The sequence below is a fragment of the Acinetobacter sp. 226 genome (genome assembly GCF_048147925.1).
GTDB classification, from domain to species: Bacteria; Pseudomonadota; Gammaproteobacteria; order Pseudomonadales; family Moraxellaceae; genus Acinetobacter; species Acinetobacter pecorum.
On the sequence record NZ_JAYWYX010000016.1, the window covers coordinates 1 to 86,774 of the forward strand.

Consider the following 86,774-nt stretch of genomic DNA (forward strand, 5'->3'; position numbering starts at 1 on the left):
GGCATAAGGAACGGAAGGTCAATTGCACGCTCTGGCTCTGGGATGTAAGAGTCAAGAGCTTCAACAAGCGCAACTACCGCTGGCTCGCCGTATTGGCTGTCATCACCATTAAGTGCAAGAAGAGCAGAACCACGGATCACTGGAGTGTCATCACCCGGGAAGTCATAAGTAGAAAGAAGTTCACGAACTTCCATTTCAACCAGCTCAAGAAGCTCTTCGTCGTCTACAAGGTCGCATTTGTTCAAGAATACAACGATGTAAGGTACACCTACCTGACGAGAAAGCAGGATGTGTTCACGAGTTTGCGGCATTGGACCATCAGTCGCAGCACATACAAGGATCGCGCCATCCATCTGAGCAGCACCAGTAATCATGTTTTTAACATAATCGGCGTGGCCCGGGCAGTCTACGTGAGCGTAGTGACGAGTTGGAGAATCGTATTCTACGTGAGAAGTATTGATGGTAATACCACGTGCTTTTTCTTCTGGTGCAGAGTCAATCGCAGCGTAGTCTTTCGCTTCGCCACCGAATTTCTTAGCACATACAGTTGCAATCGCAGCTGTTAAAGTTGTTTTACCATGGTCAACGTGACCAATTGTGCCCACGTTAACGTGTGGCTTATTACGTTCGAACTTAGCCTTAGCCATGAGATCTTCCTTTTTGAACTGCTCATGCAGGATCACTGCATGAGCGCTTGGTTTTTAACTATGAATTAGTTTGGGCTTATAGTAATCGAAAGATTACTCGTCGTCACCTTTTTTACCGCCAGACTGGAACTTAGAAATAATGCCTTCAGCCACGTTACGTGGAGTTTCAGCATATTTAGCAAATTCCATAGAGTAAGTCGCACGACCTTGAGACATAGAACGCATATGAGTTGCGTAACCAAACATCTCAGAAAGTGGAACTTCTGCACGAATCGCTTTAGTACCACCAGGTAAATCGTCCATACCCTGAACCATACCACGACGACGGTTTAAGTCACCCATGATATCGCCCATGTAGTCTTCTGGAGTTTCTACTTCAACTTTCATGATAGGCTCAAGCAAGATAGGATCTGCTTTCATGAAACCGTCACGGAAGGCATAAGAACCTGCCATTTTGAACGATAATTCGTCAGAGTCGACGTCATGGTAAGAACCGTCGAACAATGTCGCTTTGATGCCAACTACTGGGTAACCAGCAAGGACACCATTCTTCATACGTTCTTGGATACCTTTGTCAACCGCACCGAAGAATTCTTTAGGTACTACACCACCAACAACTTCTTCAGCGAACTCGTAGTCTTTACCAGTTTCAGGGTCAAGCGGCTCTAAACGTACGTATACGTGACCGAATTTACCTTTACCACCAGTTTGACGAACGAATTTACCTTCTTGCTCAACAGATTTCTTGATCGTTTCGCGGTAAGCAACCATTGGTTTACCAATGTTCGCTTCAACGTTGAACTCACGCTTCATACGGTCAACGATGATGTCAAGGTGAAGCTCACCCATACCAGCAATGATGGTTTGACCAGATTCTTCGTCAGTACGTACACGGAACGATGGATCTTCTTTCGCCAAACGACCTAAAGCAACTGACATTTTTTCTTGGTCAGCTTTAGTTTTAGGTTCAACTGCAAGTGCAATTACTGGCTCTGGGAATTCCATACGCTCAAGTGTAATGATGTTGTTTTCATCACAAAGCGTATCACCAGTTGTCGTATCTTTAAGACCTACACACGCTGCGATGTCACCTGCACGAATTTCTTCGATGTCATGACGGTCATTTGCGTGCATCTGTACGATACGGCCAACACGTTCACGTTTCATTTTTACTGGGTTGTAAACAGGGCTACCTGCTTTCAGAACACCTGAATAAACACGTACGAACGTTAAGTTACCTACGAATTTGTCGTTCATGATTTTGAACGCAAGCGCAGAGAACGGAGCATCGTCAGACGCTTCACGAGAACCTTCAGTTTCGTCTTTGTCGTCCAGGATACCTTTGATCGCTTCTACGTCTGTAGGCGCTGGCAAGAACTCAATAACAGCATCCAACATACGTTGAACACCTTTGTTTTTGAACGCTGAGCCACAAAGCATTGGTTGAATTTCATTCAACAATGTACGTGCACGCAGACCAGAAACGATTTCTTCTTTAGTCAACTCGCCTTCTTCAAGGTACTTGTCCATGAGTTCTTCTGATGCTTCCGCAGCAGCTTCAACCATGTTAGTACGCCATTCGTTAGCTAGCTCAACTAAGTCAGCAGGGATTTCACCATATTCGAACTTCATACCTTGAGACGCTTCGTCCCAGATGATCGATTTCATTTCGATTAGGTCAACAACACCTTGGAAGTTTTCTTCAGCGCCAACTGGAATCACGATTGGCACAGGGTTACCGCCAAGACGTGTTTTTACTTGTTCCACAGCACGGAAGAAGTTCGCGCCAGTACGGTCCATTTTGTTTACGAACGCAATACGAGGCACTTTATATTTGTTTGCTTGACGCCATACAGTTTCAGACTGAGGTTGTACACCACCTACAGCACAGTAAACCATACATGCACCGTCAAGAACACGCATAGAACGCTCAACTTCGATCGTGAAGTCAACGTGTCCCGGGGTGTCAATAACGTTAATACGGTGTTCTGGGAACTGGTTAGCCATACCTTTCCAGAAGCATGTTACTGCTGCTGAAGTAATGGTAATACCACGTTCTTGCTCTTGTTCCATCCAGTCAGTTGTTGCTGAACCTTCGTGAGTTTCACCTAGTTTATGGCTCTCACCTGTGTAGAACAAAATACGTTCAGAAGTCGTTGTTTTACCAGCATCAATGTGAGCCGAGATACCAATGTTACGGTAACGAGAAATTGGGGTTTGACGAGCCATGATCTCTTGCATTCCTAAATTTTGTTGTTTAAAACAGGACGCTTTAAGCTGCTAGCAACTTAAAGCGTTTTGATGACAGTCTGGGTAAAACCCAAACCATCACTGTCCTGATAAGGGCCTGTTTTATTTGCTTAGAAACGGTAGTGAGAGAATGCTTTGTTGGCTTCAGCCATACGGTGCACATCTTCACGTTTTTTAACCGCTGCGCCTTTACCTTCAGATGCATCAAGCAACTCGCCAGCAAGACGTAAAGCCATAGTTTTTTCAGAACGCTTAGCAGCAGCATCTACTAACCAACGCATCGCTAGAGCAGTACGACGGGATGGGCGTACTTCCATAGGAACTTGGTATGTAGCACCACCAACACGGCGTGCTTTAACTTCGACCATAGGACGAACTTTTTCAAGCGTAGCTTCAAAGAATTCAACCGGGTCTACTTTAGATTTTTCTTGAACGCGGTCTAAAGCACCGTAAACGATACTTTCAGCAATAGATTTTTTACCATCTTGCATTACGTGGTTCATGAATTTAGCGATTGTTTGGCTGCTGAACTTAGGATCCGGAAGGATTTCACGAGCAGCGACTACGCGACGTCTTGGCATTTTAAAACTACCTATAAATATGACACTTCAGGTTTATCCAGCAGTAGCACAAAGTGTCATGTGCTTTCGCTGGCCTTACTACACGTCGCTTGAATTTCACAAAATTAAATGCAGAAATCAGACAAGCGAGACGATAAAGGATTACAGTTCTAGCGAACTAAGAATTTGATCTTGAAAGATTATTTCTTAGGACGTTTAGTACCGTATTTAGAACGAGCTTGGTTACGATCTTTAACACCAGCACAGTCTAAAGAACCACGAACGGTATGGTAACGTACACCTGGTAAATCTTTAACACGACCACCACGGATAAGAACAACACTGTGCTCTTGAAGGTTATGACCTTCACCACCGATGTAGCTAGAAACTTCGAAACCTGAAGTTAAGCGAACACGGCAAACTTTACGCATTGCTGAGTTAGGTTTTTTAGGTGTAGTTGTGTAAACACGTGTACAAACACCACGACGCTGTGGACAAGCCTTCAACGCAGGAACTTTAGATTTTTCAACTAAAGTCGTACGACCCTTGCGGATCAACTGATTTGTTGTTGCCATGTGGCAATTCTCCCGTTAATAAAAAGCCCCAAAAAACTACTACTTTTTGAGGGCATGCAATTGTAAGTCAAGATGCAAAATTGGTCAACCTAATCAAGTCAAGCAAATGCCGATTCTCACGACATTGCTTGCTTTTATAGCTTGATTAAAATCCGCTTATTTTTTCGAATTTTTTCCAGCTTTTTTTGTAACATTTTGGACTTCAGATTGAGGGTCTGATTTGTCCTGATTATCTGCCTCAAGCTCTGGAGTTTCTGCAGCAGATTCTGTCTCGGCAGCTGCATCTGGATGCAGTTCAGCTTCAATTTCCGGATTAAATGAAGTTTTAGTTAAAGCCGGTTGCTGTGACTGTTTGTCTGCGGCAGGTTCAACCAATTCATCGCTGAGCGCTTCCAGCCCTGCACTGACTTTTTCATCTTTCTTCACTTCAGCATCTTGAGCGCTTAAATCATTCTGTTCTTTTTTGACCAGTTTAACCTGACTGATTGTGCTATTACCCTCAAGTGGAATCTCTTTATCCATGATTGGCTTATCTTTTGGAGCTTCAACCGATGGAGAAGTACTTTCTAGCAGCTTGGGACTCGCCTGTTGCAACAAACTGACTGCTTTCTTATAGGCAGCATAAGGGGAAAGTTGTGAATCCTGGTGCTGAATCAGATATTGACGAGCATGGGAAAATGCTTCCTGAGCTTTCTGATTCACGTCCTCAACAAAGCGATGACTATATACAGCACCAATACCTGCACTTGCCAGAGGAGTCAGCCTGGTTAACTGCTCCAGTATCGAACTTTTCGGCAGATGATTCAGCCATTGCCATTTCGTTTCTCCCTCATGACGACTGAGCCATTGCTTGATAACACTGATATCGTTACCAGAACCTAGCATCGCCTGTAACTGGGAAATATCATGGCTTTTAAGGGTATTGCTTAACGCTTTTAAACCCAACAACAAAGTTTGCTTTTCTGCAATCAGACCGAGGTCGATCTGTTTAAAAATATGCTGGACGATTTCCTGGTCTTCTTCTTTACTCAAGTCAAAACCATAAGAACGGCCAACTTGATAGATGGTACGTAATGCCATAAGTAAAGAAGCCGGAATATCGATCGCAGTACCAATCACCCCTGAAGCACCACTGACCGCCCCCTGCACTGTTGCAATCCATTTATTTTGCTCACCCAAAGCTTGAGAAATCCGTTTGGAACGATCAACATCCTGAGTGAGTTCCTCTAAATCTTTCACTCCAGCCTCATCGAGAATGGCATCGACCGAACTGGTTTGATTACTGAATTGATTGAGACGCTCATAAAAATAATTCGATACTTTTTCGGTCAGGTCTGGCGCCACAAAGTGCGCAACATTATTTACGGTATTAAAACGGTTCCCGAGAAGTTGACGGGATACATTGGGAAGATGCTCACGGAGCATTTGCTGAGGATTGTCATATTTTTTTGAGGAAAAAACACTTTTCACCTTCGCTGAACCGTCAATCACCTGATCAGAGCCTGAAGGCTTCAGTGCTTTAGTCACTGAATCCGGTGCAACATGATTCAATAAATCCAATCCGGTTGAACTGAACTTTTTCGCCACTCCAAAGGCATTCGAAATCAGACCATTAGATTGTTTATTATTAGCATTTACCATTTTTTACCTCAGCATTCATGTGCTTGTATTTGGTATAAATACTAGGTGTAGTCAGCATTTATCTCAACTTTATTCTGTTTCATTTAGTAAAACCCGTACACGCCGACTCACAAAGTCAACCGACTGTCACACGGCATAACATTTGCCATAAGATTTCAAAAGTCTTTCTGCTATCATGTTCCCCATCATGAAATTAAGGCTGAGCGCTGGATTGGGCGATTTAAAAGCCCCTGTATCTGCCGTTGAGCATAGAGCAAACTATAAGGATCTGTAGATGAAACGTGTTGTCATCACTGGCATGGGTATTAACTCGTGTATTGGTAATACATTAGAGGATGTAAACCATTCTTTACAAAACGGGATTTCAGGAACACGTTTTAATCCGACTTATGCTGAACTCAATTTCAAAAGTCATGTTAGTGCTGCAGCCGAGCAGGATTTCGACGGGATCGACCGCAAACTAAAACGCTTTATGGGTGTATGTGCGATGTATGCATACAACTCGGCGCTGGCTGCGGTTGAACATGCAGGTTTAAAGGCTGAAGACCTAGCTGGCAACCCACGCTATGGTATCGCGGGTGGTTCAGGTGGCGGTTCAACTGCTTCCGTTATTGAAATGAACGAATTATTGCAAACCAAAGGTGCGCGTAAAGTTGGTCCTTTCTTTGTACCACGTAATATGACCAACACCATTACGGCTAACGTCGGTGTCGCTTTTAAACTGCAAGGTGTAGCGCATACCATTACCAGTGCATGTGCAACCTCTGCGGATGCGATTGGTTATGCCTACAACCTGATTCAACTCGGCAAACAAGATTTAATGCTGGCAGGTGGCGGTGAAGAAGATCACTGGTCACAAAGCTTGTTGTTTGATGCTATGGGCGCACTCTGCTCTAAATACAATGATAGCCCGGAAACAGCATCACGCCCTTATTCTGCAGATCGTGACGGTTTCGTGATTGCCGGTGGTGGTGGTTTCGTGGTGCTCGAGTCTTTGGAACATGCGCAAGCGCGTGGTGCTAACATTCTTGCCGAAGTCGTAGGCTATGCAGCCAATTCGGATGGTGCCGACATGGTTGCACCAAGTGGTGAAGGTGCAACGCGTTGCGTACTGATGGCTTTAGAAGAAGCAAAACAACACGGTGTCGATAAAATTGACTATGTAAATACACATGGTACTTCTACTCCAGCGGGCGACATTACAGAACTTAAAGCAATGGAACGTGCTTTCGGTGAAGGTCAGGTTCCTCCACTCAGCTCAACCAAGTCAATGACAGGTCACAGTCTTGGGGCTGCTGGTGTTCAGGAAGCGATTTATTCGGTTCTAATGATGCAAAATGACTTTATTGCGCCAAACATCAATGTGACCGAGCTGGATGAAGGTGCGAAACCATTTGATATCGTGCTTGAAAAACGTGACGCAAAATTGAATACTGTAATGAGTAACAGTTTCGGTTTCGGCGGCGTAAATGCTTGTCTCATTTTCAAAAAATGGGAAGGCTAAGCCGCCCAGTTTAGGGTGACTTGATGGATGCTCCTTCTGATGCTTTCTTGTGGGTAAAAGCATTACATATTATTGCGGTGGTATGCTGGTTTGCAGCTTTGTTCTACTTGCCACGGCTGTATGTCTACCATGCCATGAGTGAAGATGCCGTGAGTCATCAACGCTTTGAAATCATGGAACGTAAATTGTATCGTGGCATCATGTGGCCGGCCATGCTGGCCACTCTGATTACGGCGCACTTTCTGGTGGATTGGGGGGATGCAACGCAGCATTACCATGAAGCTTTATGGTTTTATCTGAAAGTAGGTCTGGTCGGTTTACTGGTGATTTACCATCTGGTATGTGGTTATTACCGCAAGAAACTGATTAATAATCCACATTACAAGTCGCACAAGTTCTGGCGTTATTTTAATGAGATGCCTACCCTGATCTTATTTGCCGTTGTCATTCTGGTGGTGGTGAAACCGCAGTTTTAATGTATTCAATTTAAAAAAACCTCCAATAGGAGGTTTTTTTAATCTTTTTTTTATTCAATAATTCAAATCCTGCTTAAGCCGAATTTTCTATAAGCCCCAAGCAAGCATCTAATAAATCCTACTTTTTCTAACTGAGAAATACGGGAAGAATGTCTAAAAATCACTTTAAATTGCTCTTAAGCAGCGTAAAAAAAAGCAGAAATCTTCCGGATGACTTTAAAGAAAAATTCCAATCCGTAAATCACGGTTAATCTCATACTCTAACGTGCAATTCGAACTTCCCCTTCTAAACCATTTGGACTGAATACGATTTGCCATAATTGTAATTCTCGTGCTCGAAATGCACCCGCACAGGCATTTAAATAATAATTAAACATTCTTTTAAAGCGCGCACTATAATTGGCTTCAATTTCTGGCCACGCTTGAAGGAATCTTTCCGACCAAGCCCGAAGTGTTAAGTCATAATCGGTACCAAAATTATGCCAATCTTCCATAATAAATTTGCCACTACTAAAATGAGCAATTTTTTCAATTGAGGGTATATAACCATTCGGGAAGATATATTTAGTTATCCATGGATCAGCTCCCTTCCTTATGGTATTAGAACCAATGGTATGCAATAAAAACAATCCATCCGCATTTAAATTACGTTGTACGACTTGAAAATAGGTATCGTAATTTTTCAATCCTACATGCTCAAACATGCCTATAGATGCAATACGATCGAATCTCTCATTTAAGTTACGATAATCCATAAGCAAGATTTCAACATCAAGTCCTTTACATCGCTCAACGGCTAGTTTTTGTTGTTCTTTAGAAATAGTAATACCTACTACCGAAACTTGATAATTTTTGGCCGCATATTCAGCTAACCCTCCCCACCCGCAACCAATATCCAGCAATCGCATGCCTGGCTGCAAGTCAAGTTTGCGACAGATCAAATCGAGTTTTTGTTGCTGGGCTTGAAAAAGGTTATCGGCATTTTTCCAGTAGGCACAAGAATATTGCATATATGGATCAAGCATATGATTAAAAAGATCATTACCAAGATCATAATGTTCTTCACCCACCTGCCAGGCTCTTTTTTGAGTCTGTAAATTTTGAATTCGAGAAATTGCAATTCTAATAATATCTTTTAAATTATAGGGTATTTTTTTATCTAACTTGGCACGTAAAATTTTATAGAATAAAATATCCAGCCGATCACAGTCCCACCAGCCATCCATATAGCTTTCACCTAGACCTAATGAACCTTGCTGTAAGATACGGTTATAAAAATCATCATTATGTACCTGTATGTCATAAGGCTTGTCACCATTAACCTGAATGCCAGCTTCATCCAATAATTTTTCCAAGATCTCTCTTAGACCATCATTTTTATGCTCAACATAGATATTCATATCTACTCCTACATCTTCTATTTTTTTAGTTTTATTAAATAATTATATAATTCCAGATAACTCTACCTCTTATGGATTTCACTCCAAGCGCCAGATTATGCTTATTTTTTAGCAGCACTTCATCAGCTACTCGAGTCTTTGTCCTTTGAAGAGATTAGCTAATCATTGCAAAATTTTGGCTGTTAGACTGTTTTTCTAGTGTTAAGAGATGAACTCCTATTGTAGGCAGGTCATTTTAAAAAGACTTTTATTATGAGATTCAGCATCCGCTGAAACAGGCATTCATTTTTCAAATTATTTTTTATCCATGATTCATGGTTAACTCAAATTTCAATCACCATTTAAATAGACCCTCATAAAAAAGAGAGGGGTTTCTTCCCCTCTCTTTTTAATTATTTGAACCCATAGTTACCGTATATCTAAAGACTGGATGCGCTTCTTCATCCTTGGTTTATACAACATATGGTAGGTGGCAAACAGAATAATCAACCAGAGTGGACTAATCATCAATGCTTTCATGGTATCTGCTTCCAGACTCAAAATAACCAATGCAAAGAACAAAAAGATCAGTACAAGATATGACATCCAAATACCACCTGGCATTTTGAAGGTAGAAGCTGCATGCTTTTCAGGCTGCTGTTTACGGTAACGGATATAGCACACCATAATCAGCCCCCAAATACTGATAAACAGGATCACACACAGCGAACTTGCCAGCGTAAAAGCTTCCATGGTGTTGGGTACGAAATACTGAAAAGCTGCGCCTGCCATGATAAAGGCACAGGAAAACAGCAAGCCTTTGGCTGGAACCGCACGACTCGAAAGTTCAGCTAGCGCCTGGGGTGCCTGAGAGTCACGAGCCAAACCAAAGAGCATCCGGCTGGTCGAAAATACCCCACTGTTCATTGATGACATCACAGAAGACAGCACCACCAGATTCATGATAATGGCCGAAACCGGAATCCCTGCATGCAGGAAAAGTGTCACGAAAGGACTTTGATCCGCGGGAATTTCCACCCATGGTGTCACAGACATAATCACCAGCAGAGACAGCACATAGAACAGGATAATTCGGGTTGGAATCGCATTCACTGCTTTAGGTAGGTTTTTTTCAGGATCCTTGGTTTCAGCCGCCATGGTACCGAGCAGCTCTACCCCCACGAAGGCAAACATCGCAATCTGAAAGCCTGCGAGAAAGCCCATAGTTCCTTTAGGAAACATGCCATCATAAGCCCAGACATTGCTAAGACTGGCAGCAGATCCATCTGGCGTCTGGAAATTGCTGAAAATCATATATCCGCCAATTGCAATCAGGCCCAGAATGGCCAGAATTTTAATCAGGGCAAACCAGAACTCAATTTCACCGAACAGTTTGACGGTCAGCAGGTTAATTCCAAGTACCAGCAATACACAGCCAGCACTGATCATCGCCTGCCCCAATGGGGTAAAGGTCATATCCGGTGGCAACCAGAAATTCAGATAATTGATAATTGCCGCCAGATCCGCAATACCCACCAGAATCCAGCCCAGCCAATAGGACCAGCCAATATAATAGCCCGCACCCGGGCCAATCAGGTCATGCGCCATATCAATAAAAGATTTATAGTGCAGATTGGACAGCAAAATTTCGCCTAATGCACGCATCAGAAAAAAGAACATTGCACCAATAATCATATAGATAAATAAGATTGACGGTCCTGCTAATGCAATGGTTTTACCGGAGCCCATAAACAGGCCTGTACCAATGGCGCCACCAATGGCGATTAACTGCAAATGCCGGTTAGAGAGCTTACGCTGCAATTCATGGGGAGCAGACGCTGCGTCATCCTTAGAGGAGGCGGTATTCATAATCGGTTCCTTTTCTTAGCTCAGACTTTCGCTCATCTAATCGGATATCTTCCTGAAATCCTGATTGCAGATGCAGTTTCATTTAAATAACTAAATGATCAAGTCTGATGTCCTTATAAAATCAAAATAGGGAGATGTAAAAATATTCTTTAAATCAAGGTAATGCTGCTATCACTGCAATTTCAATCAGCCAGTCAGGGTTCACCAGATCCGCCTGAATCGTAGCGCGTGCGGGCGTGCCATGACCTTGCAGCCATTCCACCCAAAGCTGATTCACGGTTTGAAAATCGTCCAGATTTTTCACGAATAGCTGTGCAGAAAGCAGACGGCTTTTATCAGTATTTGCCAGTGCCAGCAACTCCTCAATCTTGGCGAACACTTCCAGTGTCTGTTTGCGTATGTCCAGATCGCTGCTGTCGGGTATTTGACCCGATAAATACACGGTTTGATGATGAATCGTTACAGCACTCATAATTCCATTGCTCTTGAGCCGCTGAATAGCTGTATTGTCCTGTGTCATGTTGATCTTCCTTGTTTGGGATATGAAATAAAAAATTAGATTAAAAATTTAAGCATCAATCTGAAAATTAACCCGGGCGGTTACCGCACACATGAGCTCATAGCCGATCGTGCCAGAACTGGCCGCCACCTCATCAATTGGCAAAAGCACACCTTCGGAAGATTGCCCCCAAAGTACCACTTCACTGCCTACATCCGCCTGCGGCAGTGCAGTGACATCCACAGCGAGCATATCCATACTGATCCGGCCCAATGTATGTGTTTTAACTGAATCCACCAGCACAGGCGTACCGGTCGCCGATAGCCGCTGATAGCCATCGGCATAGCCACAGGCCACCACTCCGATCCGCATCTGTTGCGTGGCAATAAATTTGGAGCCATAGCCAATACTATCGCCTGCCTGTACTGTCTGAATGGCGATAATCTCACTGCGCAGGCTCATCGTAGGACGTAAATTCCAGTCTTGAATACTATGTGCAGGATAATCCGGGGAACTGCCATACAGCATGATGCCGCTACGCACAATATCGCAATGAAGGGTTTGATGATGCCGCAAAATGGCCGCACTGTTACTCAGCGAGGTTTTACCCGCAAGTCCCTGAATCGTTTTATTAAAAATAAAATGTTGATGTTCAATTCCATCCAATCCAAAACGCTCGCCATCCGCATCGGAGAAATGGGTCATATGCGTGATTGAACGGACAGTATTCAGCTGATGCAGCTCCTGCCAGATTTCTGCATATTGCTGTGGCTCAAAACCCAGCCGGTTCATGCCACTGTTCATTTTTAAATACACATCAAACTGTACATCTGGTGCTATTGCAGCAAACTGTTTCAACCATTGCACTTGATGCAGGGAATGAATGGCAAAGCTCATTTCATGCTTCGCACATTCAAATAAATCCTCAAAAGCGAAAATACCTTCAAGCAACAGCAGCGGCTTCTTGCACCCAAGCGCACGTAGCCGCGTGCCCTCCCCGATATCCAGAAAGGCAAATCCACCTGCATCCTGAAGTGCCGTATAAACGCGCTCAATCCCGTGTCCATAGGCATTGGCCTTGACCACGGAAAATACCTGGCTGTCAGGCATACATTGGCGTGAAACGCTTAAATTATGCCTAAGCGCCTGCTGATGAATGATCGCAGTAATAGGACGTGGCATAAAACTCCTCCTTGAATACTGTGCCTCAGATGATCTTAGGCCGCCTGCTGATAACGCGACAATGAAAGACCTTCGGTACTGATTTCAGGATCACGAGCCAAGACCAGATCGCTGATTAACTTGCCCGAACCACACGCCATGGTCCAGCCTAACGTGCCATGTCCGGTATTCAGGAACAGGTTTTTAAAACGAGTTTTTCCAATAATTGGTGTACTGTCCGGAGTCATTGGGCGAAGGCCTGTCCAGAAGCTGGCCTGATTCATATCCCCCCCAGGGAATAAATCACGGGTCACCATTTCCAGCGTGCCACGACGGTCTTCATTCAGACCCAAGTTAAAACCGCTCAGTTCAGCCATTCCCCCTACGCGGATGCGCTGGTCGAAACGGGTGATTGCAATTTTATAGGTTTCATCCAGCACGGTAGATTGTGGAGCGAAGGCTGGATCTACAATAGGAATCGTCAATGAATAACCTTTCACCGGATAGACCGGTAAATTCAGTTCAAGCGGTTTGAGGAAATCACGTGAATAACTACCAAAGGCCAGCACGTATTTATCTGCTGTAAGCACCTGACCATTCACCAGAACACCTTTGATCTGGTCGCCTTCTACAATCAGTTTTTCAACATTTTGATTAAACTTAAACTCTACACCCATCCCTTTGGCATGTTCTGCCAAGGCATTGGTAAACAGATAGCAGTCACCCGTTTCGTCATTGGGTAAATGCAGACCACCCACCAGTTTGTCTTTTGCCTGTGCCAATGCCGGTTCTACACGCGCCAGTCCATCACGATCCAGCAACTCAAACTCCACACCAGTTTCTTTTAGAACCTCGATATCGCGCTGCACCGCATCCAGCTGCGCATCTTTACGGAAAATCTGCAAAGTGCCTTTCGCACGGTTTTCATAAGAGATGCCAATATCACGACGCAAATTGCGTAAACAGTCACGGCTATATTCAGCCACACGCACCATCCGTTCTTTATTGACTGCATAATGCTGGGCATTACAGTTTTTCAGCATTTGTGCCATCCACTGCAATTGCCACAGGCTGCCATCGACATTAATCGCCAACGGAGCATGATGCTGGAACATCCATTTGACCGCCTTAAAAGGAATACCTGGTGCCGCCCAAGGAGTCGAGTAGCCCGGAGAAATCTGTCCAGCATTGCCAAAGCTGGTTTCCTGAGCCGGACCCGCCTGACGATCCAGCACAGTTACAGTTGCTCCCTGCTGCGCCAGATAGTAAGCGCTTGCCACACCAATCACACCACTACCTAAAACCAATACGCGCATTACCTTAATCCTCAAACATTTTTCCAGGTTATTTCACTAGTATATTTTTGCTTTAATAGTTAAATTCACTATATTCAGTGTATAAATTCAGTGGAATAAATATTTTTTCGGGCAGAATTAAAAAAAAGAGGGAAATATTAATGCGCAAATTAGACCGCATTGATCGCATGATTCTAGACATCCTGCAACGCGATGGCCGGATTGCCATTAGCGAGCTGGCAGCACGTGTCAATCTTTCAACCACACCCTGTTCAGAACGGGTAAAACGGCTGGAGCGTGAAGGTATTATCATGGGTTATTACGCCCGTTTAAATCCGGAAATGCTGGAACGTAGTTTGCTGGTATTTCTGGAAATCAAACTCTCAGCCAAATCAGGTGATGTATTTGATCAGGTGGCTCGTAATCTGACAGAAATTCCAGAAGTCCTGGAATGTCATTTAATTTCTGGTGATTTTGATTATCTGGTCAAAGCGCGTTTAAAGGAAATGAGTGCTTATCGCCGTTTACTGGGGGATTTACTGAAAAAACTGCCCGCTTCTGCCTCCTCGCACAGTTATGTCGTCATGGAAGAAGTCAAAGAAAGTTTATATCTGGACCTAGGGATTTAATACCTTAACTTTATTAATCTGCCTGCAAAAACGTTAAAGCCCCGGAAGGGGCTTTATGTTCGAAAATTCATTGATTTTATCAATCCTTAAGCAGGAATACGCAGTACCTGTCCGGGAAAAATATCATCCGCATTTTTAAGCAAGGGACGATTAGCCTCAAAGATCTTATTATACTGATTGGCATCCCCATAAAACTCTTTTGAGATTTTAGATAAAGTATCGCCAGATTTGACTGTATAGAATTTACTTTCAGGTTCTGGATTAGTCACGGTTAGCTGATCATCTACTTTGGCGACATGATCAATATTTCCGACTGCCAGAATAATCTTTTCACGATCGGCCTGACTTTTTACCTGTCCGCGCACGGTGGCCAGATCAGAGGTCGAGTTATAGCTAATCGACAAACCTGTAATCGGCAAGCCTAAACTTTTGACATGGCCCAATAGCTTATTTGCCATTTCTTGGGCAGAAGGCTCTGCAGGTGCGGCTTTAGGTGCCTGCGGTGTCGCTGCCGGAGTTTGCTGTGGTTCTGCAGCAGCCGTATTTTTCTTACCGATACCTTTTACGAAATCAAAAAGACCCATGGTGAACTCCGTTCTTGTTGTTAATGTCACATCACTCCTATTTTTATAATGAAAAGAGCCCAAGGATAGTTAGTCATTGGTGACATAAAGGTAATGGATTGTAAAACCTTTATGCATGTGAAAAGCGGACACAAAAAAACCACCTTGCGGTGGTCTTTAGGTTCAGCAAAGCTGAAAATCAGCAATTAACCAAGTTTTTTAGTTACATAGTCAATAGCAGACTGAACAGTTGTGATTTCGTTAGAATCTTCATCAGGAATCGTGATGTCGAAGTCATTTTCGAAAGACATAACAAGTTCAACTAGGTCTAGAGAGTCAGCACCCAAGTCATCCATGAAAGATGCTTCGTTTTTGATCTCTTCGATTTTGATACCAAGTTGTTCTGCAACCGCTTGCTTAACGCGTTGTTCGATATCGCTCACAGGAATTCTCCTCATTGCTTGTGGCGTTTTTAATGCCGTTAGTTTAATTGAATCTAAAAAATTTGGAAAGTTTATACTTGAGCTTAGCTCATGTATAAGCCCCCATTTACATGAATAACTGTACCAGTAATGTAACTGGCTTTATCCGAAGCCAAGAAACTTACGGCATTGGCGATATCCTGCGGATTACCCAAACGGTTTAAAGCCACCTGTTCAGTCATCTTTTTACGAATATCTTCACTTAACTGCTCAGTCATTTCAGTGGCAATAAATCCTGGCGCCACCGAGTTTACCGTAATCTGACGACTGCCCATTTCTTTGGCCAGGCTGCGGCTAAATGCTTCAATACCAGCTTTGGCAGCAGAATAGTTGGCTTGCCCCGGGTTGGCAAAGTGTGCCACCACAGAACTGATATTGATAATGCGGCCGAAACGCGCCTTGGTCATGCCTTTCAGTACACGTTTAGATAAACGGTAAACGGCCTTCAGGTGAATATTTAAAATATCATCCCAGTCATCTTCTGACATGCGCAGTAACAGGTTATCTTTGGTAATCCCGGCATTATTCACCAATACCAGTACCGGACCATAGTTTTGCTCGATATCACTCACCAGTGCATCAATCGCAGCACCATCACGCACATCTAAAACTTTACCGGCACCATTTTCAGCAAAATGTGCAGTTAATTTTTCTGCACCAGCTTCAGAAGTCGCAGTACCGACGACAAAATAACCGTCCTGAATGAGTTGTTGCGCAATTGCAGCCCCAATGCCGCGACTCGCACCTGTTACCAAGGCAACTTTACGTTCCTGTGTCATGCAATTTTCCCTTCTGCCACCAGTACGGTGTTAAGCGCATCTTCCAGACGAGATTTGGTATCCAGTGGAAGTGCTTTTTCGATATTTGGTAAACGTTTCGCCATATTCGCCAGTACATTACCTGGACCGCATTCTACAATATACTCAACTCCTTCATCTTGAAGGAATTGTAGTGTTTTGGTCCACTGTACCGACTCATATAGCTGCGCCGTCAAGGCCTGACGAAGTTCAGTCACATCAGCCGCCGCTCTCGCGCCTACATTTTGTAATACAGGTATACGGGGCATCTCAATGGCCGTTTGTTCCAAAGCTGGCGCGAACTGCTCGGCAGCAGGTTTCATTAGTGAACAGTGCGAAGGAACTGAAACAGGCAGCGCAATGGCTTTAGCGCCATTTTCCTTGGCCAGTGCCATAACAGCTTCTACACGTTCTTTATTCCCTGCAACCACAACTTGGCCTTGTGCATTATAGTTCGCTGCTTCAACTGAACCTTCACCTGCTTCAGTCGCTTTCGCACAAAGCTCAATCACTTTGGTGTCATCCAAACCTAGAATGGCTGCCATTGCACCGACACCTTGAGGTACTGCATCTTGCATCAGTTTACCACGCAGGTTCACCAGCTTAACTGCATCACCCAGGCTTAAAGCACCGGATGCAACCAGTGCGCTGTATTCACCCAGTGAATGACCCGCCATGTATTTTGGTGCCACCCCGCCTAACTCCAACCATACACGCCATAAGGCAATTGATGCAGTTAAGAGCACAGGTTGAGTAAATTCGGTTTGATCCAGACCTTCACCACTTTGGGCGATCTGCCACAGATCAAAGCCCACCGCTGCAGATGCCTCGGCAAATGTATCGCGGATACCACTAAACTGTTCTGCAAGTTCAGCGAGCATGCCGACTTTTTGTGAACCCTGACCTGGGAATACAAATGCAGTTTTAGTTGCTTGAGCTGCTTGTTCGAGTTGTTTAGCAGACATAAATAAAATCCTTTCATTCAAGAGGTGCGAATCTTTTAAGCAAGCCAAAGAATTGGCCAATCAGATCACCCTACCCATTGTGGAGCGCAATTTAGCACGTAATTTCGGCTTGGGTAATTGCCAAATACAACAAAAACCGCAACTTCAATATTAAACATGCAAAACTTAGACATAAAAAATCAGCCATAAAAAAAGGGAGCTTAACGCTCCCATTTTTTCTACTAAGCTTTAACGCTTAATACATCATCAATTATTCAGCAGATGCTTTAGCGAATAATTGACGACCACGGTAGATACCATCTTTAGATACGTGGTGACGACGATGAGTTTCACCAGTAGCTTGGTCTACAGTTAATGCATTCTCAGTTAAAGCGTCATGTGAACGGCGCATGTCACGGCGAGAGCGACTTTTACGGTTTTGCTGAACGGCCATGATGGCTCCTTACAAATATCGAAAAAATGGATCAGAACAAATTCGATTGTCTTATACATATGAGTATAACACAAAAATTAGTTAAGTTTACCCTTCAGAGCTGCCAAAACTTCAAACGGATTATCCCGTTTTTCTTCAACAACTTCTTCTACGGCAGGTTGATGCTTATGTTCGCAAGCATCATGCTTAGCAGACAGCGGCATCAACAATAACAATTCATCTTCTATCAGTGCGAGTAAATCAGCGGTGGCAGGTGCATCATATGAACCTTTCGTCGTTGCTTCACTTTCACCTAGGACGATGAAATCAGCATCCTCATCCAAGCGCTCTATCAGTGACTCATCATCTACAAGAGCCAGATGAAAATCTGAAACGAGTTCAATTTCAACGGTGTCCAGACAACGCTGGCATTCCATTGGAACTTTCGTTTCAACATGACCATCTAGCCATGCAATGCGATGATAGGCATCCATTGATAGCTTACAGTCTATGTTAATCAATTGATCATCAATTGATCCAACAGCTTCACGAGCGATACGAACAAAGCGAGACAATGGCAGGGTACCTGACCATGTAAAGCCTTGTTCAGCCCATTTAAACGGCTCAATCTGTGCCGGAAAGGTATTTGCTGACATAATTAAGGCGGCAATTCTACAAATTCATCAGAACTCTGTCAAAGATTAAGATACAATTTTGTACTTATTTTTAGACAGACCAATTGGGTAATTTCAGTCATGCATCTGTTGCAGCCGCAAACAGAAGTGAATATTTCATCACTCGTTAGCACACTTTCAACCTCCGATTCTGACAGCTCACTACAGCAAGTGCAACGCTTACCCTGGGCGAATTTATTATCAGAAGTGCAGCAGGTTGATTGGCTCATCTTACACTTTAATCACTGGTTTTCCCACCTAAATGTCACTTTAGTCCGTGGCGCTTTTGAACCAGAATATTTCCCGGCAACCCAGGATGCCCCTGCCCGGATCCAGTTTGCGCACGGTTTCTTTAATAGTGCCTTGCATGAAATCAGTCACTGGACCATTGCCGGAGACAAACGCCGCCTGTTGCCAGATCTGGGCTACTGGTATGCGCCAGATGGGCGTACCCAGGAACAGCAGGCTTTATTTGAACAGGTCGAAGTCAAGCCGCAGGCGATTGAATGGATGTTTGCCCAGGCTTTTGGCCGTAAATTCCGGGTATCTTTGGATAATCTGACTGGCGACGGCGGGGATGGCAAGGGCTTTAAAGACAATGTCTACACCCAGGTGCAGGCTTATTTCAACGGCACGGCCAAGCTTCCACGTGATGCAATGCGCTTTATCCAATGTATCTGTGCCTGTACCAGAGGTGGTAAAAGTTTACAATCTGATGAATTTAGACGTGAAATGCTTGATTAAATTACACAAATCTACCTTTTTAATGATTGTCAGATTTGACTCAAGCGCCACATAATAAGCCATCAGTCCAAGCTTGGAGTAGCCTCTATGCTGCATTTACGCGTACACCCAGATAACCCACAACCCCGCTTAATCAGTCAGGCAGTGGAACGTATCCGTGCGGGTGATGTTGTGGTCTATCCCACTGATGCGGCCTATGCGATTGGTTGCCAGATCGGGAACAAGAGTGCCATGGAACGGATTGCGCAGATTCGTGGTCTGGGTCCAAAGCATCAATATGCGATTCTGTGCTGTGATTTGTCCGATATTGCCACCTATGCCAAAGTGGACAATGCCATGTACCGTTTGCTGAAAAATAATACACCGGCAGTCACGACCTTTATTTTACCTGCGACCAGTGAAGTCCCGCGTCGGCTGATGCATCCCAAAAAGAAAACTATCGGTCTACGCATTCCGAATAATCCGGTATGCCAGATGCTGCTCAAAGAACTCGGTGAACCGCTGTTGACCTCTACTCTGATTTTACCGGGACAGACCGATCCACTTGACGATCCTTATGACATTGAAATGCAGTTGGGCAAACGCATTGATGTTTTTATAGATAGCGGCTTAGGCACGCTGAGCACAACTTCTATTGTAGATTTATCCGGTGATCATCCAGAAGTGATCCGTCGGGGTGTCGGTGATGTGAGTGCATTTGAATAGTCGTTAAATGAAGAATGCGAAAATTGTCCTTCAGTATTGAGAGAGTTCGAATGCATGGATCTATTTTATTTGCTTCTGAATCAGCATGAATTTTCTGCACAGGATTTAATCTATGCAGAAATGCCTTGGACTCTACAATCCAAGGCAATCATGGTCGAAGCACATTCTTCTCCCCATCCCACTGTAAATATTGATCATACTGAGTACCAATTTTTCCTGACGTTGGCTCTAGTGAGACAGTGGTTGCAGATCAATTCAAACCAAAATGTATGCCTGGCAGAGACCTGTCAGCGTCTCATTGAGTTTGCCGCTAAGGAATATAGTCATTCCTCACTATAAAAATCTAAAACAGCATATGGTGAGAGGTTGCAGTTTTATTCTTTTCAATTCGACAGGTATGTGGTGGTTGCCAAAAACAGTTTAGGAGTCTGAACTACGTTCATAATGACGAACTGCAATGAAATTTGGGCATTGCGATAGCTTCTGTTCATGGTGCATGAGTTCCTCGCCCAGTTTATTTTTCAGATACACATGAAAAACGATCTGATCTTCCTCCAGTACGTTTAGCATTGCTGTACGTGCCTTGGGTTCCATGACTTTAAAGGAATTGATTGACTCACAAGACATGGCTTGCATATCCAGCTTAACCCTTTCGTCCAGCTGGTCCCCTTCATAGGCCATATGCCGCATATAAAAACGGATCTGAGGATATTGGTCAAGGATGCTAAAATCCATTTTCATGGCCTGCATGACAGGCTGGGCCCGTTCGGCAAAAGCCGAGAATCCCCCTGATTTCAGTCCTGTGCGTGCTTCATCTTCAAGCTGCATAATCTGATATTTGGGATAAGCCCAAAATCCCCCGAATGCGATCATTCCAATAACAAGCAAAATAAGAGGCATACTTTCTTCACCTTTTTAATATTTTTTGTGAGCTTCGACTATTTTTTCAGCAGTATAGCGAAGTTTTTGACCAAAAATTATAGAAGTGCATTTTATTAATATTTATTAATTTCATGTTTCTTAATGGAAAATCCGTTTAAAATTCATTCAGCGCCTATCCACTAAATAACTTTCTCTTTCCAGTAAGAAGGACAGCCTTTATCCAGCTTTTTGCATGCATCAACCGATGTTTACCCTTCGGTCTCTTAATTTTTAAACTCGTATTAACATGAAGATCATCGTATATTTTCTGCTGTACTCAGTCTTTTGTTCTATGCTTTTTTTAAAGAGCAGTTAAATTCCATTATTTTTTTAAGTTTTTATTGCTTTGAGTGTTTATTTAATTTATTTAAAGTTACTTTTCCAGTACAATGCCACTGCTAAATCCTGTGCTTTTGTTTCGATCAGATACCGAAAATCAAGCCTTTGCATGCCTTTGAAAATTCGCGTGGCCTATAATTGTAATGACTCAAATTATCCATAACATTAGGGAATCTGCTCCGCACATTCGGGTTCTGGATGAATGGCAGGAGACAATCCCGGAGGATCTGTATATTCCTCCAGCAGCATTTGAAATTTTATTAGAACATTTTGAAGGCCCGCTCGACTTTTTAATTTACCTGATTCAAAAAAACGGTTTTGACCTGTTACAGGTCGATATTGCACCGATTGCAACCCAGTATTTGTCTTACATGGACGCAATGAAATCCCTGAATATCGAACTGACAGCAGACTATATGGTGATGGCCGCATTACTGGCAGATCTGAAATCACGTTTGCTATTACCTAAACCGAAAAGTCTGGCTGCAATTGAACAAGATCCAAAACAAGAACTGATTGACCGTTTAGAAAATTATTTAAGAATTAAACAGGCAGCAGAACGTCTGGGCCAGATGCCGATTCTGGAACGTGACACCTTTACCGCCAATGTCACTCTGGGAGACATCCAGCAGCCGAATGAAGGCTATTCAAGCGATTTACTGCGTGATGCCTTGCTTTGTATATTTAACCGTCCTGAACCGGTGATTCATCAGGTACAACAGGAACCGGTACTGCTGGAAGAACGGATTGCCTATATTGAAAGTTGTATTGAAACTGGCGCAGTACTCAGCTTTAAGGACTTGTTAAAACCGAGCCAAGGCCGTATGGGCATGGTGGTCACCTTTATGGCCGTGCTGGAACTAACCCGACAACAAAAAATTCAGATTATTGCTACAGGTATTGAAGCCCCGCTCGCGATTCAAGGAGCCAGCCAATGACACCCAATCAGAATATGCTGTTATCTGCAGAAGATAATCTGCATGAAGTCCTGATGCAGCTTGAAGCGATTATTTTTGCCAGCGACACTACGGTTTCATTGGCCCGTCTGAAAGAAGCTTTTCAGGATCGTTATAGCAAACAGGAATTACGTCAGTATTTACAACAGCTTTCCATGCTGATGCATGGCCGCTCAATTGAACTGGTGGAAACAGCACAAGGTTATCGTTTTCAAGTACGTGCAAAATATCGTAATATTATTGCACAGACCTGGCCTGAACGACCGGCTCGCTTGTCGCCTTCATTACTGGAGACGCTTGCAGTGATTGCTTATCATCAGCCTGTGACTCGAGCGGATATTGAACAGATTCGTGGTGTTACGAATAACAGTCAAAACCTGCGTACGCTGTTTGACTGGAACTGGATTAAAGAGTCTGGATTTCGTGAACTCCCTGGAAGACCTGCGTTGTTAATGACAACGCCACAATTTTTAAATGCGTTTGGCCTGAATAGTTTGGGCCAATTGCCTCCCCTGCAGGATGCCAAGGAAGCTTTTATGGCCCTCGATGCAAATGCACCGAAGTCATAAATAGGTGAACTGTTGATAATTATTTCTAAGGTTATGCTGTCATGAGTGAAAAGTTGCAAAAGGTGCTTGCACGCGTTGGTTTGGGTTCTCGCCGTTATATGGAAGAAGTCATTGCCGCAGGTCGTGTAAGTGTCAACGGGCAAATTGCCCAAGTGGGTGAACGAATCGAACCAGGTGATGAGCTTCGCATCGATGGTCGTAAAGTTGCGTTCCAGATTGAAGACGAAATCCGTCGTCGTGTCATTATTTATTACAAACCTGAAGGCGAAATCTGCTCACGTAGCGATCCTGAAAACCGTCCGACTGTGTTTGAACAACTGCCTGCTATTCCGGGCGATCGCTGGGTAATGGTGGGTCGTCTGGATATTAACTCGACCGGTCTGCTACTGTTTACCAATGATGGCGAACTTGCGAATCGTCTGATGCACCCATCGAATGAAATCGAACGTGAATATGCGGTTCGTGTCATGGGCGAAGTAACACCACAACTGAAAAATAACATGTTGAAAGGCGTAGTGCTGGATGATGGTCCTGCGAAATTTGAATCTTTCTCTGAACTTGGCGGTGACGGGATCAACCGCTGGTATCAGGTGGTGGTAAAAGAAGGGCGTAACCGTGAAGTCCGTCGTATCTTTGAATCACAAGGCTTGAAAGTCAGCCGTCTACTGCGTACCCGTTATGGTAGCGTGATTTTGCCACGCGAACTGCGTACCGGTCGCTGGATTGAACTGGATAAACAGGATATTGACAACCTGACTAAATCAGTGGAATTGAAACCACGTCAAGGTACTGGCTTGTTTGGTATGGCAAAACGCCGTAATGAACGTATGCAGGACAAGCCGATGGCTGCACGCCGTGGCGGTTTCTTGCGTCAGCAACGTCGTGACAGTGATGAGCAACCACAAAATAACACTGGCCGTGAGCGTCGTGATGACAATGCTTATGGTCGTCGTGACAGAAGTGAAAACCAGAATGGCACTCAGTTCGTTCGTCGTGAAAACCGTCCGGATCAGGGCTTTGGTCGTCGTGAAGAGCGTGATGAAAATGCGCCGCGTCGTCCATATGGCGCCAACAAAGGCTTTAAAAAGTTTTAATAATTAAGATAAATAAAAAAAGTCAGGCACATTGCCTGACTTTTTTATGTCTTATGCATCAGGCACTTTGTGGAATCCCTTGCGGGATAGCACCGAGTAAACGCTTGGTATATTCATGCTGTGGGGATTGATACAGTTCATCCGAATTGGCGATTTCAACTAGTTCGCCATGATTCATCACCATGATCTGATCAGAAATATATTTTACTACCGACAAATCATGCGAAATAAAGATATAGCTTAGACCAAATTCATCCTGTAAATCTTGCAGTAAATTCAGCACCTGCGCCTGTACTGATACATCCAGCGCCGAGACCGACTCATCACAGATTAAAATCTCAGGTTTTAAAGTCAGACAACGTGCAATCGCAATCCGCTGACGCTGACCACCGGAAAACTCATGCGGATAACGATAAAAAGCCTGTGCAGGCAAGCTGACCCTCTCCAACAAGTCTAAAGCCATTTGTTTGCGTTCGGCATCATCCTGACCAATCTTATGAATCTGCATCGGTTCCATCAGGATTTGTCCAACAGTAAAACGTGGATTCAGCGAAGCATAGGGATTCTGGAAAATGATCTGGATTTTACGTTGATACTGGGTAAATTCCTGTTCCGACATGTCCAGAATGTCCCGACCCTGAAACAGTGCCTTACCGCCCGTAGCCTGTTGCAGACGCATCAGCAACAAGCCAATGGTGGTTTTACCCGAACCGGATTCCCCGACCAGCCCCAAGGTCTTGCCTTTGGCCAGCTGAAAAGAAACTCCTTTTACTGCCTGAAATTCATCTTTGCCAAACAGCCCTTTACGACTATAAAAAGATTTTTTCAGATCCCGTACATCCAGAATAACTTCCTCTCCGCCCTTTAGTCCACGTGATCGTTGCGGAAGCTGAGTATTCAGACGGATATCTTCCAGCCAGGTTGAGCCATCCTGTTTCATAAAATCGCTGATCATCGGCAAACGTAACGGACGTTGCGATAATTGTGGACGGCAGTGTAACAAGGCTTTGGTATACATATCCTGAGGCCGGTCCAGCACCTCCCGAACCGGACCCTGTTCACGGATTTCCCCATGGCGCATCACAATCACCTGATCGGCAATTTCACCAACCAATGCCAGATCATGGGTAATAAACAGCATCGACATCTGGCGACGCTGACGCAGCGATTCCAGCAAGTCCAGAATCTGCTTTTGAATAGTCACATCCAGAGCTGTGGTCGGTTCATCTGCAATCAACAGTTTAGGTTCACAGGCAATGGCCATGGCAATCATGACCCGTTGCTGCTGTCCACCGGAAAGCTGCCCCGGATAGGCATCAATTTTAGTTTCTGGCGTAGGAATACCCACTTCTTTGAGCAGCTCCAGGGTACGTTGCCGCGCCTGTTTTTTATTCATGCCCAAATGTAGTTGCAGGATTTCTGCAATCTGCATGCCTACCGTAAATACCGGATTTAGCGAAGACATGGGCTCCTGAAAAATCATGGCAATGTCTTTGCCGCACATCTGGCGCATTTCTCGGGTTTTAAGCTTGAGCAGGTTTTTCCCTTCAAAGATGATCTGGCTATCTTCTGAAATACGTGCGCTTTCTGCCGGAAGCAGGCCCATAGTGGCGAGAGAAGTAACCGACTTGCCACTCCCCGACTCACCTACCAGTGCAACCGTGGTATTGGCCGGAATCTCGAAAGAAACCCCTTTTACGGTCTCAATATACTCTTTATTTTCACCTTTAAAACTGACTCGCAGATTTTCTACGCGAAGTAACGCAGGTACTGTGCTTGGATTGATTTCAGACATCGTTGCGCTCCTATTTCAGTTTTGGATCTAATGCATCACGGAGTGCATCGGTAAACATCGAGAAAGCAGTCACCAATACCGCCATGGCGATTGAGGCTGCCGCCAGTTGCCACCATTTACCCAAAATCAGCTCGCTTTGCGCTTCGTTTAGCATACTGCCCCATGACACTACCCCGATAGGCACACCGAAACCAAGAAAGCTCAAAATGACTTCGGACTTGATAAATGCCACCACCAGAATAGACATCTGTACCAGAGCAATATGGCTGACATTGGGAAAAATATGGACAAACATACGACGCATATTACTCACGCCAATCGCCTTGGCAGCCAGCACATATTCACGTGCCGTATGTTTCATGTATTCGGCACGAACCAAACGGAAAACCCCGGTCCAGCCAGTCAGACCTAAAATCAGGATAATTGATAAAATACCTTTCTGCTGTAACACTGCGGCAATCGCCAAAACCAGCAACAGATAGGGAATCGAGGTAAAGATATTATAAAACCAGTTTAGGACATCATCGACCCAGCCACCAAAGTAACCTGCTATTGCACCCAGTGCAGTCCCAATCAGTACAGCGACAAAGGCTGCAATCAGTCCAACCAGAATCGAGGTTTCAGCCCCCTTAATGGTTTTCTGTAAAACATCCTGCCCCCATTTATCGGCGCCGAAGGCCAGACTTTGCTTGAGTTCACCACTTTCATCCATCAGCTGGCCGCCGAGTTCCTGATTAATGGCCTTCATGTCTTCTGCCAGCGGATCGACCACTCCATAATAATCGATGCCTGCACCAGCACCCTGCTCAGCAGCAATTTCAGCATTCAATTCAGCAATGACATCTTTTAAGGGATCGACTGGATTGACCGGTAGAGGCACAGATTCTGCGCCCTGCTCTGGATCAGAGGCAGCCGGAACTGGCGCTGCACTGATAAAACTCGGCGGTGCATAGCTGACCGCCACTTCTTTATTCCAGTCTTTAGCAATCAGGCCGCTCATTGACAGCACCAGCAGCAGCAGATAAAACAGCACCACATACAGGGAAAACATGGCAATCCGGTCACGTTTCAAACGGCGCATGGCCAGTTGCCATAATCCTGTTGAAGCCGATTCAGGTGCTGCTTCAGCCGCTTGTTCTTTTTTAAATATCGCACTCAGCATAATTCACCTACTTCAACTGTACACGTGGATCGACCCATTTATAGATCAGATCGGCAATCAGGTTGAATATCATGGTCGCAGCAGCGACATAGACCGTAATGGCTTTAATCACAGGAAAATCGGAACGTTCTACCGCAATAATAACTTCACGGCCAATTCCCGGAATACCAAAAAAACGCTCAATCAGGAAAGCACCGATCAGCAGTGCGGGAAGTCCTGCCATCACATCGGTAATAATCGGAATGGAGGCATTGCGCAGGACATGCACGCCCATGATACGGTTTTCACCCAGGCCTTTGGCACGCGCAGTACGCACATAGTCCTGATTGACTTCATCCAGTACGAAACTACGATACAGGCGTAGTGTTGGTGCAATACTGACCACCAACATAATCAGCACAGGTAACAAGGCGTATTTGAAAAGGTTGTCGGCGAAATTATCGCTCCAGCCCTGTACCGGGAACCAGCTCAGTTCATAGGCCAGGAAATACTGGAACACGATGATGTACACCAGAATACTGATCGACATACCGATCGTACATAGCATCATGATCATGCGATCAGTCAAAGAACCACGAACCGAAGCCACACCCAAAGCCAGAATGATAGAAATAATAGTTTGCAGAATGGTCAGTGGAATCAGAATGGTTAGTGAGGGTCCCAAACGGGTGGTGATAATCTGTGCCACCGACTCCCCGGTGCTCCAGCTCACCCCATAATCAAAAGTTAAAATCTGCTTGATAAAGATCCAGAGTTGTACGTAATACGGTTGATCCACACCCAGTTGCTGACGGATGTTCTCAATCTGTTCCGCATTGGCCATTTTACCGGCCAGAATATAGGCAGGGTCTCCACCTACCCAGTTAAACAGCAGGAATATCAGCAAAATCACCCCGAGCATGGTCGGGATCATTTGCCAAAGCCGTCGAATAATATATGCCAGCATCGCTTGCCTTCCTTAATTTTTTCCAGAGATTTCATTAAAGAAAGCTTTGCTGTCCGGATCACGACCCAAGAAGTCTTTCACCATTTGCTCGCCATGCTTTTGACCACCTTGAGCCAGAACCGTATTGCGATAATGCGCACCGACTTTCTTGTCCATCAGCTGATCGCCAAAGGATGAAAGCATATCCAGGGCAATGACCTCAGACCACATATAGCTGTAGTAACCTGCCTGATAGCCGCCCATCAGATGCCCGAATTGTCCCGGGAACTGCTGACCGTTGACATAACCCAAGGCGGTTTTACCTTCCATATCCTGCCAGAGTTTTAAAGGCTCAATGTTTTTTGCATCTTTACCATGCAGGGCCATATCATATTGGGCATATAAAGCCTGACGGGCATAATGCAGGCCTCGGCCGTAATTCTTCACATTCTTTAAGCGCTCGGTCATGGCAGCATCCACGCGAGGACATGCCGGCTCACAGTAATCCGCTACTTTTGACAAGGTTTCCAGACGGCGTGCCCACTCTTCATACATCTGTGATGGCGCTTCAACAAAGTCACGCTCTACCGAGGTACCAGACTGTTCCGTATAACGGGTTTTCGATAGAATCCCGTGCAAGGCATGCCCCATTTCATGCACAAAGGTTTCCAGTTCGTTGCTATTCAAGCCCTTACGGTTAAAATTGGTTACCAGTACCGATACCGGACGACGCTGATTCAGGGTACTGCCGCCATAAGCTCCCCAGACAGCTGCATGCCCATATTTGCCTTCACGCGGGTATTTATCGACATATAATCCGCCCAGGAATTCGCCCGTAGCCTTGTCATGTACCGCATAATATTCCACTTCATCATGCCAAGCCTTGACTTTCACCGGCTTGAACTCAATGCCATAGAGTTCCGAAGAAATAGCGAATAACCATTTTTGCGATGCTTCTGTCGGGAAATAATCCCGTAATTTTTCCTGGTCTACCTTGTATTTGGCCTGACGCAGTTTTTCACTCCAGTAACCCTGATTCCAACGTGTAATTTCTGCTTTCTCTACTGGAACTTTTAAAGTTTCAGCCTTGAACTGACGTAATTGTTCTACATCCTGCTTTTCTAGAGGTGCAACTTTGGCATAAACCTCATCCAGAAAACCGTTCACTGCTTCAGGAGTTTTGGCCATGCGGAATTCAAGCGCAGAATGGGCATAGCTTTCCTTGTCAAAAAGTTGTGCCATTTCATAACGTAGATCAATGGCCTTTTTCATGAATTGCAGGTTTTGTTCGGTCCCGCGACGCGTGTAAGCGGTCTGGTAGCGTTTGCGTGCTTCATCACTTTCTGCCAGCTCCATAAAAGGCTGGTATTCCGGATAATCAAAGCCCAGCAAATAATTGCCCTTTTCATTTTTCTTTAAATTTGCGATGTAACTTTCTGGCAGGCCTTTCATTTCAGCTGGAGTAAATTCAACTTTTTCAGGGTTATCCCGCACATTTTTGGAAAAGTCCTGCCCCAGTTTAGTACTTTCTTCAATAATTTCTTTCAGTCGTTTCTGTTTTTCTGCACTGAGTTGTACCCCGGTGTTCTCAAACTGCTCCAGAATATCTTCTAAAAATTTCTGATCAATCGGATCACTGGCTTTCAGTTTCTTGAACTGGGCATACAGTTTCGGATTCTGATACAGGGTGGTCTGGTATTTGCTGATTTTAAGTTCACAGTCATCGGCTGCCTGACGCAATGCAGGATCCGGATCGACATTACTGTACAACCCTATTGCAGCACCGAAATCACGGGCTTTGGCATGCAACTCATCCCATTCGGCCAGATAAGGCCCTGCCTTGGCATTATCTTTAATTTTTTTATTTTCAAATATCTGGATATCTTTTTGCATGGAAGCCAGACTGGCATCACATAAAGATGGAATTTCTGCAGCCTTGAATAATGGCAGCAGCTGTACTTGGGTATCTGCCGCTACACCTTGATACCCCCCCATTATCATTAAACATAAGGTACTTAATTTTAAAGGCTTTAACTTCATATTCATCTCCAGATTTTTTCTTACTTTTTCGTATTAATATCGATATACATCCATTCTGAAGACAGAATCGGATGGGACTTATGTCCGATAATTTGGGGTTGGGTCAAGGCGTTACGGTAGGTGCTATAGAGCATCAGGGTCGGCATGTTGACTTCCAGAATCCGGGTCATTTTGCGATAGAGCAGATCACGCTCAGGGCCTGGCGGCATGCTCTGGGTTTGCTCGTAAAGACGGTCAAATTCAGGATGCTTGAAACAGGCATTGTTGGTGACATTGACATTCTTGCCATAGAACAGCTGCATAAAATTGTCGGCATCCGGATAGTCAGCAATCCATGCAGAACTCTTGAACATGGTTTTACATTGCTTTTCCAGCTTGATACTTTCAGCAAATGGCATGGCCTTACTGGTCATTTGAATATGAATACTGTCCAGGGTCTTTTTCCAGAATTCACCCTGCTGCTGGCCCCGACTGGTATTGTAAACAATCATTTCAATTACCAGAGGTTTCCCTTCAGGGGTCTTTCGCCAGCCATCTGCACCGATCTTGTAGTTATAGCGGTCGAGCAACATGTTGGCTGCCTTGACCGAATATGGCGTACTGCTTTTATAGGACGGTGAATAGCCTTCTACACCTGGGGGAATAGGCATGTGCAGTTTTGCACCATCTCCTTTGAGTAAAATACTGATCATGTTTTCCACAGAAAATGCCATCGCCATGGCACGACGTAAGGCAATTTTTTCTGGCGCGAAACCACCCACGACCGGGTTTTGCATATTCCAGTAATGATAACTAATGGAGGGCTCTAAAATACGAGACAGCTTCACCCCCTGCTGAGCCAGCTCAGGCTTTAATTTGTCACCATCGAGGGCCTGTACGACGATATCACCCTCAATTTCGAGCAGGTCCAGTTCATTTTTCTTAAATGCCAGCATCCGTGATTGCGCTTCTTCAATAACACGCACATCAATAGTGCCGATTTGAGGCATTTTTTTGCCCTGCATGGCTTTTACAATGGCCTGATCTTCTGCACCACTGGCTTTAAAGTCCCAGACAAAACCACGATAAGCCGGATTTGGTTTTAAGATAATCCGTGAGCCTGGTGTCCAGCGGCTGAGCACGTAAGGACCAGTTCCCACTGGCCTATTCATGACCCAACCCGCCTTGTCTTTATATTTTTCAATCACTTCACGAGCTACTGCAGCGGCAGGCCCATGTGCCAGCAACATCGGAAAGTTCTGATCCGGATTATTCAGCTTGAGTACCAAGGTATAGCGATCTGGAGTCTGAATACCTTCAAATGGATTTTCATAGACTTTACCATTTTTTTTCGCCATGGCTGTCCATGCTTCCAGCCCTTTGATCCGGCCATCCAGCAACCAGCTGTTCGGTGAATGCAGCTTTGGGTCCAGTAGACGTTTCAAGCTATAAGCATAGTCATACGAAGTCAGTTCACGTTTTTTACCGCCGAAGACCGGATCATCGGCAAAGTAAATACCCTTTTTGATTTTGATGGTATAAGTCAGGCCATCTGCACTCACTTGAGGCAGACTGACTGCAGTCAATGGCACTAATTTTGCCGGCGAGGCCAGATAATCATAGGTATATAAGGTTTCGAAAATCGCCGAGTTAATCTTGGCCGAATAACGGTCATGGATATAACCCGGATCAAAACCGGTTTCAGCTGCCAGAAATACTGTTTTTAAAACCTTATTCGGGTTGGCAGGATTGCTGGCCCATGTCGATGCACTCCCTGCCATCATCAAACCGGCCACTAACACCCCACTGGCCAGTTTTTTTAAAGTATTTTTATTCACATTCATACTGGTTCTTAATCTTCTCAAGTTATTTTTTAACAGGTTCAATATCCATATATTGCCAAACTGCTCTGGTCACCGGATGGGCCTTAAAGCCCTGTACATGCGGATGAATCAACCAGTTACGTATCCGGGTATTGTGCAGAATCCATGGATTATCAGCTTCCATCTGACGGTTCATCTGCTCATAATATGGCATCCGCTGCTGCGGCGGCAGTTTCATCGCGGTCTGGTACAACGCGTCATAGGCTTTTGAGGTATAGCAACTCAGGTTGCCTTGCTGCGCATTTGGCCCATACAGTAACTGGGCAAAGTTTTCCCCTTCCGGATAATCCGCAATCCAGGCTCCACCCCACATCATATGTTTGCATTGGGTGGCTTCTTTTAAATTGTCCGCAAAATTACTGACCTTGAACTCAATTCGCACCCCGATCGCATCCAGATTCTTTTTCCATAATTCTGCAGAAATTACCGAAGAGCTTGAGCTGGTTGAATTCATTTTTAGTATCAAAGGTTTGCCATCGGGCAAGGTGCGGTAACCATCAGCACCTTTCTTATAGCCAAAGCGGTCAAGCAGTTTATTGGCCAGTAATGGGTTATAAGCAATACTGCTTTTATACTTCGGGTCATGTCCACCCACTCCCTCTGGCAAAATCATTTCAGCTTTATCGGCATGACCTTTGTACAACTGCTGGATAGCTTCTTTCTGGTTATAGGACAAGGCGAGAGCACGACGTAAGGCAATTTTTTCCAGTGAATTCCCACCAATTAACGGATCACGCATATTCATGATGGTATAGGTAATTTCCGGTTCTTTATTCGGATAATGCAGGATGCCTTTTTTCTTGTATTCGCTTTTCAGCTGCTTATTTTCCAGGGCCTGTTCGGCGCCGCTCGCAGTGAGTTTGTCATAGTCCAATTGTCCAGACTTTAAAGCCAGCCAGCGAGACTGTTCCTCTTCAATAATACTGATTTTGATCTTGCCAATTTGCGGCATCTGCTTGCCTTGCATGGCTTTGACAATACGTTGATCCCATTCAGAACCATCACCCTTAAAGTTCCAGACAAAACCACGATAATTCGGGTTGGCGGTCAGTTCAATACGGCTACGCGGCACATATTTGTGTAATTGATACGCCCCTGTTCCAACCGGATGCTGACCTGCCCGATGACCATAATGTTCGATCGCTTCTCGTGCGGTACCACTAAAAGCCACATAGGCCAGAATATATGGAAAATTCAGGTCGGAACGGGTCAGGGTAATTTGTAAAGTATATTTGTCTAGTGCTTTTAAACCGGGAATAGCTGCATCGTAGTTGAACTTGCCAGTTTTTTTAGCCTGCTGGATGACCTGATCTGCCCCAAGGATTTTTCCCTCGATAAAAGAAAAAGAAGGAGAATGATTTTTGGGATCCATGATCCTTTGCATGGAGTAGATATAATCACGCGCCACCAGTTCACGCTTCTTGCCCTGAAATGCCGGATCTGGGCTGAAGTAGATTCCCGGCTTGACTTTAAAGGTATAGACTTTCCCATCCTGCTCAACCTTGGGTAAGGATTCGGCGGTATTTGGTACCAGAATTGCCGGCCGCGCCAGATAGTCATAACGTAACAAAGGTTCAAAAATAGCCTCGGCAACGCTACCACTATAAAAATTATAAGTTTTGACCATATCAAAACCATCATCAGGTGCTTCGAAAGCCAGGTTTAAAACCTTATCTGGTTGTGCAGGTGATTTTGCTAAGGTTATTTCCCCGGATACCACTGCCAGCGCTAAAACTGTCATCCTTATAATTGCTGATTTCAAATTCATACCTATTTTTGTTTATTTAAGCTATTTAAACGATTAAGTTTTTTTGAAAGCATCTATCTTTTTTTGATTGGCTTCATGTTTTTTATTTTTCAACACTCAGCCTATCTTATGACTTCAGTGTTTGAAAGCTAATTTCATGCCACTCTAAGGTTTAAGCAACAATTAAGTTCTTTTTACAGCAAAAAACATATTTTTATTAATTATTTAAAATAATAATGATTTAGAAAATTATTCAGATAAATTCCGAAATATTTATTACATTAATCCTACAATGACTTTCATTATATTGCACAAAAATAATTCACCAGTGAGTCATTTTATAGCACATCTCAACTTTTCAATTTATAACTAAAAAAATAATCCTTTATATTTTAATAACTAAGAGTATGATCAATAATTGATCAATTATTCTCTACAGCCCATTTCATATCTATGTTACAGAATTTTTAAATGTGAACTATTTCACATATCTTTTAAATAACACTTACCAGTAAACAATTAATGCTGATTTTCAATATCATTTTTTCTTATATTTTCCAATACAGCCTGTCCGCTTTCCATGACGCACAAGTTCTTTCTTTATAAATCCTTATAAAGTAAACATTTCTCAATATATTCAATATTTTTATAAGAATTACAGCTAAGTTGGCACTTGCTTTGCTTAAAAAGAATACAGCATTATCTTCACACAACAAGAAAGGTGAACTTTACGATGAAAATAAACAAACTAGTCGGATCTATGGGGGCTCCAACAGTTGGCAAAACAATACTCAAGTTAAGTACGCTTACCTTAAGTATGATGTGTTTGTCTTTGGCACATGCAGCCGATGAACCAGAAAACTCCGCTACGCAGCCGACCAAGGTGCAAAAAGTGACAGTAACGGGTTCATCTATTAAAGGGGTAGCTGCACAGAGTGCATCACCAATTACTGTACTTAAAGTTGAAGATCTGGTGAATCAGGGGGTCACCACTGTTGAGGAAGCACTGAATAGGGTCAGCGCCAATCAGGCCGGTTTTGCTGTATCCCAGAATATTGGTAAAAGTAATACTTCAGGCTCTTCTGCCAACCTTCGTGGTATTGGTACCGATAAGACCCTGATTTTATTAAATGGTCGCCGTCTGGCCAACAGTCCTTTCAGTACATCTGAAGTTAACTTAAATATTATTCCACTCGCTATGGTTGAACGTATTGAGGTGCTACGCGATGGCGCTTCTGCCGTGTATGGTGCAGATGCTATTGCCGGGGTAATCAACTTCATTCTCAAGAAAGAATACCAAGGTTTTGGCATATCTGGCGGACTTCAATTACCTGAACACAAGAATGGGGATGAATATGATGTTTCCATCTTCGGTGGCTATGGTGATCTGGACGAGCAAGGATTCAACGTCTATGGGGTAATCGATTATCGTACGTCCGACATGATCATGGCGAAAGACCGCAAAGTCAGCCGCCGCGGCGGTCTGATTCCTGAACTAGGGATGGCGATCGGTTCAACTGCTGGCTTTCCAGCAAATATCTCAAACCCAGGCGTGGGTATAGTTAACCCTTATATCAACCAGAACTGTAATAATGCTCCAAATACGTTTATCTCTGGCACACGCTGCTTACTGAATACACAGGCATTAATTGGTATTACTCCGGATGAAGAAGCCTTCTCCGCTTTAGCGAAAGGTACCTTAAAACTTAGCGATTCATTAAACGCAGTCGCGGAATATGTTTACACTAAAAGCGAAGTGACCACTTCTATTGCACCTGATGTATGGGGTGGCAGCCTGACTATTCCAGACAGCAGCAAATACTATCCTGGTCAAGGAATCACTCCAGATATTCCCGGCTTGACAGGCACATCCTCAATACTTTATTTACGTTCCCAGGCTGGCAACCGTGTATCTAAATCAGAGAATGAATCCAACCGGATCTTTGCTGGAATCGAAGGTGAAGCCTACGGCTGGGACCTCAACGGTGGTGTAACTTATGCCAAAGGCGAAGCGACTGATAATTTCGTCAGCGGTTACTTAAACCAAAGTAGAGTCCAGGCAGCCCTGAATGACGGTACACTCAACCCATTTGGCCCTCAAGCGCCGGAAGATGCCGGAAAATGGTCTACTTTTGATGTCGCAGGTCCGACAAATCAGGCAACGCTAGATTCAACTACCGTGGATTTCACCCTAAGCCGTCCTATCTATGAATTGCCTGCAGGTGAGGTCGGTTTTGCCGTAGGTGGTAGTTACACTACCCAAGACTGGGAAGCCAAAATAAATTCCGATCTTGTCCGTCAGGTGCCAGGCAGTGGTATAGACCCGGACAAACCAATCAGTAAAGGTGATCGCGATATCACTGCAATATTTACTGAATTTCACATACCAATCGTAGCCGGGTTAGAAGCTCAACTTGCTGCACGTTATGATGACTATAGCGACTTTGGCGATTCTTTCAATCCGAAAGCCTCGCTACGTTGGGAGCCGGTAAAAGAGCTCATGTTCCGTACTTCATATAGCACAGGTTTCCGTGCACCGAGCTTATGGGAAATAAACTCTCCGCAAAGCGAAACCTATACCAGTTCACCTTTCAATAACCCGCGTTTCTGTAATGCTGATGGCACACCGAACAACCTTCAGTTTGCCGATCAGTGCGGTATGCAGTTTAAACGTAAACAAGGCGGTAACCCGGACTTACAACCTGAAGAGTCAACTTCTTATACTGCCGGTTTTGTCTACGAGCCAATCAAGAACCTGGTTTTCACAGCTGATTACTACAACATTAAAATCGAAGATCTGGTCGGTACAGTCTCTCCAGATATGATTTTTGATGATCTTGATCGCTATGGCAACCTGATTGTTTATGCACCAGATGGCCGTATCCAGTATTTAAATACGACCTTACAAAATATGGGTGGCCTAAAAACTCAAGGGATCGACCTCAGTCTGAACTATTTAAGTCCAATGACCGCGACTGGCCGTTTTGGTTTCGGAATTGATGGGACTTATGTCATCAAAATGGATTACCAAATAGAACCAGGTGGTGAATGGGAAGATTACGTAGGTATTTATGATGATCCGGCAGTCGTTCGCTGGAAACATATTGCCAATGTGAACTGGACTTATGAAAACTGGAGAATGTTGTTAGAGCAACAATATATCCGTGGATATAAAGATTTTTCAGAAACACGTGATGTAGGTGCATGGATGGTTTACAACTTTGCAGGAACATATAAAGGATTCAAGAACCTTGAATTGACTGCAGGGATCAAGAACATGTTTGATAAAGAACCACCTGCGTCTGATGCAACCAACAATGCACAATATGGCTATGACCCTCGTCATGGTGACCCTACAGGCCGTAGCTACTTCTTACGCGGTACTTATAAATTCTTTTAATTAATCACTTTGCAAACACTGCTGCCAAGCGGTGTTTGCAGTTTTCCCCGTTTAATTTTGGCCAAACAAAAAATAATGCAGCCTGTAACTAAAAATAATTTTCTCATCAGTGCACTATTTCCTGTTTGTCTTAAATTCTAGGAGTCATGATGGGCACAAAGTTTGAAGACTTAGAAAAAAACTCCGCCAAAAAACTGACTGGTATTGGGGTGGTAATTTTATTGCATATTCTAGTTGGCCTGGTGCTGATAGCAGGTATGGCAAAAGAAATAATAAAACCGTCAGAACAGCCGGTAGAACTGATGATCATTCAGGATATTAAGCCGCCTGAACCTGAACCACCAAAAGAAACACCACCTGAACCACCCAAAATAGTGGAGAAAGTGGCACAAGTGCCTGAGGTGAAACCGGTTGAAAAAGTCGTTCCTGTACAGAAAACACTTCCAACGCCAACCCAACCGACAACTGTTGCAGTACCTACCCCTGTTGCAGCCAGTCCTTCGCCAAGTCCAGTAGCAGCCCCGGCTCCAGTTGTTGCAGCCGCTCCAGCACCAGCTCCACCTCAGCCTTCTGGAGTCACTCGTGGTGTTTCTCAAGGTGAAGCGGGTTGTAAACGCCCAGACTATCCACGTGATGCACTAATGAATGAAGAACAAGGTGAAGTGCTGATCTCTGTATATGTAAATACTGCTGGCAAGGTTCAGGATGCGAAGGTGAAAAAGTCAAGCGGGAGCCGTGCATTGGATCGTGCCGCATCGAAGGCCTTCAGTTTATGTACCTTCAAGCCGGCAATGAAAAATGGCGAACCGCAAGAATCTTGGTATGACATTCCATATGAATTTGTCCTTGACTAACAGATACGACAGATAAAGAAAAAAATCAGGAGATCCATGATGAAAAAATCACTAAAACCTTTAAAAAATATGACTGCTGCCGGCGTAATTGCCATGAGCACTTTATTGCCTTTACAAGCAGTTTTTGCAGAACAGTCCGCTACACCCAATACCAGTGCTGTCACTGAAACAGCGGTAACAATACCAGCAACAGCGGCTACACCGACCCCGCCGCCATTACCAGCTGAAGCTAAGGATGAAAAGGCTGGATATAATCCTTATGGTCTGGAAGCCATGTGGAAAGAAGGTGATATTGTTTCGAAAATTACCCTGTTCATTCTATTGATTATGTCGATTGGTACCTGGTACATCATGATCAGCAAATGCCTGCAACAAGGCAAGATTCGCAAGCAAGCCAAGGAAGCTGAACACCAGTTCTGGGAATCGTCTTCTCTGGATAACGCAGCCCAAAACCTCAATGAAGCCAGCGTTTACCGCTTTATTGCGGAAAAAGGTATCAAGTCGACCCAAAATCATGGTGGTAATTTACTTGAACGTATTGATTTCAATACCTGGGTCACCATTTCGATTTCCCGTGCAATCGACAAAATCCAGAACCATCTGAGTGGTGGCCTGGCCTTCCTTGCCACAGTCGGTTCTACTGCACCCTTTGTTGGCCTGTTTGGTACGGTTTGGGGTATCTACCACGCGCTTACCGCGATTGGTGTTTCTGGTCAGGCTTCGATTGATAAAGTAGCAGGTCCAGTGGGTGAAGCACTGATCATGACTGCAATCGGTCTGGCCGTCGCTGTACCGGCAGTACTTGGCTACAACTGGTTGACTCGCCGTAATAAAGCAGTGATGGAAGAAGTGCGTACCTTTGGTTCTGATTTACACGCAGTATTACTCAGCGGTGAAATTACAACCAATAATCCTGTTAATCGTGACGTGAAGTAAGAGTGAGGCATCAGCCATGGGAATGATGGTCAATTCAAACGACAGCGATGATGAGGTAATTGGAACCATTAATACCACCCCTTTGGTTGATATTATGCTGGTTCTGCTCATTATCTTCCTGATTACTGTACCGGTTGCCATTCATACCGTACCTGTCGATCTACCCGAAGAAAGAAATGTACCGTATGAAACCAAACCGGAAAACATCCAGCTGGCAGTCAACAAAACAGGCGATATTTTCTGGAACGAAATCTATATCGCAGATAAATCAGTTTTACTGACCCGTTTACAGGCAGAAGCCCAAAAACGTCCGCAGCCTGAAGTGCATATCCGTGGTGATCAGATAACGCCTTATGAGGCAATTGATCAGGTGATCAGCACGACCCAGCAAGCGGGTATTGGCAAAATTGCTTTTGTCACCACTCCGCCCGCTACACCTTAAGCACAAAGAGGGATTAAGTTTATGGGTATGAATGTTGGTTCAAATCAAGATGATGATGTGATGCTAGATGTCAACATGACACCACTGATTGATGTCATGCTGGTCTTGTTGATTATGTTTATCATCACAATTCCTTTACCAAACAACTCGATTAATATTGACCTGCCAAATGGCACACCACCTGTAACCGAAGAAAAACCGCCTGAGCTGGTGGAATTACGTCTGGATGCACAAGGTAAGATTTTCTGGAATGATCAACCAGTAGAAAATACCCAGGCTCTGGAAAACTTATTCAAGACAGTAGCGCAAAAAGCGGATCAGGATCAGATTAAAATCAAGGCAGATCGTGCGACAGAATATAAGCATATCGCCATGGTCATGGCGGCAGCTCAACGGCTGGAAGTCAAAAAAATCGGGATCGTGAGTAATAATAATTCTTAAGTCATCAGTTATAAAAAAACCCAGCAAATGCTGGGTTTTTTTATAACTCTGTATTTTACATTTGTGACTGAATATAATTTTGCAGACCAATCAGTTCGATCAAGCGTAACTGTTTTTCTAACCAGTAGGTATGGTCTTCTTCAGTATCCGACATTTGCTGCCGCAGCATGTCACGGGTTACATAATCACCCTGCTCTTCGCAAAGTTTTACCCCTTGAGCCAGTTTTTCACGCACATGATATTCAAGCTTGAGGTCAGCTTTCAGACAAGTCACAACATCTGCACCCACTTCAATATCATCTCGCTGCATATTCGGCGTACCTTCCAGGAACAGGACACGACGGATCAGGGCATCTGCATGCTGTGCTTCTTCCTGCATTTCATGATCGATGCGTTCAAAGATTTTAGTCAGACCCCAATCTTCATACATACGAGAGTGAATCAGGTATTGGTCACGAGCAGCCAGTTCGCCACCGATCAGCATATTTAAATAATCTACGACTTCTGGATTACCGCGCATTTGCATTACTCCCTGCTTTTATCTTGCTATTATGGAGAAAAGATTTTTGATTTGCAAAATTAAAATTATTGTAAATATATGATTTTTATATAATTAAAATGAGAAGCACTTGCATTTACGCTCTCTGTTAGGCCAAATCCCATTTATAAAACAAGGTGTTGCATTTTTTGCACCCGCTTTATTCAGATGAACTGGCTGGAATATTCAAACGTTTATTTTTGTAAATATTAATAAGCACTTATCTTGTTACTTATTTTTGTCTTGGACTCACTAGTTTGGTCTGGTTCGTGCATAATTGTGACGACGATGCGAAGTTAAAACAACAATGGTTAAAATATGACATTACAACACAGTACAGCACCTGTTCTGGTGACCGGTGCATCTGGCTATATTGCCAGCTGGGTGATCCAGAAACTTCTGACACAAGGTTATACCGTACATGCCACGGTACGTGATCTAAACAAAAGCCAGAGTTATACGCATTTGGAACAAATTGCTGACAGCAGTCCGGGCACACTTAAACTGTTTGAAGCCAATCTGCTCAAGCCAGGTTCTTTTAATGCAGCCATGCAAGGCTGTGAGATTGTCTTTCATATGGCTTCGCCTTTTGTGGTGACCAATTATAAAGATGCGCTCAAGGATATTATTGAACCTGCGATTTTGGGTACGCAAAATGTGCTCAACAGTGTCAATAAAACCGAATCGGTCCAACGTGTGATCGTGACGTCAAGTATTGCTTCAACTTATGGTGATGCAATTGATATTTTGCAAACCGAGCACACTAGCTTTGATGAATCACACTGGAACACCACCAGTTCAGAAACCCATCAGCCTTATCCATACTCCAAGGTTATGGCAGAACGTAAAGCCTGGGAAATGGCTGAAGCACAGGATCGCTGGGATCTGGTCTGTATCAATCCTGCACTGGTTTTTGGGCAATCCTTAACACCAAATACCCAGTCTGGCAGCGTAGAAGTCCTGCAACAGTTTGCCAACGGCATGACCCTGCTTGGCGTTCCACCGATGTGGAATGGCGTGGTCGATGTTCAGGATGTCGCTGAAGCACATATCCGTGCTGCGTTTAACCCACAAGCACACGGTCGCTATATTGTCTCTAGTGAGACTTTAAGCCTGCTGGAAATGGGTAAAATCCTACGTAAAGCGTTTGGTCCTAAATTCCCGTTCCCGCGTAATCAACTGCCGAAAACAGCCTTCAAGCTGTTTGGTCCTGTGGCAGGCTTTAGTCGCAAGTTTGTCGAATTAAATATGGGCTATCCAATTTTCTTCAATGCACGAAAAAGCAAGGATGAGCTCGGCATCGAATACCGCCCTGTGAATGAAAGTCTGGTCGAACATTTCCAGCAGCTGCTGGATGATGGTCTAGTCAAAAAATATATTCCTTAATTTTTTTCTTCCATTCATAAAAAAGCCACCTTCTGGTGGCTTTTTTATGAGCTAAAATTCTAAGAGATCTCGAAAGAATCAGCCCTCAAGCTGGCCATAGTTCTGCATCAAGGCAATAAATTGTTCTTCATTGATTACCGGTACCCCAAGCTTTTCTGCTTTGTCCAGTTTTGAGCCGGCTTTTTCACCTGCAACTACACATTTGGTCTTGCTAGACACACTCCCGCTAACCCGGGCACCTAATGCCTGTAATAATTGAGTCGCTTCATCACGTCCCATCGAACTTAAAGTGCCAGTCACGACCCAGCTTTCACCGTTCAGTGGCTGGCGGGTTGGTGCAATTGGTGCATCCCAATGAATGCCTGCTGCCAGCAAACGATCCAGAACTTCCAGGTTATGTGGGGCCTGGAAGAAATCCACAATCCACTCAGCAGTAATATCACCGACATCCGGGGTTTTCTTTAATGCTTCAATATCAGCATCGCGTAATGCTTCCAAGGTCTGGAAAGTATTGGCCAGCATACGTGCCGTAGTTTCTCCCACGCCACGAATACCGAGTGCATAGATGAAAGCTGCCAATGTGGTTTTCTTGCTGTTCTCGATAGAATCAATTAAATTCTGGACCGATTTCTCCCCCATTTTTTCGATCTGGAGTAACTGTTCACGGTGCTCATGCAGATGGTAAATATCTGATACATCTTTCAGAAGATTTAGATGTAGCAGTGACTCTACCCAGCGATCACCCAGCCCTTCGATATCCATGGCCTTACGCGACACAAAGTGACGAATGGTTTCGATCCGCTGCGCAGCACAATAGAGTTCGCCAGAGCAGCGGGCCAATGCTTCACCTTCCGGCATCACCACTGGTGAATCACATACCGGACAATTGGCCGGTAAATGCACTACTATCGCATCGACTGGGCGGAATTCCGGCCAGACCTTTTCGACTTTAGGAATTACATCACCACTGCGGTATACGCTGACTGTATCCCCGATTCTCACGTCTAAACGATGAATTTCACCGATATTATGCAAGGTCACATTGGAAACCGTAACACCACCGACTGCAACCGGATTCAGGCGTGCCACAGGGGTCAGAGTCCCGGTACGGCCTACCTGCCAGTCAATATTTTCCACTGTGGTCAGTGCAGCCACTGCAGGGAATTTATAGGCAGTGGCCCAGCGTGGTTCCCGGCTCAGAAAACCTAGTTTTTGTTGCTGTTTCAGATCATTGACCTTGATCACCATGCCATCAATTTCAACGCTTAGCTTCGGACGTTTCTCCATGACCTGCTCATAAACCTGCTGCACTTCTTCAATGCTGCTACAGACAAAATGGCACTCACCTACAGCAAAGCCAAATTGTTGCAGCCATTCCAGACTGCCCGACATGGTGCTTTGACCATGAGGCGGTACACACTGAGCAATGCCATACGCATAAAATGCCAATGGTCGTGAAGCAGCAATATTCGGATCCAGCTGACGTAAACTACCTGCAGCAGCATTTCGCGGATTGGCAAAGGTTTTTTCGCCCTTGGCGGCATTGGCAGCATTCAGACGTTCAAAGCCAGACTTGGGCATCAGCACTTCGCCGCGTACCTCCAGAAGCTCTGGAATAATTCCATTGACTGGAGGCAGGAATTTTGGCAGGTTACGGATGGTTTTGACATTCTGGGTAATATCTTCACCCGTTTCGCCATCACCACGCGTGACACCGCGCACCAGTACGCCATGTTCATACCAGAGTGAAATCGCCAGGCCATCAAATTTCAGCTCAACATCATATTCAATTTTTTGATTTGGCAAACGTTCTTCAATACGGCGGGCAAAAGCCAGCAGATCTTCCTGATTGAACACATTCCCCAAAGACAGCATCGGCACGGCATGCGTGACAGTTACAAATTTTGCAAGTGCCTGCCCCCCCACCTTGATAGTGGGTGTATCGGGTTGCTGCAAGTGTGGATATTGTTCTTCTAGGGCTTTGAGCTGATGAAAGAGCTGATCATATTCACTGTCTTCAATGCTCGGTTGATCCATCACATAATAAGCATGATTATGCTTGGCAAGCAGTTGAATCAATTGACGCATTTGCGCAATCACAGTGGCATCTTGGGTCATAATTTCACCATAAAAAAGGGCGGAAAATCCGCCCTGTAGAATATTCAGCTTTTGGCTATTATAAAAATTGCAGTCTACAGATTCAACTTGGAGATTGAACAAAGCAATCTTCGAATCAGGTGGCCTGTCCCGGGCGATAATCAATCGCTTGATGGCGCCAGAATTCACGTAATTGTGGCGTGAATTCCTGCTGGTTCTGATCATAGACCAGACCATCCACTTCACGAGCAATTAACCGCGAAATACTGTCCATGGTATCAAAAGCATTTTGTACATCACTATGCGGTAAAGCCAGGAAGAATGCCAGACCTTTGACTTCCTGAGTCGACAGAGTCTCCAGATCAAAGCCTTCCATACCTGTATCAGTCATTTGCAGTACCGAAAACAGCAGTTTTGAACCATCTTCACTATAACGGTGAAAACAGGCCAGTTCGCCATAACGCAGACCATATTTCAGTAGAACTTTCAAAGTTTTATCACCTGAAAGCACACGACCTTGCGGATAGATATGCAAAGAAATAATGGTTTCAGCACTGGATAATGCACTTTCTTCATCCACTATTTTTTGCTCATGCAGATGTGCATCCAGAATACTGCTTTCATCATTAAATTCAGAAATTTCAGCTTTTTCAATATTGCTGTTCAGACTGAATTCGGCAGCTTTATCTTTATTTTCGGCGTGATTGTTTTCCTGTTCTGTTTCAGCCAGCTTTTGCTCTACTGCTGTGTCAGCTGCTTCTGTCGCGACCGATGTTGCCCCCACTTTAGCCTCTGTCACATCGCCCGAATGGGCAGCTACAGGAGTTTCAACCGCTTTTGGCTCAACCGGAGTTGATTCAGCCTTGCGAAAGGCGGAAGGCTTTTCAGGAGCCGGTTCACCTGCACTCAGGCTTGGCTCTATGCGTTGTGTTGAATCTGCGTCCTGCTTTGCCAGTTGCGATCGTACATGCCGAGGAATGACAGGGGTCTGGCTATCCGGGTCGATATGCAGGCTGGCATCCAGTGAAGGAGCTGCCTCGACAGGTTTTTTGAGCAACATTCTGATGCCCAACAGCATGATGATAATTGCAATAACAATCCCGATAATGGTGGTGATTTCCATATTATACCTCCGCAGCTAAGCCGTATTCTTTTGCCTGTTCCAAATTTACTGTCACTAATTTTGAGGTTCCCGGTTCAGGCATGGTTACACCTAAAAGATCAGTCGCCATCATCATTGCAAGTTTGTTATGGGTAATATAAATAAATTGCACTTGTTCAGAAAGCTCTTTGACTAAATTACAAAAACGTCCCACATTGGCATCATCCAGGGGTGCATCGACTTCATCCAGTACACAAAATGGTGCCGGATTTAAGCGGAAAATTGCGAAGACCAATGCCAAGGCAGTTAAAGCCTTTTCTCCGCCAGAAAGTAACGCGAGTGAACTGTTACGCTTGCCTGGTGGTCGGGCCATTAGTTTTACACCCGATTGCCATCCATCTTCAAGACTTAAACTCGCTTCACCGCCCTCAAATACTTTCGGAAACAGGTTTTGCAGCTCGGCATTGACCTGATCAAACGTGTGCATAAACAGTTTACGGGTTTCCTGATCAATACTTTTCATCGCAGCCTGTAGCTGTTCAACCGTATTTTCCAGATCCTGCATCTGGTGACTCAGTTCCTGATAACGTTTTGATACTTCTTCATATTCTTCAGAAGCTGCCAGATTGACTGCACCGAGTTTATCGAACTGGGTTTGAGCTTTTTCCAGTTTCGCCTGATGGGCTTTGATATCAATATTTAAGCCGCTGATGACATCATGGTTCAGTTCTTTCAGCTGTTCTGAATAATGCTGTAAATCAGATTTGGCTGCCTGCCAGGCTAAACGTTTGGCTTCCAGCTCACTACGCAGCTGTTCATCCTGCTGTTGGAAACGATGGCGCTGTTCGGTCAGCTGCTGCTGCTTGCTCTGCACCTGATTTAATTCAACCTGCCAGTCGGCCCAGGTCTTTTGCAGCTTTTCAGTGATCTGCGCCTGTTCATTAAACTGGCTCTGTAAAGCAGGTAATTCTAGCTGTACCGGATCGACAAATTTCTTGGCCTGCTCGATTTGTGCAGTAATTTGCTGAGATTGTTCTTTCAGGAATACCTGATCTTTTTCTAGTAATTCGATCTGCTGCTGGCTTTGCACACATTGACGGCGCAGCAATTCCAGTTCATGCTGAGCTTGCTGGCTAAGCTGCTGCGAGTCATCTAACTGAGCGCTAAATTCTTCCAGCTGGAATTGCAGGGTTTTATAATTCGGCAAAGCCTGTTCCAGCTTTAGATTCAGGGCATGCAGATCAATTTCCAGATCGTCTTTCTGCATGGCATCTTCTTCAAGCTGCTCATCCAGTTGATGCAGCTGATGCTGTAATTGCTGCTTTTGCAATGCGAAAGCCTGCGCACTGCTTTGTGCTTTGGCAATGTGTATATCGAGTTGTTGCAGCTGTTTTTGAGCTTGTTTCTGCTGCTCGCTGATACTCTGAATCTGGCTTTGCAAAGCTTTAACCTGATCGGTGAGTTCAGGTAACTGCTGCTCCAGCTGCATAAACTTAGGTTCAAGTTCTGCAAGTTGCTGCTCGATTTCATCCAGACGAATTCGATGGCTTAAAGCGCCTTGTCCGGCCTGACTGGCTTCATCATAATCCAGAGCAATAACCCAGTCTGCACCAACATGGTAGCCATCTAAACTCAGTAATGTCTGGCCTTGTAATAACTCAGTTTGAAGCGGTAATGCTTGCGCTAATGTATCTACGATCGCGACTTGTTGCCACAGTGAATAATGTGGAGATTCAATCCAATCGGCCAGACACATCGTATTGGCAATCTGAATTTTATTCTGAACAGCCTGTTGCTTTAACTGACGCGCACAATCTTCAAGGACGTACTCGCCCTCAGTCAGAATCTGGGCAGACAGCCACTTGGCCAAAAACTTTTCGATCAGGCTGGCATGTCCTTTGCCTGCATCATTGAGCTTAAGTACATGCATCAGCTGTACCGCATCACTCTTGGCATTTGGGTTGGCTTTGGTCAGTAATTGGCTCAGGTTTTTCTGTTCTGAATGTAGCACCTGAATTTCAGATTTGAGTTGCATCAAGCGCTGCTGATGGGTCACCTGCTCTGCCTGAAGCTGTTCGAATTGAGTTCTTAAATCTGTTAATTGAATTTCATAGCCAGCGATTTGCTGTTCAGCTTGGGCTTTGTCTGCCTGATATTGCTCCAGCTCATCTTGCTGCGCCTGTTGCTGAATCTGTGTGCTTTGCTGTTGTAGCGTCTGTTTCTGCTGTTCAATCCGTTCAATATTCTTTGCCAGTTGCTCGCTTTGAGCCAGCATTTGCAATTTACGCTGTTGCTGCTGTTCGACCTGAGTTTTAATCTGTGCGAATTGCGCTGCAATTGTACTCTGCTGGGATTTGAGCTCACTCAGATTCTGGCTATGCGTCTGACTCTGGCCATCTTGTTGCTGCAATTGTGCCTGCTGATCTTCAAATTGCTGCTGCAAGGTTTCGAGTTGCAGTTCAATCAACTGCAAACGCTCTTTGGTCTGGGCTTTTTGCTGTTCCAGTTTAACCAGACTTGTAGAATTCTGCTCCAGCAAAGACTGCTTTTGCTGCAGGGTCATTTCCAGTTCAGCCAGTTTTTTCTCGGCCTGTTGCCATTCACTTTGCAAAGGGGTGGATTGCTGAATCAGACGCTGGAACAGTTCACTGGTGCTTCCCAAATCATGTTCTACGGAAGTCAGTTCAGAACGCACCAGCTTAAATTTTTCCCCGAGCGTATTCATCTCAAGGGTATATTCTTCCTGTAAGCGGTGACTCTGCTCACATTGAAAAGACAGAATTTCAATCTTGATCGTACGGATCTGTCCTTCCAGTTCTTTATATTGAATCGCACTTTCCGACTGACGTTTTAGGGTTTTTAGCTGGGATTTCAGTTCGGAGGCGATATCTTCCAGACGCGACAGGTTTTGTGTGGTGTGATCCAGATGCAGCATGGTTTCACGGCGACGCGCCTGATAGCGTGATACACCCGCGGCTTCTTCAATATAAACCCGCATTTCATCTGGCTTGGCATCCACCAGACGGTTGATCATGCCCTGCTCGATAATCGCATAGGAACGCGGACCCAAACCGGTGCCAAGGAAAATATCGGTAATATCACGACGACGGCATTTGCTGCCATTCAGGAAATATTCGGACTTGCCATCGCGGTTGACCTGCCGGCGTACCGCCAGTTCATTATAGGCATTATAGGCACCGCCGAGCTTGCCATAAGTATTGTCAAAGCGCAGTTCCACACTGGCCATACCGACCGGTTTACGCTTGGCAGTTCCGGTAAAGATGACATCCTGCATGCTGCCACCACGCAACTGACGCGCACTGGACTCGCCCATGACCCAGCGTATGGCATCAATGACATTGGATTTACCACAACCATTTGGTCCCACGACCGCAGTACGATTATCTTTAAAATGTAAGGTGGTACTGTCGGCAAAAGATTTAAAGCCTGAAAGTTTTAAACTGCTTAAACGCATAATGTCCTGATTTAACGTCGTGAGCGTCTGGCCCACGCGAGTTCAATTTGTTTCATCCGTGTCAGAGATTCCAACACAAGGTTGCGCAAGTGTCGACAAAAATCTTCCATAAATAAAGTGGCCTGATGGGTTTTTCGTATCAAAATTGCTTCAGTGACCAGTTTAAATAAGTCAAAAGATTCTTGTAACTCGCGTCTGGAAATATTCAGGGTCAGAAAATAGCTCCGACGTAAAGATGGCAGCAGTTCCTGATAGTAGCGCATCAGATAAGGATTCCCCACCATCTCATGCTGCTGGGCCATGCCCTGAAAGATCAGATCATAAAACTTTTCAGTGTGTCCTTGGCGGGTTTCTGCTTCCAAGTGCTCTAATAATAGCTGAATGCGCTCAGCTTCATGCACCCGCCAGGTCTCCGCCATGCGATGCACCATCTGCCCGAGCAATAACGAGGTCATGTCAAATAAGGCACGTACCTGCAAGGCCGACATTTCTGAAACAATTGCTCCCCGGCGTGGAAAAATTTCAATCAGTTGGGTGCGTTCCAGCAGCAACAGTGCTTCACGAACCGAACCCCGACTGACATCAAGCTCCGAGGCAATCCTAAGTTCCTGTATACGTTCGCCTTCGACCAGTTCACCGCGAATAATCTGTTCGCTAATATGCTTGGCAATCTGCTCAGACAAACTTTGCGCTTGTTCTAATGGCATACCGTTCCTGTGTTTATTTTTATGAATAATGGTTTAACCCTTTATTTGGGCTATGTTGCTATTAAACGGCTTTTTTTTAATGAATACTTTGACATTGTCAGACAATCTTGTGTCTATATAGCCAACTCCTGCTTACAAAAAAGGAGAATAGTGACCTATTCTCCTGCAGCGACACATTGATTTAACCTGAACATTTGAATCAGGCAATGAAACCCTGATAAATAAAATACAGGCCGACGGTAGTCAGCAAGGTCGCAAAACATTTTTTCAATACAGCCGGTGAAAGCAGATGTGCCACTTTTGCGCCCAGTTTCGCAGTGAAAAAGCTCATCGTGCTGATACCGAGAAACGCATAAATATGAATATAACCAATGGTATTTGGTACGGTGACCTGCGCCTGTTTACCAAACCACATAAACCCTAATGCGCCCGCGATTGCAATTGGCAAGCCACAAGCTGCAGAGGTCGCTACTGCTTTTTGCATGACAACCCCACAGCGATTCAGAAATGGAACCGTCAAACTGCCCCCGCCAATCCCAAAAATGGCCGATGCCACACCGATACCGCCACCCGCAGCAATTTGTAGCGGTGTTGAAGGTAATTTTTGGTTTGGGTCGACCTGAACATTGGCACCTTTAAACATTCGAAACGCTACCCAGACCGCAAAGAACCCGATTAACAATTGCAAACCTCGACCAGATAAGTAATCGGCAATCCCCGCACCCACAAATGACCCTATCACCAGACCTGGCGCCAGATTACGAAACACGGGCCACAGCACTGCCCCTCGTTGATGATGTGCCATGACCGAGCTGATCGAAGTCACAATAATCGTCGCCAGGGAAGTACCCACCGCCATATGCATAATCACGTTAGGATCGTACTGGAGCTGGGTAAAAACAATATAGAGGATGGGTACAATGATCAGACCTCCACCGACCCCAAACAGGCCTGCGGCAAATCCGGCAATTGCACCAATCAATAAATATATGATTAACTCCATAACGATATTTACCACGTTTAGATTCAAATGGATGTAGAAACTCGTGAACTGCAACAACGATTAAGCGATGCAGGCCAACTCCCGGAAGTATTACTCATCAAACCGATTACCACATCGACCAATGATGATGTGCGCGAATTGGCAACGAAAGGGGTACAGCAGGTTCTGGTATGCAGTCATGTGCAGACCCACGGCCGTGGACAGCGTCAACGTCAGTGGATATCACCTGAAGGGAACATCTATTTAAGCACATTGCTGCATACACAAAAACCCATTGATGGTCGTCTGGCGCTAGAAATTGCGTTAAATATCCTGCAAATGCCAAGCCTAAAAGGCCTGGAATTACAGGTGAAATGGCCGAATGACCTGTACAGCCTGCATGGAAAATGGGGGGGTATTCTGGTCGAGCCAGTTTCAACCACGCAGGTGGTGGTCGGGGTCGGGCTAAATATTGATCCTCTGCCCACCAACCTTCCAGACCAGCTGGTCAGTTCCCTGAGCGAGCTGGGTTTATCCTGCACCTCAAGAGTCGAACTGATTGCCCAGTTATATCTGGCGATTCAACAAGCCGGGCAATGGTTTAATTATGGCAGTCAAAATCTGGCGGCGCGTTTCAATCGATCGGCTGCATTTATGCAACAAACAGTTGAATTTACCGATGTGCAAGGGCAATATTCCGGTACTTTTCTCGGAATTCAGGATGATGGTGCAGTCAAGATTTTGACCGATCAAGGAATCCAGACTTTTTATCAGGGACAGCTCCGCCTTCAACACGGTGGATGAACAGGCATACAGCAATGAAAAAATTATGGTTGGATATTGGCAATACCAGGCTGAAATACTGGATTACCGAGCATGATCAGATTATTGAACAGGCAGCGGAATTACATTTACAGTCTCCTGCCGATTTATTACTGGGCCTAATCCAGCATTTTAAAACACTGGGCTTGCATCAGGTGGGGCTATCTTCGGTCCAGGATAAAATCAGTAATGAGCGTATTCTCAGCATTTTAGAAAGTCTGCATATTCCAGTGATTTTTGCTCAGGTACAGGCGGAATATGCTGGTCTGATCTGTGGCTATGATGAACCTTCTCAGCTGGGCATTGACCGCTGGTTACAGGTACTTGCAGTGGCGACTCAAGCGCATAAAAATTACTGTGTAATTAGTTGTGGTACGGCACTGACCATTGATCTGGCGCAAGGACAACAACATTTGGGGGGATTTATTCTGCCGAATCTGTACTTGCAACGTGATGCACTGATTCAGAATACCAAAGGCATTAAAATTCCGGATGGTGCTTTTTCTGAACTTAATCCTGGCCGCAATACCCTAGATGCTGTGCATCATGGCATTCTGCTGGGCCTGCTCAGCACCATTGAAAAAGTCCTGTATGATTTCCCAGCACAGCTGGTTTTAACCGGTGGAGATGCTCCACTGTTTGCGCAGCATCTCAGCCATCACCATCCCCAGATTGAACCTGATCTTTTACTTAAAGGCCTGCAGCATTTTGCAGCTCATTTGCCAGACACTGTTTGATAATATCCAGCAATTGAGGGAATTCGGAAAAGCCATCAGATTTATTGAAATGCCCGGCTTTTTTGATCTCAAAAATTTGTGCATTCAAGCTATGGGCTAAACGCAAGGAAATCGGTGCAGGCACATAGGGATCATTACTGGAAATCAGCATCACCGCACGTTTATAGCTATAGGGCAAGTTTTTCAGATCAAGTCGCACAGCCTGCAGTATTTTATTCAGTTCTGACCATGCCACCAAGGGTGTATCAAAGGCTGAGACCAGAATGATGCCGCCAATCTTGCGTTGCTGCTGAATATAATGTTCCTGTAAAAAGTTTAAAACACTGACGCAACTCAGGCCATGTGCAACTAAAAAGGTATGTTCATCCATGTGCGGAATGTGCAGTTTCAGATTCTGCTGCCACTCTTCTAAATCAGGCTGAAAAGGGTTGGCCAGCATAATCCGCTTGGACTCAAAACCGGCATTTTTAAGCTGGCGACTGAGCCAAGGGTACCAGTGATCATTGGAGGTCGCCTGATAATCCGGCACGATATAGACTTTTTTTATTATATTTTTCATAGTGCATTACTTATAATTATTGAACGCAAACGGCGTCGATAAAAATCAGTTTTAAACAGTCTGGAGATGGAATTCAAGTACCTTTTTGAACACCATCTCATGTTGAGTTTTAAAATTTGGCGAATACAATAACATGCCTAAATTTAAGATTTAATCAGATAAGGCTCGATTACTTTCCAGAGCTCCGGCAGATCAGTACAGCCTTGTGAATCAATAAAATGTCCGTGATGCTTGGCATTCACCACAATCGCATCCAGGCTGTCCGCCTGTTCCAGACTAAATTCTGGTGCAACTCGGTCATCTCCTTCGGAGTAAATCACCACACGCTCTGCAACCTGTTGTTTGAGTAAATCAAAATCGATATCCGCGGCATCAATAAAAGGGTTTACTTCATCCAGACGACCCAGCCGGCCATTAAATCCTGCGATCAATACCAGTTGCTGAATTTTCTGCTGTTTTAATTCTCTGGATAGGTAATGTAATGCGGCTACAGTTCCCAAGCTATGTGCAATAAAAATACTGTCCTCATCAATTGCATCAATCTGTTCACGCATTTGCTGATCCCAAGTGTCCAGTGTCGGTGTAGTTGATGGATCCAGCCGGAGGACTTTTAAACTGACATTTTCCTGTTGGGCTTTTTCCTGAATCCATGGGTACCAGTTTTCTTCCGGGCTTGCAGTATAACCATGTACGACAATTACTTGGTTCATTTGAAATTTCTCTTTATTTTGTGCTGATATTCCCGAGTCTGCCTGATTAGATTTTTATTTTGGGTAAGTAAATGTTGTTTTGTTTAAACCAGTTTGACCATCTATTCGCAATAAAAAAAAGGCGCATATTGCGCCTTTTTTAAAACAAAACTTATTTCTTGTCGTTGCCGCCGAACAATGGTCCCATACCACCGCCGCCGCCAAACTGTTTCTGCAGACCGCCGAGTGATTTCATCATTTTTGCCATACCGGATGGATTGGCAAATTTTTTCATCATCTTGGCCATCTGCGCATGTTGCTTGATCAGCTTGTTGACTTCTGCCACTTCCATACCACAACCTGCTGCGATACGTTTTTTACGGCTTGGGTTCATCAAGTCTGGATTACGGCGCTCTTTCAGGGTCATCGACTGGATAATCGCTTCCATTTTCTTGACCTGCTTTTCAGGATTGGCTTGCGCCAACGCATCTTGCAGACCGGCATTGCTCATGCCAGGAAGTTTGTCCAGGAAGCCCATCATGCCGCCCATTTTGTTCATCTGCTCAAACTGCATCAGCATGTCTTCAAAGTTGAAGCTGCCGCCTTTTTGCAGTTTTTTCGCCATTTTTTCGGCTTTTTCTTTGTCGACCTTGCGTTCAAGTTCTTCGACCAAAGAAAGTACATCACCCATACCGAGAATACGCTGTGCAACACGCTCAGGATGGAATGGCTCCAGGGCATCGAGTTTCTCACCCATACCCAAGAATTTGATTGGCTTGCCGGTAATCGCGCGTACTGAAAGCGCTGCACCACCGCGCGCATCACCATCAGTTTTGGTCAGGATCATACCAGTTAAAGGCAAGGCATCGTTGAATGCTTTCGCGGTGTTTGCCGCATCCTGACCGGTCATGGCATCGACCACGAACAGGGTTTCAGTCGGGTTTATCGCAGCATGCAGCTCTTTGATTTCACCCATCATGTCATCATCGATATGCAAACGGCCTGCCGTATCGACAATCAGCACATCGGCAAACTGGATTTTTGCCTGTTCAATCGCACGATTGACAATCGTAATTGGTTTTTCGTCTGCGCTGGATTCCAGGAAAATCGCACCGACTTCACCCGCGACAGTCTGTAGCTGTTTGATCGCAGCCGGACGATATACGTCGGCAGAGACCATCGCTACTTTTTTCTTTTGACGTTCTTGTAAGAAGCGTGCAAGTTTCGCTGCAGTTGTTGTTTTACCTGCACCCTGCAAGCCTGCAAGTAGGACAACCACAGGTGGTTTTGCAGCGAGGTCGAGGCTTTCATTGGCCTCGCCCATCATTTTGGTCAATTCGTCATGAACGATTTTGACAAAAGCCTGCCCAGGAGATAACTGAGTCATCACTTCCTGGCCCAATGCTTCTTCCTTAACTTTCGCGATGAATTCACGAGTTACAGGTAACGCAACATCGGCCTCAAGAAGCGCCATACGCACTTCACGTAACGTATCTTTAATATTGTCTTCGGTTAGCTGCCCTGAGCCAGTAACATTTCTTAAACTCTGCGTGAGTCGTTCTGTTAAGGTATCAAACATTGCAAAATCCGCTTAAAATAGCCATGAGCAAAAAATTGTTTCTTAAAATAGAAAATTTATGCATAGAATGCTATAGGATACTGTAGTTCGCAGCGAATTTATATAAATGAATATTCATCACCCTTAAAAAGGTTTGACATGGTTAACCTCCCCTTGGTTTATACGATCTTAGCATTAGTCGCTTATACCGCTTCTTTCTGGTATCTGTTCATTCATTTAATGTCTAAACGTACTCCTAATCAATGGTTTGTTTCGCTAACTGCACTGCTTGGACTGAGCCTGCATGCACTGGTGTTATATGGTGATATGCATACTCCGCTAGGCATCAATTATGATGTCTTTTCCCTGTTTTCTTTTACCTCGGGTTTGATGCTGCTGCTCAGTATTATTTACAGTACTTATCGTCCGATTATTGCCCTGAACCTGATCGGGATTCCAGTGGCTGCCACAGGTTTGATCCTCGGTTTTGTCTTTACCCAGCCAGCTAAAATTATTATTCAGAACTCTCTAGGCTTGGACATTCATATTATTTTGTCTTTGTCTGCTTATGCAGTATTGCTCATGGCAACCATTCAGGCTGTAATTTTACGTTTTCAGGATCGTGAGCTGAAAAAGAAGCACAAACGCCGGGTTTGGGTCAGTTTGCTACCCTCTTATCAAGACATGGAATCACTGCTGTTTGATATGCTGATGACCGGTTTTGTTTTACTTACCCTCGCTTTGGGCTTTGGCTTCTTTACCATCGACAATTTCTTTGCTCAGCATCTGGCACATAAAACTGCGTTCAGTATTATTTCCTGGCTGGTTTATGGTTCACTATTAATCGGACACTGGAAGTTTGGCTGGCGTGGCCAGAAAGCCGTGCGCTTTACCCTGCTCGGTTTTGGCTTGCTGGCACTGGGTTTTATTGGGTCTAAATTTGTGCTGGAAATGATTCTAGGGCGATAATTCTGAGCCTTGAAATATTCAATTCATTGTCCAATAAACAGGCTTTAGCTTGAATATTCTTTAAACGGTGATACGCCCCACACGCACCGACAATGGCCAGCGAATCACTCTAGGCAATTCTGGATCTTCCCATTCTGGCAATAAGGCATCTGCCAGTACGTTCAGTGGATTATGTCCGAGTGCTTTAGTGGCAGCTTTCACGGCTGACCAGGTACTCATATAACCTATTAACTGATAAAAGTTCCATTCAACCTCTAATACAGGTGGCTCAATCGAAATTTCCTGAAATGGAAATGGTAGATTTTTATATTCTTCATCTACATGGCGACGTTCAGGCGGCCAGTACGGTACAAGCGTGACTTCATAAAAATGCTTAAAATAATGATTCAGATGCGGCTCATCCACACTGAACACGCCATAGCTAATTAAAGCCAGAATGACATTGGGCCAGGCAATACGGCGAACTTCTGCGTAGAATTTTTCCAGATCGAGCCAATGCGCTGCTTGAGCCACTGAAATCAGATCAATACTCTGGTCAGCACACGGGATCTCTTCAGCGAATGCCTGACCATACTGAATTTTTGGATGTGGTTTGGCCTGGGCAAGCTGTTCACTACTCGCATCAATCGCCATCACCTGATCAAAGTAATTCGCCAAAACTTCTGAAAGCTGTCCAGAACCACAGCCGACATCTACAGCCAATTTGGTACTTGGTGATAGCTCTGCCAATAGCTTTCCCAATGCATCCGGATAATGCGGACGAAACAAGGCATAATCCTGTGATTGCTGGGAGAAATGATCCTTGAAATGAGGCTGTTCCATACTGCCACCTGATATATTTATGATTCTTTTCAATATAGCTATTCATCTTTAAAACTCTATTATTTTATTGTGCCGAAGACAGCTGCTTTATTAATATCTCCTAAATCCCTTCTCACCCTCTCTCCCCTTTATGAAGCGTGAAATTTAGACTACCTGGACATTCAGGCTAAAAAAACGTATAACACCGTTTTAAATTTACAGGTGTGCACCGTTGAAACTTGTGCTTGCTCCCATGGAAGGCTTAACCGATCCGATTATGCGTGATGTACTAACATCCGTAGGTAGCTTTGACTGGTGTGTGACCGAGTTTATCCGTGTCACCGATTCCATTCTGCCCGACCATATTTATCACACATACTGTCCAGAACTGTTGAATGATGGCAAGACGGCGGCAGGTACACCGGTACATGTGCAGTTTCTGGGAAATAATCCGGAGATGCTGGCAGTGAATGCCGCCAAAGTGGCAGCCATGGGCGCACCGGCAATTGACATGAATTTTGGTTGTCCGGCCAAAACCGTGAATCGTCATCGCGGCGGCTCAATCCTTTTAGATGAACCCGAGGTCGTACATGAGCTGGTTAAAGCCGTGCGTGATGCCGTCCCTGCGCATATTCCAGTTTCCGCCAAAATGCGTCTGGGTTATATGGACCGCAATTTTATGCTGGAAAATGCGCATGCCATTGAAGATGCAGGAGCTTCATGGGTTACGGTACATGCACGTACTAAGGCCGATGGCTACACTCCGCCAGCATTCTGGGACCAACTACAACCGATTCGTGAAGCACTCAAGATCAATGTGATCGCCAATGGTGAAATCTGGAACAATGCCGATGCCAAACAGTGCCGTCTGGAATCCGGTTGTGAAGACCTGATGATTGGCCGAGGTGCAGTGACCACACCCGACCTGACCCAATGTATCCGTCAAAACTCGGATGCACCTTTGATGAACTGGAATGAACTGCTGCAACTGCAAATTCGTTTTATCAACGGCCCAGCCAAAACTGAGATCGGGATGGTCGGTCGTTACAAGCAATGGCTCGGCATGATGTCGAAACATTATCCTGAAGCTAAAGTATTATGGGATGAAGTAAAACGGATTAAAGTTCTAGCCGAAATTACCGAAAAACTGAAAGCTTCAAATATTTAAAACCCAAAAGCCTTTGAATGATTCAAAGGCTTTTTTATGGGCTCGTAAAAGCTTATGACTGCTTACGCTGCTTTAAGTTTTCTACGTGATCCCGATTGGTTTTCCAGGATTTTTCTAAAACTTCTTTTTCTAGCCGCAGTTGTATCCGTTTTAATTTCGTTTCCGAAATCATCTGCCGATCAAAACTTTTCACATAGTCAGTCCAGCCTGCCCCCCGAAACATATGATTTGGCATCGGCGTTTTAAACACGGCATCCGGCATAAATACAATCACAGAGTGCAAAAGATCTGGTTCCACAATATCTGCCAGTAGCTGTTCCAATACTTTGATGTGCTTATAGTTCTGATGAATCGGATTCTGAAATTTATAACTGTTTCTATAGATTTTCTGGGTCCAGGTTTTTTGTCGCTCGTTTCCAAATATCCAGCCTTTATAGTTTTTGGTCTCAATCACAAATATTCCGTAAGGACTTAATAACAGATGATCGATCTGCGTGGTCGCGCCCATCCCGTCTGGAAGAGTCAAATCATTGAGCAGAATATATTGAGGATCTTTTAAATACAGTTTGACATGAGCAGCAACCGCAAATTCTCCTAGTTTCCCTTTTAAAAGTGGCTTGAATAATTTAAAAATCATCACGCCAAAGAAAAGTAGAAGAACCCACCCTAAGCTGGACCAGAGTGGACTTAATAGCTGTATCGTAGAATGTTCCATATTCTAATTTTCGTTTATTTTAAGTGTTTAAATATTAATGCGTTCGCTCAATATTTAACAGGATTTGTTTTTTATCCAAACCACCGGCAAATCCTACCAGCTTGCCACTGCGACCAATCACCCGATGACAGGGTGCAATAATCGAAATCGGGTTTTTGCCATTGGCTGCACCCACGGCACGTACCGCCTTGATATTACCCACCTGTTCAGCAATGTCGCGATAGCTTCGCGTTTGTCCGTAGGGAATATTCAGGAGCGCCTGCCAGACTTTTTTCTGAAAATCAGTACCGGCAAAGTCCAAAGGCAGGTCAAAAACATTGCGCTGACCGGCAAAATATTCCTGAAGCTGACGTCTGGTTTCAATCAAAACCGGATGCTGCGGATCTTCAACCAGGATCGCCAGTTTCACCCGATTCGGCTGTTCCCAGTCCCAAAGCACGGCCACCAGTGCGGTTTCATTCGCGACCAGTCGTAACTGTCCTACGGGAGAATCCATATAGAGATAACTGAGCTGCATGGCCATACTCCTACTAGATCAGGTTTTCTATTACTCATCTTAATAGAATTTTGGACCACCCAATAGCCTTAAGATGAGGATAATTTCATCAAAACCAGACCGGAAATGATGAGTACAGCAGCCAGCATACGCAAGGCAGAAGCAGGTTCACCCAGAACCCAAATACCAATGAGAAATGAACCCACTGCACCAATCCCGGTCCAGATCGTATAGGCTGTACCTAGCGGCAAAGTACGCATCGCATAAGCCAGCAAAGCAAAACTCAGCACCATGAAAACAATGGTAATGATACTGGGGGTTAAACGAGTAAAACCTTCAGACAGCTTCATCGAATAAGCCCAAATGATTTCAAAAATACCTGCAAGAATAAGTACGATCCAGGCCATGCAGCCCTCCTCCTTTTATATAAGAATCAGGCCGTCCTGACGATTTTTCCTGTAAATTTTGCACTGCAATCCACAAGGGAGGTCGTTCCTCCTCAATATCCAGATATAGAAATTTTATTAATTCGCGTGCTAACAATGTGGTCATTGTTACAAAACATGACTTTTAGAGATACAAATTAACTTTGTCTTACTCAAGTCTTCACGACATTCTTATCTGCTCTGGTTATGGTAGAGACTAAAAATGGTAAGTTAGTATAGTTCCATACTCGGGCAGTTGAATTAATAACAATTAAATGAGAGTTGCTCAGAATGTTAAGTTATACACATTAATTAAATTCAAACATTTTAGGGATAAATTACATGATTAAACATAAATTCGTGAGAGATTGATCATTTTTTACTTGGTTGAATTATTAACTCTTGATTAACAAATAACCACCAAACATAAGGGTTATATGTAATAAAAAGAACCCAATTTGAGTTCTTTTTATACAAATATTGTCTAAATTGCAATCAACCACGGTACAAATGATTACATTTTATGCAACATATCCATATGGTTATCAACATAGATATCTACACACTTATCCATAAAGTTATCCACATATTTATGCGCATCTGATGTTTTAGCGATTAGAGTTGAATCTGCCCTACTCTGGCTAACTCTGCACGCATTTCATCAATCACAGCTTTATAATCTGGCTTGCCAAAAATAGCTGAACCTGCCACAAACATATCGGCGCCCGCTTCAGCAATTTCACGAATATTACTCGGCGTAACACCACCATCGACTTCCAGACGAATATCACGACCTGAAGCATCGATCAGTTGACGTGCCTGACGCAATTTATCCAAAGTCATTGGAATAAATTTCTGTCCACCAAAGCCCGGGTTTACACTCATGAGCAGGATTTGATCGACTTTATCCAGTACATAGTCCAGATAATGCAGTGGCGTTGCCGGATTAAATACCAAGCCCGCTTTGGCACCACCCGACTTGATCAACTGTAAAGAACGGTCAATATGATCAGAAGCTTCCGGATGGAAAGTAATGATGTCGGCACCCGCTTCGAGAAAATCCCCGATCATGCGATCTACCGGCTTAACCATCAAATGCACATCAATGGGTGCTTTGATGCTATATTTTTTCAAAGCCTTACACACGCCAGCACCAAAAGTCAGATTCGGCACGTAATGGTTATCCATAACATCAAAATGGACAACGTCTGCACCTGCGTCCAACACGTTCTCGACTTCTTCGCCTAGACGGGCAAAGTCAGCAGACAAAATAGAAGGGGCAATTAAATAAGACTTGGACATGGAGAACCTGGCTCGTTGAAATTGGATTTTTCCCATTATATCAAATCCGCTCCGGCTACTGTGACTTCGATGTTGCAAGAATAAAACGCTATGTAACGCTTTGCGGCTTATGATTCCACCCATGACTGGTTTAAAGTACAGGGGAATGATTACAAGTATAGAAGATCAATGAAGAAAAGTACTGCCCATATCCAGACACAACAAGCCTCACGCGTTGCCAAACGCCTGGCCAATCACTGGAAACATAAATTCAATATTGATGAAAATGAATCAGCTTTTCTGATTCATTTTCCAAGTGCGGAAGTGAACCTGGCGCCAGAAGCAGAGCATCTTACTGTAACGATTCAAAGTAACGATGACGCTACTGATCTGAATAAACTTGAAAATGTTGTGCTGGATCATCTAATCCGTATGGGCCAAGAACCACTGGAAGCAAATTGGCAACGTGATTAACTCAATCACGACTGACTGCTTGCTTAGACATTTTTGCATCAAAGGCATGAATACGCTCGATACGTTCCTGTTCTTCGGGATGCGTATTCAGCCATTTTTCAAGTTCAATCTGAATTACCAGCTCATCTTTTTTCGGCTGTGATAAACGCAGGTTTTCCACCCGTTGCAAGAAATTGGATAAATGAATACTGGAAATGCCGCGTCCGTGTAAATGTTTCATGGCATAGTCGTCTGCATCATATTCCAGATGTTTTGAATAATCAGCATCACTTAACTTCACTGCAGCTGCAGTGAGCATACTGCTGCCATCCTGGAAAATCATTTCCCATGCCATCGCGACACTGGATGCTGCAATCAGCTTTTGCATGGCATGCTGGCGTACAATATGACCTTGTTCATGCGCCAGTACTGCAAGTACCTCTTCTTCATTTTCTGCGATCGCCACCAATTCATCCGTGACTAAAATAGTATTGTTCGGAATCGCCAAGGCATTGGCGCCCAGCTCTTTACCTTTACGGAAAATCAGTTTAGCAGGCGCATGCGGATTTTCAGCAATTTCCTGTTGAAAACGCTGACGTATGCGACTTTGATAATCAGCACTTAAAGCAGACACTTCCGTCCTTTTCACCAAATTCTGTTCAGTGACATCACCAATGCGCTGTACCGTATTGTCTGGTACCCAGGCTGTAACTTGTTTGGCGCCCCACGGAATCACCCATTTCACGACACTAAAGATCATGACCAAAGCCAATACTAGCAAGGTGAGCAACTGCGCAGGCGAGCGCTCCAATTGCCATATTGCTTCATAAATAGCTTTTTGTGGTTTGGCAAACCAATGTGGTACACGGCCAATAAACTCAATACGTGCATCATTCGGAAGTTCTACAATCGCAGGTCGACGGCCCACAGCACCAATAAAAGCCATCATTTTATAAGGAATCTCTACATCCCGGTTTTCGTCATCGATATAACTTAATTGAATGAGGTGCTGATCAAGGGGGCGGATTAAAGCGGGATGTGCTATTGCAGAGCTACCATCATAATAAAGCACTTCAACAGGTCTTTTTTGCATGATGATTCCCCCTACAATGATGCATCAAAATCAAACATAGAACTAAATTCAGCTGCCAGGGAATTAGGGTCAGGCTGCAACATATTTTGTAATTCGTTAGGATCATCCAAGACAAAGAGTTCCAACATACTGGTTTTATATTGATAAAAACGGATGTCGGCCCATGCGGATAACAGGCCCAAACTGATAATTTTTAATACCCAGTTTGACAAAACAATCCATGCATAACGCCATGGATTAGCACGTGTTTTAAAAAAATTCTCACCTAGAAACAGATTGTTCCATGTGGTGATATAGATCCGTGCCAACATGATCGGTAAGATAAAAATCAGGCCAATGACCCACAGCAATAATAAAATCACAATCAACAAGTCATGTTCTGAGTTTGACGATTGACTTGCATCGATCAGGGCCACCATCGCAAAGCTAAAAGCCAGCATCAACAGTAAAGGTCGATAGACAGCCGACATATAATTTTTGTGGGTAGCATTCAAGCGAAATTTAAATTGTCCCAATTGTAAATGATCAAAGCAATAATGCTTATAGAGCCAAATTAAACGAGGTAGCAAAATAAATAAACTTAAGAGAGTCTTGATTACCTCGACACTCAATAAGCGATATAAATATTTGTTTTCACCATAGAAATAAAAACGTGTATTGCCAAATTTGGTGTTGCGACTTCTAAATTTAAGCGTCAGGCGAAACAACCACGGTACCGCCATATACAACATGCCCAAGCCCAGAGTGGCCAACAACACCGAGTAGTTCGACACCATCAAGAACACTATATAAATTTCCAGGGCTAAAAGCCGGCCAAGAAAAATCTTGCTGGGTAAACCGGTAAAATCAAAGCGACGCTGCAAAAATTCGGTATTGCCATAAAAATAACGCTGACGACGCGATTTCGCCCAAGGTGAATACAAGGTCAAGGTCAATACCGTCAATAAAATATTACTCAACCAGATACCAAAATATTCTGAGGTACTACCATGAAACTTGAATTCATATCGCTGATATTTCGGTCTGACCGAAGGCGTGGCTTCAGTCGAAAAACTTGAAGCAGCTGGAAATAATGGCTCACTGACACGAATACCGCCTGCTGTCTGCTGCATGACGACCCCAATTTTTTATACTTTTATACAACTGATATTAAAAGAAAAACCCCCAGAATGTAAAAACATTTTGGAGGTTTTTTAATCTTTTTAGCGCTATTACATCTTTGCAATACCGATTTAAGGATTTAACTGCACGGCATGGAATTGCAAATGATCATCTACAAAACTTTGAATAAAGTAATACCCATGATCATAGCCCTGATGTTCACGTAAAGTTAAGGGCTGGTTCACGGTATCACAAGCCTGCTGAAACAAGGCTGGATTGAGCTGACTATAGAACTGGTCTGAGAACCCCTGATCAATCAGGATATCATTGAACAATGCACCTTTCTCCTGAACCAAAGCGGTCGCATCGTGCTTGAGCCATTCTTCACGGTTTTCACCCAGATAATTCGAGAACGCCTTGTCGCCCCACGGGCACTGGCTTGGCGCACAAATGGGTGCAAAGGCTGAAACAGATTTGAATTTTTCCGGATATTTAAATGCCAGGGTCAAGGCACCATGCCCACCCATAGAGTGGCCAAAGATGCCGATTTTACTGGAATGGATCACGAATTCCTCAGTGACCAGTGCATAGAGCTCATCCACAATGAAACTTTCCATCTGGTAATGTTCAGCCCACGGCTCCTGGGTTGCATTGATATAAAAACCCGCACCCTGACCAATATCCCAGTTGTCGCCTTCTGCCACGCCTTCACCGCGTGGTGAGGTATCCGGTGTGATTAAAATTAACCCCAATTGTGATGCCAGGCGCTGGGCATGTGCCTTGATGGCAAAGGTTTCTTCAGTACAGGTCAAACCTGCCAGATAGAATAATGCCGGACAGCTATGACCTTCCAAGGCTTGAGGCGGCAGATAAATTCCAAATTTAGTCGGGGTTTTAAGATAGCGCGAATCAAAACGATAAATCCGCTGTTCACCCTCAAAGCTTCTATTGTTCTGTATAAGTTCCATGGCTATTCCTTATTATTGCAGCCGATCTATTGGGGATATTGGGCTAGGGAGACTGTATCGTGGTGCTATTCTGGGGAAATAAACGCTGCTCCAGTTGAGGCAACATCAATTCCATATTCTTGCCAATCACCCATTGCGGTTCTGAAGGTTCGAAGCCCTGGACTGCCTCCCATTTAGCTACCGTAGTTTTAGCCTGTTCAAAAGAGGCTTTTAGACTATTATTTTCACGCATGGCTTCATCAAATAATGCCCGGCCAAAATAGGTATAATCCGCTTCATTGGAACAGCCAAAAGACTGGCGGTCAGCTGCTGAGGCAGTGATAATCAGGGTATTATCATTCTGCAAGGCAGAAGCAAAACTGCCCGAGAAACAGGCTGAAATCACAATCACCCGCCAGCGGATTCCGGATGCATCCAAGGTATCACGCAACCATTTTGGATCGACTTGTGCCAGATCCAGCGGAGCATTTTCCATTTCGAACACATTTGGCAAACCGTGAGAAGTCATATATAAAAACAGCACATCACTTTCACGGTTCATCTGCTGCCCCATACGGCGCAATGCCAGTTCCATACTGGTTCTGGAAGCAATCGGTACGGTGGTACGTGTCGCCGGATGATTAACCAGGGCAATGGATCGGCCAAAAGTACCAAAACGGGTATCAAACTGTTCTTTAATCCGCTCGACTTCAGAATAGAATACATCTTGATAGCTGGCTCCAGCCACCCCCATGAAATACCAGTGCGACTGTGCAAATTCACCATATTCAATGTTTTCCAGCGCTTTGTTCAGCAGAACTGGCTGGGCGTAGAATGCATCTTCAGCAAAACTTGGTGGAATTTCTTCAACTTTCCAGATGGGCTGATCTTTGACTGAAATCTGCCAGACCACCAAGGTAAACAAGGTCGCCAACATGATCAGCGCACGTTCCCACCATGGCCATTTTAATTCACGCGAGATGACCCAGACCACTGCCAGACTTTGCCAGACAAACAGCATGACAAAGAGCGTTGGAATATAGTCATAGAGGATATATGGCAGATAATCCAGATCACCCAGATACTGGATCAGGCACTGGAACAGCATGATATGGGTATCTAATACTAGCCATAATAGGGCCGGTACAAGCATCAGGCGTGGATTATTGACCCGTTGCGAAAGAAAAATACCAACAATCAGAGCAATAAAAGGCCATAGCGCATAACTGATCAGGCCTTGAGAGTTAAAATCTCCCATACGGCCTGAACTGAGCCAGCTAAATAAACTGTTGGCACACCCTCCCAGAATCCCCCAGAACACCAGTTGCATGATGGATGGACGAACCAGCTGTAAAGAACGCCGAGATCCCAAAAATAACCACATCCCGGCAGTTTGGTTGCTTTTAAAATCGTGCCAAAAATTAATGGAGGGTTTAAAGTCGATCATAGGATGTCAAGGAGATAAGTGGTTCGCCAATGTGCTGAATAAGTTTATGCTTGATAAGCATTTAATCAATGTTAATTTTAAATATATAACAAATCTTTGCTTAATAAAGAAGCCATTCTCCTATTCAGCTACAAGTTCATGCTGAAAATACGCATCAAAGCGACAAGCATCACCTTGCCATTGATGATTAGGTTCTTTTCCGGCCAGAAATACCGCCAGACGCGGACGCTTGACCACGACACGCCTGCCAATTTTTTGTGCCAGTTCCAGAAGATTATCGCCCAGATCCATTTCACCATCTTCAGGCAATAACATATGTAACAGCTGCATCTGTTTTTTGACCTGTGCCTGTTTTTTGACTGCCTGCTGGTTTTGGTCACGCTGAGGGAACATCGGGTCAAGATAAACCACATCAACAATCTGCTGCTGCTCGGCCTGCTGTTTTAAATAATCGGCTGAATCTGAAAATACCAAATGAATCCGGGATACGACCTGACTCAGGAACGCATCCGACTGGGCACGTGTATGGCTATCTTCCAGCAAGGTGAATAAAATCGGATGCCGTTCAACCAGGGTGACTTTCGCGCCTAAATGTGCCATCAACAGACTGTCATGTCCCAAACCTGCAGTAGCATCAATCAGGCTCGGCTTCTCAGCTAAATTACAAGCGCGTGCAATCATTTCCGATTTTAAAGAAGCCCGTTTTAACCGTCCGGTTTCCGCTCGCCAGTCTGGTTGCATTTTCATACCATTGGCACATAACCAGAGTCCGTCAGCATCAACACAAAGGGCCAGTTCAGGATTTAAGCGGAAAAAACGTGCATTGAGTTTTTCCACGTGTTCAATCTCGACCACTACCCCACGAGCAGAAAGCACAGCCTTGAAGTGCTGTGCTTTCTCTTGATAGTCAGATTCGGCATATAAGCGAATCGTGCTTACCATAATTTCCAACCTGTATAGGCAAATAATAAAATCAGCAGACCTGAAACAATACGGTACCAGGCAAAGATCATAAAGTCGCGCTTGGCCACATATGCTACCAGCGCACGGATGAGTAACAATGCCGAAACGAAAGAAACCAGAAGCCCGACCGCAATTACGGTCCAGTCTTCAGTGGTATTTAGAACATCATAGCTTTGATAAAGATCGAGCAGGCCAGCACCAATAATCACCGGAATACCCAGAAAAAATGAGAATTCAGTTGCGGCCTTGCGTGATACGCCCAGGAACATCGCACCGATAATGGTCGCACCAGAACGAGACGTCCCCGGTATCAAGGACAAGACCTGAATCAGACCAATCCAGCACGCATCTTTAATGCTGAGCTCTTCAACTTCATGGACACGCACTTGAGGTGGATTCTTTTCAATCCAGATAATAATCAGACCACCAATAATCAGTCCCATGGCGATGGCAATATCATTGAACAGAAACTGCTTGACCGTTTGGCCAAAAGTCAGACCAATCAATACAATCGGGATAGATGCCAGAATCAGACCTATACCTAGACGGCGACCTTGTGGCTCACCACTGACAATCCCGGTCGCTGCTCCCCAAAGACGTGCCCAGTATTCATAAATAACTGCAGCAATTGCCCCCATCTGGATTGCGATGACAAATACATCACTCTTTTCCTTGGTCCAGAAATTCATTAATTCTGATGCCAAAATCAAATGGCCGGTACTGGAAATAGGCAAAAACTCGGTAATGCCTTCGACAACACCCATGAGAGCCGCTTTGAGTAGCAGTAAAAGATCCATGCTTTATCCTAGTTAATTATGCTTTACCTTGTTCTGGAATTTTTTTCCATGCGTTATCACGTAAATATACCGGTAATGCCAATTCTGCACTGACCCAGTTTTCGGTTTGTGCTGCTACACGTGCGATGCTGGCAATATCCTGTGCGGTCGCGTGCACATTTTTATAAATTGACGTTTCACTTTGTACCAGTTCAGCTCCTGAACCGACCGGAGTATACTTTACTGCCTGACGACCCTCAGCATAATTTAACAGTTGCTCATCATCGACCGGCTGCATAATTCCTTGGGTATCCAGTTGATAGCTCGCGATATAGACTTCGCTCATTCGGGCATCCAATACGGCAGACACTTCAGTCAACCCGTGTAAGCGGTAGGCGGCTTGAGCCAAAGCCTGCAAAGTCGACACCGGAATCACTGGCAAATCATTGGACCAGGCCAGAGCCTGAGTTACAGCAGCATTAATCCGCACACCACTAAATGAACCCGGACCACGACTAAAGGCAATCGCGGTCAAGTCAGCAATGTCCAGTCCAAGATCTCGCAGACCTTGTTCAATCATCGGAAGAATTGTTTGCGTTTGTGCCCTGGCGCGCGCATCAAGCTGAAAAAATAATTCTTGTGTATCATCGATTACAGAAACGGAACACTGCTCATTGGCAGTCTCCAATGCCAGCACTTTCATGCACAACCTTAATTCAGAGAATATAAAAACGCGGATATGATACTCCACTCATATCCGCTGCGCGAGATTTTCCCGAAACAGATACAAAAATGCCTAGAAAATCTAGGCTTATAATTCAGACTATAGAATAAAGAAAAGTACCCTAAAGTTGCACTTCTTCCAAGTCCTGAAAGTTTTGAAAATGCTCGGCATAATGCATGGCACTCATTTTCAGTTTTTGAATACTGTCATCATCCAGCGTTTTTACCACTTTACCGGGTGAGCCCATCACCACAGAATTGTCTGGAATCACCTTACCTTCAGGAATCAGAGCATTGGCACCAATAATACAATTCTTGCCAATCACGGCATGGTTCAGAATAACTGCCTGAATTCCGATCAGGCTATTATCGCCAATGGTACAGCCATGCAGCATGGCCTGATGGCCGATTGTCACATAATCACCAATGTGCATCTCAATGCCTGCATCCGTATGCAACACTGCATTTTCCTGCACATTGCTAAAGTCACCCAATTTAATTTTACTGTTATCTGCACGTACTACAGCCCCAAACCAGACACTGACTTGGCGCCCCAGTTCAACTTGTCCAATCACGGTTGCCGTTGGTGCCACCCAGCCATCCCAAGGCTGATGTGTAGCATTAGGGGTATAGTCCTTAAATTTATACAACATTGATAAAATCCTGTTCAATGGTTAAAAAAGTTTGGAGATTTAAAGGCCGGCGAATTCAGCAAAAATGGCCAGTCTTTCTTATAATCCAGTCCATACTGGAACAGAGAAATCAGCATACGTGCGGTCAATCCCCAGACCACTTCATTTTCTACCCGCATACTCGGAAAATATAAAGATTGCTGGGCAAAACGGACTTCATAGGGCGTGGGCGTCACTTCAAGCAAATGCTGCAATGAAGCAAAGAAAATCCGGTCAATTTCTGTTGGCTGTGGAATCAGTTGCACTTGCGGAGGAATCAACCCCACAATCGGCTTGACCAGCATACCATTTCGGGCTTTTTGCATGGGCAAATCACCCATTAAATGCACATCAAAGGGGTTCAATGCCGTTTCTTCATAGGCCTCTCTTAAAGCCACTACAATATTACTGGTATCTTGCGGATCACGCTTCCCCCCGGGAAATGAGACTTCTCCAGCATGATTATTCAAATAGGCTGAACGGCGTGTCAGCAATACTTTGGGGTCAGCTTCATCTGTAATTGCAATCAACACGGCAGCATGCGCAGATCGGATACGCCTGGAAAAACGTAATCTCTGCCGCAACCTTTGTGTCAATTCACATCCATCCATTCTTTCAGCCCTAGCAATGATCATAATTTCATCATAGCTGATTTTTGTCAGGACGGGAGAGAAATGATGCCAAATTTAGGTTTTTCAGTTATCCTGAGCTTACTTTTATCATTGATGATGAATATGAACTTCTGTGTGAATTGTGGACATAAAACCACAGCTAAAATTCCTTTGGGCGATCAGCAGATTCGCAGCGTGTGTGATTCATGCGGCTCTATTCATTATATTAATCCGAAAGTCATTTGTGGTGCTTTGGTCCTGTTCGAAAACAAGGTGCTGCTGTGCCGTCGTGCCATTGAACCACGTTACGGCTTATGGACGTTACCTGCCGGCTATATGGAACTGTTTGAAACCATGGAGCAAGGCGCGGCACGGGAAACCCGTGAAGAAGCTGAAGCTGAAGTAGACATTGAACAGCTGTACTGCATGTATAACATTCCGCGTATTGGTCAGATTTATGTACTGTTTAAAGCCAATCTGATTGATGGAAAATTTGGTGCGGGTGAAGAAACCATCGAAAGCCGTCTGTTCGATGAAGCTGATATTCCCTGGACTGAACTTGCCTTCCCGAGTGTAGAACATACCCTCAGACATTATTTTGAAGACCGGAAAAATAATACTTTCCCAATGCATCTGGAAACCTTAGGCACACGTCTAGACCATACCGGCTAAATTCAGCATACATAAAAAATCCCACACTAAGATGGGATTTTTTATTTTTAAAAATATTATTTGGCTTTGACTTGATAACAATCTGCCAGCTTAAACTCAACAGACCCACCATTTAGTTTAGCCAGTTGAGTATCTGCAGGCGTTAAATCCTTATTATTGTTATTATAAACTTTCTGAAAACTGGCATAGGTATTGGCCCACTGCACCTCTTCACCTACCGAATTCAGGAAAGTGACACGTCCAGTCTGGCCAACATTGCTATTCAATACATTAGACAAATTAAGCAATGCGCCACCGATCACAATCGAATCCTTTGGATCCGTTGAGGACTGGATACGCGAGTCAAGCCCAACCAATGCACCATTTAAGTTGCCAAACTTTTCATTGGCCAGAATCAGGCGCATTGATACCGCTTTATCGGCAACAAATGCACGACCTAAAGTGCCAAGTCGGTATTGCTGTACACCGTTGATTAACAGGTTACTGCCTAATACATCTCCCTGGCAACCTGCTACCGGGTCAGTTGCCAAATTGCTGGCAGATTGCATATTGGTACGTACATCCCCATTACTGTCAATCACAATTCCCAAGGTAATTGGATTCACTGTGCTCTCGGTAAATTTAAACTCCAGATTGGCGTACATTGGGAAAATATAACTCTGCCCAGGTTCTACGTTCTCCGCTGTTCTAAAGATCTGACGATCCAGATAACTAATCGGGAAAATCTTGTAGAGGTCAAAGCTTCCAGCATAATTCTCATTATCAGCCGCTAAGCGCCATAAACCCAAGTTGGCTTGATCAGAGGCATCTAGTACCGTTTTGTCAGTTACTTTTTTATAAAAAGCTTCCTTACCTGCGATCACATAATCATTCAATAATTTGCCTTGGTACAGTTCAAGCGGATTACTAGAATTCGCCACATTCAGGCGATAAGGCGTAGTGATGGTTTTTCTGGTTGGGTGAATCCAGGAACTTTGTGGATCTGCAGTCATCTGTACCGGCTTCACCTTACGGATAAGCTGAGCATTAATGCCCCCCAAGGAAGATAAATTTTCTGTCGCCATTTTTAACTGTGTATCACGCCATTGCAGGCCACTACCAAAGGTATAGCCTTGGCGATCGGTAATCAGCATAAAATGGCCAAATAAATATTTGGTATTTTTATTTTTAATATCACATGGACTTAGGTTACAACCTACCAGTCCATCTGAACCCGACAGATTAGTACCAATTACACCTGAAGTTGAGAACAATGAAAACTCTGGCTGATACACGGCTGCATTGGCAATCGTTACCAGTTTTTTAACTGTGGCAAAAGCCACCTCATCAGTAATCTGGCTGACATCCACAAAATCTTTAATTTTCTTTTCAAAATCAGTATCAGTCAGGCTGATATTTCCGCTGGTTTTTGCCAGGTCTTTGCGCATCTCTTCGGTAATATATAAAGGCTGTACATCCGATGGATTTACAATACGCCCTTCTTGTAGCGCCAAAGCTTGTAAAATTTTAACCAGACGCATAGCCACCTGAACGGTAGGGTCTGTAGTGACCAAATCACCTACTCGGCGTCCGGTAATCCCACTTGCAATATCAATTACACTTAAACGCGGCAACTGGGTCTGGGCATTAAAAATGGCATAGTCGCTCAGTTTAATTTGCCCTAAATTGATCTTGTTTGAAGCAAAACTTTGAATATAAAATTCAATATTATCTGTCTTTGTACAGGTTCCGGAAGCTACACCATTTTTACTATCAAATAATGTAATAAATGTATTTTCTGTATCACTACTACAGTTAAAGTTCAGACCATCGAGTGGATATTCCAGTCCCCATTCCACACAGTTGGTGGTACCGGGAGTACACGTACCATTGGTCGTGGCTTCATCATTTTTTTCTGGAATAACGTTGGCACTTTCCCCACCGCAACCACTGAGTGTGGCCAAAAGTGCAGTTACAGCAAATGGGTATAATAATTTATTTTTCATTTTTCTATACTCGAATAGTCCTTATCGAATAGCGACTAATTTTAGTTGTCCATGATTTGTCAGCATCTTGTCTTCGACATCTATAGCTGATGCTAAAGGTGTCAATAATACGTATTCAGTTTTTGCAGGTATCTGCAGGATCCCTTCAATATGTTCATGTTGAATAATATTCGCCGGCCCTTCCTGATTTTTAAAACCGCCAGCGCCTTCCAGCACACAGCCACGATTGTCTAAAAATACAACAAAAGGCCAATAATAAGTTGGATTTTTTTGGCTAGAAGCATAAGAGTTAATCTGAATATTTTTAATATCAGATTGAAGTTTCACCACTTCAAAATCAAATTCGTCTGCTTTAAGAGGCACACGAGGCCACAGATTGATCGCTTTTTTAAGGCTGATTTCTTTAGCATTTTTAATTTTTTTATCGTTAAAACACTGTTTCCCTAAGCTATCGATGGTTTCAGGCTGTGATATACGATAATAACTTTGTGCCAGTACCACAGGACCAAAATCTAGCTCTGGCGTTTGAAACAGGGCTTTTAACAGGGATTGCCCGACCCCTTTTTCACGCTCAATCGTCTGGATCCGCGTAGTTCCCATATTTTTGTCTACCACACCTTCAGGCATGCTATAGAAACGTTTTTTACCGTCTACATTGAATTCTTTATTTTCCAGATATTCACTATCCACATATTCAATGCCTTCTATCTGGCTAAATCCGGGTTTTTGCACAGTTGCTGCAGAAGATTTAAGGCCAGTATTAGCAATTTGAGGAACTTGAGCTTGTGATTCAGACTTCAATCGCGTTTTAGACTGCGTCCGTTCTGGGGCAATAACTGGTTGTACTGGTTGTACTGGTTGTACTGGTTGTACTGGTTGTACTGGTTGTACTGGTTGTACTGGTTGTACTGGTTGTACAACCATATTATGGTCCTGCCTAGACTTCACTTGTCTATTTTCAGTGACTGGTATTTTTTCCAAATTTTGCTGTACCGAGGAGGATTGGACTGCTACCACAGTTCCTGTTTTTTTAGAAGATGGATATTTTTCTTCAGTTTTTTTCTCTGCAGGGTTACCGGGTACAACTAATGGTCGCCCATCCGGACCAATAATCGTAATAAATTCTTTAGCACTTGTAGTGAAAGATAAGGGTACCAGATTTAATACCAGCACCGCTGCCCATCCAACTTTCCCTGTCTTGATCATGTCTTTGTTACCAACGCGTGCGATAGTTCAAACCTAAAATGGTAATTTTGGTATCTGTTTTGATGTTTAAACCTGCATATGGGTTTAATAGCAAATTATTTACCCCAGTCTGGTTAGCTAAACTACTGGTATTTGCTGGAATCTGATCCTTACCGCGTAAGAAACCAATCGATAGATCCAGATCAGTGTCTGCATCAAAACGATAACCTACCCCCAGGCCAAACAACTGTGCACCATTAATAGGTACCATAGTATTGCGCTTATCCTTTGGAATGGCACTGGTTCGTGGCTCATAACCTGCGCGAAGCTTTAGACGGTCGGTTGCCGAATACTCCATCCCTATACCGAAGTTCCATGGTGACTTAAATCCCATAGGTAAAGCCAGACTAGAATCGGTCACATTTCCAGACAAGATTTTGGCGATCTTTAAAGCGGAAAGCGTACGATCAAACTCGAATTTAAACTTATCCCAAACCTTATAATCCGTCCAGCCGACATCAAAATTCACCTGTAAATCAGGCATTACCTTATAGGTGATCCCTGCCTGGAAATGGGCTGGATATTCGAAATCCATCGACACCAAACCAGACTCACTGGAAGGAATATAATTTGGAAATCCCAGAATTGCAGCCAGAATCTGTCCGGTAGGCGAGGTCATTAAACCTTTAATCATCTCTTGCGGTGCTTTGGCATTATCAATATGGAATTTACCTTTTAGACGCATTTTTGCAGCGCTTTGATAAACCATACCAAAACTAAAGTCTTCGCGCGGTTCCCATAATATACCCAAGTTATAGCTGGGGCTTAAATTTTGCTCGAGCGACAACTGCATTTGGCCAAATTTGCCAAATGGATTCATGCCTTCGTCAGCATTACAAATTCCGAGTAAAAGAATGTCAGTAATGATGTCGGAATTTTCTTTAAACGGCGTACAGACAACCTCATCGATCATTCTTAGCATGCCGATCAGTTCATTTGGAAAACGCAAGTCTGTTTTCATCGCAATAGCCTGATACGACATCCCGACAGATGCACCAATCGACAGCTGGTCGTTAACCTCATAACCGACAGATGGAGACAGATAAGTAATCCGCTCCAAGGCAACCTGCTGACCCATGAAGTTTGCAGGACTTCCATCTTCCTGACCAAACCCGGCCATTAACGGTGCATAAATTGCGGTCGCATAGGTTGCTTTAGAACCAGGTGGATTGTAGGCAGCCCCCATGGTCGGCGCAACCAAAGGAAGGCCTTCGCCCAAATCGACCATTTTTTTAAGATAAGGCACAAAAAGACTGACGTATTCTACATCACCACTGACCTTGCCTTTAAAATCAGTACATATATCAGATGAAACTTCCGGTCCATCATGACAAACCATGGGGTCATCAGAATAGCCAAATACGTTATATCCAGCCGGCACTGAAAACTCACGCTGGATATCAAAATTAGCGACAATAATCTGCTGTTCTGTTTGCAGGCCCTGAATCTTAGTCAGGCCTGCCGGGTTAAAGTGAATGGCATTAACCCCTGGAGGATCTGCAGTTACAGCATTTCCCATAGATAATGCGCGCAGATCCACCGAAAGGTTGGCCCCTAGTTGCGCAAAAGTATAACTTGAACAGCCCGCAAGAATGATTCCTGTTAATAACGGGCTAAGTCGAATGGTTTTCATACGACACCCCTATTAACTGATTTTTTTACCAAAACCTAAAATATCAAGCGGGAATGACAATCCCAACGAAACATCCGGTGCATCTTCAGTCAGCCCCAGGCCGACAGTACCATTTACAATTGTTTCTGGAGAAACCCTGACCCCTAATGAAATCGCAAAAGTAGCACTGGTCTGATCCGCAGCAGAATAACTTTCACCCGTGTTATAGCTAAACTCAGCTCCCGTATTGAAGCTTTGCTGATAGGACATGGTCATTGAAACATCATAGTTAAATGAGTAGGCGAAACCGAATGCAAAACCCCCACTAATTCCGGGATCAAATTCTTCAATAATACGATAACCACGACGTTGGTTCAGACCGGATTCTTTAAAACCATAGTTCGCAGAAACCGATGCAAACAGTACGACCGGATCAATGTATTTACGCGTACTGGCCCCTAGCCCCGCAGAATAATATCCTTTACCGATACCGAGATCCGTGGCTGCATTAATTTCGTAGGGGCTTTCACCCGTTTTGGTAGATAAATTTGCAAATAAAATCAGAGGAAGACGGCCTGCTTTTAACGGAAAAGGCTCCCAACGCGCGCCCATGCTAATATCACCCAACCCGGCAGTAGAGGTATCTTTTAAGAGGTCGGTCTTGGCCACCAAAGGTAGGGATGCAGTTAATGTCAGATTATCTTTCACCCCATATTGGAAAGTGAAAGTATTGGTCAGAGTATGTGTTGCATTTTCTTGCACCCGCAGTTGATATAATTGTCCCTGAGCCATTTCTAGGTCAAGTTGGGTATCTCGATAGTAGGTATAATCAATATCGTAATAAGATGAAATATCACCTTTTTTAATCAGTGAATATTGACGTTCATTTGACGTAAATACTTCTTCGAGATTAGTTGCCTGAGTTGCATCGCCTTCTTGTTGCTGTAAAGCCTGAGATGCATCTGTGACCTGTTTAGGTTGAGCTTCTACAGGTACTGTAGTTTTAACAGTAGTATCTTCAACTACTTCATATCCCCCTAATTCTACATCTTCTGCAACCTGTGTTTCGACTTGCTCAGTTTGAGGCTGTACTGCTGTAGTTTCAACTACAACTTCCTCATCAACCGTTTCGTATTCACCTAGTGCTGGTTCTTCTGCAGCAAATGCAACGCCCATTACCATTTGAATGCTCAGTGCCAAGAACGTCTTGTTCATCCATTTACTGTTCATATCCATTTCACCATTTTAATTTTTATTACTGTTTTTCTTTACTTTATTTATTCTTATAATACAGTCTCAGGAAATTATATTGATACTCCCCAAACTTTTCTGATTCTGTATTACGATTACGGTCCATACGGATTGTAGAAGCTTTATCAGCAATTTTATCCATATAAAACTGTGGATATTGCATGTCGACCAAGGCATAGCGGTTAATTGTCGCATCCTCTACATGGCGCATATCTGATTCTTTTAATGCCAGAAAATTTTTGCGATATTGCTCAGGGACATTGATCAGGAACAAGGTGTTATTTTCCCAAATATCCTGAAAACGCCGCTCATCAAAACTGATATTGCCAAGTGCTGGATCTGCAACATAAACCCGGCCATTTTTATAGCCCTTATACACCACAAAATGCTTAAATCCCGCATAGGAAATCGGAACAATGGCCGGCTGATCTTGATTGACTAAATCCTTGAATTCTCCTCGATAGCCTCCGCTTTCCAATCCTAAGGCTGAAACAAAGCGCTTCATATCAAGTAGAGAAAAACTACGGCGTTCAACAATTTTATCCGTTTCACCAAATTTCATCAGCCCACTCATGACTTGCTGCTCATCCAGCTGCGTACCGACATAACCGTTGAGTAAGGTAGTAAGTGCTGCTGAACCACAACTATAGTCATAAGCCTGACGTACAATACCTTGGAATTGATCCAGCAGTGCCGGCTTTATTTCTACTGTTTCGCGGTGCATGCGCTTAAAAGAATCATTTCTTGAATCAAGGACTTCAGTATAGTGAACAGCGCCCGGTGGCTGTTTTTTGATATCTAGAGCTTCTTTGGCAGCGTAATACATCAATGCCGAGCCCAACGCGATCTCTAACATAATTATTAACTTTTCTTATGATTGGCATAATATGCCTATTTTTCTTTTTATAGAGTATTAACTCTACTTCCCTGTAACTAGAAAGATACCTTCTTTTTCAAAAAAATACAGCATTTTTTTTATTTTTTGGATAAATGATTCAGTCATAAAAAAAGCGCGTGTAAACACGCGCTTTTTTTAAATGAAGATTAGTGACCAGCAATAGTAATAATCGCACCTGGGGCGTATTGACCTAGCGCAGGGCTGAAATAAGTTTGTAAACCTTGGATTTCCATATCGCCGATTGATGCAGCAGTACGGCTACCTAAATGAATACCTTTCACATAATTATCATGTGCACCGCTCGTGCTAACAATACGGATATAGCCTTTAGATGCCGCTTCCTCACCAAATACGCTAATAGACTGATTTAACGCAAGATCTCTAGAGTTTGCATCTGTTAGTTTGATACTTTCAATGAAGATTTCACCTGCAGCACGAGTATCAGTTTTCGTTGAATTATCCAAGATGCCTAGGTCTTTAATTTCCAGACCACCGATCATATTTGCATTTAATTTAATCATTGCGCCTTGAGGTGCTGCACCCAATTGAATGTTTGCAGACATTGGACCTGTTTTAATTGACAAACCAGATAAAATTGCATTTGTCGTACCTTGACCACCACGACGAATAGACGTTGCATCTGCAGCTGGTTCATCACCAGATGCCACAACACCAATTTGACCAATATGAATATCTAAACCAGATACTGCTGCTGCAATATTAATGAATGGATTCCCACCACCAGCATCAGAGTCAATTTTCAAGTCAGCGAGGTTACGTGTAGGCAATAAATATGCACCATTATTGTCATAGTTAGCACCAACTACTACACCGTGAGCAGCTGTTGCACCTTTACCATTTGCTTCAATAACAATCGCACCTGCTGCACCTGTACCACCAGCTCCAGAATAACCATCATTATCATGAATATAGAGTTTTTCAATTTCAATTTTTGAAATACCGATACCAATCGAGATACCTTCCTGACCCGTTGTTTCGCTTAGAGATGCCTCATCCATTGCCTGCATCGCCATCGCATTGGCACTAAATGCAACTGAAGTCGCTAGAACTAATTTTGTGAATTTCTTCATTGTTTACTCTCCCAAGAGTACTATTTTTTTGATTGTGAATTACTCAGTGTTGAGGCTGTATTTTTTATTTTCTGACAGCTTAAACATCTTTCCTTGAGTAATTTGCTAGCCCACTTAAATTAACGTCGAGTCAGTTTTTGATCAACTGTCGTTGGTCGCAATCTGTCGCTTACCGATAAACGGTATTTCATGATTTAAAAATATTTTCCGTCTTCTTGATATAAAATAGTAAGTCATCCCGAACTCCCCATAACTGAATGACCGAAGCTCTCTATCATCGTCCCTTAAACTTTGAATCGCTGCTAGTTGCAGATCTATTATCTGCATTGAAGACATTGGATCATCTGGCGTATTTAAATAATAATGGTCAGCCTTTCATTGCCTGCTGTGCTCAGGAATATTTTATTGCCCAGACCTCAGAAACCCAGTGTTTTAAAAGAACAGAGATTGAACAATATCAAGCTGTTCCATCCGAATTCAATCTAGAAATTGATGGACCAAAAACGCCTCAAAAGCATGGATTTTCTGGAGGTTATATCGGCTTTATTGGCTATGATTATGCAGCTCAGCAATATATCCATTATCCAGACCGTCCCCAACCCGGTTTATTCATTGGTCAGTTCTCGTCCTACATTAAGCCAAGTTCTGAAGGCTGGATGTTCTATAGTCACGACTCGCAGGCCGAGCAAATTTTCAATCATATCCAAGGCTTGCTTGAACGAGATTTAAATTATCCAACATTTCAGTTAAAAAGCCCTTGTACTGCACGCTGGACAAAATCTGTTTACACTCAGGCTTTTCAGGAGATTCAGGATTATATTGTTGCAGGTGACTGTTATCAGATTAACTTGACTCAAGAATTTTCAGGTCGTGCCCAAGGCTCCCTCTTAGCGACTGCCCAAGCCTTCTGGTCACTTACCGAAGCACCCTATGCGGGTTATTTGCGCATTGGTGATTTTGAATTACTCAGCTGCTCACCCGAGTTATTTATTGATTTTGAAGCAGATCGAAAAATCATTACCAAGCCGATTAAAGGCACCATGCCACGCTATAGCGACCCTGTGCTAGACGAGCAATCTAGACAAACCTTAAAAGCATCGGAAAAAGATCAGGCAGAAAATGTCATGATTGTGGATTTATTACGTAATGATTTAAGTGTTTATGCGAAAACAGGTACTGTCAAAACACCCAAGCTGTTTAACATTGAAAGCTTCAATCAAGTGCATCATATGGTGAGTGAAGTTGAGGCAACTCTAAAGGAAAATGTGAATCCTTTTGAGGTTTTAATGTCTGCACTGCCAGGCGGTTCAATTACGGGTGCACCTAAAATTCGTGCCATGCAAATTATTGAAGAACTCGAAGGTGCACCGCGTGGGGCTTATTGTGGCTCAATGGGGTATTTTAATTTTGATGGTACAGGCTCCTGGAATATTCTGATTCGCTCTATTCAGAAGTATCAGGAGGAAGTGTCTTTATGGGCTGGTGGTGGCATTACCATTGCATCTGACAGTGATGCAGAATATCAGGAATGTTTTGATAAAGTTGAAGCCATGCTGAATTTACTCAATACCTGGTATGAGCCTGAATAAATGAAAAAAGCGATTCAATTGAATCGCTTTTTTATTTTGAATCCACCCTAACCCTTCTTCACCAAAGGAGGGAATCCTCTAATTCAGTAAAATCAGGAAAGTCCTTCTTTTCTAAAGATGAGAAGCACCGCTTCGCAAGGGAGAGATTAAACTAAAATCTCGTTTTTCAAGGTATCTACCAAACGCTGATTCTGTTCATCCGTACCAATGGTGATACGCAGGAACTGATTTATCCGTGGTTTATTAAAATAACGCACGATGATGCCATGTTCACGTAATTCAGTTGCAAGTTCGCCTGCCTCCTTAGATGGCAATGAGGCAAAAATAAAGTTGGCACTCGATGGTAAGACTTTAAAACCAAGTTCACTCAGTTGAGCAACTAGCATTTCGCGACTCGCAATTACTTTAGCATTTTGCGTTTCAAAGTATGCTTGATCCTCAAAAGAAGCCACCGCAGCAGCAATTGCAAAACGATCCATTGGATAGGAGTTGAAGCTGTTTTTTACCGCTTCAAGTGCAGCAATTAAATGTGGTTGCGCGATTGCAAAACCAACACGCAAACCTGCCAATGAACGTGATTTAGACGTAGTTTGGCAAACTACAAGGTTGTCATACTTTTTAACCAAACTTACTGCTGATTCGGCACCAAAGTCCACATAGGCTTCATCAATGACCACCACCGAGTTGGGATTGGCTTGAAGAATTTCTTCAATTGCAGACAAGCCCAATGCAATACTGGTTGGCGCATTTGGATTGGTAATGATAATTCCGCCATTTGGCTGCTTATAGTCATCCACTACAATTTCAAAATCATCATTGAGTGGCAAGACTTTGGTTTTGACACCAAAGAACTGACTATAAACTGGATAGAAACTGTAGGTAATATCTGGATATAAAAGCGGTAATTCTTGAATGAAAAAGGCTTTAAAAATATGCGCTAAAACTTCGTCCGAGCCATTTCCAACAAAGACATTTTCAACAGCAACTTTTTGCTGTTTAGCGATCGCCTGTTTTAGTTCAGATGCATCAGGATCAGGATATAAACGCAATACATCTGCACCATTCGCCAAAACCTTTTGTACCGCTTCTACCACTTTGGGTGACGGCGGATATGGGTTTTCGTTGGTATTGAGTTTCAGTAAATTTTGGATTTTTGGCTGTTCCCCTGGGGTATACGGTTCTAACTCACGTACATCAGGACTCCAAAAACGCATTTGTTCTGCTGTGATCTTCATTTTTAAATTCTCTAAACTTCCTCTCTTTCCAGGAGAGGGTTAGGGAGAGGTCTCTTGATCACCCTTCTCCTAACTTCTCCCTGAGCCATATATGACGCAAAAGAGGAAATATTCATTTCTTTATTGATTTCTGCGGAATGACTTACTGATAACGATAACGTGCAGAACGTGCATGGGCATCCAGATTCTCTTGTTGCGCCAAAATATCTGCTGTTTTTGCTAAGGTTTTCACACCGTCTTGCGAGCACATGATCAAGCTCGAGCGTTTTTGGAAATCATACACGCCAAGTGGTGATGAGAAACGTGCAGTGCCCGAGGTTGGTAATACGTGGTTTGGACCGGCACAGTAGTCACCAATCGCTTCAGGTGTATAGCGACCCATGAAGATTGCACCAGCATGGCGAATATCTTCAGCCATTTCTTGCGCTTCATCTAAACAGAGCATGAGGTGTTCAGGAGCCACTTGGTTAATGAGTTCTACACCTTCTGCACGGTCTTTAACTAACACCAATGCACCGCGGTTCTCAATGGATGTACGTGCGATCTCAGCTTTTGGTAATGCTTCTAAATGCTTTTCGATCCATTCACCTACAGCATTTAAAAGTTCCTCATCAGGTGTAATGAATACCGCCTGTGCAACCGTGTCATGCTCAGCTTGTGACAGTAAATCCATCGCCAGCCATTCAGCATTATTTTCGCCTTCTGCATAGACTAAAATTTCAGAAGGACCAGCGATCATATCAATCCCGACTTGACCGAACACGGCTCGCTTCGCAGCAGCCACGAAACGGTTACCCGGACCTGTGATTTTATCGACTGATGGAATGGTTTCTGTACCATAAGCCAAGGCGGCCACGGCTTGTGCACCACCAATCGTAAATACGCGTGTCACACCGGCTAAATAGGCAGCGGCCAATACCAATGGATTGAGTTCACCATTGGGTGCAGGCACCACCATGATAATTTCAGGCACCCCCGCCACATGTGCTGGCACGGCATTCATTAACACAGAAGATGGATAAGACGCCAAACCACCGGGTACATAGATCCCCACACGATCCAGTGGGGTCACTTTTTGACCTAGTGTATTGCCTAAGGCATCCACATAAGTCCAGCCATCTTGCTTTTGTGCTTGGTGGAATTCCCGAATACGATTCGCTGCAAGTTCAAGCGCTTCCCGGACTTCCGTGCTTAGACCATCAAATGCTGCTTTCAATTGTTCCTGGGTCAGCTCAAGCTCTGAGAATTGATGCGCTGGATGTCGATCGAACTGTTGAGTGAGTTTAAGAACATGAGCATCACCATGCTGACGAACATCAGCGATGATTTGATCTACGGTTTTTAAAAGTTCGGGGTCACTCACAGTTTCAAAAGCCAACAAATCAGCAAAGACTTGTTTAAAGTTCTGATCTTGAGTCGATAAACGTCGCATCAATTTATCCACAATGAAAATAATGGGAGGCTTTAGTTTACCTTGTTTCCTGATTATTGTGGACAAGATTCAACTTGGAATGAAACAACTTTCATGAATAATTACTTTTGATTTTATTGCTAAACTCGTTCAATCTAGGCTCAAGATCAAAACATCATCCAAAAAAATAAGAGTATAAATATGGATGCTATACAGATTGCCCAGCAGTTTTCTCTCGGACACTTTAATCAACTGCATCCGTATATTTCGGATGACATTGTTTGGGAGATCATCGGTGAACGTGACTTAATAGGAAAAGAAACTGTACTCAATCACATCACTACAATTGAGAGATTTTTTCGAAACGCACCTCATCTATTTACGTTAAAAAACACCCATATTTGTCAAAATTTTATTATCATTCAAGGTCATGCAACTTTCCATTTACATGGTCTTGATCATATTATTGCTGCTTGTGATATTTATGAATTTAATCTCGACTCACAGATTATTAAAATTCAATCTTATTGTATTCCTATAAATCAGTTATAAAAAAAACCGCCCTATTAAGGACGGTTTTTGTGTTCAGCATAAATTATACTTTTTTCGCTTGCTCACGTGCTTCAACCGCTTGTTCCAGTTGAGCCAAAATCGGATTTAATAATGCCTGCTTACGCTTAAAGCTGGCTTTATTAACGATCAAACGTGAAGATACTTTACAAATTTCTTCAAGTGGCTCCAGACCATTGGCACGCAAGGTGTTACCGGTATCGACTACATCGACGATGTAATCACCCAGACCAACCAGTGGTGCAAGTTCCATTGAACCATACAGCTTGATCACATCCACTTGCTCGCCCAGGCTGGCATAGTATTGACGGGTTAAGTTGACGTATTTGGTAGCAATTTTCAGACGGCCTTTCGGACGCTCCATGCCCACTTTCCCTGCCGTCATCAGTTTACAGACAGCAATTTTTAAGTCGAGTGGTTCATAGACATTTTGCGCGCCATGTTCCATGAGTACATCTTTACCCGCAACACCAATATCTGCCGCACCATTTTCCACATAGGTCGGTACATCAGAGGCACGTAAAATTAAAATACGGACCTGTTTATGCGTGGTGGGGAAAATTAACTTGCGCGATTTATCTGGATCTTCTAAAAGATTAATACCAGCTGTTTCAAGTAAAGGTAACGTTTCTTTCAAGATACGTCCTTTACTCAATGCCAAAGTTAAACCATGATCAAAATTGCCCATTACGTCAAAGTTTGGATCATCGTTTCTCATATCGCTCATTAACTTACTCGCTTAATTTGGGCACCTAAACCTTGTAACTTCGCTTCAATATTTTCATAACCGCGGTCAATATGATAAATACGGTCAATCAATGTTTCACCTTCAGCGGCAAGTGCTGCCAATACCAAAGAGAATGAAGCACGTAAATCTGTCGCCATCACGGGTGCTGCAGAAAGTTTATCCACACCTGTTACGACTGCATCATTACCTTCCACCTGAATATTTGCGCCCATTCGTGCCAATTCAGGTACATGCATAAATCGATTTTCAAAAATGGTTTCTGAAATTGTCGCAAACCCATGGCCAATAGCATTCACCGCCATAATCTGAGCTTGCATATCTGTTGGGAAATCTGGATGTGGCAAGGTACGGAAGCTCACTGCTTTCGGACGTTTACCCATCATATCCAGTTCAATCCAGTCATCGCCACGGGTGACTTCTGCACCCATTTCTTCAAACTTTTCCAGCACAGCTTCCATCAGAGTTGGATCTGTATGTGTGGTTTTGATCTTACCACCCGTGATTGCAGCTGCAGCTAAATAGGAACCGGTTTCAATCCGGTCTGCAACCACTGAGTATTCACAGCCGTGTAAGCTCTCAACCCCAGTCACCACCAAGGTGTCAGTGTCTAGACCTTCAATCTTGGCACCCATTTTAATGAGCATTTGTGCAAGATCGGTGATTTCAGGTTCACGTGCAGCATTGCGAATTGTGGTGATGCCATCTGCTAACACTGCAGCCATCAGAATATTTTCAGTACCGCCGACAGTCACCATATCAAAGACCACTTCACCACCTTTCAGGCGACCATCGACTTTGGCATGTACATAACCGGCTTCCACTTCAATCTCGGCACCCAAAGCTTCCAAGGCTTTTAAATGCTGATCCACTGGACGGGAACCAATGGCACAACCACCTGGAAGTGACACTTTTGCACTACCATAGCGCGCTAGCAATGGACCGAGCACCAAAATCGAAGCACGCATGGTTTTTACGAGTTCATATGGTGCAAACTGGTTATCTAAAGTAGAGGTATCAGCAACAACTGTATCGCCTTCATAAGTCATGGTAATCCCAAGACCTGCAATGAGCTGCACCAGCGTATTGACATCTTTCAGATTAGGCACATTTCTAAGCTTAATAGGAGTGTCAGCCAGAATCATTGCCGCCAATAATGGAAGTGCTGCATTCTTTGCACCAGAAATACGCACTTCACCTTCGAGCTTAATACCGCCCTGAATTAAAAATTTATCCATTAAATGATTAAGCTCCAAATAAGCTTGCTTTGCGCCATTCTTCTTTTGTCATTGCTCGAATTGTCACTGCGTGAACTGCACCACTGGCAATATGGGCATTGAGAGGAGCATAAACAGCTTGTTGGCGTGCAACTGGACGCTTACCTTCAAATTGATCATCTACAATACGGAGATCAAATTTTCCGCCCTGACCACTCACAGCAACATCCGCCTCGGGAAAAGCGGCTTTTAAAATTTCAGTGAGCTGTTCATTATTCATCACAAGACCTCTAATAGGACTAAGGGTGTAAAACGAGCCATTTTACTATAAATAGCAAAAATAATTCACGAATCCCTACATTATATCTATAAAAAAAAGAGGCTTTTAAAACCTCTTTTTTATCATTTGTCCTTTATAGGACTAAAGCATGCTGCTGTAAATGTATTTCCCGGTATCGATCAATTTGCCGTTTAAGTTTTTCTGCTAATATTTTAATCGATGTATACATATCATCTGCGGTGGCGTGAGCAAAAAATTCAATGCCCGGTAATCGGATAATAGCCTCTGCGATATGATTACTACTGCCCTTTCTGGAGGGTTTATCGATTTGATGATCTTTGGAGAGTTTCACTTGCATACTATTCACCTGGTCCAGATGTTTCGTCATTTGTGAAAATTTGGTTTTTATACTTTCTTCAATTGCTGGCGTAATAGATAAATGATGTCCACGAATTGTTATTTGCATAGTTCTATCCCTCACCTTCGTTAGGATTAGAAGAGTCACAATATAAAACAACTTAAATACAGTAACTTATAAAATATATATTCCCATTTCAAGTCCTGAATAAAATCATTTTTACTGTCACTCAAAAGAAAGAAGATTCATTATGCTGTCATAATGAATCTCTAGAATAGCCAGATTTCAAATTTCAGATCAAGACTTTTCGCTCAGAAGATGAAGGAATATGTAACGATTCACGATATTTAGCTACCGTACGTCGTGCCACATCAATACCCTCATCTTTCAGAATGGTGGCGATCGCATTATCCGACAAAGGTTTGCGGGCATTTTCTTCAGAAACCAGTTTTTTGATTTTGGCACGAATGGCAGTAGAAGAGGCCTCCCCTCCTGAGGTGGTACCCACATGACTCGAGAAGAAATATTTCAGCTCAAATAAGCCTCGTGGGGTTAGCATATATTTATTAGTAGTCACTCGTGAAACTGTCGATTCATGCAATTCGACTTCTTCGGCAATATCTCTTAACACGAGAGGTTTCATGCCTTCCGCGCCGATCTCCAAGAACATTTTTTGATGTTCTACAATACAGGTTGCAACTTTCAATAAGGTTTTATGGCGTTCATCAATACTTTTAATAAAGTTTTTTGCTTCCAGCATTTGATTACGTAAATACTGATTATCATCACTTTGATCGGCACGACGAATCATCTTGGCATAGAACGAGTTGATACGTAACTTTGGCAGGATATCGGAGTTTAAATTGACCTGCCAACAGTTATCCTTTTTCATCACGACAACATCGGGTACCTGATAATCTGATTCCTTATTTTCAAATTCCAGTCCCGGGTGCGGTTTCAGAGTTTTTAGCAGATCCACTGCACAGCGCAACTGTTCTTGATTGAGTCCAGTTTGCTTTATCAGCTTAGGAAGTTCATTAGTAATCAATAATTCATAATGTTGCAGAAGTTTAATCGCATCATTTCGACAAGGCGTTGATGCGGGCAAATTATCAAGTTGAACCAGGAGACATTCTGCCAAGCTTCTAGAACCTACACCCACCGGATCTAAACGCTGGATATGTTTTAAAACGACTGCCACTTCATCATCTTCAATTTCTTCTTCAAAGTCCATAGAAGATAAAAGGTGTTGTACCGAAGCCGTAATTTCACTCAAATCTGCATCTAGAAAGCCTTTATCATCCAAGGAGTCAATAATGCAATAAGCAATCAATTTATCCACTTGGGAAAAATTCAATAGATTGATTTGCTCCAGCATATACTCCTGCAGAGTCTGATGTCCTTGACGATTATCTTCCCGCTCTTCGAATTCAGCCGCCCCGAGGCTCGTAGGCTGATGCGTATAAACATCATCCCAATCAGTATCTACAGGTAAGTCATCAGGCAGATGATTAGCATTAAGTTCATTGGTTAGATCATTATGTTCATTATCAGATTCAATAGTAGACAGGCTTTCAAGGGTAATTTGTTCTTCAACTTTTTCTAACAGAGGATTGCTATCAAGTTGCAACTGAACTTCCTGTTCTAGCTCCAGACTTGAAAGCTGCAATAACCGTATTGCTTGCTGTAATTGTGGAGTTAATGACAGCGAGTTCGCAATTTTTATGCCCACTGATAATCTCATTGTGACCCCCTTAATCAAAAATCTCGTTTTATAAGCAATTTTTATGCCGTTTTATTTTTTATAACATAGTTTTGTTTAAAAACATACAAAATGAATTCTTAATTTATAGTCTGTAGGGGTCAAATCACCTATCAGACGGTTCATTTTTAGAACATAAAAAAACACCCCCGGCCTTTAGACCTGGGGTGTTTTGAATAATGAGCTGGCGATGACTTACTCTCACATGGGTAATCCCACACTACCATCAGCGCTAAGAGGTTTCACTTCTG

At 43.8% G+C, this 86,774-nt stretch carries 82 protein-coding genes; 23 read left to right on the top strand and 59 right to left on the bottom strand.

What is annotated here, in order from left to right:
• The 5 genes from VXP95_RS08960 to VXP95_RS08980 form a co-directional block, all read right to left on the bottom strand.
• Positions 1-647, bottom strand: a 647-nt coding sequence (locus VXP95_RS08960) for a GTP-binding protein (protein WP_416711870.1), incomplete at its 3' end; no start/stop codon positions are given.
• A 93-nt stretch (positions 648-740) separates the two neighbouring features.
• Positions 741-2,876 carry an elongation factor G gene (gene fusA, locus VXP95_RS08965; protein ID WP_416711871.1) on the bottom strand — a complete coding sequence of 712 codons (2,136 nt, stop codon included), beginning with the start codon at positions 2,874-2,876 and terminating at the stop codon, positions 741-743.
• A 131-nt stretch (positions 2,877-3,007) separates the two neighbouring features.
• Positions 3,008-3,478, bottom strand: coding sequence for a 30S ribosomal protein S7 (gene rpsG, locus VXP95_RS08970; protein WP_064096978.1), 471 nt, complete (start codon positions 3,476-3,478; stop codon positions 3,008-3,010).
• 179 nt (positions 3,479-3,657) lie between these two features.
• Entirely contained in the window at positions 3,658-4,032 is a 375-nt protein-coding gene (gene rpsL / locus VXP95_RS08975) for a 30S ribosomal protein S12 (RefSeq protein WP_004783283.1), read from the bottom strand.
• Between the two features lie 156 nt (positions 4,033-4,188).
• Positions 4,189-5,673 (bottom strand): EcsC family protein, encoded by a 1,485-nt coding sequence (locus tag VXP95_RS08980; RefSeq protein WP_416711872.1) that lies wholly within the window; start codon positions 5,671-5,673, stop codon positions 4,189-4,191.
• 274 nt (positions 5,674-5,947) lie between these two features.
• On the opposite strand from VXP95_RS08980, the gene VXP95_RS08985 reads away from it, so the two are divergent.
• Both VXP95_RS08985 and VXP95_RS08990 read left to right on the top strand, forming a co-directional pair.
• Positions 5,948-7,177, top strand: a complete 1,230-nt coding sequence (locus VXP95_RS08985; RefSeq protein WP_064096980.1) for a beta-ketoacyl synthase N-terminal-like domain-containing protein — start codon at positions 5,948-5,950, stop codon at positions 7,175-7,177.
• A 23-nt stretch (positions 7,178-7,200) separates the two neighbouring features.
• Positions 7,201-7,653: a CopD family protein gene (locus VXP95_RS08990; RefSeq protein WP_416681216.1), complete on the top strand. Its 453-nt coding sequence runs from the start codon at positions 7,201-7,203 to the stop codon at positions 7,651-7,653.
• 260 nt (positions 7,654-7,913) lie between these two features.
• On the opposite strand, the gene cfa is transcribed toward VXP95_RS08990, so the two are convergent.
• The 5 genes from cfa to VXP95_RS09015 all read right to left on the bottom strand — a co-directional run bounded on the left by cfa (position 7,914) and on the right by VXP95_RS09015 (position 13,877).
• Positions 7,914-9,053, bottom strand: a complete 1,140-nt coding sequence (cfa, locus tag VXP95_RS08995; RefSeq protein ID WP_064101789.1) for a cyclopropane fatty acyl phospholipid synthase — start codon at positions 9,051-9,053, stop codon at positions 7,914-7,916.
• Positions 9,054-9,461: 408 nt separating this feature from the next.
• Complete coding sequence (locus VXP95_RS09000) at positions 9,462-10,901, bottom strand: amino acid permease (RefSeq protein ID WP_064096983.1); 1,440 nt, start codon at positions 10,899-10,901, stop codon at positions 9,462-9,464.
• 154 nt (positions 10,902-11,055) lie between these two features.
• The gene (locus VXP95_RS09005; RefSeq protein ID WP_064096984.1) at positions 11,056-11,421 is read right to left on the bottom strand and encodes a RidA family protein; all 366 of its coding nucleotides are present in this window, start codon (positions 11,419-11,421) and stop codon (positions 11,056-11,058) included.
• Between the two features lie 48 nt (positions 11,422-11,469).
• Positions 11,470-12,582, bottom strand: a complete 1,113-nt coding sequence (gene alr, locus VXP95_RS09010; protein WP_416711873.1) for an alanine racemase — start codon at positions 12,580-12,582, stop codon at positions 11,470-11,472.
• 35 nt (positions 12,583-12,617) lie between these two features.
• The gene (locus VXP95_RS09015) at positions 12,618-13,877 is read right to left on the bottom strand and encodes a D-amino acid dehydrogenase (RefSeq protein WP_144724267.1); all 1,260 of its coding nucleotides are present in this window, start codon (positions 13,875-13,877) and stop codon (positions 12,618-12,620) included.
• A 140-nt stretch (positions 13,878-14,017) separates the two neighbouring features.
• Here VXP95_RS09015 and VXP95_RS09020 point away from each other — a divergent pair, with 140 nt between their 5' ends.
• Entirely contained in the window at positions 14,018-14,485 is a 468-nt protein-coding gene (locus tag VXP95_RS09020) for an Lrp/AsnC ligand binding domain-containing protein (RefSeq protein ID WP_004279232.1), read from the top strand.
• Positions 14,486-14,571: 86 nt separating this feature from the next.
• Here VXP95_RS09020 and lysM read toward each other — a convergent pair whose 3' ends face one another.
• From lysM to VXP95_RS09050, 6 genes are all read right to left on the bottom strand, one after another.
• Complete coding sequence (gene lysM / locus VXP95_RS09025; protein ID WP_064101792.1) at positions 14,572-15,069, bottom strand: peptidoglycan-binding protein LysM; 498 nt, start codon at positions 15,067-15,069, stop codon at positions 14,572-14,574.
• Between the two features lie 185 nt (positions 15,070-15,254).
• Positions 15,255-15,491, bottom strand: coding sequence for an acyl carrier protein (acpP, locus tag VXP95_RS09030; RefSeq protein ID WP_064096988.1), 237 nt, complete (start codon positions 15,489-15,491; stop codon positions 15,255-15,257).
• Positions 15,492-15,574: 83 nt separating this feature from the next.
• On the bottom strand, positions 15,575-16,309 hold the full coding sequence (fabG, locus tag VXP95_RS09035; protein ID WP_064101793.1) for a 3-oxoacyl-ACP reductase FabG: 735 nt from the start codon (positions 16,307-16,309) through the stop codon (positions 15,575-15,577).
• Positions 16,306-17,292, bottom strand: a complete 987-nt coding sequence (gene fabD, locus VXP95_RS09040) for an ACP S-malonyltransferase (RefSeq protein ID WP_416681211.1) — start codon at positions 17,290-17,292, stop codon at positions 16,306-16,308. Before fabD ends, fabG begins: the two co-directional genes overlap by 4 nt.
• Positions 17,293-17,542: 250 nt before the next feature.
• A complete protein-coding gene (gene rpmF / locus VXP95_RS09045; RefSeq protein WP_004279227.1) occupies positions 17,543-17,725 on the bottom strand; it encodes a 50S ribosomal protein L32 in 183 nt (60 codons plus the stop codon).
• A 77-nt stretch (positions 17,726-17,802) separates the two neighbouring features.
• Entirely contained in the window at positions 17,803-18,360 is a 558-nt protein-coding gene (locus VXP95_RS09050) for a YceD family protein (RefSeq protein ID WP_416681210.1), read from the bottom strand.
• Between the two features lie 99 nt (positions 18,361-18,459).
• Here VXP95_RS09050 and VXP95_RS09055 point away from each other — a divergent pair, with 99 nt between their 5' ends.
• The 3 genes from VXP95_RS09055 (at position 18,460) to VXP95_RS09065 (ending at position 20,166) form a co-directional block, all read left to right on the top strand.
• Complete coding sequence (locus tag VXP95_RS09055) at positions 18,460-19,122, top strand: elongation factor P hydroxylase (RefSeq protein ID WP_416681209.1); 663 nt, start codon at positions 18,460-18,462, stop codon at positions 19,120-19,122.
• 87 nt (positions 19,123-19,209) lie between these two features.
• Positions 19,210-19,827, top strand: a complete 618-nt coding sequence (locus tag VXP95_RS09060; protein ID WP_064096993.1) for an L-threonylcarbamoyladenylate synthase — start codon at positions 19,210-19,212, stop codon at positions 19,825-19,827.
• A gap of 54 nt (positions 19,828-19,881) precedes the next feature.
• Positions 19,882-20,166: a hypothetical protein gene (locus tag VXP95_RS09065; RefSeq protein ID WP_416681207.1), complete on the top strand. Its 285-nt coding sequence runs from the start codon at positions 19,882-19,884 to the stop codon at positions 20,164-20,166.
• A gap of 81 nt (positions 20,167-20,247) precedes the next feature.
• Here VXP95_RS09065 and VXP95_RS09070 read toward each other — a convergent pair whose 3' ends face one another.
• Positions 20,248-20,727 carry a hypothetical protein gene (locus VXP95_RS09070; RefSeq protein ID WP_416681205.1) on the bottom strand — a complete coding sequence of 160 codons (480 nt, stop codon included), beginning with the start codon at positions 20,725-20,727 and terminating at the stop codon, positions 20,248-20,250.
• 503 nt (positions 20,728-21,230) lie between these two features.
• Here VXP95_RS09070 and VXP95_RS09075 point away from each other — a divergent pair.
• From VXP95_RS09075 to rluB, 3 genes are read left to right on the top strand one after another with little or no spacing between them, the layout of a single operon-like run.
• Complete coding sequence (locus VXP95_RS09075) at positions 21,231-22,025, top strand: segregation and condensation protein A (RefSeq protein WP_416711874.1); 795 nt, start codon at positions 21,231-21,233, stop codon at positions 22,023-22,025.
• On the top strand, positions 22,022-22,612 hold the full coding sequence (scpB, locus tag VXP95_RS09080; protein WP_416681203.1) for an SMC-Scp complex subunit ScpB: 591 nt from the start codon (positions 22,022-22,024) through the stop codon (positions 22,610-22,612). Before VXP95_RS09075 ends, scpB begins: the two co-directional genes overlap by 4 nt.
• A gap of 41 nt (positions 22,613-22,653) precedes the next feature.
• Positions 22,654-23,706, top strand: a complete 1,053-nt coding sequence (rluB, locus tag VXP95_RS09085) for a 23S rRNA pseudouridine(2605) synthase RluB (RefSeq protein WP_416681201.1) — start codon at positions 22,654-22,656, stop codon at positions 23,704-23,706.
• 58 nt (positions 23,707-23,764) lie between these two features.
• On the opposite strand, the gene VXP95_RS09090 is transcribed toward rluB, so the two are convergent.
• The 6 genes from VXP95_RS09090 to VXP95_RS09115 are packed head-to-tail and all read right to left on the bottom strand — an operon-like array spanning position 23,765 to position 33,231.
• Positions 23,765-25,501 carry an ABC transporter ATP-binding protein gene (locus VXP95_RS09090; RefSeq protein ID WP_416711875.1) on the bottom strand — a complete coding sequence of 579 codons (1,737 nt, stop codon included), beginning with the start codon at positions 25,499-25,501 and terminating at the stop codon, positions 23,765-23,767.
• A gap of 10 nt (positions 25,502-25,511) precedes the next feature.
• A complete protein-coding gene (locus tag VXP95_RS09095; protein ID WP_416711876.1) occupies positions 25,512-26,663 on the bottom strand; it encodes an ABC transporter permease in 1,152 nt (383 codons plus the stop codon).
• A 7-nt stretch (positions 26,664-26,670) separates the two neighbouring features.
• Positions 26,671-27,609 carry an ABC transporter permease gene (locus VXP95_RS09100; RefSeq protein WP_004279216.1) on the bottom strand — a complete coding sequence of 313 codons (939 nt, stop codon included), beginning with the start codon at positions 27,607-27,609 and terminating at the stop codon, positions 26,671-26,673.
• 12 nt (positions 27,610-27,621) lie between these two features.
• A complete protein-coding gene (locus VXP95_RS09105; RefSeq protein WP_416711877.1) occupies positions 27,622-29,628 on the bottom strand; it encodes a M3 family metallopeptidase in 2,007 nt (668 codons plus the stop codon).
• Positions 29,629-29,648: 20 nt separating this feature from the next.
• On the bottom strand, positions 29,649-31,451 hold the full coding sequence (locus VXP95_RS09110; RefSeq protein WP_416711878.1) for an ABC transporter substrate-binding protein: 1,803 nt from the start codon (positions 31,449-31,451) through the stop codon (positions 29,649-29,651).
• A 22-nt stretch (positions 31,452-31,473) separates the two neighbouring features.
• Positions 31,474-33,231 carry an ABC transporter substrate-binding protein gene (locus tag VXP95_RS09115; RefSeq protein ID WP_064101800.1) on the bottom strand — a complete coding sequence of 586 codons (1,758 nt, stop codon included), beginning with the start codon at positions 33,229-33,231 and terminating at the stop codon, positions 31,474-31,476.
• 739 nt (positions 33,232-33,970) lie between these two features.
• Between VXP95_RS09115 and VXP95_RS09120 the strand changes: the two genes are divergently transcribed.
• From VXP95_RS09120 to VXP95_RS09140, 5 genes are all read left to right on the top strand, one after another.
• Positions 33,971-36,637, top strand: a complete 2,667-nt coding sequence (locus VXP95_RS09120; RefSeq protein WP_416711879.1) for a TonB-dependent receptor — start codon at positions 33,971-33,973, stop codon at positions 36,635-36,637.
• Positions 36,638-36,786: 149 nt separating this feature from the next.
• Positions 36,787-37,491 carry an energy transducer TonB gene (locus VXP95_RS09125; RefSeq protein ID WP_064101801.1) on the top strand — a complete coding sequence of 235 codons (705 nt, stop codon included), beginning with the start codon at positions 36,787-36,789 and terminating at the stop codon, positions 37,489-37,491.
• Between the two features lie 36 nt (positions 37,492-37,527).
• Positions 37,528-38,427: a MotA/TolQ/ExbB proton channel family protein gene (locus VXP95_RS09130; protein ID WP_416706124.1), complete on the top strand. Its 900-nt coding sequence runs from the start codon at positions 37,528-37,530 to the stop codon at positions 38,425-38,427.
• Between the two features lie 16 nt (positions 38,428-38,443).
• Positions 38,444-38,869: an ExbD/TolR family protein gene (locus VXP95_RS09135; protein ID WP_064097007.1), complete on the top strand. Its 426-nt coding sequence runs from the start codon at positions 38,444-38,446 to the stop codon at positions 38,867-38,869.
• A gap of 21 nt (positions 38,870-38,890) precedes the next feature.
• The gene (locus VXP95_RS09140; RefSeq protein ID WP_064097008.1) at positions 38,891-39,310 is read left to right on the top strand and encodes an ExbD/TolR family protein; all 420 of its coding nucleotides are present in this window, start codon (positions 38,891-38,893) and stop codon (positions 39,308-39,310) included.
• A 55-nt stretch (positions 39,311-39,365) separates the two neighbouring features.
• Here VXP95_RS09140 and ftn read toward each other — a convergent pair whose 3' ends face one another.
• Positions 39,366-39,830, bottom strand: coding sequence for a heteropolymeric bacterioferritin subunit Ftn (ftn, locus tag VXP95_RS09145; protein ID WP_064097009.1), 465 nt, complete (start codon positions 39,828-39,830; stop codon positions 39,366-39,368).
• Between the two features lie 336 nt (positions 39,831-40,166).
• On the opposite strand from ftn, the gene VXP95_RS09150 reads away from it, so the two are divergent.
• Positions 40,167-41,234: an SDR family oxidoreductase gene (locus tag VXP95_RS09150; protein ID WP_416711880.1), complete on the top strand. Its 1,068-nt coding sequence runs from the start codon at positions 40,167-40,169 to the stop codon at positions 41,232-41,234.
• A 78-nt stretch (positions 41,235-41,312) separates the two neighbouring features.
• On the opposite strand, the gene ligA is transcribed toward VXP95_RS09150, so the two are convergent.
• From ligA to VXP95_RS09175, 5 genes are all read right to left on the bottom strand, one after another.
• The gene (ligA, locus tag VXP95_RS09155; protein WP_416711881.1) at positions 41,313-43,352 is read right to left on the bottom strand and encodes an NAD-dependent DNA ligase LigA; all 2,040 of its coding nucleotides are present in this window, start codon (positions 43,350-43,352) and stop codon (positions 41,313-41,315) included.
• A gap of 115 nt (positions 43,353-43,467) precedes the next feature.
• Positions 43,468-44,454: a cell division protein ZipA C-terminal FtsZ-binding domain-containing protein gene (locus tag VXP95_RS09160; RefSeq protein ID WP_416706129.1), complete on the bottom strand. Its 987-nt coding sequence runs from the start codon at positions 44,452-44,454 to the stop codon at positions 43,468-43,470.
• Between the two features lies 1 nt (position 44,455).
• Positions 44,456-47,908: a chromosome segregation protein SMC gene (gene smc / locus VXP95_RS09165; protein WP_416711898.1), complete on the bottom strand. Its 3,453-nt coding sequence runs from the start codon at positions 47,906-47,908 to the stop codon at positions 44,456-44,458.
• A gap of 11 nt (positions 47,909-47,919) precedes the next feature.
• Complete coding sequence (locus tag VXP95_RS09170; RefSeq protein ID WP_416711882.1) at positions 47,920-48,615, bottom strand: GntR family transcriptional regulator; 696 nt, start codon at positions 48,613-48,615, stop codon at positions 47,920-47,922.
• Between the two features lie 199 nt (positions 48,616-48,814).
• The gene (locus VXP95_RS09175; protein WP_416711883.1) at positions 48,815-49,618 is read right to left on the bottom strand and encodes a sulfite exporter TauE/SafE family protein; all 804 of its coding nucleotides are present in this window, start codon (positions 49,616-49,618) and stop codon (positions 48,815-48,817) included.
• 27 nt (positions 49,619-49,645) lie between these two features.
• On the opposite strand from VXP95_RS09175, the gene VXP95_RS09180 reads away from it, so the two are divergent.
• Together VXP95_RS09180 and VXP95_RS09185 are read left to right on the top strand one after the other, a co-directional pair.
• Entirely contained in the window at positions 49,646-50,401 is a 756-nt protein-coding gene (locus VXP95_RS09180; RefSeq protein WP_416681191.1) for a biotin--[acetyl-CoA-carboxylase] ligase, read from the top strand.
• Between the two features lie 14 nt (positions 50,402-50,415).
• Entirely contained in the window at positions 50,416-51,156 is a 741-nt protein-coding gene (locus VXP95_RS09185; protein ID WP_416711884.1) for a type III pantothenate kinase, read from the top strand.
• On the opposite strand, the gene VXP95_RS09190 is transcribed toward VXP95_RS09185, so the two are convergent.
• The 3 genes from VXP95_RS09190 to ffh form a co-directional block, all read right to left on the bottom strand.
• Positions 51,110-51,715: an RBBP9/YdeN family alpha/beta hydrolase gene (locus tag VXP95_RS09190; RefSeq protein ID WP_416681189.1), complete on the bottom strand. Its 606-nt coding sequence runs from the start codon at positions 51,713-51,715 to the stop codon at positions 51,110-51,112. The genes VXP95_RS09185 and VXP95_RS09190 overlap by 47 nt on opposite strands.
• A 143-nt stretch (positions 51,716-51,858) precedes the next feature.
• Positions 51,859-52,425 (bottom strand): RBBP9/YdeN family alpha/beta hydrolase, encoded by a 567-nt coding sequence (locus VXP95_RS09195; RefSeq protein ID WP_064097019.1) that lies wholly within the window; start codon positions 52,423-52,425, stop codon positions 51,859-51,861.
• A 151-nt stretch (positions 52,426-52,576) separates the two neighbouring features.
• A complete protein-coding gene (gene ffh, locus VXP95_RS09200) occupies positions 52,577-53,983 on the bottom strand; it encodes a signal recognition particle protein (protein WP_416711885.1) in 1,407 nt (468 codons plus the stop codon).
• Between the two features lie 138 nt (positions 53,984-54,121).
• Between ffh and VXP95_RS09205 the strand changes: the two genes are divergently transcribed.
• A complete protein-coding gene (locus tag VXP95_RS09205; protein WP_416711886.1) occupies positions 54,122-54,931 on the top strand; it encodes a cytochrome C assembly family protein in 810 nt (269 codons plus the stop codon).
• A 60-nt stretch (positions 54,932-54,991) separates the two neighbouring features.
• Here VXP95_RS09205 and VXP95_RS09210 read toward each other — a convergent pair whose 3' ends face one another.
• Positions 54,992-55,753 carry a class I SAM-dependent methyltransferase gene (locus VXP95_RS09210; RefSeq protein WP_416711887.1) on the bottom strand — a complete coding sequence of 254 codons (762 nt, stop codon included), beginning with the start codon at positions 55,751-55,753 and terminating at the stop codon, positions 54,992-54,994.
• A gap of 211 nt (positions 55,754-55,964) precedes the next feature.
• Here VXP95_RS09210 and VXP95_RS09215 point away from each other — a divergent pair, with 211 nt between their 5' ends.
• Positions 55,965-56,900: a tRNA dihydrouridine synthase gene (locus tag VXP95_RS09215; RefSeq protein ID WP_416711888.1), complete on the top strand. Its 936-nt coding sequence runs from the start codon at positions 55,965-55,967 to the stop codon at positions 56,898-56,900.
• Positions 56,901-56,952: 52 nt separating this feature from the next.
• On the opposite strand, the gene VXP95_RS09220 is transcribed toward VXP95_RS09215, so the two are convergent.
• The 4 genes from VXP95_RS09220 to rpe form a co-directional block, all read right to left on the bottom strand.
• A complete protein-coding gene (locus VXP95_RS09220) occupies positions 56,953-57,615 on the bottom strand; it encodes a nuclease-related domain-containing protein (protein ID WP_416711889.1) in 663 nt (220 codons plus the stop codon).
• A 34-nt stretch (positions 57,616-57,649) separates the two neighbouring features.
• A complete protein-coding gene (locus VXP95_RS09225) occupies positions 57,650-58,132 on the bottom strand; it encodes a methylated-DNA--[protein]-cysteine S-methyltransferase (protein WP_416711890.1) in 483 nt (160 codons plus the stop codon).
• A 68-nt stretch (positions 58,133-58,200) separates the two neighbouring features.
• Positions 58,201-58,518 carry a quaternary ammonium compound efflux SMR transporter SugE gene (sugE, locus tag VXP95_RS09230; protein WP_416711891.1) on the bottom strand — a complete coding sequence of 106 codons (318 nt, stop codon included), beginning with the start codon at positions 58,516-58,518 and terminating at the stop codon, positions 58,201-58,203.
• A gap of 633 nt (positions 58,519-59,151) precedes the next feature.
• The gene (rpe, locus tag VXP95_RS09235; RefSeq protein ID WP_416681185.1) at positions 59,152-59,838 is read right to left on the bottom strand and encodes a ribulose-phosphate 3-epimerase; all 687 of its coding nucleotides are present in this window, start codon (positions 59,836-59,838) and stop codon (positions 59,152-59,154) included.
• Between the two features lie 168 nt (positions 59,839-60,006).
• On the opposite strand from rpe, the gene VXP95_RS09240 reads away from it, so the two are divergent.
• Complete coding sequence (locus tag VXP95_RS09240) at positions 60,007-60,291, top strand: DUF2218 domain-containing protein (protein ID WP_064101817.1); 285 nt, start codon at positions 60,007-60,009, stop codon at positions 60,289-60,291.
• A gap of 1 nt (position 60,292) precedes the next feature.
• On the opposite strand, the gene VXP95_RS09245 is transcribed toward VXP95_RS09240, so the two are convergent.
• From VXP95_RS09245 to VXP95_RS09285, 9 genes are all read right to left on the bottom strand, one after another.
• The gene (locus VXP95_RS09245; RefSeq protein ID WP_416711892.1) at positions 60,293-61,363 is read right to left on the bottom strand and encodes a M48 family metallopeptidase; all 1,071 of its coding nucleotides are present in this window, start codon (positions 61,361-61,363) and stop codon (positions 60,293-60,295) included.
• An 11-nt stretch (positions 61,364-61,374) separates the two neighbouring features.
• Positions 61,375-62,475 (bottom strand): YjgN family protein, encoded by a 1,101-nt coding sequence (locus VXP95_RS09250; RefSeq protein ID WP_416706137.1) that lies wholly within the window; start codon positions 62,473-62,475, stop codon positions 61,375-61,377.
• Positions 62,476-62,595: 120 nt separating this feature from the next.
• Positions 62,596-63,432, bottom strand: a complete 837-nt coding sequence (gene fghA / locus VXP95_RS09255) for an S-formylglutathione hydrolase (protein WP_416681181.1) — start codon at positions 63,430-63,432, stop codon at positions 62,596-62,598.
• A gap of 43 nt (positions 63,433-63,475) precedes the next feature.
• Positions 63,476-64,858, bottom strand: coding sequence for a C13 family peptidase (locus VXP95_RS09260; RefSeq protein WP_416711893.1), 1,383 nt, complete (start codon positions 64,856-64,858; stop codon positions 63,476-63,478).
• A 120-nt stretch (positions 64,859-64,978) separates the two neighbouring features.
• Positions 64,979-65,800 (bottom strand): class I SAM-dependent methyltransferase, encoded by an 822-nt coding sequence (locus VXP95_RS09265; RefSeq protein ID WP_064097032.1) that lies wholly within the window; start codon positions 65,798-65,800, stop codon positions 64,979-64,981.
• Positions 65,794-66,618, bottom strand: a complete 825-nt coding sequence (locus tag VXP95_RS09270) for an undecaprenyl-diphosphate phosphatase (RefSeq protein WP_064101820.1) — start codon at positions 66,616-66,618, stop codon at positions 65,794-65,796. The genes VXP95_RS09265 and VXP95_RS09270 overlap by 7 nt, the downstream gene beginning before the upstream one ends.
• A gap of 16 nt (positions 66,619-66,634) precedes the next feature.
• A complete protein-coding gene (tsaB, locus tag VXP95_RS09275) occupies positions 66,635-67,300 on the bottom strand; it encodes a tRNA (adenosine(37)-N6)-threonylcarbamoyltransferase complex dimerization subunit type 1 TsaB (protein WP_064097034.1) in 666 nt (221 codons plus the stop codon).
• 142 nt (positions 67,301-67,442) lie between these two features.
• On the bottom strand, positions 67,443-67,970 hold the full coding sequence (locus tag VXP95_RS09280) for a gamma carbonic anhydrase family protein (RefSeq protein ID WP_416681255.1): 528 nt from the start codon (positions 67,968-67,970) through the stop codon (positions 67,443-67,445).
• Between the two features lie 17 nt (positions 67,971-67,987).
• The gene (locus VXP95_RS09285; RefSeq protein WP_416681178.1) at positions 67,988-68,602 is read right to left on the bottom strand and encodes an NUDIX hydrolase; all 615 of its coding nucleotides are present in this window, start codon (positions 68,600-68,602) and stop codon (positions 67,988-67,990) included.
• A 123-nt stretch (positions 68,603-68,725) separates the two neighbouring features.
• Between VXP95_RS09285 and VXP95_RS09290 the strand changes: the two genes are divergently transcribed.
• Entirely contained in the window at positions 68,726-69,274 is a 549-nt protein-coding gene (locus tag VXP95_RS09290) for an NUDIX hydrolase (RefSeq protein WP_171255272.1), read from the top strand.
• Positions 69,275-69,330: 56 nt separating this feature from the next.
• Here the strand turns inward: VXP95_RS09290 and VXP95_RS09295 are convergent, their stop codons facing one another.
• The 6 genes from VXP95_RS09295 to VXP95_RS09320 all read right to left on the bottom strand — a co-directional run bounded on the left by VXP95_RS09295 (position 69,331) and on the right by VXP95_RS09320 (position 77,356).
• Positions 69,331-71,259 carry a hypothetical protein gene (locus tag VXP95_RS09295; RefSeq protein ID WP_416711894.1) on the bottom strand — a complete coding sequence of 643 codons (1,929 nt, stop codon included), beginning with the start codon at positions 71,257-71,259 and terminating at the stop codon, positions 69,331-69,333.
• 21 nt (positions 71,260-71,280) lie between these two features.
• Complete coding sequence (gene filE, locus VXP95_RS09300; protein WP_416711895.1) at positions 71,281-72,465, bottom strand: putative pilus assembly protein FilE; 1,185 nt, start codon at positions 72,463-72,465, stop codon at positions 71,281-71,283.
• 7 nt (positions 72,466-72,472) lie between these two features.
• Positions 72,473-74,137: an OmpP1/FadL family transporter gene (locus VXP95_RS09305; RefSeq protein WP_416682332.1), complete on the bottom strand. Its 1,665-nt coding sequence runs from the start codon at positions 74,135-74,137 to the stop codon at positions 72,473-72,475.
• 12 nt (positions 74,138-74,149) lie between these two features.
• On the bottom strand, positions 74,150-75,352 hold the full coding sequence (locus VXP95_RS09310) for a hypothetical protein (protein WP_416682330.1): 1,203 nt from the start codon (positions 75,350-75,352) through the stop codon (positions 74,150-74,152).
• 37 nt (positions 75,353-75,389) lie between these two features.
• Positions 75,390-76,223 (bottom strand): C39 family peptidase, encoded by an 834-nt coding sequence (locus tag VXP95_RS09315; RefSeq protein ID WP_064101824.1) that lies wholly within the window; start codon positions 76,221-76,223, stop codon positions 75,390-75,392.
• A 188-nt stretch (positions 76,224-76,411) separates the two neighbouring features.
• Positions 76,412-77,356 (bottom strand): DUF6160 family protein, encoded by a 945-nt coding sequence (locus tag VXP95_RS09320; RefSeq protein ID WP_064097042.1) that lies wholly within the window; start codon positions 77,354-77,356, stop codon positions 76,412-76,414.
• Positions 77,357-77,613: 257 nt separating this feature from the next.
• On the opposite strand from VXP95_RS09320, the gene VXP95_RS09325 reads away from it, so the two are divergent.
• Positions 77,614-78,945 (top strand): anthranilate synthase component I family protein, encoded by a 1,332-nt coding sequence (locus VXP95_RS09325; protein ID WP_416682328.1) that lies wholly within the window; start codon positions 77,614-77,616, stop codon positions 78,943-78,945.
• Positions 78,946-79,091: 146 nt separating this feature from the next.
• Here VXP95_RS09325 and hisC read toward each other — a convergent pair whose 3' ends face one another.
• On the bottom strand, positions 79,092-80,180 hold the full coding sequence (gene hisC, locus VXP95_RS09330; RefSeq protein ID WP_416711896.1) for a histidinol-phosphate transaminase: 1,089 nt from the start codon (positions 80,178-80,180) through the stop codon (positions 79,092-79,094).
• Positions 80,181-80,322: 142 nt separating this feature from the next.
• Positions 80,323-81,624 (bottom strand): histidinol dehydrogenase, encoded by a 1,302-nt coding sequence (gene hisD / locus VXP95_RS09335; protein ID WP_171254985.1) that lies wholly within the window; start codon positions 81,622-81,624, stop codon positions 80,323-80,325.
• 168 nt (positions 81,625-81,792) lie between these two features.
• Between hisD and VXP95_RS09340 the strand changes: the two genes are divergently transcribed.
• A complete protein-coding gene (locus VXP95_RS09340) occupies positions 81,793-82,143 on the top strand; it encodes a hypothetical protein (RefSeq protein WP_064097046.1) in 351 nt (116 codons plus the stop codon).
• Between the two features lie 43 nt (positions 82,144-82,186).
• Here the strand turns inward: VXP95_RS09340 and hisG are convergent, their stop codons facing one another.
• From hisG to VXP95_RS09365, 5 genes are all read right to left on the bottom strand, one after another.
• A complete protein-coding gene (hisG, locus tag VXP95_RS09345; protein WP_064097047.1) occupies positions 82,187-82,888 on the bottom strand; it encodes an ATP phosphoribosyltransferase in 702 nt (233 codons plus the stop codon).
• A complete protein-coding gene (gene murA, locus VXP95_RS09350; protein ID WP_416711897.1) occupies positions 82,888-84,144 on the bottom strand; it encodes a UDP-N-acetylglucosamine 1-carboxyvinyltransferase in 1,257 nt (418 codons plus the stop codon). The genes hisG and murA overlap by 1 nt, the downstream gene beginning before the upstream one ends.
• A 7-nt stretch (positions 84,145-84,151) precedes the next feature.
• Positions 84,152-84,403, bottom strand: a complete 252-nt coding sequence (ibaG, locus tag VXP95_RS09355) for a BolA family iron metabolism protein IbaG (protein ID WP_004646023.1) — start codon at positions 84,401-84,403, stop codon at positions 84,152-84,154.
• Between the two features lie 133 nt (positions 84,404-84,536).
• Complete coding sequence (gene hpf / locus VXP95_RS09360; RefSeq protein WP_064097049.1) at positions 84,537-84,869, bottom strand: ribosome hibernation-promoting factor, HPF/YfiA family; 333 nt, start codon at positions 84,867-84,869, stop codon at positions 84,537-84,539.
• A 184-nt stretch (positions 84,870-85,053) separates the two neighbouring features.
• Positions 85,054-86,505 carry an RNA polymerase factor sigma-54 gene (locus VXP95_RS09365; RefSeq protein ID WP_064097050.1) on the bottom strand — a complete coding sequence of 484 codons (1,452 nt, stop codon included), beginning with the start codon at positions 86,503-86,505 and terminating at the stop codon, positions 85,054-85,056.
• Positions 86,506-86,774 lie beyond the last annotated feature (269 nt).

Bases quoted from the DNA above. Each gene is read 5' to 3' on its own strand.
- fusA (WP_416711871.1), bottom strand. From the start codon at position 2,876: ATGGCTCGTCAAACCCCAATTTCTCGTTACCGTAACATTGGTATCTCG.
- rpsG (WP_064096978.1), bottom strand. From the start codon at position 3,478: ATGCCAAGACGTCGCGTAGTCGCTGCTCGTGAAATCCTTCCGGATCCT.
- rpsL (WP_004783283.1), bottom strand. From the start codon at position 4,032: ATGGCAACAACAAATCAGTTGATCCGCAAGGGTCGTACGACTTTAGTT.
- VXP95_RS08980 (WP_416711872.1), bottom strand. From the start codon at position 5,673: ATGGTAAATGCTAATAATAAACAATCTAATGGTCTGATTTCGAATGCC.
- VXP95_RS08985 (WP_064096980.1), top strand. From the start codon at position 5,948: ATGAAACGTGTTGTCATCACTGGCATGGGTATTAACTCGTGTATTGGT.
- VXP95_RS08990 (WP_416681216.1), top strand. From the start codon at position 7,201: ATGGATGCTCCTTCTGATGCTTTCTTGTGGGTAAAAGCATTACATATT.
- cfa (WP_064101789.1), bottom strand. From the start codon at position 9,053: ATGAATATCTATGTTGAGCATAAAAATGATGGTCTAAGAGAGATCTTG.
- VXP95_RS09000 (WP_064096983.1), bottom strand. From the start codon at position 10,901: ATGAATACCGCCTCCTCTAAGGATGACGCAGCGTCTGCTCCCCATGAA.
- VXP95_RS09005 (WP_064096984.1), bottom strand. From the start codon at position 11,421: ATGACACAGGACAATACAGCTATTCAGCGGCTCAAGAGCAATGGAATT.
- alr (WP_416711873.1), bottom strand. From the start codon at position 12,582: ATGCCACGTCCTATTACTGCGATCATTCATCAGCAGGCGCTTAGGCAT.
- VXP95_RS09015 (WP_144724267.1), bottom strand. From the start codon at position 13,877: ATGCGCGTATTGGTTTTAGGTAGTGGTGTGATTGGTGTGGCAAGCGCT.
- VXP95_RS09020 (WP_004279232.1), top strand. From the start codon at position 14,018: ATGCGCAAATTAGACCGCATTGATCGCATGATTCTAGACATCCTGCAA.
- lysM (WP_064101792.1), bottom strand. From the start codon at position 15,069: ATGGGTCTTTTTGATTTCGTAAAAGGTATCGGTAAGAAAAATACGGCT.
- fabG (WP_064101793.1), bottom strand. From the start codon at position 16,309: ATGACACAGGAACGTAAAGTTGCCTTGGTAACAGGTGCGAGTCGCGGC.
- fabD (WP_416681211.1), bottom strand. From the start codon at position 17,292: ATGTCTGCTAAACAACTCGAACAAGCAGCTCAAGCAACTAAAACTGCA.
- rpmF (WP_004279227.1), bottom strand. From the start codon at position 17,725: ATGGCCGTTCAGCAAAACCGTAAAAGTCGCTCTCGCCGTGACATGCGC.
- VXP95_RS09050 (WP_416681210.1), bottom strand. From the start codon at position 18,360: ATGTCAGCAAATACCTTTCCGGCACAGATTGAGCCGTTTAAATGGGCT.
- VXP95_RS09055 (WP_416681209.1), top strand. From the start codon at position 18,460: ATGCATCTGTTGCAGCCGCAAACAGAAGTGAATATTTCATCACTCGTT.
- VXP95_RS09060 (WP_064096993.1), top strand. From the start codon at position 19,210: ATGCTGCATTTACGCGTACACCCAGATAACCCACAACCCCGCTTAATC.
- VXP95_RS09065 (WP_416681207.1), top strand. From the start codon at position 19,882: ATGGATCTATTTTATTTGCTTCTGAATCAGCATGAATTTTCTGCACAG.
- VXP95_RS09070 (WP_416681205.1), bottom strand. From the start codon at position 20,727: ATGCCTCTTATTTTGCTTGTTATTGGAATGATCGCATTCGGGGGATTT.
- VXP95_RS09075 (WP_416711874.1), top strand. From the start codon at position 21,231: ATGACTCAAATTATCCATAACATTAGGGAATCTGCTCCGCACATTCGG.
- scpB (WP_416681203.1), top strand. From the start codon at position 22,022: ATGACACCCAATCAGAATATGCTGTTATCTGCAGAAGATAATCTGCAT.
- rluB (WP_416681201.1), top strand. From the start codon at position 22,654: ATGAGTGAAAAGTTGCAAAAGGTGCTTGCACGCGTTGGTTTGGGTTCT.
- VXP95_RS09090 (WP_416711875.1), bottom strand. From the start codon at position 25,501: ATGTCTGAAATCAATCCAAGCACAGTACCTGCGTTACTTCGCGTAGAA.
- VXP95_RS09095 (WP_416711876.1), bottom strand. From the start codon at position 26,663: ATGCTGAGTGCGATATTTAAAAAAGAACAAGCGGCTGAAGCAGCACCT.
- VXP95_RS09100 (WP_004279216.1), bottom strand. From the start codon at position 27,609: ATGCTGGCATATATTATTCGACGGCTTTGGCAAATGATCCCGACCATG.
- VXP95_RS09105 (WP_416711877.1), bottom strand. From the start codon at position 29,628: ATGAAGTTAAAGCCTTTAAAATTAAGTACCTTATGTTTAATGATAATG.
- VXP95_RS09110 (WP_416711878.1), bottom strand. From the start codon at position 31,451: ATGAATGTGAATAAAAATACTTTAAAAAAACTGGCCAGTGGGGTGTTA.
- VXP95_RS09115 (WP_064101800.1), bottom strand. From the start codon at position 33,231: ATGACAGTTTTAGCGCTGGCAGTGGTATCCGGGGAAATAACCTTAGCA.
- VXP95_RS09120 (WP_416711879.1), top strand. From the start codon at position 33,971: ATGAAAATAAACAAACTAGTCGGATCTATGGGGGCTCCAACAGTTGGC.
- VXP95_RS09125 (WP_064101801.1), top strand. From the start codon at position 36,787: ATGGGCACAAAGTTTGAAGACTTAGAAAAAAACTCCGCCAAAAAACTG.
- VXP95_RS09130 (WP_416706124.1), top strand. From the start codon at position 37,528: ATGATGAAAAAATCACTAAAACCTTTAAAAAATATGACTGCTGCCGGC.
- VXP95_RS09135 (WP_064097007.1), top strand. From the start codon at position 38,444: ATGGGAATGATGGTCAATTCAAACGACAGCGATGATGAGGTAATTGGA.
- VXP95_RS09140 (WP_064097008.1), top strand. From the start codon at position 38,891: ATGGGTATGAATGTTGGTTCAAATCAAGATGATGATGTGATGCTAGAT.
- ftn (WP_064097009.1), bottom strand. From the start codon at position 39,830: ATGCGCGGTAATCCAGAAGTCGTAGATTATTTAAATATGCTGATCGGT.
- VXP95_RS09150 (WP_416711880.1), top strand. From the start codon at position 40,167: ATGACATTACAACACAGTACAGCACCTGTTCTGGTGACCGGTGCATCT.
- ligA (WP_416711881.1), bottom strand. From the start codon at position 43,352: ATGACCCAAGATGCCACTGTGATTGCGCAAATGCGTCAATTGATTCAA.
- VXP95_RS09160 (WP_416706129.1), bottom strand. From the start codon at position 44,454: ATGGAAATCACCACCATTATCGGGATTGTTATTGCAATTATCATCATG.
- smc (WP_416711898.1), bottom strand. From the start codon at position 47,908: ATGCGTTTAAGCAGTTTAAAACTTTCAGGCTTTAAATCTTTTGCCGAC.
- VXP95_RS09170 (WP_416711882.1), bottom strand. From the start codon at position 48,615: ATGCCATTAGAACAAGCGCAAAGTTTGTCTGAGCAGATTGCCAAGCAT.
- VXP95_RS09175 (WP_416711883.1), bottom strand. From the start codon at position 49,618: ATGGAGTTAATCATATATTTATTGATTGGTGCAATTGCCGGATTTGCC.
- VXP95_RS09180 (WP_416681191.1), top strand. From the start codon at position 49,646: ATGGATGTAGAAACTCGTGAACTGCAACAACGATTAAGCGATGCAGGC.
- VXP95_RS09185 (WP_416711884.1), top strand. From the start codon at position 50,416: ATGAAAAAATTATGGTTGGATATTGGCAATACCAGGCTGAAATACTGG.
- VXP95_RS09190 (WP_416681189.1), bottom strand. From the start codon at position 51,715: ATGAAAAATATAATAAAAAAAGTCTATATCGTGCCGGATTATCAGGCG.
- VXP95_RS09195 (WP_064097019.1), bottom strand. From the start codon at position 52,425: ATGAACCAAGTAATTGTCGTACATGGTTATACTGCAAGCCCGGAAGAA.
- ffh (WP_416711885.1), bottom strand. From the start codon at position 53,983: ATGTTTGATACCTTAACAGAACGACTCACGCAGAGTTTAAGAAATGTT.
- VXP95_RS09205 (WP_416711886.1), top strand. From the start codon at position 54,122: ATGGTTAACCTCCCCTTGGTTTATACGATCTTAGCATTAGTCGCTTAT.
- VXP95_RS09210 (WP_416711887.1), bottom strand. From the start codon at position 55,753: ATGGAACAGCCTCATTTCAAGGATCATTTCTCCCAGCAATCACAGGAT.
- VXP95_RS09220 (WP_416711889.1), bottom strand. From the start codon at position 57,615: ATGGAACATTCTACGATACAGCTATTAAGTCCACTCTGGTCCAGCTTA.
- VXP95_RS09225 (WP_416711890.1), bottom strand. From the start codon at position 58,132: ATGCAGCTCAGTTATCTCTATATGGATTCTCCCGTAGGACAGTTACGA.
- sugE (WP_416711891.1), bottom strand. From the start codon at position 58,518: ATGGCCTGGATCGTACTTATTCTTGCAGGTATTTTTGAAATCATTTGG.
- rpe (WP_416681185.1), bottom strand. From the start codon at position 59,838: ATGTCCAAGTCTTATTTAATTGCCCCTTCTATTTTGTCTGCTGACTTT.
- VXP95_RS09240 (WP_064101817.1), top strand. From the start codon at position 60,007: ATGAAGAAAAGTACTGCCCATATCCAGACACAACAAGCCTCACGCGTT.
- VXP95_RS09245 (WP_416711892.1), bottom strand. From the start codon at position 61,363: ATGCAAAAAAGACCTGTTGAAGTGCTTTATTATGATGGTAGCTCTGCA.
- VXP95_RS09250 (WP_416706137.1), bottom strand. From the start codon at position 62,475: ATGCAGCAGACAGCAGGCGGTATTCGTGTCAGTGAGCCATTATTTCCA.
- fghA (WP_416681181.1), bottom strand. From the start codon at position 63,432: ATGGAACTTATACAGAACAATAGAAGCTTTGAGGGTGAACAGCGGATT.
- VXP95_RS09260 (WP_416711893.1), bottom strand. From the start codon at position 64,858: ATGATCGACTTTAAACCCTCCATTAATTTTTGGCACGATTTTAAAAGC.
- VXP95_RS09265 (WP_064097032.1), bottom strand. From the start codon at position 65,800: ATGGTAAGCACGATTCGCTTATATGCCGAATCTGACTATCAAGAGAAA.
- VXP95_RS09270 (WP_064101820.1), bottom strand. From the start codon at position 66,618: ATGGATCTTTTACTGCTACTCAAAGCGGCTCTCATGGGTGTTGTCGAA.
- tsaB (WP_064097034.1), bottom strand. From the start codon at position 67,300: ATGAAAGTGCTGGCATTGGAGACTGCCAATGAGCAGTGTTCCGTTTCT.
- VXP95_RS09285 (WP_416681178.1), bottom strand. From the start codon at position 68,602: ATGGATGGATGTGAATTGACACAAAGGTTGCGGCAGAGATTACGTTTT.
- VXP95_RS09290 (WP_171255272.1), top strand. From the start codon at position 68,726: ATGAACTTCTGTGTGAATTGTGGACATAAAACCACAGCTAAAATTCCT.
- VXP95_RS09295 (WP_416711894.1), bottom strand. From the start codon at position 71,259: ATGAAAAATAAATTATTATACCCATTTGCTGTAACTGCACTTTTGGCC.
- filE (WP_416711895.1), bottom strand. From the start codon at position 72,465: ATGATCAAGACAGGGAAAGTTGGATGGGCAGCGGTGCTGGTATTAAAT.
- VXP95_RS09305 (WP_416682332.1), bottom strand. From the start codon at position 74,137: ATGAAAACCATTCGACTTAGCCCGTTATTAACAGGAATCATTCTTGCG.
- VXP95_RS09310 (WP_416682330.1), bottom strand. From the start codon at position 75,352: ATGGATATGAACAGTAAATGGATGAACAAGACGTTCTTGGCACTGAGC.
- VXP95_RS09315 (WP_064101824.1), bottom strand. From the start codon at position 76,223: ATGTTAGAGATCGCGTTGGGCTCGGCATTGATGTATTACGCTGCCAAA.
- VXP95_RS09320 (WP_064097042.1), bottom strand. From the start codon at position 77,356: ATGAAGAAATTCACAAAATTAGTTCTAGCGACTTCAGTTGCATTTAGT.
- VXP95_RS09325 (WP_416682328.1), top strand. From the start codon at position 77,614: ATGACCGAAGCTCTCTATCATCGTCCCTTAAACTTTGAATCGCTGCTA.
- hisC (WP_416711896.1), bottom strand. From the start codon at position 80,180: ATGAAGATCACAGCAGAACAAATGCGTTTTTGGAGTCCTGATGTACGT.
- VXP95_RS09340 (WP_064097046.1), top strand. From the start codon at position 81,793: ATGGATGCTATACAGATTGCCCAGCAGTTTTCTCTCGGACACTTTAAT.
- hisG (WP_064097047.1), bottom strand. From the start codon at position 82,888: ATGAGCGATATGAGAAACGATGATCCAAACTTTGACGTAATGGGCAAT.
- murA (WP_416711897.1), bottom strand. From the start codon at position 84,144: ATGGATAAATTTTTAATTCAGGGCGGTATTAAGCTCGAAGGTGAAGTG.
- ibaG (WP_004646023.1), bottom strand. From the start codon at position 84,403: ATGAATAATGAACAGCTCACTGAAATTTTAAAAGCCGCTTTTCCCGAG.
- hpf (WP_064097049.1), bottom strand. From the start codon at position 84,869: ATGCAAATAACAATTCGTGGACATCATTTATCTATTACGCCAGCAATT.
- VXP95_RS09365 (WP_064097050.1), bottom strand. From the start codon at position 86,505: ATGAGATTATCAGTGGGCATAAAAATTGCGAACTCGCTGTCATTAACT.